The sequence below is a fragment of the Elstera cyanobacteriorum genome (genome assembly GCF_002251735.1).
Taxonomy (GTDB): Bacteria; Pseudomonadota; Alphaproteobacteria; order Elsterales; family Elsteraceae; genus Elstera; species Elstera cyanobacteriorum.
In genome coordinates this window covers 1-111147 of the sequence record NZ_NOXS01000035.1, presented here as the reverse complement: position 1 = coordinate 111147, position 111147 = coordinate 1, and the positions used below count along the sequence as shown (strand labels likewise).

The following is a 111147-nucleotide window of genomic DNA, read 5'->3' as shown; positions in this document are numbered from 1 at the left end:
CCCCGGTTTCGGGGCGAGGGCGGCGAGGGTCAGCGCCCGAACCGCCCGCTTGGAGATCTGCCCATCGTGGGCGAACCAAGCGTCGGGCAGGCCGGGGCTGCGCGGCAGGATGCGGGCGTCGGGGGTTGCAGCAACGTCCAGGGCGATCAGGTTAAGGGCGGCGAAAGCGCGTTCCGGCACCGCATCGGCGCGCGCTTCGGTGATGCGCTCCTCTGGCCCGCCCAGATTTTCCAGCACCCAAAGCCGCGAGGGGCCGAAGCCGCGCGCGGTGAGCAATGCTCCCAGGTTGGCGGGGGTTGTACCGTCCCAGGACAGCACCAGCAGCCGGGCTTTCGGGGTCAGATGCGGGATGATCCGGTGCAGCGGGCGCCCGTGCAGGGAAACGGCGGTAGCCTCCTGCTGCGCCCACCCCAGGCGCGCGGCAGCCAACGCGAGGGAGGAAGGGGCGGGTAGACAGCGATATTCCCCCGGCGCCAACCGCTCGGCAATCACACTGCCGACGCCGAAATAGAAGGGATCGCCGGAGGCCAGCACGCAGACCTTCCGCCCGCGCAAGGTTGGCAGCACTGGATAAAACTCCTCGAACGGGCGGGGCCAGGGGCGTTTCTCCCCTGGCACGTCCGGCAGCATCGCCAGATGCCGGGGTCCGCCGTAAATCACCGCCGCCTCGGTCAGTAATTGGCGGGCGGCGGGCGATAATCCCGCTTCCCCGTCTGCCCCGATCCCGATAAGGGAAAGCCACGCGGCTTCAGTCATGGGAAAGGCCCTTCGCATGCGTATTCTGCTGCTGGGTGGCACGACGGAGGCGATGGCCCTGCTGGTTGCCCTCGCCTCGGTGCCGCACGTGACGCCGATCCTGTCGCTGGCCGGGCGCACCCGCGCGCCCGACCTGCCGCCGACCGCCTATCGCCTGGGCGGCTTCGGCGGGGTCGATGGCTTGCGCGCTTATCTGCGGGCCGAGGCCATCGACCGGGTGATCGACGCCACCCATCCGTTCGCCGAGCAGATGACCCGCAATGCCGTCGCGGCGTGCGAGGGCGCGGGGATACCGCTCGCCCGCTTCACCCGCCCGCCGTGGTCGGCGCAACCGGGGGATATTTGGCAGCGCGTCGCGACCATGCCGGACGCCGCCCGTGCCCTGGGGACGCCGCCCCGCCGGGTGTTTCTGACCATCGGGCGCTTGCAGGTCGCCGCCTTCGAAGCCGCCCCGCAGCACGCCTATCTGCTGCGGATCATCGATCCGCCCGACCCGCTGCCCGCCCTGCCGCATCTGCGGTTGCTGCCCGCGCGCGGCCCTTTCACCGAGGCGGCAGACCGCGACCTGATGCAGCGGGAGCGGATCGAGGTTCTGGTCAGCAAGAATAGCGGCGGGGCCGCGACTTACGGCAAAATCGCCGCCGCACGGTCCTTGGGGCTGACGGTGATCATGGTGGCGGCACCACCCGATCCATCGCTGCGGCAGTTCCACGATCTTGCGGCGGTGCTGGACTGGCTTCATCGTCCGGCCCCATAGGTGCGCGGAGTATAGAGCCAGCCGCCACCCGGCGTTGCGATCCAGCGGGTTTCGCTGGAGCCGATCAGCACCAAGGTTGCCATATCGGCGCGCGCCGCGTCGGCCTCGGCGAGGGTGGTGATGAACAGGCTTTCATCGGCGCGCCCGATGGCCCGGGCGAAGGCAACGGGCGTCTCCCGGGCTTTGAGAGTTCGCAGCCGCGCGAAAGCCTGGTGCAGCCGGTCCGGCCGGGCCTTGGAGGCGGGGTTATAGAGCGCTAGGACAAAATCCCCGGCGGCAACAGCGTCGAGCCGTTTTTCGAGGATGGTCCAGGGTTTGAGGTTGTCGGAGAGCGAGATCACGCAGAAATCATGCCCCAAGGGTGCCCCCAAGCGGGCGGCGGCGGCCTGCATGGCAGATACGCCGGGATGGACGGCGATGTCGATAGCCCGCCACGCCAGAGGCCCGGCCTCCAGCGCTTCGAAAACGGCGGCGGCCATCGCAAAAATCCCCGGATCGCCGCCCGACACCACCGCGACCCGCTGCCCGGCGGCAGCCATCGCCAACGCCAGCCGCGCCCGGTCTATCTCCACCCGATTATCGCTGCCGTGGGCGATTTGACCGAGCCTCAGGCGCAGGCGCGCAAGATAGGGGGCGTAGCCGATCACATCCGTCGCCTCGGCAAGCAAGGCTGTGGTTTCCGGCGTAATCCAGGCGGGATTGCCGGGGCCAAGGCCGAGGATGCGCAGCCAGCCGCTCATGGTCGCCGCCCGTTGCCGGGAACCAGCACTAGTGAGAAATAGGGGGCGGTATCGTCCGTCTTGGCGGTCAGCGGGCACACTTCCTGCCCCGCCATCGTCCCGCGCGCGACATAGACCGCCGCCGCCAACCGCCCGGCGTCGGCCAGTGCCGCCCGGATTTTCGGCAGGTTGCGCCCGACCTTCATGATGACCGCCGCCTCGCTGGTCTGCAATTTTGCCGTGAGATCGCTCTGTGGCTGGGTACCCGCGAGAATGGTCAGCGTATCGTCGCCCCAGGTCATCGGCAGCCCGGCGGCGGCCCAGCAGCCCGCCATGCTGGGGACGCCAGGGATGATCTGCGTCGGAAAACGATCTCTGAGGCGCACGTAGAGGTGCATGAAGGAGCCGTAGAAAAGCGGGTCGCCCTCGGACGCCAGGGCCACATCGCGCCCGGCGCTTAGATGGGCGGCCAGCCGCTCCGCAGCCTCGGCATAGAACCCGCGCAGGGCCTCGGTATAGGCATCCTCTCCGACGGGGATTTCGGTGGTGACGGGATAGTACAGCGGCTCTTCCGTCTGGACCGGCGTCAACCAACCGTCGAGGATCGCCCGTGCATTGCCGCGCCGCCCCGCCTTAGCAAAGAAGCTGACGACCGGCACCGCTTGCAGCACGCGCACGGCTTTGACGGTCAAAAGCTCGGGATCGCCGGGGCCGAGGCCGACGCCATAGAGGGTGCCGCTCATTCCGCCGTACTCGCCAAAGCATTCACGGCCGCCGCCGCCATCGCGCTGCCGCCGCGCCGCCCGCGCACCACAAGGGCGGGCAGACCGCTTGCCAGCAGCGCTTCTTTCGATTCTGCCGCGCCGATAAAGCCGACCGGCATGCCGAGGATGACGGCGGGGCGGGGCGCGCCTGCCGCAATCCGATCCAACAGATGAAACAGCGCGGTCGGCGCATTGCCGATGGCGACCACGGCCCCGTCGAGATGCGGCAGCCACAGATCGACGGCGGCGGCGCTGCGCGTCGTCCCCGCTTGCGCGGCGAGACCGGGCACCTGCGGATCGTCGAGCAAACAGAGCACCTGGTTTTGCGCCGGAAGCCGGGCGCGGGTGACGCCATAGGCGACCATCTTGGCATCGCAGAGGATCGGCTTGCCTGCCGCCAACGCCGCCCGCCCCGCCGCGACCGCACCGGTGGTGAAGGCGAGCGCCTCGGTAATCTCCACCATGCCGCAGGCGTGGATAATGCGCACGGCGACGCCTTCTTCGTCGGCAGAGAAGGCCGAGAGATCGGCTTCGCGGCGGATAGTGGCGAAGGATTGCCGGTAAATCTCGGCGCCATCGCGGATATAGGCGGTCGGGTCAGGCATGGGGGATCGAAAACCGATGGGAGAGGAAGGCGCGGAGGCGCGGTAGATCAAGGCCGGTGGCGGCGGGCGGATCGGCGGCGGTGCCGTTCAACACCACATCATAGGCGCCATCCCGGGCAACGAGTGTAACGGGGGCGCGGCGCGGATGGGCACAGCCTTTGGCGCAGCCGGAAACATGCAGCAGGGTTTCCGCAACGGGATTGGGCGGCAGTAGATCGGCGAGTGCCGTTGCGTCGGCCTGGGTCGGCGTCGTGCCGCTGGCGCAGGCCGGCGCCCCTGGGCAGGCGGCGACGGCATAAAGCGGCGCGTCGGGCGTCAGCAGAAAGCCCGCATCGGCCAGCCGGTCGGCGGCGGTAAGGGCATGGGGCAGTGCTAGGCAGCGCCAGGGGGTGAGGCGAATCTCGGGCGCAAGGTCTGCCAAGAGCCGGGCCTGCGCGCTGGACATCCGCCCGAACGGCACGCCGACGAGCAGGAAGGGTAAGGCCTGCAACGGCCAAGCGCCAAGACGTGGCAGGGACGGGCTGCCAGGTATCGCTGGGGCGATACCATCGGCGGTCACCCCCGCCGCCGCAAGCAGACCGGAGGCGCCGATCCGCGCCACCAGCGCCCGCATCCGTTTCCCCGGAGCGGCATGGCGCAGAAAGGCGGTCGTTAGGGCGGCCAGGGCGGGTAGAAAATCCCTTTGGTCGAGGGTCGTCAGCCAAACCCCGCCCGCAAAAACCGCGATGCGCGTGCCGTCGCGGTGGCGGATCGCCTGCCCGTGCAGGTCGGAGGCGTCGGGGGAAAGGCGCAGCAGCCCGCCCTCGTCTAGCCCGAAGCCGAATTTTCCGGGCAAAGCCGAGAGTTCCGCCGTTTCGGCCAGCCAGAAATCCAGCGCGGCGTGCAGGGCGCGCAGGTCCAATACGGCGGTCGGGTCGAGGCCCGCCAGTGGCGAGAGAAGGATATTGCGCCGCGCTTCCCGCGCTTCGGACGGGTCGAGCAGCCCCAGCGCGCCGAGGGCGGCTTGCAGCGGGGCGAGTGCCGTCGCCGCCACGCCGCGCAGTTGCAGATTGGCGCGACTGGTCAGATCGAGACACCCGCTGCCGTAGCGGTCGGCCAAATCGGCCAAGCAGGCCAGCAGCGCCCCCGGCAGGGCGGGGCCACGCGGGCGCAGGCGCAGAATATAGCCGTCGCCGCTTTGCATCGGGCGCAATGCGCCAGGACACCAGCCGCGCCGCATTACAGGCGGTCCCCCAGAGTGGCGTTGCGGCGCGGGTGCCAGAGGCCGAGCCGCTGGGCGCGGGCGAAGGCGCGGCGCAGGGCTTCGGCGGCGCCTGGGTTTTCGGTTTCTAAGAACCTCGCAAGCTCGGCATCCCCCAGCGTCGCGTCATAGGCGCGGTCGATCTGGTCGCTGCGCACCGCATCGGTCAGCCGGGCGAAGGCGATAAGATTGTCGATGCTTTCCGCGATTTCTGCCGCGCCGCGATGCCCGTGCCGCCGTTGCCCAGCGAGCCAACGGGGATTGGTCAGCCGCCCGCGCAGCACGCGCGCCACCTCCTCCCGCAAGGACCGGGGGACGGGCCGGTCCGGGGTAGTGGTATCGAGGTGATAGAGCACCGCCCGTCCACCGAGGGCGGCATTGGCCGCCGCAAACCCGCCCTCGTGATCGGCAAAAGCGTCCGAGTCGAGCAAATCTTGTCCCGGTAGGTCTTGGGTATGGATATAGGCATCGGCGGCGCGCACCCGGTCGGCGAAAGCCGCGCTTGGGCGCGGTGCTGTGATGCCATAGGCGTGGCTGGTTGCCGCCAGATAGGTTTCCCCCAGCGCGTCGGCTTCCGCATCTTCCGCCTGCCAGTGCCGCAACACGCCGGTGCCGTAAGCCCCAGGGGCGGCGCCGAAGATACGGTCTTGCGGTCCTTCGGCGGCGGCGAGTGGGTTGAGCGCTGGCGCTTCGTCGCGGGCAGCGATTTGCGCCACGAGATCGGCGAAGATGGCGATCTGTTGGGGAAAAACGTCGCGGAACAGGCCGGAGATGCGCAAGGTTACGTCGATGCGCGGGCGGTCCAGCACGGCAGGCGGCAGGATGGTAACGCCGATCAGGCGGCCCGACGCTTCCTCCCACTCCGGTTGGGCGCCGAGCAAGGCGATGGCTTGGGCGAAATCTTCGCCGCCCGTGCGCAGGGTGGCCGATCCCCACAGGTCGAGCAGGATACTTTTCGGCCAATCGCCATGGTCTTGCAAATAGCGGGCGATCAGCGCGTCCGCCGCCCGCTGCCCCAGGGTCCAGGCCGTGCGGGTCGGCACTTGGCGCGGGTCGAGCGCTGTTAGATTGCGCCCGGTCGGGAAGACATCCACCCGCCCGCGCGCCGGGGCGCCTGCGGGGCCGGGCGGGACGAAGCGCCCATCGAGGGCGGCGAGCAGCGCGGCTTTCTCCGCCGCGCCGGAGGCCAGCAGGGCGGGGCGGGCCGCTTCCGGCACCTCCGGCCATAGGGCGGGATCGGGGGCTGCGCCGAAGATATGCAGCCCGTCCGCGATGCGCATCTCTTTGACGTCACAGAGGAAGTTATCGAGCCGGGTTAATGCCTCTTCAGCCGATAGATCGTCCGTCACGCCGCAGTCGGCGGCAAGGCCGGTTGCGCGTGCATCGTCTAGGATCGCTTGAGCGAGCAGGCCCGCCCGCTTGGGATCAAGGCTGACGGCGGCGGCATATTCATCCATTAAGGCTTCGATGCCGCCAGGGCTTCCCGCTGCGACTAAGGGCGGGGTGAGATGACCGAGGGTGACGGCGCTGGTCCGGCGTTTTGCTTGCGCCGCCTCGCCGGGGTTATTGACGATGAAGGGGTAGATCACCGGCACGGCGCCCAGTACGGCGCGCGGCGCGCAGTCCGGCGCCAAGGCCGCCGCTTTGCCCGGTAGCCATTCCAAGGTGCCGTGGGTGCCGAGGTGAACCAGCGCGTCTACCCGTCCGCGCAGCCACAGGTAGAAGGCGATATAGGCATGGCTTGGGGGTTCCGTGCCGTCGTGATAGCACTGCTGCCGCGTTTCGGCGCGACCCCGGTCGGGTTGCAGCGCGATAGTGAGGTGCCCGGCAGTCAGGTGGCGGAAGCGGAAACCGTCTGGCGGCGGCGATCCCCAAGCAGCTTCTACCTGCGCCCGGAACCCGGCGGGCAGGGAAGCGAAGGCGGCGCGATAGGCGGCAGCGGAGAGGTTTTCGTCGGGCGCCGGGGCGGTGAGCGCGGCCATTAGCGCCCCCGGCAACGGGCCGATTGTATAGCTGCTGTCGCCCAACAAACGAACGATCTGGCGCAGGCTTTCCGGCGTATCGAGGCCGACGGCATAGGCTTCCCGCCCCAGTTTGCCGGGATAATCGGACAGGATAATACCGATCCGCCGGTCGGCGCGCGGCGCGCGGGCGAGGCGAACCCAGGCGGCGGCAAGATCGGCGATATGGGCGGTTTGCTCGGGCTCGGCGATCAAGCGCGCCGGGGCGAATTCCAGCCCCGCCACCCGTTCGGTCAGGTTTTTGAACGCGAGGGCGGTGGTGCCGATGCGCCCATCCAGTTCGGGCAGCACGATACTCATGGCAAGATCGGTCGCGCTAACGCCCTGGCCGCCCGCCGCCCAAGCGTCGCGGCTGCCGTTCGCTAGGATGACTTGCAGCACCGGCACCCCTGCCGCATCCAGCGGGCTGCCGTCCGCCCCCTGCCGGGCCGAAAAATTGGTGGCGTTGAGGATGATTGCGGGGGCGCTCTCGGTGAGGTGGTGGCGTAGGGCGGCCGCAGCCTCCGGCGCCTTCAAACTGCTGACGAAAAGGGTTTCGACGCCAAAGCCCCGGTGGGCCAGCGCTGCCGCCAAGGCCAGGATCGGCTGAGTATCGCCCGCCGTCGCGTGCGAGCGGTAGAAGACTAAGGCGGCCCGCGCCGCGCCCGGCGGGGCGGGGTGGCAGGCCGGATCGAAGCGCCCGAAATCGGGCAGGGGGGCGGGCGGTAGCAGGGGCAGGGTTTCGCCCCGGCACCCGGCGTCGATCCAGTCCAGTACCTGTTCCATGTTCACAGGCCCGCCGGTCTGGAAATAGTCCCACAGGCGCGCCGTCACTGTGGGCGGGACGGTCGAGAGCGCGGTCAAGCGCGGGTCGGCGATGGCATCGCCGGGTAGGATCGCCAGTGCAATCCCCTGCCGTCGCGCCATTTGGGCCAGTTCTTCCGCCCCATACCGCCAATAGTCGAGGCCCCCGAGCAGGCGGACGAGGATCACCTTGGCGTGGCGGGCGGTTTTTTCGAGATAGAGATCGACCGAATAGGGATGCCGAAGCTGGGCCAGCGGCGCCAGCCTGCCCGCCACCCGCGCCGGACCGTCCGCATAGGCGGCGGCGAGGGCCGTTAGGTCGCTGTCGGAGAAGGACAGAAACAGCCAATCCGCCGGGGTCTGGTCAAGGTCCACCGCCGCCGATAGATCGTCGAGGCTGCGGGAGACAGTGGCGAGCAGGTGCATGGTTTAGCGCAGGGCGGCTTCGATCGCGGCCCGATCCAGCCCCTTCTGACCGATGACGACAAGCCGGGTGCCGCGCGCCTCCCCGGCTTTCCAGGGCCGGTCGAACCCCTGCTGAAGCCGGGTGCCGACGCCTTGGACCAGCAGGCGCATCGGTTTACCCGTTACCTCGGCAAAGCCCTTGAGGCGGATAATGTCGAACTGGTCCGCCAAGGCCGCGAGTTTGGCGACGAAGGGGCCGGGGGCGTCGATGGCCGGAAGATCAAGGACAAAACTGTCCCAATCGTCGTGATCATGGCCGTCTTCGGCGTCATGGTGCGACGGGCGGGCGGCGAGATCGTCTTCTGCCGCTGCGTGCAGCCCCAGCAGAACCGCCGGATCGATCTTACCGCCACTGGTGAGCAGGATTTTTACGGCACGCGGCACCGTGGCGGCGATGTCGGCGGCAACGGTTTCCTGCGCTGCCGGGTCCATCAGGTCAGTCTTGTTCAGCAGAATCAGATCGGCGCAGAGAAGCTGGTCTTCGTAGACCTCTTCCAGCGGGTTATCGTGATCTAGGGACGGGTCGGCGGCGCGCTGGGCGGCTAGTTTGTCGGGATCGTCGGCAAAGCGCCCCTCCGCCACAGCGGCGCCGTCGATGACCGCGACCACGCCGTCAACGGTCAGGCGGGCACGCAGCTCTGGCCAATCGAAGGCTTTTACCAGCGGTTTCGGCAAAGCGAGGCCGGAGGTTTCGATGACGATATGCTCCGGCGCGTCCGGGCGGGCCAGCAGCGCTTCGATGGCCGGGGCGAAATCATCGGCGACCGTGCAGCATAGGCAGCCGTTGGCAAGTTCGACGATATTGTCCTCGGGGCAGCTTTCAATGCCGCAGCCCTTCAGAATTTCGGCATCGATGCCAAGATCGCCGAACTCGTTGATGATCAGCGCAAGGCGGCGATTGCCCGCGTTCTCCAGCAAGTGCCGGATCAGCGTGGTTTTGCCGGCGCCCAGGAAGCCGGTGACGATGGTAACAGGCGTTTTACGAAGAGAGGTCATAGGATCGGGTCGCAAACCAAAAAGCGGGTGCCCGACAAAACCGCACGCCGGACGATGCCCGGACGCTCCCGGTGGACAGATCCTCCGGGCTTGCCATCGGGACACCCCGCCCGCGGCAAACGGTTGCTTCGACGGCAGGTCTCCTGGCTTGCGGGTCGCTGCGGTGCTTCCGCCTTCCCGGGGGGCGACCCCAGTGGCTGTGTGGAAGACCGCTCGCCGCTTACAGTTGCGGGGGCAGCTCGGGCCTTGGGCCTTTCGGCCCGCACCCGGATTCCCTATTGTGCGGCTCGCGCCGCACCGTCTTGGGCCTAGGAGTGACACCGGCCCCGGAGCTTGTCAAATCTTTGCGGGGGGAGCCTTGCCATGAGCCTCGATACGGCGGACGCCGAGCGTCACACGCTGAAAATGCAAAAGCGCAAAGCGGTGCAAGACGCCGAGGTGGCGTCGAAGACCATCGAAAAGGGCCTTATTATGGTCCATACCGGCGCCGGGAAAGGCAAATCCACGGCGGCGTTCGGGTTGATCCTGCGTGCCCTTGGCCACGGTTGGAAGATCGGCGTCGTTCAGTTCATCAAGGGCGCCTGGGATACGGGCGAACAGCGGGCGCTGGCGGTGGCCTTCCCCGATCACGTGACGTGGCGCGCGATGGGGGAGGGGTTTACTTGGGAAACCCAGGATAAGGCGCGCGATATGGCGGCGGCGGCGGCGGCCTGGGCGGAAGCGCAAGCGCTGATGGCTGATCCCGCCTATCGGTTGATCGTGCTGGACGAAATCAATATCGCCCTGCGCTACGATTACCTTGATCTCGCCGCCGTGCTGGCCGCGCTGGCCGCAAAACGCCCGGACCTCACCGTGGTGCTGACCGGGCGCAATGCCAAACCGGAGTTGATCGACGTGGCTGATCTTGTGACGGAAATGACGCTGGTGAAGCATCCTTTCAAAGCCGGGGTGAAGGCCCAGGCGGGGATTGAGTTTTAGGGAAAAGTCAAGTTTTTTGTTATTTTATATGCAAACTGACATGGCGATAACTCTGAAGGCTGGGCCATCGATGTAAAACTGGCATCCTTTTTCTGCTACTTCTTTCATTTTCGCCATACTTTCACGATATTTTATGCCGCTTGAACTTTCTCCGAGTAATTTTTCCAGTGTAATTTGAATTGTTGATATTATTGTTCTTTGAACTATACTTAATTTATCCCCCTCTGGGATATGTCTGTAGACGCGACCTATTATCTTAAAGTGTCCGTCTGTTAATTTTGCTTTTATAGAGCGTGCATCGGCATCACTTACATCAATATCTACAACGCCTATTTGTCTTCCATCTATAGGGGATACCATTATCATTTCTAAGAGGCCGGACCTTAAGTAATCTTCTTCAATCTCAGATAGTATTTTTAGAATAATTTCTTCGTATTTGGGTAGTTCTTTCATCATATTCGGGTCAAAAAAATTCTTATTCAATTTTGTTCCAAAATTTTTAATTATCTGAGCTATTATTGGTGCGGAAACTTTTGTTATTTCTATTATATTAAAAAAATCTATTGGCTTTAAGATGGCGTCAAGCTGAACAAAATGATCTCTCGGGAAATCACTGCTTAAAACAGTGGATTTGTGTATGTGCTTTTCTTCCTCTAAAGCATCTATTAGTGCCATGTGTAATCCACCGAGTGTATATCGTCTGGCTGTTTTCTCCAGAACAGACTTATTTCGTTCTGCTTCTAATGAAGATGATACTGGGGAAATAAAATCTTGGAGGAATTTAAATCCCAATGAAATGCTTCCCTTTCCTTTTGATGAAGTAGTCTCTTCAGTAGTTTTCTCTAGAGAGACACCCTTAAAGACGTATGCAGCACAGTTTAAAACCATTTTCTCATTAAGATAAACTGGTTCCATGTAAAAACTCATCTTCGCCCCCTCTCTTTAGTGTATGTTTAAGATGTCTACCATTAATTGTGGAGATAATATTCACTAACATCAATTTTTGTGTGTTTCAACTATAAATATTAATCTAATATTTTTGCAATTTAGACGCATCTTCCTTCTTAAGATGTGTCGGATAGATGGCGCCGCATGCAATACGCGTTCTGGCAATGTTATCAACAGGGTAGTAAAAATGTATCCCATGTGCCGCTGGTGTCGAAACCCAGGCGCGGATTGAGTTTTAAGCGCCCACCAACCGCGCCACGAAGCGGTTTACCTGCTGGTGCAGCCCGGCGAAATTTTCTTCAAGACTGCGGATACCGCTATTGAGATTGGTCGCGGCATCGCCGTTGCGCTGGGCCGATTGGGCGACCCCCTGGACATTCTCGCGCAGCCGTTCGGTGCCGCGCGCCGCTTCCTGAACCGCCCGGCTGATGTCGTTGGTGGCGGAGCTTTGCTCTTCGACGGCGGCGGCGATGGAGGTGCTAATCTCGTTGAGGCTTAGAATAGTCTTGGCGATATCGTCGATCTCGGCGGCGGCGGTGCCGGTTGAATTCTGGATCGTGTTGATGAGGGCAGAGATTTCTTCGGTCGCTTTGGCCGTTTGCCCGGCAAGGTTTTTGACCTCGTTGGCGACGACGGCAAAACCGCGCCCGGCTTCCCCGGCGCGCGCGGCTTCAATCGTGGCATTCAGCGCCAATAGATTGGTCTGTCCGGCGATGTTGGAAATCAGGGTCAGCACATCGCCGATGCGCGTTGCGTCCTGCACCAGCTTGGTCATCATCGCCACCGTCTCTTCGATGCGGCGATTGGCGTCGCCCGAAACGCGGTTGGAACTGGCGGCTTGCCCGGCGATCTCGCGGATCGAGGCAGCAAGCTCTTCGACAGCGGCGGCAACGGTCTGCACATTCGCCGTGACCTGATCGGCCGCGCGGGAGGCTTCGTGGCTGATCGTGACATTGTCATTGGCGCTAACGGCGACTGCGCCGACCGATTCGGTCATCACGTCTGCCGTTCCGCTGACGGCGTTCAAGACCTGACCGACGTCGGCATCAAAATCGGCGGCGACCGACTTTAGGGCCGCGAGGCGCAGGCGTTCGGCTTCGTCGCGCAGGTGGACCTGTTCTTGCTCTAGCCGCAGCTTATCGAGGGCGTTTTCCTTGAAGGTTTGAACAGCGGCAGCCATATCGCCGACCTCGTCCTGGCGGTCGCGGGCGGGCACCGAAACCTCTAACTTCCCAGCAGCAAGCTCGCCCATCACCCGCGTCATACGCGTGATCGGCTTGGTGACGCCGCGCACGATCATCCACAATACGGCGGAGACCAGCAGCAGTGTTGCCAGCCCGATCAAGGCGGTGGTCCAGACGGTTTTCTGGGCCTCTGCCTCCATCCGGGCGGTGCTGAGGCGGACTTCGACCTGACCGATGATGCTAGTTTTCTTCCCCTCCGTCCGCGTTACCGGGCTGGACTCAACGACCAGCTTCGGATCGACCGGGCCAAGCGCGCCATGTTCGGCAAAGCGCTTGCCGTTAGCGTCGAAAATCACGCTGCCGACATAATCCGGGTCTTGGGTCAGCGACGCCAGCACCTTACCCGCCGCATCGGCATCGATATTCCACAGCGCTTCCCCGGCGCCGCCGGACAGTACAACGCTGACCATCTGCGCGCGTTCCTGCAAAGCCGACCGCGCCGAGCGCAGGGTGACGAACGATAGGGCGGCGCTGGCCAGAACGGCGATGACGGTCAAGAGCAGCGCAATGGGGGCCAGAACCCGGATCGTCAGGCTGCTGCGGAAAAGGGTCAGCATGGGAAAACCTCCAGGGCGCAGAATCAGACCGAGGGCGATAGCCGCCGCAGCACAAGCAGCGAGGCATCGTCGGGAAGCGGGGTCGGGCCGGTGAAATGGGTTAGGGCGGTGCGGGCCGCTGCGGCCAAAGCCCGGGGGTCACTGGTTTCGGCATCGCTTAGGCAGCGTTTCAGCCGCTGGTCACCAAAGCTCATGCCGCCCGCGTCTTGCGCGTCGGCCACCCCAGCCGAGGTGAGGACCAGCGCGGTGTCGGGCGATAAGACCCCAGGGAAAGCGCTATAGATCGCATCGGCTCGGCGGGCGAGCGGGCGCCCCCGATCGACGGGCAACGGCATCAGACCCCGGTGCAGATCGATCAGCAGCGGATCAAGCCCGCCCGCGCTGGCGAGGGTGAAGGCCCCGGTTTCCGGCGTGAGCGCCAGCAGCGTTAACGCGATGGGGGGGCAGGTCCAGCCATTGGCGGATTGGCTCAACTGGCGGTTTAGCCGCGTCAAGACCGCTTCGGGGGCGGTTTCTTGATCCAGCAGGCTGCGCAAGTGCAGCAGCCCATACGCGGCGGCGAGGGGGGCCGTCGCCCCCGTTGCGGCGACGGAGCCGAGGGCGGCCCATAGCAGGCCCGAGCTTGTGCGCGTGATCAACGAAAGATCGCCGCCGCCCTGGGGGGCTGGCAGCGATAGGCAGGCGCTGTCAACGCCAAGGCGGGCGGGGTCGCCCCCCTCCGGTGCGGCTTGCAGCAGAGTGTGCAGAGCCTTGATCGCCTGCTGGTCCTGCTGGCGCCGGTCGATCTGGGCCAGCGCCTCGCGCTTTAAACGGCGCAGTTCTAGGCAGGCACTAACCCTTTCGTCCAGCAAGCGGACGTTGAAAGGCTTTGGCAGGTAGCCATCGGCCCCAAGGTCGAGGCATTGCACGATTTCGTCCATATTGGTCATGGACGAAATAACGATCACCGGCGTATCGGTCAGCAGCCCGTCGCGCTTTAAGCGCCGCAGCACATCGACCCCGCTGACGCGCGGCAGGTTGAGATCGAGCAGCACGAGATCAAAACGCTCGGTCTTCGCCAGATCGAGCGCGGCGCGCCCATCGTGAGCGGCGGTCAGCTCGCTGAACCCCGCCCGGCGCAGGTAGAGGTCGATCAACTGCTGGCTAAACCCATCGTCCTCGACGATCAGCAACCGTTCCAGCCGGGGAACCGGCGGCGCTTCGGCGACGGGCGCGAGGGGGGAGGCGAGGGCCGACATCATCTTCTTCCTGTCAATCAGGGGCGCTTCTGCCCCTGGGAACAAAGGCGTGCAGTGGCAGGGTGGTCAAAACCGGATCGGTTGACCCGTATCGTCGCGCCCCCTTCTAGCAAGAGAGGGTTTTTAAGACAATTTACAATAATATGACGGCCTAAAGTGCCGAGTTAGAGTCGGAAAACCGTCATTTGTTTGTGATGAAATCGCCAATAGCATCGATAATTGTGGGTTATCCTGATTATTTTTGATTTATACTGATAAATATCTCGTATAAATCTTAACAATTGGAAGGCCTGCCTAATCGAGAGCGCTAACCGTTAAAAGCGTGAGGGGCATTGATGCAGGCGTATGAATTAGAAAAACAAACGCTTCTTTACACTATTCTCAATACGCCGGGCCGCGTTTGGCCGCACCGGCATTCCTATTGTCGCGCCGTCTTTTCTGATCCGTTTTATACACGGTTGCAGGACCATCTACCGCCCGCCGAGGCCTATACCCCGCTGGGGGCGACCGGCAAGGCGTCGGCGGCGGATTACGGCATGCGGTCGGGGTTTCTGCTTGATGCCCCGCACAAGGCGCGTGTCAGCCCTGCGGTCGCGACCTTCTGGCAAGACCTGTTCGATAAGATTTTCGACGCTGATTTTGCGGCGACTTTGGTGCATCACTTCCAGGACCAAATTGCCGCGCGGCTTAAGGCCGAAGGCGCCGCGTGGCCGACCGACATCAAGCGCGACATGATCCTCGTGCGCGATACAAGCTCGGACGGGGTGAAAATCCATACCTCCGACCCGAAAAACCTGATCACCCTCTTGTTCTATCTGCCGCGGGACGAGCGCTATGCCCCTTGCGGGACGACGCTCTATGTACCGAAAGCGCGGGGGTTTCGCTGCTGGGGCGGGCCGCACCATGCGTTCGAGGATTTCGATAAGGTCTGGACGGCGCCGTTTCTGCCCAACAGCCTGTTTCTATTCGTGAAAACCGACGATAGTTTCCACGGGGTCGAACCGATTGAGATCGAGGGCATGCGCCGCGATTTGCTGCTGTTCTACATCCACCGGTAAACACAAAAGGGGCCGGATCATCCCCGGCCCCTTCCGTATCCCGATACTCGGCGGTTTAGCTTTCCAGCGCCGCTTCGGCGGGCGGGGTGATGCCGTGCTTCTTGGCGGCAGCGTCGGAGATGAAGAGCTGCGGCTTCGGTAGCACGACCGGCAGTGTCGCCGGATCAGCCCCATTCAGAACCTTGATCGCCTGTTCGGCGGCGGCCTGACCCATCGCGTCGTTCGACGGCACATAGGCCGCCAGCCAGCCCGCAAGCGTATAGGTTTGGGTGCCGCCATAGAGGCGCACCTTGTCGCCGACTGCGGCCTGAACTTCCTTCGCGACGGAGGCAAGATAGTTATCGGCCCCGGCATAAAGCGAATCGACGGCGATTTTGCCGCTCTTCACCTCTTCCAGAACATCCTTCAGCGACGTTGTATCGGGCGTCACCCGGCGGGAAATCACGTTCACCCCGGCCGCTTGCGCCCACTCGCGCACCTCCCGTTCGATGATATTCGAATTGGGCTCGCGGGAGTTGAACAGCACCAGCAGGTCTTTAATCGGCTTCAGTTTGGTGAAGACATCGAACTGCATCTTGATCGGCACGCCGTTGGTGACGCCGGTAATATTGGCGCCCGGCGCTTCCTTCGAGGCGACCAGATTGGCCCCAACCGGATCGAAGACGATGTTGAAGACGACCGGCGTATTATTCTTTACGGTCGCCTTGGTAACCTGGGTTGATACTGTGCCGTAGCTATAGATCATATCGAATTTCTTGGCAGCAATATCGCCTTCGACCTCGCGAATCGCCGTTGCTAGCTTGGAGCGGTCTTGATCGGCATTCACTTCTGAATAATTGACCTTAACCCCAGCGTCTTTCAATTTCTGGGCGAAGGCCTTGTCGGCAGGCATCCAGCTTTTCCACAGCACCATCAGCACATTTTTTTCTTGGGCCAGGGCCGAAGATGCTGATAGGGCGGCAATAATGCTACCGGAAATCAAGGCGGACTTAACGATTTTTGCGAACATGATTAAGCCTCGTCGCAGTCTTGTGGCAGCGAATGGGGTGTTTCTACTGTGAGGATATAGGGGGGCGGATCGTTAATCACAATTTACAATTTTATGACTATTGATTTTCTCCCTTGCGCGGTGAGGTGGAATCCTTGAAAACCAACATTGATATTGCGGGGCGGTACTGATCGTCCCGACCTTTAAAACACGCGATAAGGTCTAGGTCCGGGATGCCCCCTGGCGCGCTGCGGCTATGGCCGATCTCTCTGGCGTTTCTCGCTCTGGTCGCGGCGGATGCTGTGGGAACCTCTTTCCTACCGGTTCACGCGCGCGGCCTGGCGGTGCTCTGGCCGGGCTTGGGTCCGGCGGCGGCGGCGAGCCTGTCCGTTGCCTGCTTCTGGCTTGCCGTAGCGGCGGCGCAACTGACCGTACCACGCTGGCTGCCGGAGCGGGAGCACGATGGGCTGATGCGCGCGGCGCTGTCGGCGGTTTCCCTCGCCCTAGCCGCGTCGGCGGTTGTCCCTTGGGCGGAGTTGCTGATTGTATGCCGGATGGTGGCCGGGTTCGGCTATGGCGTCGCGATGATCTTGGCGCAAGATACCCTGCTGCGCGCCTATCCGGCCTCCGCCCGGACTCAGGCGTCGGCTTTTTATCTCAGCCTCTTTTTTGGCGGATCGGTGACGGGAACCGTTGCAGGCGGCCTATTGGCCAGCGCGATCGGCGCCGGGCCGACCTTGGCCGTCGGCGCCGGGCTTGCCGCCGTGGCGCTGGTGCCGGTCGCCTGGATGCCGTCATTCCGCGAGGCCCGCCGTCCGCCGGGGAATTTGGCGCCGCTGCTGCGCAATCCCGGGTTCATCGGCTTGGTCGGCTTGGCGGCGATCCCGTCGCGGCTGCTGATTAGCGCCTTCCTCTATTACCTTTTGCCGCTTTATCTCCACGACCAAGGGGTTGGCTCGGGGCAGGCGGGATGGGTGTTGATGGTCTATGGGGTGACCTTGGCGGCCTTGGCGACGCCCCTGGGCCGAATGATCGACCGGCGCGGCCAGCCGTTCACCTTCACGCTGCTCGGGCTGATCGGGTCTGGCGTCGCGCTGGCAGCGCTGCTGCTGGGCGGCGGCGGGATCGGCGCGGCGGTGACTGCCGTGGCGCTGCTCGGGCTGGCCCAAGCGCTGGGCATGGCGCCGCAGGTGACGCTGTTGTTCGCCGCCACCCAACGCGAGATGGCGCAGGCCGGGCGGGCGCGGCTGCTGGGGCTGTTCCGGGTGGGGGAGCGTTTGGGGCTGTTCCTGGGGCCGCTGCTGGCGGGGGGGCTGCTGCCCTGGGCGGGGTATGCCGGAACGCTTCAGGCTTTAACGATTTTCATTCTATTGGCCGCCGGGGGGTTCGCCGCCGTTTACGCGGCCAGCCGCAAGCCCGCAGTCGAGACGGAGGCGTAAGATGGCCCTTGTTGAAACCCCGTTGATCCCTGGCGCCGAAGTTTTCTCCTGGGGCGATGCCATGACCTGGGAAGAATATGAGCTGTTGGTTCGGGGGACGCTGGCCCCCTTCGACGGTCAGTTCGAGCTGCGCAGTTTCGCCTACCGGCATCCCGTGCGTCTGCAAGGCCATTGGCCGGAGCATCAACGCAAGGAAACCCGCATTCAGCTTGCCTATACCCAATGGGGCGACCCAGATGCGCCCCTGGTCATCTGCCTTGGCGGTATCGCCAATACGGCCCGACGCTGGGATTATCTGGCGCTCGATTTAGCCGACCGGTTCAACGTCGTCTGCTTTGATTGGCCGGGGCGCGGAATGAGCGGCTGGTTGGCGAAGGAGGGCGATTATACCCTCGATACCAACGTCGAAACCCTGGTGCAGCTTCTCGATCACCTCGACCGCCCCAGCGCCAGCATCATCGGATCGTCGCTCGGTGGCAGTACGGCGATGGCGTTCGCAGCGCAGCACCCTGGGCGGGTGGAGCGGCTGGTGCTGAACGACATCGGCCCCTACATGCCCGCCGAACGCCGCCGCCGCCGCGCCCAGGCCGTGGCGCATCATTATATCTTCAAGCGCCCGTCCGACCTGTTTCGCCGCTTAGGGGCCTCCGCCAAGAACGAAGGGCCGGTGACGGAAGCCGAACTGCTGCACAATACCTATTTTCAAACCCAATGGTCCGACGAGCACGGTGGCCGCGTCTATCGGCACGACCCGCGCGCCCTTCAGGCCTATGCCGCCAGCGCGACCGACAGTATCGATCAATGGGCCGAGTGGCAGGCGCTCGATATGCCGATCCTCGTCATTCACGGGCTGGTGTCGGACGCGCTCTTGCTCGAAACAGTGCAGGAGATGGTGCAGAAGCCTGGGGTGATCGCCATGCATGTGCCGGAGACCGGCCATACCCCCGCCCTTAGCGATGCCTATCAGATCCACTTTGTGCGCACCTGGTTGTTAGGGGCGGGGGCGTCGGGCAGTTTCACCTGTCTGCTGCCGCCCCCGACCCCCCGGCATCTCTTCACCGCCGCCAAACCGGCAGCCTAGGCGATGCTGGAGGCCGAAATCGCGCCGCCGCTGTCGATCCGCGATCGGCTGCGCCTGTCGCTGGAAGCCTGGGTGCGGACCGAGGACGATCTGGCGCTAACCCTGGGCGATCTGCCGATGCATTCCGCCCGGGTGTCGCGCCGGACGACGGGGCTGGAGGTCAGCCGCTTATTCGCCGAAACGCCGGACCTGCCGGGCGTGATCGTGCATGACGACCGCAAGACCCTGGGCTTGCTCACCCGTCGCCGCTTTCTCGAAAACCTCTCAAAGCCGCTGGGGCGCGATGTCTATCTGAGCCGTGCCATTTTGGTGATGCGGGAGGATATTGATCCGGCGGTGCTGACCCTGGCCGCTGCCGATCCCATCGAGGATGCGGCGCAACGGGCGCTGGAACGCGGGGCGGAGCAAATCTACGATCCGCTTCTGGTGACGCTGCCCGGCGGTGGATCGGCGATCCTCGATACGCCGATCTTGATGATGGCGCTGGCCGAGGTTCACCGGATTGCCAGTCGCCGGAACCGGGAACTGTTGAAAGAATCGCAGGGAAATTCCGACCGGCTGCAAATCACGCTCGAAAGCCTCAGCCGCACTCAGGAACAGCTCGTTACCGATATTCAGGTGCGGCAGGAGACGGAGCGGCAGTTGCGTGACAATCGCGCCCGTATGATGCGCCAGACCACTGCCTTGCAGGAAATTGCTACCCTGCGCGCGGTTCGTCTGGCCGATGCCGACGCGGCGCTGCCCGATATTCTGCGTATCATCGCCCTAACCTTGCAGGTGGATCGGGTCAGCCTTTGGGCGGTGCGGCCCCAGGTCGATGGCGGGGAAAGTCTCGAACAAACGGCGGTGATCATCCCCAATCCGGCGGTTCTGCCGCCGGGCGGACCGGTCGCCGTGCCGCTGGCCGCCTGCCCGATCTACCGGCAGGCGCTGGCGCGCGATTTGGCGCTGATCGTCCCGAATGTCGCCGCCGATATTCGTGTTGCCGAGCTTCAGGCCGCCGATTTGCAGCCCGCTGGGATTGTTGCGCTGATGCATGTGCTGGTGCAAGCCGAGCAACGCGACGTAGGGATTCTGCGCTGCGAACAGGCCGATGCACCGCGCGCCTGGACGGAAGACGAGGTTAACTTCCTCAAAGCCGCCGCCAATTTCATCTCGCTCGTCACCATCGGGCAGGCGCGGCGGCAGGCGGAACAGGCGGCGCGCGAAAGCCAGACCCTGTCCCGTCTTTTGCTGGAAACCAGCCCGGTCAGCGTATGTTTGGTCGATAGCGCCGGGCAGATTCTGTTTACCAATCCCAGTTTTAGCCGCTTGGTTGGTCAAACGGCGGAGGCCTTAGGCCGCGTTCACATTGAAAGCCTCTACGCCGATCCGGGGCGCCATGCGGCGGACCGGGCACTGTTCGCGCGGCGGGGCAGCCTCAGCGGGTCGGAAACCGCAATCCAATCGGCCCACGCCGGGGTGCGCTGGACCTTGGCTTCGTGGGCCGAAGCGCGGTTCGAGGGCCAGGATGTAACGGTTATCTGGCTGTTTGAGATTTCGGACCTTAAGGACGCTCAGGAAAGTCTTCAGTTGGCCAAAGATCAGGCCGAAGCGGCGACCCAGGCGAAATCGGCCTTCCTTGCCACAATGAGCCACGAAATCCGCACGCCGATGAACGGCGTCCTTGGCATGCTCGATATTCTAACCCAGACTCCCCTGTCGGGCGAGCAGGAGCACGCGGTCGGCCTGATCCGCGAAAGCGCCTTTTCGCTGTTGCGGATCATCGACGATATTCTCGATTTTTCGAAGATCGAAGCCGGGCGGCTCGATCTCGAACAGGTGCCCGTATCGTTGGCCGATCTTGCGGAGGGGGTGACGGCGACCCTGCTACCGCTGGCCCAGAAAAAAGGCCTGACCCTAACAACGGCGCTCGACCCAGCATTACCCGCCAATGTGATCGGCGATCCCGTGCGGCTCAGGCAAATTTTGTTCAATCTTCTGGGCAATGCGGTGAAATTTACGGCGAGCGGCAGCGTCACCCTGCGACTGGAGGCGCTAGCGCAGGGGGGCGTGCGGGTGATGGTGACGGATACCGGCATTGGGATTGCGCCGGATCAGGTGGCCCGCTTGTTCGAACCCTTCACCCAGGCCGACCGGTCAACGGCGCGGCGGTTCGGTGGGTCAGGCCTAGGCCTATCGATCTGTCGGCTGCTGGTAACGCTAATGGGCGGGGCAATTGGGGTGGAGAGTACCCCCGGTCACGGTAGCCGGTTTTGGGTGACGTTGCCGCTGCCCCCGGCTGCTGCTGCGGCGACCGGCACGCTCGACATTCCGCGCCCGCCCGTCAGCCTGCCCGATCTCAGCGGGCGCGGCGCGGTGTTGGTTGCCGACGATCACCCGATCAACCGCGAGGTTATTCTGCGCCAGTTGCAGCGGCTCAACTGCATTGCCGAAGCGGTGCAGGATGGGGAGGAAGCTTTTGCCCGCCTGACCCACGGCACTTTCGCCCTGTTGCTGACCGACTGCGATATGCCGCTAATCGACGGCTATCGGCTGACGCGCTTGATCCGAGAGCGGGAAGCCGCCAACCCGGCGCGCCCGCGCCTACCCATCCTCGGCATTACCGCCAATGCCCAGGCCGATGCTGCCGACCTGTGCCGCGAGAGCGGGATGGACGATTGCCTTGTGAAACCGGTCGATACCGCCCGCCTGGGGGCCTGCCTCGCCCAATGGCTACCGCAGTACACGCCGAATGTTGCGCTACCGCCCGCGCCGGTCATCGATACGCGCAGTTTCGAAGCCTTGCTGGACGGTGATCGGGCGGGTATCCGGGGCTTATTAACGCGCTACCGCGATTCCAGCGCGCCGATTTACGCCGATCTGGCGCGGGCGCTGGCCGAGGGCGCGGCGACGGAGACGATCCGCCAGCTTGCCCATAAGCTCAAAGGCGCCTCGGGCATGGTCGGCGCGGGCGCGCTGGCCGATGTCTGTCTCGCCGTCGAACGGGCGGCCCAGGCGGATGAAAGTGCCGAGGCGGCGGCCTACCGACCGGCCTTGGCAGCCGCGTGGGCGGCCGTCGAGACATTCATTGCATCTTACTGAAACGAGGGGCCAATGCTTGATGCCTTCCTGTTCATCCGTCACGGCGAAACCGACTATAACCGCCAAGGCCTACGCTGTGGCGGCGATGTGGATATTCCGCTGACGGCGGTGGGGGAAGCGCAAGCGCGCGCGGCGGGCGACCAGATGCGGGCCGAAGGGCTAATGCCCGACGCGATTTTCGTCAGCCCGCTTCAGCGCACCCGGCAGACAGCGGAAATTTTGGCGGAAACGCTGGGGTTCACCGATCCGCTCATCCCGCACGAGGGGCTGCGCGAGCGGCGACTGGGGGAGTGGAACGGCAAGCCCGTCGCCGAAACGCAGCCGTGGTTTGATGCCAAGCTGACGCCGCCGGGCGGCGAGAGCGAGGCGGCGTTCCGCACCCGGTTGGAACGGGCGTTGGTCGATATTCTCGTGCGCCCGCACCGGCTGCCGCTTCTGGTTGGCAGCAAGGGGGTTGCGCGGATTTTCGTCTCATTGACCGGCGGGGCGCGCACGACCCCGGTGGGGAACGCCGAGGTCGTGCGCTTTCCGCGCGCCGTTCTGCCGATGGCCGAACCGGGGCAGGTCGCCTGACCTGCCCGCCCTACTAAGGGAAACTATCATCGGCAGGCCGACCCCGAGGGGGGAGACGCTGGGGGCCGGCAGCACGCGAACGGGGTTACGCCACCGTTTCGGGGGCCAAATAGACCCATAGCGCCTCTTCAGGATAGCGCAGATGCACCTGTCGGTTGGCGGCGGGTTCATTGTGGCTATAGGCGCGCAGCAGCGTTTCGCCGACGCGGCAGACGATTTCCAACCGTTCGCCGAGGAACAGTGAGTCGACGATCTGCGCCGGAATGCCGCTATCGGCGCTGCCCGGCAGCAGGTCGATAGCTTCCGTGCGCAGAATGCCGACGACGGGCTGACCGATGTTTAACGGTTGTTGCGCCGCGCCGGTAAAGCGTTGCCCCCCGGCTTCGAACGTCACGCGGTTCCCCTCAACTTGGACGACCCGTCCGGCGATCCGGTTGTTCGATCCCATGAATTCTGCCGCGAATAGGCTGGCCGGGCGCTGGTAGATGTCGCGCGGGCTGCCGTCCTGATCGACCTTGCCGCCATTTAGCAGCAGCACGCGGTCGGCCAGTGCCATCGCTTCCGTCTGATCATGGGTAACGCAGATCGCCGACAGGCCGCGTTCGTTGATCAACCGGCGCAGCCAGATGCGCGCTTCTTCGCGCAGTTTGGCGTCGAGGTTGGACAAAGGCTCGTCGAGCAGAATAACCTTCGGCGCATAGACGAGCGCGCGGGCCAGGGCGACGCGCTGTTGCTGTCCGCCGGAAAGTTGATGCGGGTAACGGTCGGCCAGCTTGCCGAGGCCGACCCCGCCCAAGGCGTCGCTAACCCGCTGATCGGCTTCCGCCCGGCCAACGCCGCGCAGTTTCAGCGGATAGCCGACATTTTCTGTGACGGTCTTATGGGGCCAGAGCGCATAGGATTGGAAGACGAGACCAAGGCCGCGCGCTTCCGGCGCGAGGTTGATTCCGGCGGCGGAGTCGTAGAGCACCGAGCCCGAGAGGGCGATTTTGCCCGCCGAGGGGGATTCGAGACCGGCAATCGCCCGCAGCAGGGTGGTCTTGCCAGAGCCGGAGGCCCCGAGCAACGCAATGATATTGCCCGCGTCCGCCGTAAAGGAAACGCCCTTCAGCACTTCCACCATGCCGTAGCGCAGGCGGAGTTGATCGATAATGATGTCAGTCATTGAGTTTGACTCCGAAACGCAGGGCCAGCGCGAGGCCCGCGACGATAATCACGGTATTGACCACGGCCAACGCCGACACGAGGTCGATGGCGCCGGTACCCCAGAGCGAGACCATCAGCGAACCGATGACTTCGGTTCCCGGCCCCAGCAGATACACGCCGGTCGAATATTCACGGGCGAAGATCAGGAAGATCAGCAGCCAAGCGGCGAACAGCCCGTGGCGGGCCAACGGAAGGGTTATGTCGCGGGCAACCCGCCCGGCGGTGGCGCCGACCGTGCGCCCGGCTTCTTCCAATTCCGGCGCCAACTGCATCAGCGTCCCGGAGATAATGCGCAGCCCATAGGCGAACCACACTACGGAATAGGCCAGCCAGACCGACACCAACGTATCGCGCAGCGGGCTGAGCGGCTTCACGAACAGGAAGATCCACAGCATCGCAAGACCGGCGACGATCCCTGGCATAGCGCGCGGGATCATGGCGACGGCATCGACCAGCCGGGCCAGCGGCGACGGCCAGCGGTGCATGGCAATCGCCACCGCCCCATAGGCGGCAACGGCGGCGGCCCCGCCGACGGCAGCCAGCAACAGCGTGTTAATGATAGCGCGGGCGACGTTCGGATGTTCGAAGAGTTCGCGGAAATGATCGAGGGTTAGGACTGTCAGCAGATTGACGCCCTCGCCCCAGCTCGATACCAGCGAGCGCAGCAGGATACCGGCTACCGGCACGACCACCGTGGCGGTGAACCACAGGAGCACGACGCCAAGGGCGGCCCAGCGCCACGGTCCCAGGTTGATCGGCTGATGGCGGCTGGCTTTCCCGCGCACCGAGACATAACGGGCGGCATGGCGTAGCAACCAGCGCTGCAATAGGATCAGCGGAATGGCGATAATGATGATCGCTACGACGACAACGGCCATCAATTGATAGGACGGCACGCCTAGCTTGTTGGTCAGCTTATAAAGATACGTCGCCATAACCAGCACGCCCTGGGGATCACCCAAAACGAGCGGCAGGCCGAACAGCTCGAACCCCAGGAAGAAGATCAGCACGGCGGCATACAGCACGACCGGCATGATCATCGGCAGGCTGACCGACCGGGCGACTTGCCAGGGGCTGGCGCCGGAAATCCGCGCGGCTTCTTCGAGATCGGAGCCAAGGTTACGCAGGGCGGCGGCGGCATAGAGATAGACATGCGGCACATGGGTCAGCCCGGCGACGATACCGATGGCTGGGATCGAATAGATATTCCACGGCACGGTGCCAAAAATCTGCTTGGCGATCACCGACACGAAACCGACCGGCCCCAGCGTCACCACATAGCCAAAGGCCAGCACGACCGAGGACATGAAGATCGGCACCAGCACCAGTGGCTCCAGAAATTTGCGGCCGGGGATATTGGTGCGGGTTAGAAGGAAGGCGAGGATAACGCCGAGCGGCACGGCGATAGCGGCCATCAACCCAGCCAGCAGGGCGGAAACGCGCAGGGCTTCCCAAAAATCCTCGTCATCGAGGATGAATTCATAGGCAGATAAGGTGAAATGGACGCGGGGCGCGAAAAATGGATCGCTGAGAAAGCTTTGGTACAGGATCAGCGCCACCGGGGCGAGAACCACCAAAGCGGTCAGCCCCAGCGTCGACAAGCGAAAGAGACGCATGGCGGGTTCTTTCCGGCGCGGTAGGGGGAGGGCTAAGGCCCAAGGAGGGGGACCGGGGACACGCCCCGGTCCGATAGGCTGAAGGGAAGGGGCTTATTGGCCCTTCATGGCGTTTTGCCACTGCTTCAGGAACTTCAGGCGCTTGGTTTGATCGAGACCATCGAGCAGCGAATCATCGAGCGCGATCGGCTTCACGGTGGCGCCGAACATTTCCTTCACGGTCTGTAGAGTCAGCCCGTCCTTCACATCGTCGCGCACGCCGAACAGTTTGGCGTCGCCTGCAATGATCTTCTGGGCGCGCGCCGACAGCAGATAATCGAGGAAGACCTTACCCGCGTTCGGGTTCTTGGCCTTTTCCGGCACGAAAGCGGCGCGGGTGGTGATCAGCGTATAGTCGCGCGGCATGACGATGCCGAGGTTTTCGTCCTTCGCCTGGGTCGCCAGCGCGTAGGAGCCGAAAATACCATAGGCCATCACATGCTCGCCCGACCGGACCTTTTCCACCATCGCGCCCGCTGAGGTATAGAGCTTCAGCGAGGCCTTGCCGAAGGCGCGGTTGAGATCCCAGGCGCTCTTCCAGTTCAGCTCGTCCTGGTTGAAGAAATAGAAACCGACGCCCGACCGTTCGGGGTCATAGGCGGCGACCTTATCCTTCAGGGCGGCGCCCTTCGTCGTCATCAGCTTCAGCAGGTCTTCGTGCGAGGTCGGCACATCCCCCGGCTCCAGCAGGCGCTTATTGTAAATGATCGTCACCGGCTCGGCCGTGGTGCCATAGACCGTATTCTTATAATTCGCCCAGGTAGGAAGATGCGAGGCTTCCGGCGAGGTATAGGCCATCGCATAGCCGCCCGATGCCAACTTGATTTGCAAATCGGGGGCCGACGACCAAGTTAGATCGGCTGTGCCTTGGCCCGATGCGACTTCGGCGATGAAGCGGTTATAGAGTTCGGTCGAATTAAGATCGCTATAATCGACCTTAATGCCCGGGAATGCCGCTTCAAAGTCTTTTAGAAGCGAAGAAACGATGGCCGAATCGGTGGTCGAATAAATCGAAACTTTACCTTCTTTCACGGCGGCATCGACGATTTTACTATAGTCAGCCGGATAGCCCGCGGGTAGATTGGCAGCCAGAACGGCGCCACTGCTGAGGGTAAGCAGCAGACCAACGGCGGTGGCGGACATCAGCGAACGGCGCGACAGTGAGCGCATGTTTCTCTCCCTAAGGTTGATCGTGGGCATTCTTACGGCCCTCGCGGAACCTTAGTCGGGGAAACTGTCGCCAACCTGTCGCGACCGACAGAAAGCACGAGGGACGGAATGCGGCTGCTGGTGGTGGAGGATACGGAGGATTTGGCCCGCGCCATCCGGCGCTATCTGGCCGACCAGGGGCATGCCGTCGATCTGGCGATGAACGCCGCCGAAGCGCGTGATTATCTGGCCGTCACCGTCTATGACGCCGTGCTTCTCGACCTTGGGTTACCTGACGATAGCGGTAGCCGGGTGCTGGAAGATTTGCGCCGTCATGATCCGGCACCGCCGGTGCTGATCATCAGCGCCCGGTCGGGCCTTGACGATAAGCTGCGCCATTTTGCCTTAGGCGCCGATGATTATCTGACCAAGCCCTTCGACCTTCGCGAGTTGGATGCCCGGCTGCACGCGCTCTTGCGCCGCCACGGCGGGTTGGGCGGTGGGGTGCAGCGGATGGGGAATTTCACCTTCGACGGCACCGCGAAACGGGCGATGGTCAAGGATGTGCCGCTCGACCTCGGGCGGCGGGAGTTTGCGTTGCTGGCCTATTTCGTCGCCAGCCGGAACCGTATCGTCAGCAAGGAACAGATTCTGGAGCAATTGTTCAGCCACGAGGAGGAAGTGGGGCTGAACGCGGTGGAGCTTTACGTCTCTCGCCTGCGCCGCAAGCTGGAGGACAGCGATTTTTCGATCCGCACGATCCGGGGGCTGGGCTATGTGGCCGAAGTGGCGCCGCAGCGTTAAGCCCGGCTCGCTCCGGCGGCGGCTCTATCGCCGGGTCGGCGCGGCCTTTGCCGTGCTGCTGGTGCTGCTCGGCACCCTAGCGCTGCGCTATGCCGATACCGCGAGTGAACGCGCGTTCGATCATCTGCTATCGGCGGCGGCGCTGACCCTAGCGGGCAGCTTGCGGCTGGAGGGGGAGGCGATCCGCGCCGATATTCCCGCAGCGGCCTTCGCGATGTTAGCGCAAGCGCCCGATGACCGGGTGTTCTACCGGCTGATTGGCGACGATGGCCGCACCCTGACCGGCTATCCCGATCTGCCCGTCCCACCCGCTGTGGGGCGCGATCCGGCGGCGGCGCAATTCGCCTCCCTTACCTATAAAGGCTGGCCGGTGCGGCTGGTGGCGATCCGGCGGCTGCTGACGGTCGGCGAAAAGCCGCGCTGGGCGACCGTTCTGGTCGCGCAGACTTTGGAACAGCGCCGGGCTTTTGCCTGGGAGATGGGGAGCTATGCCGTCCTCGGTCTCGTGCTGCTGGCGGGGGTGGCCGCCGGAATTCTGGCGCTGGCTGTGCGTGAGGCGCTGCGCCCGGTGGCGGGCTTGAAGGAGGTTTTGGCCGACCGCGACCCCAGCGATTTCACCCCTTTGCGTCAGCCGGTACCGGAGGAAATCCAACCGCTGCAATGGGCGCTGAACAATCTGCTCGCCCGCTTCGAAGCTTCGCTGACCGATACGCGCAGTTTTTTGGCCGATGCGACCCATCAGGTGCGCACGCCGCTCGCCTCCGTCATTGCCCAGACCGAGATCACCTTGCGCGATGCCAGCGATGCCCAGCGCGAACAATTGCAGCGGATCTTGCGTAATGCCCGGGCGGCGGCGCGCATTGCCAATCAGTTGCTCGCCGATGCGACGATCAGCAACCGGCTGGAACTGGCGCCACGCGGGCCGGTCATTCTGGCGCGCCTCTGCGCCGATGTGTTGAACGACCGGGCGGCGGCGACCGAGGCGACCGCGTTGCGCCTCTATGTCGCCGACGATGCTAGCGCCGACGCCGCGATTATCGGCGATAGCGATGCCTTGGCCGATGCCCTACGCAACCTCATCGATAATGCGCTGAAATACGGCCCGCCGGAGGGGCCGGTGGATATTACGGTGCAAGCGGCAGCCGGGGCGGTTTCCATTACAGTGCGCGACTATGGCCCTGGGTTGGCGCCGGAGGATCGACCGCGCGTGCTGCGGCGGTTCGAACGCGGCTCCCGCCGATTGCCTGCTGACCGGATGGGCGGCAGCGGCCTGGGGCTTGCCATCGTGCAGCGCGTGGTGAAGGCGCATCGCGGGGAAATTTACTTGGCGGACGGGAAGGGCGGCGGGCTGAGCATCACCCTCCGCTTCCCGCAGCGGGAGGGGGCATGAGGCGGTTCGGGTGGGTCTTGACGCTGGCGATCCTGGCGGGCGCCGCGCGGGCGGAGGATCTGAGCATTTTAAGTTCGACCGACCGTGACGCCTTCGCCCCGGTCATCGCCGCCTTTCAGGCGCGGGAACCGGGTATCACCGTCAGCTATACCGAAATGGACACGTTGCCGCTTTACGATGCGATTATCGAGGACCGCCTGTCGGTTCAGCCCGATATCGTGATCAGTTCGGCCGTTGACCGGCAGTTTCGGCTGGCGAATGACGGTTACGCCCTGCCGCACCGGTCCCCCGTCACGGCCAAGCTGCCGGACTGGGCACGGTTTGCCGATGCGGCGTTCGGCTTTACCTACGAGCCGTTGATCTTCGTCGCCAGCCGCCGGGCGTTCGCGGGGCGGCCCCTGCCGAAAAGCCGGGCCGATTTACTGGCACTGATCGCCCGGGATGGCGCTGCGCTGGCGCCGGTCGCGACCTATGATCCCGTCACCAGCGGCGTCGGCAATCTGTTGGGCAAGATCGATTATGCGACGAATAGCCAATGGAGCCCCTTCATCGCCCGCCTGGCCCAGCACGGGCTGAAAACCTATTGCTGTTCGGGTGACATGCTGACGGCGATTGACCGGGGAGAGGTTAGCCTTGCCTTTAACGTCCTCGGTTCCTACGCGGAACTGCGGCGGGCCCAAGGCGCGGATATCGAGATCGTTTATCCCGCCGATTATACCCTGGTGATCAGCCGCGTTGCCCTGGCGCTGAAAACAACGCCCCGCCCGCGCGCGGCGAAAGCGTTTCTGGATTTCCTCTTGTCACCTGAGGCGCAAACCCTGTTGGCGCGGCAGACCCATCTCTCGGCCATTCTGCCGATTGCCGCCCCGGGCCTTAGCCCGGCAACGGTGAAGGATCAGGCGACCGGCCCGCTGCGCCCGATTGCGCTCGATGCCCAGTTGCTCGCCTATTCCGACCGAATGCACGACGAACAGTTTTTGACCTTATGGCGGTCCCTGGTGCCCTCGAAATAGCCATTCTTCAAATATTTCGTTTCGGGCGTTACGAAAGTTCAGAAGCTGCCAGAAAAACTACGTACACGAACGACAGAATCATATTGCGGCGCACTAAGGGCTAGCGTTTGATATTAACCATGCTGAAAGCCGCCCTGCACCATCTCACCCGTTACCGTTACAACCGCCCGATCCGGTTGGGCGCCCAGGTCATCCGCCTGCGCCCGGCCCCGCATAGCCGCACGAAAGTGCCGAACTATGCGCTGAAGATCGAACCATCGGGCCATTTCATCAATTGGCAGCAGGATCCGCACGGCAATTGGCTGGCGCGTATCGTCTTTCCCGATCCGGTCGATCATTTCAGCATCGAGGTGGATTTGCTCGCCGATCTCGCGGTGGTCAATCCCTTCGATTTCTTCGTCGAACCCTATGCCGAAGAACTGCCCTTCACCTACGATCCGGTGATCGCCACCGATCTTGCTGCTTATTGGGATCTCGAGCCGCAAGGCCCGCTGTTCGAAGCGCTGGTGACGGAGTTTGCGGGCAAGAAGACCGGGCGCACGATCGATTTCCTTGTAGCCCTCAATATGGCGATCCAGCAGCGCATCGGCTACGTCATCCGTATGGAACCGGGCGTGCAGGTGCCGGAAGACACGCTGACCCTCGGCACCGGCTCGTGCCGGGACAGCGCTTGGCTGCTGGTGCAGTTGCTGCGCCGCCTGGGGTTCGCGGCGCGCTTCGTCTCGGGCTATCTGATCCAGATGGTTGCCGATGTGGAGCCGGTGGAAGGCCCGAAGGGGCCGGAGGCCGATTTTACCGATCTGCACGCCTGGACCGAAGTCTATCTGCCCGGCGCAGGCTGGGTCGGTCTCGACTCGACCTCCGGCCTGTTTGCAGGCGAGGGGCATATTCCCCTGGCCGCGACGCCGCACTACCGGTCCGCCGCGCCGATCAGCGGCATGGCCGAACCGGCGGAGGTGGATTTCCATTTCGAGATGAGCGTTGCCCGCATTGCCGAGGCGGTACGCATCACGAAACCCTTCACCCCGGCGCGCTGGGCGGCGCTGATGGAATTGGGCCAACAGGTCGATGCCGATCTGACGGCCCAAGACGTGCGCCTGACCTTGGGTGGGGAGCCGACATTCGTCGCCGAAAACGCTGGCGACGCGCCGGAATGGAACGGCGATGCCGTCGGCCCCACCAAGGCGGGCTATGCGGATCGGCTGATCCGCAATCTGCGCGAGGTTTTTGCGCCCGGCGGGTTGCTGCATCACGGCCAAGGTAAATGGTACCCTGGGGAAAGCCTGCCGCGCTGGGGGTATTCGCTGTTTTGGCGCACCGATGGCGTGCCGATTTGGCGCGATGCCCGCCTAATCGCCGGAACGCCGGAGACGAAACCTGCGCGCGTTACCGACGCCGATGCCGGGGCGTTTCTGCGCACGATGGCCAAGGGGCTAGGGGTGTCGGAACATTTCGTCCGCCCCGCCTATGAAGACACGCTGCAATGGTCGATGAAAGAAGCGTCCCTGCCCGAGAACGTCTCGCCGGACGATCCGAAGTTCGACGATCCTGAAGAACGTTCGCGCATGGTCCGCACTTTCGAGCGCGGCCTCAGCAATCCCATTGGTTATGTGCTGCCGATCCAGCGTTGGAACTCGCTGGCCGCGCGCCCGTGGCAAAGCGAATATTGGCGGCTGCGGCGCGGCGCGATTTTCGCGGCGCCGGGCGACTCGGCGCTCGGGTATCGGCTGCCGCTGAGCTCGCTCGCCTATATTGCGCCGTCGGCCTACCCCTATATCATCCCGCAAGACCCGAGCGAGGACCGCGACCCGCTGCCGGATTTCCGTCAGCAGCGCTTGCAGCGCCCAGCGGCGGTGCAAAGCGTGGCACAGCCGTGGGTCGAACAGGTGGCGGCCATCGAAGGTTTCGTCCGCACTGCCCTGACGGTGGAGCCGCGCGGCGATTACCTGTCGATCTTCATCCCGCCGGTTTGGACGCTCGAAGATTACCTTGATCTGATCGCCGAAGCCGAAGCGACGGCGGAAGAATTGGGCCTGCCGGTGCGCATCGAAGGCTATCTGCCGCCGCCCGATCCGCGCCTAAAGGTGCTGAAGGTCACGCCCGATCCGGGGGTGATCGAGGTGAATATCCAGCCCGCCGCCTCTTGGGCGGAATCGGTCCATATCACCGAGGAACTCTATGCCAAGGCGCGCGAATGCCGCCTGACTGCCGATAAATTTATGGTCGATGGCCGGTCGGTCGGCACCGGGGGCGGCAATCATATCGTTCTCGGTGGGCCGTCGCTGAACGATTCGCCTTTCATCCGCCGCCCGGATTTGCTGAAGAGCTTCGTGCTTTATTGGCAGCGGCACCCGTCGCTCAGCTATCTTTTCTCGGGTCTCTTTATCGGGCCGACCAGCCAAGCGCCGCGCATCGATGAAGCGCGGCACGATAGCCTCTATGAGCTTGAAATCGCCCTTGCCCAGGTTCCGGCGCCGCACGAAGGCATGGCGCCGCCCGCTTGGATGGTGGACCGGCTGTTCCGCAACCTGCTGACCGATGTGACCGGCAATACCCATCGCACGGAAATCTGTATCGATAAGCTCTTCTCCCCCGATGGGCCGACCGGGCGCCTGGGGTTGGTGGAGTTCCGGGGCTTCGAAATGCCCCCCGATGCGCAGATGAGCCTGGCCCAGCAACTGCTGTTGCGGGCGATGACGGCGTGGTTCTGGCGCGAACCGCAGCGCGGGCGCCTCGTGCGCTGGGGGACCAGCCTGCACGATAAATTCTTCCTGCCGCATTTTGTTTGGCAGGATTTCCTCGATGTGCTCGGCGATCTGAACCGGGAGGGCTATGCCTTCGATCCGGCGTGGTTCGAAGCGCAGCGCCAGTTCCGCTTCCCGACCCACGGCACGGTCTATGCGGGCGGGGTGGAGCTTGAGATTACCCAGGCGCTCGAACCTTGGAACGTGCTGGGCGAAACCGGCGCCATCGGCGGCACCGTCCGCTATGTCGATAGCTCGACGGAACGCTTGCAGGTCAAGGCTAAGGGCCTTGTGGCAGGCCGTCATGTGATCGCTTGCAATGGCCGCCGGGTTCCGCTCGCCCCGACCGGGATTCCCGGCGAAGCCGTGGGCGGCGTGCGCTATAAGGCTTGGTCGCCGCCGAACTGTTTGCATCCGCGCTTGCCCAGCAATGCGCCGCTGACCTTTGATGTTCTGGACCTGTGGAACCAGCGCTCCCTCGGCGGCTGCGTCTATAACGTCGCCCATCCGGGCGGGCGGGCCTACGATGATACGCCGGTCAATTCCTATGAAGCCGAAGCACGGCGCAAGGCGCGCTTCCAGGACCACGGCCATTCGCCGGGCCGCGTTTTCATTCCGGGCGAAGAACTGCCAGACGAGTTTCCAATGACGCTCGATCTGCGTTTTAACCGGTCCGGGTTGTGACCGGCGTGGCGGAAAAGACCGTGGGACGGCGTATCCAGGCTTTGCTGGACGGTTGGTTGCGGGCCTATGGCAAGGCGGCAGCGCCGGGCGATATGTATGCGAACGCCGCGCCCGGCATGTCCGGCCCGTGGATGGCGATGCTGGAGCGGCTGGCGGAAATCGGCGGCGCCGATTTCGATGGTTTGAGCGATAAGGTCGCCCGGCAGGTCACCGATCTTGGCATGGCCTTCCGCATGGCGGGGGAGCAGGAGGAACGGGCCTGGCCGCTCAGCCCGGTGCCGATGCTGATCGGCGCTCAGGAATGGGCGGGGATCGAGCGCGGTCTGATCCAGCGTGCCGACCTGCTGGAAAAGGTCATCGACGATATTTACGGCAGCCAGTCGCTGATCGCTACCGGCAAGCTGCCCGCGACGGTCGTGACCGGCAGCACGCATTTTTGGCAGAATATGGTCGGGGTCACGCCCCCCGGCGGCCATCATCTGCATTTCTATGCCGCCGACCTGGGGCGCGGGCCGAACGGCGAATGGCGCGTTTTGTCCGACCGGACCCGCACGCCGGTCGGCGTCGGCTATGCGCTGGAAAACCGTCTGGCGCTGTCGCGGGCGACCGGCGATCTTTTAAGCTGGATGAATACCCGCCGTCTGGCGCCTTTCTTCTCCGACCTGCGGCGCGGCCTCGCGTCCCACTGTACCCGGGCGGAACCGCGTATCGGCCTGCTGACGCCCGGTCGCTATAACCAGAGCTATGCCGAACAGGGCCATCTCGCCCGCTACCTCGGCTTTCTGCTGGTGGAAGGGGACGATCTGGTCGTTTCCGACAATCAGCTCTACGTTCGCACCATCGAGGGGCTGAAGCGCATCGATGCGCTGTGGCGCTGGATGGATACGCGCTTTCTCGATCCGCTGGCCTTTGACAGCCGCTCCGGCATCGGCGTTGCCGACCTCTATGAAGCCTGCGCGGCGGGGCAATTGGTCCTCAGCAATTGGCCTGGGGTTGGGGTAATCGAATCGCGGGCGATGGCAGCCTTCCTGCCCGCCCTGGCGCAAAGCGTGCTGGGCGACGATTTGATCCTGCCGAATATCGCGACGTGGTGGTGCGGTCAGCCGTCGGAGCGGCAGATCGTCGAAGAAGCACTGGAGTCGATGGTCATTGCCGCCGCCTTCGACCGCGACGTGCCGGGGCTGCTTGGGGCGCGCTCCACGCCGGGATCGGCGCTTGATGCCGACCAGAAGGTGGCGCTGCTGGCGGCCTTGCGCCTGCGCCCGATGGATTACGTGGGGCAGGAAGTGGTGAAACTCTCCACCACTCCCGCCCTGGCCGATGGCAAGCTGGCGCCACATCCTTTCACCTTGCGCGTTTTCCTGGCCCGCGATGCCGATGGGGCTTGGAAAGTGATGCCCGGCGCTTTTGCTCGGCTGGCCGCCCACGGCGATATCCGCGCCGTCCTGATGGGTGACGGCGATAAATCCGCCGATGTGTGCATTATCGATACAGCCCCGGTCCCGGCGGAAACCCTGCTGGGGTCGGTCAGCAATCCGCCGATCCGCCGTATCGCCGGGATGCTGCCCAGCAAGGCCGCCGATAATCTCTTCTGGCTGGGGCGCTATCTGGAGCGGTCGGAGGCGACCGTCCGCGTCGTCCGCGCGATCCTTGGCAGTTCGATCGAGGTTGATAGCGGCCCGGCCCTGACCTCGCAAACTATGATCCGCCTGATTGACCTGCTGATCGCCTGGGGGGCGATACCCCGGGTTCAGCGCGATTGGCCGCTGGCGGCCCTATGCGCCACCGCGCTGGGTGATCGGGAGCAATTGGGCAGCGCCCGCATGCTGATGGGCAATGTCGGCGGTATCGGCAAAGGTCTGCGCGAACGGTTGGCGGTCGATTTCTGGCGCTTGGTCCGCAAGCCTTTCCCGAAGGTCGAGACGGCGGTGACGGAAAGCCTGCTGGAAGCCTGTTCGGAGCTTCTGGACCGCATCTCCTCCCTCACCGGGCTCGCCTCCGAAAATATGGGGCGCACGGATGGGTGGCGCTTCCACGATCTCGGGCGGCGGTTGGAGCGGGCGATCAACACCTGCCGCACCGCGCGCCAGTTTGCGGACGATGGCGCGTCGGTCGATGATCTGACCATCTTGCTCGAACTCTGCGACTGCCAGATCACCTATCGCACGCGCTATATGGCCGGGCCGTCGCGCCTGCCGGTGCGCGATATGGTGCTACTAGAAACCCAAAATCCGCGCTCGCTGGTTTATCAGGTCGATCTGCTCGCCGACCATTTGCGCCGTCTGCCCACCCTGCGCAGCGATGGTATGCCGGAAGCCCAAGTGATCCAGGCCAATGCGTTGCTGGTGTCGCTGGCACCGCTGACCGGGGAAACTTTGGCGATGGCCGATGTAGGGAAGCTGGAAACCCGGCTGCTCGCGCTATCGGACGCTATTGGCCAGCGCTATTTTCTGCAAAGCCGGAAGGCGGAAAAAGCCGCTGGGGCGGGGCTCTTGGCATGATCTACCACGTTCGCCACACCACGCTGGTGCGCTACGACGCTTTCGTGCGCCTGGCCCGCTTCAACCTGCGCCTGCGTCCGGCGCTGTGGCCGACGCAAACGGTGACGGATTTCAAACTGGAGGTAAAACCCGCCCCGGCGGTGATCCAGGAGCGCAAAAGCGCCTATCCGGTCAATGTCGCCCGCATGGTTATCGAGACGCCCCTAACCGAATTGCAGGTCGAAAGTCGCTTTAAGGTCGATGTGTCGGCGGAGGTTGCCGCGCCGGAGAGGGACGATCCCAGTGTCGCTGACGTGGCGGAGGCTGCCTTGCGCGTCGATGCCATTCACCCGACCGCCCCGTCCAACTATCTCTTCGCCTCGTCCTTCACGCCGATGGACCCGGTGATCGGCGCCTGGGGGGCGGAAACCTTAGGGCAGGGGCGGGGCATCGTCGACGCGGCGCTCGACCTGACCCAGCGGATCAGAGAGGAGTTTACCTATGATCCCGCTGCGACCGACACGGATACCCCGGCGGGCGAGGCCTTTGCCGCCAGGCACGGGGTTTGCCAGGATTTCGCCCATATCATGCTGATTGCCCTGCGCTGCGCCGGGCTGCCCGCGGCCTATGTCTCGGGCTACCTGCGCACCGATCCGCCGCCGGGCAAGCCCCGCTTGATCGGCGCCGATGCGACCCATGCGTGGGTGATGCTGTGGTGCGGGCCAGAGCGCGGCTGGATTGGTTTCGATCCCACCAATGGTATCCCGATGGGATCGGGCCACGTCTTTACGGCAATGGGCCGCGATTACGCCGATGTGGCGCCGATGGATGGCATTTTCGTCGGTCAAGGCGCCCAGAGCGTCGGCGTGCAGGTGGATGTTATCCCCGCCGAGGAACTGGCCCTGCGGGGATAAGCTGTTCGTTCAGACGATCTGCTCAAGCGCTGTCAGCAACTGATCGATCTCCGCCGGGCTGGTGTAATGGACGAAGGAGAGGCGCAGCACGCCGGTCGCGGGATCGAGCTTCAGGGCTTCCAGCAGCCGCACGGCATAGAAATGGCTGGCCCCGGCGATAATCCCACGTTCGGCCAGCTTCGCGGCAATCTCGCGCGGGGTGGCCGCGAGGGTTTCCAGCGCGACGGTGGCCGCCCGCTGGCTGGCCTGATCGGGGCCGACGATCCGCAGACGCGGATGCTCGCGGCAGAAATCCAGCAGTTTTTGCAGGGGGGCGAGTTCCGCCGTTCGTAGCAGGGTTCGCACGTCGGCGGCTTTCGTCGCGGTATCGCCAGCTTGGAAATGGTGGCGGTGCAGCGCGTCGAAATAATCAAAGATGCCATTGGTGGCGGCGACCTGCGCATGGTCCGGCCCTGCCGGGACAAACCATTTGTGCGGAAAAGCCCCGTTAAAGTAATGGCCCTGATTGCCCAGCCATTCCATCACCTTGCGGTCGATGGCGAGGGCGCCCAGGTGCGGGCCGAAGGTTTTATAGAGCGAGAATAGATAGATATCCACCCCCAAGGCCCGCACGTCCGGCAGGCCGTGCCCGGCGTAGGAGACGCCATCGACGACCGCAATCGCCGGAACCCGATGGATTTTCGCACAAATCGCCGCCACCGGGTTGATCTCGCCCAGGATGTTGGAGCAATGGGGGAAGGCGACTACCCGCGTCCGCTCGGTCAGCAGCCCGTCAAGATCGTTAGGGTCGAGCGTGCCGGTCTGCGGGTTGATCCGCCATTCGCGGACCGTAAACCCGTGCTCGGCCAACCGCCGCCAGACGCCACTATTGGCCTCGTGATCCTGATTGGTGACGATAATCTCGTCCCCCGGCTGGAGTTTTTTCGCCACCGCCTGGGCCAGCACATAGGTATTTTGCGAGGTGGAGGGGCCGAGATGAACCTCCTCCGCACTCATGCCGAGATAGTCGGCTAGGCGCGCATGGGCCTGATCCATTTCCTCCCCCGCCCGGCGTGAGGCAGGATGAACGCCATAGGGTTGCAGCTTGGTTTCGCGATAATAGCGCGCCAGCCGCTCGATGACGGGGCCGCAGGCGTAGGAGCCGCCAGCATTCTCAAAATGCGCTTGCCCAGCCAGAGAAGGTTCAGCAAAGGCCGGAAACTGCCGCCGCACGAATTCAATATCGAGACCCGTCACCCTCATCTCCTCTGCTCGACCAAGACAACCAGTCTAACCGATTTTCGCGGCGAGGGCCTATCGTGGGCAGCGAAGCGACATAACGAGGCGCCACAGACAGGTTTTGTCTATGGTGATTCTGACGATTTATCGGATAAAATAGGAAATTGGCGCACCCGACAGAATTCGAATCTGTGACCTCTGCCTTCGGAGGGCAGCGCTCTATCCAGCTGAGCTACGGGTGCATTTCGGTGGAAACCGATCCGTGGGGCGGACCTTAGCGAAGGGGGCGGCTGGGTGCAACCCCCTTCGCGTCAGGGGTGCCGTTAAAAGGCGACGCGCAGGCGGCCAAGCACGCGATTGTCGCGACCATCGCCACCGAAGCTGGTGTCGCCGTCCAGGCTTACGGTGTAGCGGTCGCCGAACCCGGCCGCCACCCCGGCGGAGAGGCGCAGCACGGTGCTATCGGCGTCCTTGGTCTTCACGCTTTGGGTCACGCCCGGCTGGCTAACGATCCGGCTGGTGATAGTGCGGGAGCTATCGTTGAGTTCCTGTTCCACGACAGCGGAGGCGCGCGGCACGATGGTCGCGCCATCGGCGGTCAGCTTATAGCTGGCCTGCACCCCGGCGCGGGCGACGAGCGAGGTGAAGCGCTGCTTATCGATCTGCCGGGCGACCCCAGCGAACCCGCTTTCGGTGTACCCATCAAGGGAAACAACGCTGTAGCGCATCCCAGCCAGCGGACCGACGGCGAAATCACCGAACTTGAATAGATAGCCCGCTTCCAACCCGGCGGTCACGGTACGGCCTTCGGTATCGGCGCTGAGCGACGGGGCGCCGACGAAGCCGGTATTGCGGGTTAGCTTGTTGAAATCATTCATCCCGGCGGTGGCCGCCGCGTCGATGTACCAGGCGCCATCAAACAAGGAGGCGTAAAGGGCGCCGCGGAAGCTGTTGGCTTCCACCTTGCCGAGACCGCCGCTCAGCTTGCCGTCACTCATGCCATACCCAAGGGCGCCGCCGACCAGGAACATGCTGCCCAGGCGGTAATCGGCGCCAACGGTAAAGCTTGTATCCGTATAGTCGAGCCCAGCTTCAGTGGCATTCGCGTCGCGGTCGCCCCAGCCATAGTTGGCGGAGACGAAGACGGCGAAGGGCTTATCCTTGTCGCCGGTCTGGCTGCTGCCCGGCAGGGCCGAGCCGGTGAGGCTAGCGCCACCTGCGCCGCCGCGCCGGGCGTGCTGACGGGCGGAAATATCGGTATCAAAACCGCGCGCGGTCGCCTGCGCCAACCGCCCCGGGGCGGATTGGGTGGCGGGGCCGGTCAGGTTCGCCGCCACATAGGTTGCATAAATCTGATGAACGGCGGCGGTCGGATGCACGCCATCCCAGAAGAGATATTGCGCCTGGGTTGCCGCCGACCCGCCCACGCAGGCCGCCGTTTGGATGCATTGCGCCGTCACATTGCTCAGCCCGTATTTCGACGGGTTGGTCTGCATATCGGTAAACAGGGCCGCCGTGTCGATCACATAGATATTTGCGCCCAGGCCACGACCGACGGTGCCCATCGTTGTCGCGAGGTTGGCGTTATGATTGGTGGTGATCAGATTGGCCGTACCTACCCCCGTGGCGCCGGTGGCGGCAATGCTGGGGGTTGCACCCAAGAAGGGCAGGTTCGGCACAATGATTTCGCGGGCGCCCGCCCGGATCAGCGACTGCACTTCCCCGGCCAGATTGGTGATCGTGCTGGTGATCTGCGTCGATACCGTGCCCTGGGCTTGGGTGGGGGTTTGGGTGGCGATCTTAGTCAGGGTCGCGAAATAATCGTTCGCGCCGCCCCAAACCACCACAAGGTCGCGCGCGCTAAAGCTGCGACCCGACGCGAGGAAGCTATTCACCTGCGACTGCATACCAAGGTTCGGCAGGCCCGCGTTATGGCTGGTATCGGTCAGCGCACCGCCAACCGCGTAATTCGTGCTGGGGGTATAGGTGAACCCCAGCAGGCCCGGTAGCCGTTCGGCATAGGTCGGCCCGTTGGAGAACCGGCCCTGGAAATAGGGCGCGGGCGGCTGCCCGGTCAGCCGGAAAAGATTGCCGTTATCGCTCAGGCTGTCGCCGAACACATAAAGGCCGCTAAACGATTGACCGAACGCGGGCGCCGTGAGTGCCGTCGCCGCGATCAGGCCTGCCCCGATCCAAGTCCGCATTTTGCTTCCTCCGTTGTGCCGTTTTTGTAACGGCCTTCTGTGAAAGCAGAATGACGATGGGGTGACGTTAACGCAAGCTGGTTTTCTTACCCGTCAGGGCGCCCCGGAATGGCCGGGAAGGCGGCGGTCAGTCCGTTCGAAGCCGGAGGGCAGCGGCGCGGTCTGATCGAACACCCAGGCGGCAATATCGGCGGCCACCACCGGGCCTTGCAAATCGCGGGTTAGCAGGTGCCAGCCCTCCGGGTAATAGGCCAAGCGCCAGGGTGCGCCGTGGTGAAAGCGGGCATAGCGCGCGAGCAGCTTCGCAATAGGTGGCTTCGGGATGATCTCATCCTTGGCGCCATACAGAAACAGCGTCGGGATCGCATCGGTCCCGCCGCGCGCCAGGGCCGCGTCCATGAGATCGACGAGGCCATAGATCGTATCGGCGCGGGTGCCTTTTAGCACCAGCGGGTCGCGGCCAAGGGCGGCGAGAACCTCTTCATTATCTGATGGGCGGATGCCAAGACCGTGACCGGAGGGGCTGAAACCGGGAAACAGGGCTGCGGATAGATCGAGGGCGAAACTGGGGAACCACCCCAGCGCCTGCCGTCCCAGCACTGCGGGGGCGGAAAGAATGATACCGCTCACCCCTGGCAGTTGGTCGCGACTGGCGGCGAGCATCGTCACCGCGCCGCCCATGCTTTCCCCCAGCACATACAGCGGCACGCCGGGATAGCGCGCCGCCGCGAGCCGCACGAGGGTCTCGAGATCGGCCACCAGCCCATCTTCGCCCACCCAACGCCCAACAAGCGGCGACTGGCCGAAGCCGCGCTGATCATAGGCTAGGGTTTCGATACCTTGGCGCGCCCAATCCTGGGCGGCATCGGCGATGAAGGTGCCATAATCGTTCATGCCATGCAGGGCGATGATGACGGCTTTGCACGTGCCATGCGCCTTGGTTAGCCGCACGGCCAGCGTGCCGCCATCGGGCATGCGCGCGGCATGGTCCGACAGAACGGGCTCAACGATAGCCGGGCCGAGCTTGATTGGTTCGGGCGGTGTGCAGCCCGGCAGGCTGAGGCTGAGACTACCGAACATTAGAACGGCCCTTAGAAAACCTCGTGACACGGTTCATGCCGCCTGCTCCGCCGCCGAGGTGGCGCGGGTGAGTTGCAGGAAGACATCCTCCAGATCAGCCTCTGCCGTGCGCAGGTCGGCAATGGTTAGCCCGGTTTCGGTTAGGGCGGCCAGGACGCGCGGCACCATCCCATCAAGGCGGCGGTGGCGCAGCAGCAATGTATCGGGCGTGGGGCGCAGCAGCCCAAGGGCGGCCAGCGGCTCTGGCAGCGCTTCCGGGATCGGCGTCGAGAGGGTGATGTGCAGTTCTTTACCGTCAAGGCGTGCGAGTAGCGCTTCCTTCGTCTCGTTTGCGCGCAGTTCGCCATTGGCGATAATGGCGATCCGGTCGCAAAGTTCTTCGGCTTCTTCGAGGTAATGGGTGGTCAGCAGTACCGTCACGCCTTGGCGATTGAGATCGCGGACATTCGCCCAAAGCTGTTGGCGCAACTCGATATCGACCCCGGCGGTCGGCTCGTCCAACACCAGAATAGGCGGGCTGTGAACCATCGCCTTCGCCACCATCAACCGCCGCCGCATACCGCCCGACAGGGTGCGGGCGTAGGCATTGGCCTTATCGGTCAGCCCCATCGCCGCCAGCAAGGCTTCCGTCTGCCGCTTATCCTTGGGCACGCCGAACAGTCCGGCTTGTAGGTCCAGCAGCGCACGCGGGGTGAAGAACGCATCGATATTCAATTCTTGCGGCACGATCCCGATGGAGGCGCGGGCGCGGCGCGGGTCGGCATCGATATCGGTGCCCCAGATGCTCATTTGCCCGGCGCTTTTCAGCACCAGCCCGGCCATGATGTTGATCAGCGTCGATTTCCCGGCTCCGTTCGGGCCAAGCAGCGCGAAGAGCGAGCCTTGCGGAATATCGAGATCGATGCCCTTCAGCGCGTGTTTGGCGGGGCCTTTGCCGCGCTTCTGATAGATTTTTTGAAGTCCGCGAATGGAAATTGCCGCTGCTTGCGCCATGAAAATCGCCCGGTATCGAGTATCGCTTATCGCCGCATGCAGCGGCCTGAAACGCTTTTGCACCAGAGTGAGCTTTCCCGGTCAGCCTTGCAAGGGCTTTGCCGCGCGAAAATATCCCCGCTTCCCACGCGCGGAAAAAATGAATATCAATGCAGCGCTTCAGAAAGAAGAGTGGGTGATGGATTGATATTTCATTTTTGTTACAAGATTTGTGTCGATTAGTTTTGAGGGTTATTGTTTGAGTTATTGGTAATTTTTTCGCTTCTTTTTTAAAATATCATCATCCGTAACCTGATGTTGCGAAGAGTTGGGAGAAGGCTATGCGCGGTTTTTCTGTTGGATCGACCTTGTTGACTGCCGTTCTGCTGGCGGGGACGGCGCTGGCCCAGGCCCCATCGGGTAAGCTGGTGCTCTATACCTCGCAGCCGCAGAAGGACGCGCAGGAAACCATTGCGGCTTTCACCAAGGCGGTTCCGGGCGTGCAGGTGGATTTCGTCCGCGATGGCACGACCCAGTTGATGAGCAAGCTGCGGGCGGAGTTTGCGGCGGGCGCGCCACAGCCCGATCTGCTGTTGATCGCCGATGCGATGACGATGGAGCAGTTGAAGGCCGAAAACCGGTTGGCGGCGTATCAGCAGGCCCCGGTGGTGGGCTTGCCGGAGGGGGCTTTCGATAAGGATTTCACCTACTTCGGCACCAAGTTCATCACCACCGGCATCATTTACAATACCAAGGCCAAGAAGCCGGAAAGCTGGAAAGACCTGCTGGCTGCCGATGCAAAAGGCCAGGTCGTGCTGCCCAGCCCGCTGTATAGCGGCGCAGCGGCAATCCATATGGGCACGCTTGGCGGGTTGAAAGACATCGGTCTTGGGTATTTCGAGAGCCTTGCCCAGAATGGTGCCGTGGCCGTCCAGGGGAATGGTCAGGTCCGCACCCAGGTGGCGGGCGGTCAGAAACTCTATGGGATCATCGTGGATTTCATGGGCCTGAACGCCAAAAAGGACGGCTCGCCCGTCGATTTCGTCTTCCCGAAAGAAGGCGTGACGGTGGTGACGGAGCCTGTCGCCCTGCTGTCCACCGCCAAGAACCCGGCGGCGGCGAAAGCCTTCATCGATTTCATCCTATCTGCCGAGGGGCAAAAGTTTGCGGCCTCGCAGGGCTATCTGCCGATGCGCGCCGACGTACCCGCGCCGGAAGGCTTCCCCGCCCGCGACGCGATTAAGGTCTTGCCGGCCCCGGTGCAAAGCCTGCTAAAGGACGATCAGGCGAATAAGAAGCGTTTCGCCGACGCCTTCGGGGGATAAGGATTGCGCGTTCGCGCCGATACGCTGCTGGGTCTTGCAACCGTCGCCCTCGTGGCGGCGGTCAGCCTGCTGCCGATGGTGCGGCTGCTGGCCGAAGCGCTCGACCCGGCGTTGATGGCGCAATTGACCGCCAGCCCCGCCTTTGGGCGGGCGCTGGGTCGCTCGCTGGTCACCAGCATCGGCGGGGCGGCGGTGGCGCTGCTGCTCGGCACCGGTCTTGCCCTGGCGGTTGGCTTGACCGACTGCGGCGGGCGGCGCTGGGTCACAGCGATGGCTCTGCTGCCGCTGCTGATCCCCTCGCAGATCATCGCGCTGGCGTGGATCGAGCTTCTATCGCCGAATAATCCGCTGTTGATTCTGCTCGGCATTGCGCCCGAAGCCGGGTCGCCCAATCCGCTCTATTCCCCCGGCGGGATCATTCTGCTGCTGGGGGTCGAGCATGTGCCGCTGATCTTCCTGGCCGTCCGCGCGGCCCTGCGCAGCGTACCGGGGGAGTTGATTGAGGCGGCACAGGCGGAAGGGGCGGGGCCAGGGCCGCTGCTGCTGCGCATTCTGCTACCGCTGATCCTGCCCGCCTTGCTGGCGGCGGCGGCTTTGGCCTTCGTCGCCTGCCTCGGGAACTTCGGCATCCCCGCGTTGTTGGGCATTCCCGCGCGTTATCCCACGGTGCCGGTGCTCATCTATCAGCGCCTCGCGGGTTTCGGCCCGTCGATCCTGGCGGAAGCCGGGTTGATGGCCTTGGCCCTGGCGGCGATCTCGGCGGCGGTCGTTCTGGTGGCCCGCACGATGGCCCGCGCGCGCAGCCGGGTGCTGATCGGGGGCGGCGGGCAGCGCCCGGTGGGGCTGGTGCTGCCCCTGCGCCGCTGGCGGCGCCCGGTAACCCTGACGCTCGCCGCGCTCGGGCTGATGATGACGGTGCTGCCGCTGCTCTCGCTACTGGCGACCGCGCTGACCCGCGCCTATGGTCTGCCCTTGACGGCGGAGACGGTGACCCTCGCCCATTTCCTCCGGGTGCTGGCGGCGGCGCAAACGCTGCGCGGGCTGGTCAATTCCCTTTGGATGTCTGGGCTGGCGGCGGGGCTGCTGATCCTGCTGGCGCTACCCTTCGCGGTGATCGAGGCGCGCGCAGCGGCACCCTGGCTGCGGCGCTTGCTGCGGCTCTTCGATCCGATCATCGAAGCGCCCTATGCCCTGCCGGGGGTGGTGCTGGGGATCGCTATGATCCTCCTGTTGATCCGCCCCTTGCCGGTGCTCGACGTCTCGCTCTACGGCACGGCGGCGATCATTTTGCTGGCCTATCTGGCGCGGTTCTTTCCGCTGATCCTGCGCCCGGTGCAGGCGGCGGTGCGGCAGCTCGACCCGGTGTTGGACGAGGCCGCCCAGGCCCAAGGGGCGGGGTTCTGGCTGCGGCTGCGGCGCGTCCATGCGCCCTTGCTCTTGCCGACGGCAGCGGCGGGGGCCTTGCTGGTGTTCCTGACGGCTTTTAGCGAACTCACCGTTTCCGCCCTTCTCTGGGCGCGGGGAACGGAGACCATCGGCATCGTCATTTATTTTCTGGAGGAAGGCGGCGATGCCCCAGGGGCGGCGGCCCTCTCCATACTCTGTTTGCTGATCGTTTTCGGGCTGGCGGGCCTCAGCACCCGTCTACCGCCGCGCCTGCGGCATTTGCTGCCTTGGGGAGATGCATGACCGACTTCCGTGCCCCGCCCGTTTCGGTCACCATCGACCGCCTGACCCGTCGGTTGGGCGGGGTGACCGTGTTGGATAACCTCTCGCTCAGCATCGCACGTGGCGAGTTTATGGTCATTCTCGGCGAATCGGGCTGCGGCAAGACCACGCTCCTGCGCCAGATCGCCGGGTTCGACGCACCAGACAGCGGGACGATCCATTTCGGCGAGCGGCTGATGTCCGGTGCGGGGGCGACGGTGCCGCCGGAAAAGCGCAACCTTGGCATTGTCTTTCAATCCTACGCGCTGTGGCCGCACCTGAGTGTGGCGGAGAATGTGCGCTTCGGGCTGGAACTGGCGGGACTTCCGACGCAGGCGCAGGAGGCCCGTGTGGCGCAGGCGCTGGCGCAGGTTGGCCTATCCGGGCTTGCCGGGCGCAAGCCGTCCGACCTTTCTGGCGGGCAGCGGCAGCGCGTGGCTTTGGCGCGCTGCCTCGCCAAAGCCCCCGGCCTAGTGTTGCTCGACGAGCCGCTCGCGAACCTCGACCCGGCCCTGCGCCAATCGGTGCGGCAGGAGTTTGTGGCGATGCGCCGCGCCCTTGGCTCCACCTTTCTCTACGTCACCCACGATCAAAGCGAAGCCTTGGCCCTGGCCGACCGGATCGCCGTGCTGCATCAAGGGCGGCTCGCGCAATGCGGGGCGCCACAGACGCTCTATCGCACCCCGGCGACCGCCCATGTCGCGCGCTTCGTTGGCGATGGCATGCTGGTGCCCGCCGTGCTGCTGGGCGGCAAGGAAGCGGCGGGGTTTCCGACCGAAATCGGCGGCTTGCGGGTGTTTCTAAGGGCGAAGACCGGGCAGGAACCAGGGGTGGTGACGGTTTGCCTGCGCGCCCATGACCTTGAGATCACGCCGCCTGGAAGCCCCGGAACGCTGGCGGCGGTGGCGGGCGGCGCCATGTATCAGGGCAGCCATTGGCGCGTGTCGGTCAGCGTGCCCAGCCTCGGCGACCGTTGGTTGGAGCTTGAGCACCGGGTACCGCCGCCCGAACCCGGCAGCGCCATCGGTCTTGCCATTCGGGATGGTTGGATTATTCCGGGAGCGGAATAAACTCTGTCTCGCCTGGGATCTTAGGGAAGCTCTGGGCACGCCACTCGTCCTTGGCCTGTTCGATCCGCTCCTTGCGGGAGGAAACGAAGTTCCAGAACATCGTGCGCGGCCCATCCAGCGGCGCGCCACCCAGCAGCATCACACGGCTCGCCTCTTCCGCCAGCAGGCTATAATCGGTGTTGGGGTGCAGCACCGGCATTTGCCCGACGCTAAAGCGCTGGCCGTCGATGTAGACGGTACCATCCACCACATAAATTGCCCGTTCTTCGGCCAGATCGGCACCCAGCGTGTAGCAGGCCCCGGCGTCCAGGCTTAGGTCGGCGTAAAGGGTTTCGGTCTTGGTGGGGACGGGGGAGCGCAGAGCGCCGATGCGCCCGGCCAGCAGGCGCAGGGTTACGCCGTCCTGGCTGACAACCGGCAGATCGGCGGCGGGGTGGTGGTGGAAGGCGGGGTCGCATTCCTCATCGGCCTGGGGCAGGGCGACCCAGGCCTGCACCGCGTGCAACCGCTGACCGGAAGCGCGGACGGCATCGGTCACTCGTTCGGAATGGACGATGCCGCGCCCGGCGGTCATCCAGTTCATCGCCCCCGGCTGGATCGGTTGAACGATACCAAGGCTGTCTCGATGCAATATTTCGCCTTCGAAACAATAGGTGACCGTTTCAAGCCCGATATGCGGATGCGGGCGGACTTCTAGGGCCTCGCCCGGCGCAAAATCCACGGGGCCAATGTGATCATAAAAGACAAACGGGCCGACCGATCGGCGCACTGCTTGCGGCAGGATGCGCCGTACCATCATGCCGCCACCGAGATCGCGGGCTTTGCCGTCGAGAACAAGGGCGAGGTCGGTCATAGCGGTTTCTCCGGCGCAACTTCGGCGAGATAGGCGAGGCCCGGCACCGGTTCGCCCTTATTCAGGCGGGTGGTAACGGGGGTGAGCGCCAGAATCCGGTAAGAGTGCGCGTGCAGCAAGCGTTTTAAGGCGTCGGCCCCGTGGCGATAGCGGAAGCCATCGTGCAGGGAGAAGTTGGCGTCGGAGTCCGGATGGGCTTCGACGCTGGCCAGAATGCGCCCGCCAGGGCCGAGCACCCGCGCGGCGGCGGCGTGGAAGGGGGCGAGATCGCCGAGATAGACCAGCACATCAGCGGCCAGGATCAAATCGGCGCTGGCGGGCGGGCGGGCGGCTAGGGTAGCGACGGCCTCGCCTTCGATCACCTCCCGATAGAGGCCCCGCGCCGCCGCTTGCGCCAACATCGCGGGCGATAGGTCAATCCCAATTATTTCGGAAGCGATATTAGCGAAGGGAATTGCCGATAATCCGGTACCGCAGCCGACATCGAGAAGGCGTAAGCCGGGGCGCGGGGCGTGCTGATCGAGCAGGGCGCGCAACAGGTCCGGCCCGCGATACTGCAATGTCTCCGTCAATTCGGTATCGAAACGAGCTGCATACTCGTCGAAGAGGGCTTTCACATAGGGGGCGGGGAGGGCCGCCGGTCCCGTGTCGCCGAGCAGGGCCAAGGCGGGGCCAGCCCCTAGCCGATCCTCTGCCTCGAGCGCAAGCGTCCGCCGATAGGCGTCGCGCGCAGTGTCGATCTGCCCCGCCGCGCGGGCGGCTTCGCCCAGCAGAAACCAAGTGGCGGCATCGTCCAGTGCGGTGGCGGCCAGGGCCTCCAACATGGTTTGCGCATCGGCTGCCCGCCCGGCCTTGATCAGCGCTTCGGCATAGTCGCGGCTGAGACCTGCGTCCGGCGTTTCGGCCAAGAGGCTGGCGTAGAGCGGCAGCGCCGCCCCGGCCTGCCCAGCGCGGGTAAGGGCGAGGGCGTGGTTTCGCGTCAGCCCGGCATCGTCTGGGTGGCGCGCGCGGGCGGCGGCGAGATCGGCCAAAGCCTCCGCCGTTCGCCCAAGGTCGAGCAGCACGGCGGCGCGATTGGCCCAGGCGCGCGGTTGTTCCGGGTCTAGTTTTATAACAGTATCAAAACTATCCAGTGCTTCCGTAAGTTTCCCTGATTGCCGTTGGAGGATGCCGATCCGCTCCCAGGCAAGGGCATCCTCCGGCCGGGCGGCGGTCAGGTCGCGGAGCAGCGGCAGCGCGTCCGCCCCGCGCCCGCTGCGGAAGTAGAGATCGGACAGTGACCAGAGCGCGGCGGGTAGGCCGGGCACCAGGGTTAGGGCCGTGCGGAAATTTTCCTCCGCCTGGGCCTGGGCGCCGCCCATGGCATAGGCCCGGCCCAGGGCAAGGCGCAGGGCGGGCGAATCCGGCCCGTGCGTCAGCGCAAGGCGTAATGCTTGAACGGCCTTTCCCGCTTCGCCATCGCCCAGGCAGAGCAGGCCGGTTAGATAATGGGCGCCCGCCAGTTTCGGCTGTTTGCGGAGCAGCGTGCGCACGATCTGCCGCGCCGTGGCCGCATCGCCGCGTTCCCAGGCCGCAAACGCATCGGCAAGATTGAGTTGGATCACCACGCCCCGCCGACCTTCGCGAGATAAGGCGCCAGCCGATCGAGCGCGCCGGTTAGGGTGCTATCGTCCTTACAGAAGCAGAAGCGGACATAGGGCGTTTCCAGCCCCCCATCGTAGAAGGCCCCCACCGGAATGGCGGCCACGCCCGCTTCCAGCGTCAGGCGGCGGCAGAAATCAGCGTCTGACCCCGGATACCCCAGCGAGCGGATATCGACGGTTAAGAAATAAGTGCCCGCCGAAGCCTGGACGTCGAACCCCAGGCGGCGTAGCCCATCGCTCAGCAGATCGCGCTTGCGCTGCATCTCTTGGCCGAGCGTTTGGAAGAACCCATCCTCCTGCGCCAGCCCCCAGGCAACGGCGGCCTGAAGATTGGGGGGGGTGGTGAAGGTTAGAAATTGATGCGTTTTCGCAATGACCGGCATTAGCGCGGGGGCGGCGGTGATATAACCGACCTTCCAGCCGGTCAGCGAAAAGGTTTTACCCGCCGATCCAATGCGCACGGCGCGGTCGGCCATGCCCGGTTCCGCCATGATCGAGCGGTGTTTGGTCCCGTCGAAGGCCAGATGCTCATAAACTTCATCGCAGACGGCAATCGCATCATGGGCGCGGCAAAGTTCGGCGATTAGGCTCAGGTCCGCCGCCGAAAAGACCTTACCGGTCGGATTATGCGGCGTGTTGAACAGGATCAGCTTGGTTTTCGGCCCAAAGGCAGCCCGCAACTCGGCTTCCGGCACCGCCCAGGTCGGCGGTGCGAGGCGTACCAGCTTCGGCACACCGCCCGCCAGCCGCACGATGGGCAGGTACGAATCATACATCGGCTCGAACATCACCACCTCGTCGCCCGGCGCGATTAGCCCGAGCAGCGTGGCGGCCAGAGCCTCGGTCGCGCCAGAGGTGACGATCACTTGGCTCTGCCAATCGGCATCGACGCCAAAGAAGCGCGCACCGTGGGCGGCGACCGCTTGGCGCAGTTCGGGCAGGCCCAACATCGGCGGATATTGGTTCGGGCGGTCGGCCAGGGCTTCTTGCGCCTTGGCGACGATGGCCGGGCTGCCGTTCCCATCCGGGAACCCTTGGCCCAGGTTGATGGCCTGATGATCACGCGCGAGGCCGGACATGACCTCGAAAATCGTCGTGCCGAGATTGGCGAAAAGCGGGTTGAGCGGCTTCATTCTGACCCCTCTTGCAACAGGGGGTGCAGCATAGCGGCAACAGCGCCAAGCGCAATTCCCTGTTATTACACGTTTGCAGCTTTACGCCCGGGGGCGAATCGGGCTATTGAGGGATATGGGATTAGGTCCGGTTGTCCGGGGCGGGGTCGTTTGCAGGCTCGTCTCGGGTAACCCACAACAGGTAAAGGTGTTCTGATGCGCGCCATGATGAAGACTGTTGCCGCTGCTGCTTTGCTGGCCTCGGTTGCTTCGGGGGCTTTTGCCCAGTCGGCTGATTTCAACAAGATCCACGAAGGCGCTCAGGTGACCGGCGTGTGCAATGGTGCCCTGTCGCAGGCCCAGGAAAACAAGGTCGGTCTGATCGCGGCCGCTTCGGCCGGTGATCTGCTGGTCGGCGGTATCCTCTCGACGGAAACCAAGACCCGGGGCGATGCCCGTGTCCAGGCCTACTCGCTGGGCTGCAAGGATGCGAAGAACACGGCTGCGATCCAATACTATACCGATAAGGTGAAGTAAGCTTCGACCGTTCGGTTGACGAAAAACCCCCGGCCTAACGGTCGGGGGTTTTTGTTTAGGTTAGGCTTTCACCGAATCAAGCTGCGGCGTGCCCATCTTGAACCACGCGCGGGCGATCTTGCCGTCTTCGATTTCATACATCGCGATGGTTTCGATGGTGCCGGGGCCGTCCGGGAAGGTACGGGTGATGAACTCGTCATCAATCACCAGATTGCCAACGATCAGGCGGTTGCGAACAGTGGCGTGCAGGTTCGGCTCTTCAAACCGGGCGATATAACGGGCGCGAATTTCTGCCGTACCGCGCGCCAGCGGCTGATCGGGAAATAGGAAGCATTGGCAGTCTTTCGCCCACCATTCCATGAACGCGTCGATATCGCGGGCGTTATAGGCTTCAAGCTGCTTTTGCACGGGATATTCAATCGCGGCGCGACCGGTATGCTCGCTGTGGAGGCTCATGCGTTTTCCCCTTGGGTTTGCCCGACGAACCAAAGTTTCGCCGCGCCATAGGCCCGCGCCTCGTACAGCCGGAAGGCGGCGGGCAGGTTAATCGTTTCGCTGGCGGCGCTTTCCAGGATCAGCAATGCCGTCGGGGCCAGCCAGCCGCCCGCGCGTAAGGCGTCGAGCGCCGGGGCCAGCAGGTCGCGGCCATAAGGCGGATCGAGAAACACAAAATCCGCAGGGCGCGGCAAGGGGCAGGCAGGCAGGCGGGCGGCATCGGTTTGCAGCAGCGGCGGTACGGCGCCGAGCGCCGTGGCGTTCGACCGCGCGAAGCTGACGTCCTTATCGATGAACACGCAGGCTTCCGCCCCGCGCGATAACGCCTCTAGCCCAACCGCCCCGGTGCCGCAAAACACATCGACCCATAGCGACCCGCCAAGCGGGGCTTGCCCGAGCGGCGCATGGGCGAGGATGTTGAACAAAGCCTCCCGCGTGCGGTCTGCCGTTGGCCGCACGTCCTTCCCGGTCGGCGCGAGCAACCGCCGCCCGCGCCAGCGCCCGCCGATAATCCGCATCGGTTAGCGTCCCGAGGGACGGCGCGGCCCCGGCTTACCGCCTGCTGGTCGATCCCCCCCGGATCGCCCCGCCGAAGGTTTGCTGCCGCTGGGCTTTGCCCCTGGACGGGTGGCGGCTTTAGCCTTGGCGACCGCGCGCTTTTTGGCTTCCCAACCCATCCCGGGACCGTCTGGCTTTTCCGCAGCCTCGGGCCGCCGCTGCGGGCGCTTGGCGGGCGGCGCGTCGGGGGCTGCCGGGCGGCGGGCGATGGGCGCGCGCGGGGCCTTATCGCCCCGGCCCAATTGATCGCGCAGCACGCGCGGCGGCACTTCCTCGACCGCCCCTTCGTTGAGATACCCTAATTGGAACGGGCCGTAGGCAATGCGGATCAGCCGGGTGACGCGATAGCCAAGATGGGCCATGACGCGGCGGATTTCGCGATTCTTGCCCTCGGTAAGTCCAACGCTAATCCAGGCGTTCGCGGCGCCCTGGCGCTTTTCCAACACGGCATCGATGGGACCATAGCGCACGCCTTCCACCGTCACCCCTTGGGCGAGGGCGGCGAGGGCGGTTTCATCGACTTCGCCGTGCACGCGCACGCGGTAGCGGCGAATCCAGCCGGTGGCGGGCAGTTCCAGCCGCCGGGCAAGCTCGCCATCGTTGGTCAGCAGCAGCAGTCCTTCGGAGGTCAGATCGAGCCGCCCGACCGAAATGACGCGCGGCATATCTTCCGGCAGCTTTTCGAACAGGGTGGGGCGGCCCTGCGGGTCACGGTGCGTCGTCACCAGCCCGGCGGGTTTATAATACCGCCACAGGCGGGTCGGTTCCTTTTCCGGCAGCAGCGTGCCATCGACGCTGATCTTGTCGCCGGGAACAACCAGATGCGCCGGGGTCGTCAACACCTTGCCATTGACTGAGACGCGCCCGTCTTCGATTAATTTTTCGGCATCGCGGCGGGAGCAGATCCCCGCGCGGGCGATGCGTTTGGCGATACGCTCGCCGTCCTTCTCCGTCTCGCTCATGCCGCAGCCGCCGCGATCAGCGCATCGAAGATGGCGCGGTCAGCCGGGGAAATATGATATTCCGGGTGCCATTGCACGCCCAAGCAGAAGCGCCGGGCCGGGTCTTCGATGCCTTCGATCACCCCATCGGGGGCGGAAGCATTGACCGTGATATGCGCCGGAACCGCTTTCACCGCTTGATGATGGGCGCTGTTCACCGGAATGCGGACCTGCCCGACGATGCGGTGCAGCAGCGTATTTTCGCTCACGATCACCTCGTGCCCGGCTTCGGTGCGCGGATTGGGCTGTTCGTGCGGAATATCGGACGGAAGCTCGTCCGGGATGTGTTGGATCAGCGTGCCGCCGAGGGCGACCGCCAGCAGTTGCTGACCACCGCAAATGCCCAGGATCGGCAGGTCTTTCGCCAGCAGCCCCTTCATCAGCGCTAGTTCGAAGGCGGTGCGGCGGTCTTTGGTCGTCACGGTTGCGTGCTTGACGCTGGCCCCGAAGAGGCTGGGATCGACATCGAACGCCCCGCCGGTCACGACCACGCCGTCGATATGGTCTAGATACTGCAAAGCCAAGTCCGGTTCGTGCGGCAGGCAGACCGGCAAACCGCCCGCTGCGGCGATGGCATCGCAGTAATTTTGGCGGATGGCGTACCAGGGCTGCTTAGCCCAGCCGCCAGCGGGTTCGGAATCGAGCGTCAGGCCGATGAGCGGCCGGGAAGGGTTCTTCGTCATGGCGCAAGATTAGGCCGAACGCTATGCTGCGACAACTGCTTGATAGGGGAGTTCATTCAGCATGTTAAAAGGCAAAAATGCGCTTGTAACCGGATCGACCAGCGGCATCGGGCGCGGCATGGCCCTAAAACTGGCGGAAGCCGGGGCAAATATCATGCTGAACGGCTTTGGCGCGGCGGAGGAAATCGCCGATCTGCGCCGTCATATCGAAACCACCTATAAGGTCGGCGTCGACTATCATGGCGCCGATCTGTCGCGCGTTGCCGATATTGAAGATATGATGAAGACCGCCGCCGCCAAATTCGGCCTGGTCGATATTCTGATCAATAACGCCGGCATTCAGCACACGGCACCGACCGAAGCGTTTCCGGTCGATAAGTGGGATGCGGTGATCGCGATCAACCTGTCCAGCGCGTTCCACGCCTCGCGCCTCGCTATTCCGGCGATGAAGGCGGCGGGGTGGGGCCGGATCATCAATACCGCCTCCGTTCACGGGCTGGTCGGCTCCGTCCACAAGGTTGCCTATGTCGCGGCGAAGCACGGCATCGTCGGCATGACCAAGGTGGTTGCCCTCGAACTCGCGGGCAGCGGGGTCACCTGCAATGCCATCGCCCCCGGCTGGGTTGCGACGCCGCTGGTGCAGAAGCAGATCGACGCCCGCGCCGCCGCCGAAGGCATTTCGGTCGATGAAGCCCGCAAGAAACTGCTGGGCGAAAAGCAGCCGTCGATGGCGTTTGCCGAAACCGATCAACTGGGCGCCCTGGCCGTTTTCCTCAGCTCCCCCGCTGCGGATCAGATCACCGGGATCACCTTGCCGATGGATGGCGGCTGGACGGCCCAATAGTCCCGATGCCCGCCTCCCCCTATTGGGACCGTGCCTTTGCCGAGGCTGAGGCGGCGGCGGCGCGCGGCGAGGTGCCGGTGGGTGCCGTCGTCGTCGCGCCGGGCGGGGCGATTATCGCTGCGGCGGGTAATCGGACGGAGGAACTGGCCGATGCCTCCGCCCACGCCGAACTGCTGGCGCTGAGGGCCGCCGCTGCCGCCCTCGGCTCCCCCCGGCTGACCGGTTGCGATCTTTATGTGACGCTAGAGCCTTGCCCGATGTGTGCCGGGGCGATCAGCCATTTCCGCCTGCGCCGCGTTTATTTCGCCGCCTATGATCCGAAGGGCGGGGCGGTGGAGCATGGCGCGCGCCTCTTCGAGCAACCGACCTGCCTGCACCGACCGGAAGCCTACGGCGGCTTTCACGAACAGGCGGCGGCGGCGCAGTTGCGCCGTTTCTTTGCCGTGCGCCGATAGGAAAAGCACTTACGCGCGCGTATACTTGCCCAGGGCTTTGTAAAAGCAGGAGAGGGTGATGGCTCAGTCGGAAACACGGGTGCTAACCGCCGCGATCCCGGCGGCCTTGGCGGATAAGCTGGCGATCATGGCCGCCGAGCGGGACCAGTCGCCGGATGCCATCGTCCGACAGGCGCTCTCGGCCTGGGTTGAGGATGAGGAGGAGCGGTATCGCTTAACCTTGAAGGCTATTGCGCAGATTGATGCGGGGCAATATGTCGAGGATGCTGAGGTTCAGGCATGGCTGGCAAGTCTTGGGACCGATACGCCCCTGCCGCGTCCGAGGCCGAAATGATTGTTATTTGGACCGAGCAGGCTCTTGAGGACATCGAGCGGCTCAATGAATTTTTGAAATGGGATAATCCCGCCGTTGCCCGACGGGTCGTCCAGGCGTTGCGCGAAGCGCCCCAGCGGTTGCGGTCCATGCCGAGGTTGGGACAGAGGGTCGAGACAGTCTTGGCTCTTGAAGTCCGACGTCTTGTAATCGGGGCTTATGAAATCCGGTATGCTTTGCGGCAGGAGACTATCTATATTCTCCAAGTTTGGCACACCCGCGAACAGCGCTAACCCAAAACGATCCGCCGATACAGCACCAGCGGTTCCCCCGGCTTGGGTTCAATGAAAAGGCAAAGGTCCGCCAATAGCGCTGTGGGCGGCAAAAGCGGCGTCAGGGCTGCGCGCAGGCGGGCCAGGACATCCGCCCGGATGGGTTCCGCCAATGGCCCGGTCAGCGTGAGGTGCAAGCGGAAATCGTCGAACACATAGGGATAGCCCCAGCGCCGCAGATGCTCTTGCTGGCGTGGCGAGAGATTGGGGCCGCGTTTGGCGATCTCCGCTTCGGTCAAGGGCGCGCGGAAACGGTCCAGCGCCTCAACACAGCGCCCGGCCAGTGCGGCCAGCGCGTCTGGCGGATCGACGGGGCGTAGGGCCAGGAAAGCCCCCAGCGCCTCCACCGTTAGGGCGAGCGGCAGCGGCGACAGTTGGCGCGCTAAGACTTCTGCCGCGCGTTCGACGGCTTCCAGGCTCGCATTCTCTGCCAACCGAAACGGTGCTTTCAGGGTCGCATGGAACCCATAGCGGCGCGGTGCCTCCGTCATCGCTTCCCAAGCGGCGGGATCGAAGCCAAGGCGCAGCGGCGGCACCCAGCGACCCAAGGTATCGCGCCCTAGCCAGCGCGCGGCGAACTCCGCGAGCGGGCTGGCGTCGGGCGGGGTCCAATAGAGGGCGACGCGGTGGGGCGTCATGCCACCCGCCGCCCAGCGCGCCAGACACCTTGCACGAGGGGGAGGGCCGCCCCATCGCCGGTCCGATGCAGTCTAACGCGCAGCAGATCGGCCCGTTTACCGGGGGTCAGGCTGCCGCGATCATGTAACCCCACGGCCTCGGCGGGCGTGGCGGTCGCGGTGGCGACGGCGGCGGGCAAGTCGGCCTCGGTCGGGGCGAGCAGGAAGACCGCTTGCAGCAGGCTGACCGGCATATAGTCAGAGGACAGAATATCGAGCCATCCGCGCGCCGCAAGGTCCGCCGCCGCGATATTGCCGGAGTGAGAGCCGCCGCGCACGAGGTTCGGCGCGCCCATCAGCAGCTTCATTCCGGCCTTGCGCGACAGGTCGGCGGCCTCCAGCGTCGTCGGGAATTCGGCAATGCGCATTCCCTCCGCCGCCGCTTCGGCCACATGCTCCGGCTTGGCGTCGTCATGGCTGGCGAGCGGGAGACCCAGGCGCTGAGCGGTCGCCACCACGGCGGCGCGCTGCGGGGCGGCGTAGCGGGCCTGCCGTTCCACGGTCGCGGCTTCAAATTCCGCCATCTCAGCATCGCTGAGGCCGAATTTCTTCTTATAGAAACTGCGATAGCTGTCGAGGTTGGTGAACTGCCGTTGCCCCGGCGTATGGTCCATGATCGAGACCAGCTTCACCGCCTCCGGGATCGCCAATTGTTCTACCAATTCCATCAAATCGGGGTAGGAGATTTCGCAGCGCAAATGCAGAAAATGTTCGGCGCGGGTCAGATCGTCGGCGCGGGCGGCCAGGATCGCGTCGGCCATTGTCTTGAGGCTCCGAATTCGGTCCGACCCTTCGCGCACGTCCCCCAACGCCAGGGCATCCAGCACCGTTGTAATGCCGCTGCCCGCCATCTGGGCGTCGTGGCTCATCACAGCGGCCAGGGCGGGCCAGGTAACGCCGGGGCGGGGGGTGAAATGCTTTTCGAGATTATCGGTGTGCAACTCGATCAAGCCCGGCAGCAGGTAATCGCCACCGCAATCTTCCGCTGCCGCAAGCGAACTGCGGCCCGTATCGATGGCGGCGATGCGGCCATCTTCGATTGAAATTGTCCCAGAAACCACATCGGTCGGCAGGCAGAGGCGCAGATTGGTCAGGATCGTCGGACCGGCGATCCTGGATAAGCGTGTCATTTGTCGATAACCTCGGGTAACGGAACCGGCACGGGCCAGATCAATCCGGGGGGAGCGACCAGGGTGCGGCAGGCAGTATGGCAGAAGATCGCGGCAGCCTTGCAAGAGGATATTCGCGACGGCAGGTTTGCCCCCGCTGGACGGCTGCCGACCGAAGCCCAATTGGCAGCGCGGTTTGCCGTTAACCGCCATACGGTCCGTCAGGCCGTGGGGCATCTGGCCGATTTGGGCTTGGTCGTCTCGCACCAGGGCCGGGGTGTCTTTTTGCGCGATACGGGGCTTGAATATCGCGTTGGCCCGCGCACGCGCCTGACCGATAATCTGCGGCGCCAGGGCCATCATCCGCAGCGGGAGGCGATGACGGCCGACCGGGTTGCAGCCCCGCGCGCTGTAGTCAAGGCCTTGCGGTTGACCCAGGCGGCCGAGGTGTGGCGCCTAAACTACCTGACCCGGATTGACGGCAAGCCCGTGACCCTCAACGAACATTTCCTGCCCGCCGACCGCTTTCCCGATCTGGGGCCGGATTTTCTGCGTTTGGGATCGGTGACGCAGGCCCTGCGCGCGGGAGGGCTGGCTGATTATACCCGGGCGGAAACGCGGATCACCGCCCGCCTGACAACGCCGACTGAGGCCAAGGCCCTGGGGCTGCGACGGGGGCGCCCCCTCTTGGTAACCTGGGGGATCGACTGCGACCCGCTGGGCCGCCCGATCAGCGTCAATCATGCCCGGCTGTCGGCGGATACGGTGACCTTGACGGTCGAGCGCGACGAATAACCGCAGGCCTAGCCCGCGCCCCCTGCCGTTGATGCAGGTCAATGCCCCTAAAAAAAACAGGGATATGCTGCCCCCTATCGAGGCGCAGGTACGGGCGGCTCATAGGCTTTTAAAACACCAAAAGGGGTTCATAATGGCGACCAAATCGATTTTCGCCAAAACGGCTGCCGCTGCGCTCGGCGCGCTTCTGCTCGCATCGACTGCCCAGGCGCAGGATGCCCAGCCGGGCACCTTCAAGACGGGTGACTTCCTGGTGCGTGTGCGCGGCCTCGGCGTGCTGCCGGATGTATCGAGCAAGGTCAGCGCCCCCGTTGGCGGTAAGGTCGATATCAGCAATGACTTTATCCCGGAAGTCGATTTCTCTTATTTCTTCACGCCGAACTTTTCGCTGGAACTGATTGCCGGAACGACGCGCCATAGCGTGACCGATAAGAGCTCCATCGTCGGCGATACGCATCTCGGCACCGTGCGTCTGCTGCCGCCGACCCTGACGGCGCAATGGCACTTCCTGCCGACCGAGCGGATCAACCCCTATGTCGGCGCTGGGATCAACTACACGATCTTCTACGATGCCAAGAACGGCTCCCAGCATTCGGGCATCCGCTATGACGATAACTTCGGCTATGCGCTGCAGGCGGGGGTTGATGTCAATGTGGGCGGCAATTGGTACGCCAACCTCGATGTGAAGAAGATCTTCCTGAAGACCACCGCCCATGTCTCTGCCGCCAAGGCGATCCCGACGACCGCGAAGGTCGATATCGACCCGTGGATCGTTGGTATCGGGCTTGGCTATAAGTTCTAAGCGATTGAATACCCAGCCGATCTGATCCCTATCCCTAGGCAGGGTCGCTGCCCGTCCCCGAGACACTCGGGGGCGGGCTTTTTTATGGGGCGGATCATTTCAGTAGGCTTGGCAGGAAAACATATGGTATTAATATTGATATCGTTTGACTGAGGGCGTGGCTCAATGTCCAAAGCAATCCATGCTCTTGTCAGCCAAATGCGTCATACGCCGCAGGCTATTCGGTATGAGGATGTCAAAAAGGTTTGCGAGTATTATTTTGGGGCTCCGCGCCAAAATGGAACAGCCCATTGTGTCTTTAAAATGCCGTGGCAGGGGGATCCGCGCGTGAATATTCAACGGGGAAAAGATGGGAAGGCAAAGGCCTATCAGGTTAAACAGGTTCTTGCGGCACTAGAGCGATTATTGGCCCAGAGTAAGGAGCCGGATCATGGTGGCTGATCCTTATACCTATCGCATCGGTTGGTCGGCAGAAGACGCGGAATTTATCGGGACTTGTGTCGAGTTCCCTAGCCTTTCTTGGCTAGATGAGGATGAGGACGCGGCGTTTCGCGGCATCCGAAAACTGGTGCGGGAGACCGTGGCCGACATGACTGCAGCGGGGGAGGCGGTTCCGCAGCCGATCTCGTTACGGCCTTTTTCCGGCAAGTTCCAGGTTCGGACGACGCCCGAAATTCACCGTCGCCTGACGATTGAAGCGGCGGAAGCCCAGGTTTCCCTGAACCGCTTGGTGAACAGCAAGCTGCTGGGGTAGGGGCGCCCCTTACCCCTTCCACGCCCCGATCACTGCCGCCGTCTCGGTAATCCCAATCGGATTATCCTTCACGCTCATGTTCTCCCACACCCACAGGTGATGCTGACGGAGCGCGGCGGCGGACAGGTGCGGGCGGTTGCGGGTGGTTTGGGCGTCGGCAATGACCTTGACGCGAAACCCGTCGCTGGCGGCGCGGCGGATGCTGGTATCGAGGCAGAATTCGGTCGCATAACCACACACATAAAGATCGGTCACGCCCAGCTTGGCCAGCACGGCGGCAAGCTCGGTATCGCGGAAAGCGTCGCAGCTCTCCTTTGAAATTAGGTGATCGCCGGGTTGCGGGGCGATAGCGGCGGGCCACGCCCAGGTATCGGTGCCGCGTTCCCATTCGCCGCCTGCTTCTTCATGCTGAACCATGACGACCGGCACCCCAGCAGCGCGGGCGGCGGCTTGCAGGCGGGTGAGGTGGCCCAGAATCGCGTCGGCATCCTCAGCCTTCGCGGCGGGCGGTTCGAAAACGGCATTCTGAAAATCGATCAGCAGCAGGGCGGCGCGGGGCATGCAGGTCTCTCCAGCAGGGCGGGAACCCTACCAGAGCGCAAAGGCCGGTCGCGGGCAAGGCCTACCGTCCCGGTAGGGGCGGTGAACAATTGCTGCAAGTCCCTGGTAAATATCCCATCAGGGTTTTCCACAGTGAGGCAAGTTGTCTCCCAGTTCTGCGGATGTCCACAATAGAACTGTGCCTTAATCCTGCCAGAGTCGGGCCAATTTCGGGGTGCCAAGGATATTCCGGTGTCCCGATCATAAGCTTCGAGGATGGGAGAAACCTCAAATGGCTCTTGCAAATGCGCTTCCGGCGCGGAAACCTTTTTATCGTCAGCTTTACATTCAAGTGCTGTTCGCCATCCTGATCGGGGTGTTGGTCGGCATTGCCGCCCCCGATATCGCCCAGAACCCCTGGGTGAAGGCGATGGGCGACGGGTTCGTGAAGCTCATTAAAATGATGATCGCGCCGATCATTTTCTGCACCGTTGTTTCGGGCATTGCCCATGTGCAGGATTCGAGCAAGGTCGGCCGCGTCGGGGTGAAAGCCCTGATTTATTTCGAAATCGTCTCCACCTTCGCCCTCGTGCTCGGGCTGATCGTCGGCAATGTCGTCGCCCCCGGCGTTGGCTTTTCCGGTGGTAAGGCCGATGCGGCGGCGGTGGCGGGTTTTGCCAAGCAGGCCGGCGAAATGAAGACCATCGATTTCGTGATGGGCATTATCCCCGACTCGCTGATCGGCGCCTTCGCCAAGGGCGATGTGCTGCAAGTGCTGCTGGCCGCCATTCTGTTCGGCTTTGCGCTGATGTTCCTGGGCGAGCGCGGCAAGACGATGCGCGGCTTCATCGACGATGCGTCGCAGGCGGTCTTCGGCGTTATCGCCATCATCATGAAAGCCGCCCCCATCGGCGCTTTCGGCGCGATGGCCTTCACCATCGGCAAATACGGCCCGGCGGCGCTGGGTAATCTCTTGGGCTTGATTGCGACCTTCTATGTCACGGCGGCGCTGTTTGTCTTCGTCGTACTGGGGATCATCGCCCGCTTGCTCGGCTTCAGCATTTTCCGCTTCCTTGGCTACATCAAGGACGAGTTGCTGATCGTGCTCGGCACCTCCTCCTCCGAAAGCGCGCTGCCGCAGTTGATGGAAAAGCTGGAACGCCTCGGCTGCTCCAAATCGGTTGTCGGCCTCGTCGTGCCCACGGGTTATTCCTTCAACCTCGACGGCACGAATATCTATATGACGCTGGCGACCCTGTTTGTGGCGCAGGCGATGGGTGTTCACCTTAGCTTCGGCGAACAGCTCACCATTCTGGCGGTGGCGATGCTGACCTCCAAAGGCGCCAGCGGTATTACCGGCGCGGGCTTCATCACCCTGGCGGCAACCCTGGCCGCCGTGCGCCCGGAACTGGTGCCCGGCATGGCCATCGTCTTCGGCATCGATAAATTCATGAGCGAATGCCGCGCTATTACCAATCTCTGCGGCAATGGCATCGCCACGGTCGCCGTTGCCTGGTGGGAAGGCGAGTTGGACCGCGACAAGCTGAACAAAGCCCTGTCCCGGAACATCGACCCGTCGGACATCGAAACGGCCCTGACGACGGGGGCGGAGACCCCAGCGAAGGGCTGAACTTATCGCCACCAATCATCGGAAGGGGCGCCAGATCGGCGCCTCTTTTGTGTTGCTAGCGCAGCAGCCGCTCCGCATGCCACGCCAGATGGTCGGCGATAAAGCTGGCGATGAAGAAATAGGAATGGTCGTAGCCGTCCTGCCGCCGCAGGGTCAGCGGTTGGCCTGCGGTGGCGCAGGCGGCTTCCAGCAGTTCTGGCTTTAACTGTGTCGTTAGGAAACTGTCGGCGCTGCCTTGATCGACCAGAATATCCGGCACCCGCGCGCCATCCTCGATTAAGGCGCAGGCGTCGTAGGCGCGCCAAGCGGTGCGATCCGGGCCGAGGTAGCCGGTCAGGGCTTTCTCCCCCCACGGGCAATTCATCGGCGAGACGATGGGTGCGAAGGCAGAGACGGAACGGAAGCGGGCGGGCGAGCGCAAAGCGATTGTCAGCGCGCCGTGCCCGCCCATCGAATGGCCGGTAATGCCTTGGCGGGTCATATCGGCGGGCAGGGTCGAGCTGATTAAGGCGGGGAGTTCCTGTTCCAGATAGGTGCGCATGCGGTAGTGCTGCGCCCAAGGGGCTTCGGTCGCATCGACGTAGAAACCCGCGCCGAGGCCGAAGTCATAGGCCTTATCGGCATCGTCCGGCACGCCCTCGCCGCGCGGCGAGGTGTCGGGCGCGACCAGCATTACCCCAAGCTCGGCGGCGAGGCGCTGCGCCCCGGCCTTCACGGTAAAATTCTCCTCGGTACAGGTTAGGCCCGACAGAAACCAGAGGACCGGCACCGGGCCGTGCGCGGCTTGCGGCGGGGTGAAGACGGCGAGGCGCATCGCCGTCCCCGTCGCCGTGGAGGCGTGTTGATAGGTGGCCTGGGTGCCGCCGAAGCATTTGGCCTGGGAGACGATTTCTAAGGTCATTAGTAGACCACCACCGAGCGGATCGACTTGCCTTCATGCATCAGGTCGAAGGCGGTGTTGATGTCGTCGAGCGGCATGGTGTGGGTGATCAGACTGTCGATGTCGATCTTCCCGTCCATGTACCAATCGACGATCTTCGGCACATCGGTACGCCCGCGTGCGCCGCCGAAGGCCGAGCCTTTCCAGACGCGGCCCGTGACCAGTTGGAAGGGGCGGGTGGAAATTTCGGTGCCCGACGGGGCGACACCGATGATGATGCTTTCCCCCCAGCCGCGGTGGCAGCATTCCAGCGCTTGCCGCATGGTGTGGACATTGCCGATACATTCGAAGGAGAAATCGGCCCCGCCGCCGGTCAAATCGACGATGGCTTCCACCACCTTATCGCGGCCCACGTCGTCCGGGTTGATGAAATGGGTCATGCCGAACTTCTTGGCCATTTCGACTTTCGCCGGATTGAGATCAACGCCGATGATCTTATCCGCCCCGACCATACGCGCGGCCTGCAAGACGTTGAGGCCGATACCGCCCAAGCCGAAGACCACGACATTCGCCCCGGCCCACACTTTCGCCGTATAGATCACCGCGCCGATGCCGGTGGTGACCCCGCAACCGATGTAGCAAATCTTATCGAAGGGCGCGTCTTCCCGCACTTTCGCCACGGCGATCTCCGGCAGCACGGTGAAGTTGGAGAAGGTGGAACAGCCCATGTAATGGAAAATCTCGCTTTTCTCGCAGGAAAAGCGCGTCGTCCGGTCCGGCATCAGCCCTTGGCCCTGGGTTCCCCGGATCGAGGTACAGAGGTTGGAGCGCTGCGACAGGCAGGTTTTGCACTGGCGGCATTCCGGCGTATAGAGCGGGATGACGTGATCGCCGACTTTCACCGAGGTGACGCCCGCACCGATTTCCCGGACGATGCCCGCGCCCTCGTGCCCCAGGATCGCCGGGAACTTGCCTTCGGAGTCGAGGCCCGACAGGGTGTAAGCATCGGTATGGCAAACGCCGGTCGCCATGATTTCCACCAGCACTTCGCCCGGCTTCGGCCCGCCGATTTCGATGGTTTCGATGGTCAGCGGCTTATTGGCGGCCCAGGCAACGGCGGCACGGGATTTCATTGGCTCATATCCTTTGGCGAAACAAAAAATGCCCCGGCAGGGTAAAGGCGGCGTTTGGCTGCCGCAATGTCCGTTTAGCCGGGCGTCACGTACAGAGCGTTTTTGTCATATAAATCGTCGTGCCGCCCATGAAGGCCTCGCGCCCGGTAATGGCGTAGCCGACCTTTTCGTAGAGGGCGATGTTGGCTTTGAAGACGCCATTGGTCAGCAGGCGGATTTCCTCGCATCCTGCCGCGCCGGCCAAGGTTTCTGCCAGGGTGAGCCGCCGCCGCCCCAGACCGTGCCCCTGCTGGTCTGGGTGGATGGCGATATTTTCGATCCACAGGTGATCATCCCTGATCTCGGTTTCGAGAACCCCGAGGAGGGAGGCACCGTCAACGAGCAGATCGAAGCGATGGGCCTTTAGCGCCTGCGCGTAATCCACCCGCATCGGCATCGGTTCGCGCCCCAGCATCGGCACCCATTGCGCATAGGCGGCGCGCACCAGGGTTTGGATGGCGGCGGCATCGGCCGGTTCAGCGCACCGCAGGGCAGGAGCGATGAGGGACGTCATGATCGTATCTCCGCAGATAAAAAAAAACCCGCCGACCGGGAGGTGGCGGGGATTGATGCTTTGGGATCAGGCGGCTGACCCTTAAGGGGTCTCGCGCTGGGTGACCGTCAAATGCCTTCTATCGCCCCGCAGGTGATCGGAGCGTCGACGTCGTTGCGACGAAAGAAGACGAAGAAAGGTCATGCCGATAGTGCGGCCCAGGATCGCTCGATTGTCAATGGCAATCCCAGCCTGAGAGGTCTTCCGGGGAATAGAAAAAACCGCTTGATTCGGAAATGATCGTTTCCCATTGTGGGGCATGGTGGTTTCAACGCTTACCGCTGCCCCGCGTGGGCGCCCGCGCGAATTCGATATCGAAGCCGCCTTGGATAAGGCCGCGCGGGTTTTTAGTGCGCGGGGCTATCATGCAACCTCGATCACCGACCTTACGCGGGCGATGGGGGTAGCGCAGGGCAGCCTGTATAAAGCCTTCAAGGATAAGAAGGCCGTGTTCATCGCCGTGTTCGACCGCTTCAAGGCGCAGCGCCGCACGGCGTTCGAAGCCTTGGTGGCGGAAGGGGCGACGGGGCGGGAGCAGATGCGCAACGCGCTGCTGTTCTACGCCGAAAGCTCCCACGGGTTCGAAGGGCGGCAAGGTTGCCTGATTATCGGCTGCGCGGTGGAGCTTTCCACCTCCGAAGCCGATGTGGCGGACCGGGTGCGCTTTTCGATGGCGAATGACGAAGCCTTTCTGCGCCTGCTCATCCAGCGCGGGCAGGATGATGGGTCGGTCGCGCCCTCGGTTCCGGTCGAAGGGGTGGCGCGGGCGTTGCTGTGTCTGATGAAGGGAATGCGGATCGTCGGCAAGACCGGGCGAACGCGGGAGGAAATGGTCGCAGCGGTGGATGCCGCCTTGCGGATGTTGGACTGATTTTTTCGCTTAATTTGGAAACGACCGTTTCCTAAATACGGAGCCTGCCATGACCTCGCCTGACGCTGCGGCAACCGCCGATGATCCCCGGACGATTTCCGCCTGGATGACCTTTTTGCTGGCGGCAGCCTGCGGGCTGATCGCCGCCAACCTCTATTACGCTCAACCGCTCGCCGGGCCGATCCGCGCCAGTCTGGGCCTGTCGCCGGAAGCGACGGGGCTGATCGTCACCTTGACGCAGATCGGCTACGGCCTGGGGCTGCTGCTGATCGTGCCTTTGGGCGATCTGCTAGAAAACCGCCGCCTGATCCTAACGATGATCGGCATGGCGGCGCTCGCCCTGATCGCCGCCGGGTTAGCGCCGACGGCCAGCGCTTTTCTGGCAGCCGCGCTGCTGATCGGTTTGGCGTCGGTCGCCGTGCAGATCATCGTGCCCTTTGCCGCCCATATGGCGCCGGAAGCCGCGCGCGGGCAGGTGGTCGGCAATGTCATGAGCGGGCTGATGGCTGGGATCATGCTGGCCCGTCCGGTATCGAGCTTCATTGCCGATATTCTGTCGTGGCGGGCGGTTTTCTTCCTGTCGACCCTGGTGATGGGGCTGCTCGCTCTGGTTCTGGCGAAGGCGCTGCCGCAGCGGCGGCCACAATCGGCCCTGCGCTATGGCGATCTTCTCGCCTCCCTCGGGCATCTCGCGCTGCATACGCCGATCTTGCAGCGGCGGGCGCTGTATCAGGCGGCGCTGTTCGGGGCCTTCAGCCTGTTCTGGACGGTGACGCCGCTGGTGCTGGCCGGGCCTGCCTTCAGTCTATCGCAAAGCGGTATCGCCTTGTTTGCCCTCGCGGGGGCGGCGGGGACGGTGGCGGCACCGATTGCCGGGCGCCTTGCGGATCGGGGCTGGAGCCGCCCGGCGACCGCAGGGGCGATGATCCTCGGTGCTAGCGCGTTCCTCGTGACCCATCTGGTGCCGGAAGGCTCAACCCTTTCGCTCGGCCTATTCGTTGCGGCGGCGATCCTGCTGGATTTCGGGGCAACGGTGAACATCGTGCTGGGGCAGCGGGCGATTTTTGCGCTGGGGGCCGAATCGCGCAGCCGCTTGAACGGCCTTTATATGGCGACCTTCTTTGCGGGCGGCGCCATCGGGTCGGCGGCGGGCGGCTGGGCTTTTGCCCACGGCGGTTGGGCCTGGGCTTCCTGGGCCGGGATGGCTCTGCCGATTGCCGCGCTCCTGTATTGGATGACCGAACGCCGGGGCTAAACCCAAAGCCGATAGGCCCAGAAACTCTCGTCGGCAATAAAGCGGGCAGAAAATTCCCCTGGGGCGAAGCCGGTAATGCGTTTCACGGCGCGCGTCAGATGGGCTTGATCGGAAAAGCCTTCTTCCACCGCAAGGGCCGCCCAATCGGGCGGCTCGCCCCGGTCAAACCGCTCGCGGGCGGAAAAGAAAACGCCTTCTGTCCGCACCAAGCCTTGCCAATCGCGCAACGAGCGACCGCTGAGCGTTTTGATTCGGCGCTCCACTTGCCGGGGGCTGCACTGCCGCCGCCAGTCACGCGCTTGTATTGCTAGGCGGGCGACCCAATGGCGTCCCAACTGGCGCAGGGTTGGCGCGGTGGACGTGCGGCCCTGCACGGCGTGCCAGCGCGGGGCGAGATGGGTTGCCAGTGCCGCCAGAACCGCCGCGTCGTCGGGGGCGTTACGCAGGTCGGTCAGGAAAGGCATCCAATCCGGTCCAAGGACCGCGTCGGCAGGCAGAATGCGGTCCTGAAGGGCGGCACTGTCGATCCCGAACAGCGCCCTGGCGGTATCGGCGGTTAGGCAGGCAAAGCCGCCACGCCCGGTCTTTGGTGCCCAGGTGACTACGGGATGAAAATGGCTTCCGGCCAACAGCAGATCGGACGGAAAGCGGCGCCAGACAGGGCCGCGCTCGACCAGACCGGCATCGATCCCGTGGAACCAGCTTAGGGTAACCAGCGGCGTTGCCGGAAAATGGGTCAGGCGCTGTGCATCGCTCAAGGCCGCCGTCCGCGTATCGCGGCATAGGATCGCGACGATAGCCCCCTGCAAGGCGGGCGGCGTCGGATAGAGCCGCTCGACCACGCCTGTTGTTGCGCGCGGCGCGCGGGCTAGCGGATCGGGGCAGGTCGGCGGCATCACCATAAGCGCGGTATAGGTCAGCGCGCCGGGCCTGTCGATGTCGTTTCCGTTCAAGACAGGGGCCGCAGGATCGAGAAAGCTCCTGGCCATGGATAAGACCTCTCCGGCTGCCTGCCCCCGCCCCTCGGCGCCGAGTGCGCCCCCCGCCACCGGCCCCGTTAACACCGGTTGGCCCCCCGGGCCGCCGAGCGGTTTGACCGGCTGGGGGCTGATGGCGCGCATGGCCCGCGACCTCTTGGGCGCCTTGGCGGGCTGGCAGCAAACCTATGGCGATGTTTATCATCTGCGCCTATGGCCGGAGCATGAGATCGTCGTGACCGACCCCGAGTTGGTCCGCGCGCTATTGGTCACCCACCATGATCGTTTGATCCGCTGGGAGCGGGGAACGCGGGTTTTTGAGCAACTCCACGGCCAGAGCGTTTTCACGTCGGAAGGCGAAGCCTGGAAAGCCAAGCGGCAGGCCTTGCAGCCCAGCTTCTCCCCCCGCGCGGCACAGGATTTTGTTCCGACCATTGCAGCAACGGTTGCGGCGGGGGTGCAGGCTTGGCCGCAGCGGCAAGCGCTGTGGCCGATTGAGCGCGCTGTCACGGCGCTGACGATGGATGTGATCCTGCGCCTGATGTTTTCGAGCCCAGCGGGGGAGGAGACCGCCGCTGCCGCAGAGGCGGTTCACACTGTGTCGGCCGAAGCCAATAAGGAATTCTATTGGCCGGTCAGCCTGCCGGACTGGCTGCCGTGGAAAGCGGCCAAGCGCCGGGCGTTTAACGTGCTAACCGGCTTGATCGACCGTCATGTGCAGTCGCGGCTAACCCAGGCGCCCGACGCTTGGCCGCCCGATCTTCTGTCTCACCTATTGACCCTGCACCGCGACCAGCCGGGGGCTTGGCCGCTTCGGGCCGTGCGCGATGAATGTATGACGGCCTTTGTGGCGGGGCACGAAACGGTTGCCGCGACTCTGACCTGGTGGGCGTGGTGCCTCGCGGCGCATCCTGAGATCCAGGCCACGGCGCGGGCAGAGGTAGGGGCAGCCTTAGGCGATCAACCGCCCACGGCGGCAAAGCTGGCCAATCTACCCTTCTTGACGCAAACCCTGCACGAAACCCTGCGGCTTTATCCGGCGGCCCCTATGTTGTTGGCGCGGCGGGCGCGGGCGCCGATACCCCTCGGCACGTGGGTGTTTCCCGCGCGCACACTCTTTTTGATCCCCGTCCATGCGATGCAGCAGGATGCGCGCTGGTTCCCGGATCCTTTGGCCTTTAAGCCGGACCGCTTCGCCCCCGATGCGCCCGATATTCCGCGCGGCGCCTATCTGCCGTTTGGGGCAGGCCCGCGCGTGTGTTTGGGGCAGCGGCTTGCCGTGACCGAAATGACGGTGATCGCCGCGATGATCCTGCAGCGCTTCGACCTATCGGTCCCGACGGGGATGGCGCCGCCGCGCCCCATCTTTAACGTCTCGCTGCGCCCGCAAACGCCGCTTATGCTGTCGCTGACCCGCCGGGCCTAACCCGCGCGGCGCCGAACCCCAAGCCAGCCGCGCACTCTGTCCTTCAGGGACCGAAGTGTTCCACGGACCGATTGCCACCACGTCTGTCGGTCCAGCCAAGCGTGAACCCGCGCCTTCCAGGCCAGAATAATCCGATGGGCGCGGGCGATCAGGGTGAATTCCAGTAGCCGGTCGCGGCATTCCTGCCAGAGCGTGACGAGAATGACCCCGCCGATCATTTTCAACAGAACCAGAACGGCCAGGCCCAGCAGCAGCTTACCGGTGCCGATGAGGGCGAGGGCAGCGACCTTACTGCCTTCCGCCAGCGCCAGCAGAACCGAAAACAGCCCCAACGCCTGCCAGCGCGACCGCCGCCGCAGCCATGCCCGCAGGGTATCGAAGGGAACAACCGTTTCCACCGCCCGGCGCAGGGCATCGAGCAGCCCCCAGGCCAGTTCTTCCAGCAGAACCAGCACACCGATCAGAACGGCGGCTAGGCGGCGCAACACAGTTTTCATCAGGTACTATCTCATCCCAAGCCACTCGGGATAATAGCCTATTGGCAAGCCTGTGGCCTTACTATGGCATCGCTGATTTTGTATTTTAGGTAAGTGGCGGATGGGGAGGGATTTGAACCCCCGATACCCGTGAAGGTATGCCGCATTTCGAGTGCGGTGCAATCAACCGCTCTGCCACCCATCCGCATGACGCTACATCCCTGGCAGATGGGAAGCGCGTGTTGTGGCGCGGATGATTAGCGGGAACGGCGGGGGCGTGCAAGAGGGTTTTTTCGGGGGCGCGGGAGTGCCATGATTTTGCTGCCCCCGGCCCTTGCAGCGGACCCTTAGGAATAGAGTCGTTTTTTGCTTGACGGGGCGGGGCGCATGGGTAGAGTGCGCGTTCTCCGGCGGGCGCGGTTGCGTCCAGCGTTTCTATTGCGGTTGAGTTAGAGAGCCATGTACGCAGTCATTCAAACCGGCGGTAAGCAATACCGCGTCGCCCAAGACGATGTTATTACGGTCGAAAAGATCGAGGCTGCGGCTGGCGAAACCGTCACGCTCGACAAGGTGCTGCTGGTCGCCAATGGCGATACGCTGGCGCTCGGCGATGCCTTGACCGGCAAGACCGTTACGGCGGAAGTCGTGAAGCAAGCGCGTGGCCCGAAGGTCATCATCTTCAAGAAGCGTCGCCGCCAGAATTCGCGCCGTAAGAACGGCCATCGTCAGGACCTGACGGTTCTGAAGATCACGGCGCTGCCGGCGCTCTAAGCGACAGATCAGGTTAGAGGAGTCATACGAAATGGCCCATAAAAAAGCAGGCGGTAGCTCCCGCAACGGTCGCGATAGCGCCGGTCGTCGTCTGGGCGTGAAGAAGTTCGGGGGCGAAGTCGCCATTCCGGGCAACATCATCGTCCGTCAGCGCGGCACCAAGTACAAGCCGGGCAAGCATATCGGTATCGGTAAGGACCATACCCTGTTCGCGCTGGTCGAAGGCATCGTGCGGTTCCACAAGAACTCGCTCGGCACGACCGTGTACATCGAACAGCCGGAAATCGAAACCGCCCCGGTGGCGGCGTAACGACGCGCGGGTACGGCCTTTCTCTCCCCCGGCCTGCCGCGCGGTGAGAGCAAGCTGATAAAAGGGGGAATGGGTTACCATTCCCCCTTTGCGTTTTGGGGCGATGCAGACTGCTCCTAGGATATTCCGACGATGAAGTTTCTCGATCAGGCCAAGATTTATGTCCGCAGCGGCGACGGCGGGTCCGGGTGCGTCAGCTTCCGGCGCGAGAAGTTCATCGAATATGGTGGGCCGGACGGCGGCAACGGCGGGCGCGGCGGCGATATTTGGGTGGAGGCGGTGGCCAACCTCAATACGCTGATCGACTATCGCTACCAGCAGCATTTCAAGGCGCAAAACGGCATTCCCGGCATGGGGCGCCTCCGCTCCGGCCCCGGCGGCCGGTCGATCACCATGAAAGTGCCCGTAGGTACGCAGATCATGGACGAATTCAACGAAACCGTGCTGCACGATCTGACCGAACCGGGGCAGAAAGTGCTGCTGGCGCGCGGCGGCGACGGCGGTTTCGGCAACGATCATTTCAAATCTTCGACCAACCGCGCGCCGCGCCAATCGACCCCCGGCTGGCCCGGTGTGGAAATGTGGGTTTGGCTGCGGTTGAAGCTGATCGCCGATGCCGGGCTGGTCGGCATGCCGAACGCGGGTAAGAGCACCTTCCTAGCCGCGTCCTCTGCGGCGCGGCCGAAGATCGCCGATTATCCTTTCACCACGCTGAAGCCGCAGCTTGGCGTCGTCGGTGTCGATGAAAAGGAATTTGTGCTGGCCGATCTGCCGGGGCTGATCGAAGGCGCGTCGGAAGGCGTCGGCCTGGGCCATCGCTTCCTCGGGCATGTGGAGCGCACACGGGTTATTCTGCATTTCATCGACGGTACGGCGGAAGACGTGGCGGAAAACTACGCCGTCATCCGTCAGGAACTGGAAGATTATGGCGCGGATCTGACCGACAAGCCCGAAATCATCGTGTTGAATAAGATCGACGCGTTGATGGACGAAGACATCGACGAAAAGCGCGAAGCCTTGGCCGAAGTCAGTGGCCAGGATGCTTCGGAGATTCATCTCCTGTCCGGCGCGACCGGGCAGGGGGTGAAAGACCTCTGCCGCCGCGCCCTGCGGGTCATCGAAGGGGCGCAGGAAGCCGCCGAGGCTGCCGACCCCGCCGCCCCCTACCAGCCCTGAGGCTTTACCATGACCGCCGTCGCCCCCCTGCAAACGCACACTTTGGCCACGGCCCGGCGGCTTGTGGTGAAGATCGGCTCGGCCCTCTTGGTCGATGGTGAAACTGGTGCGCTGCGGCGCGAGTGGCTGAATGCCCTTGCCGACGATGTGGCGGCGCTGCGGGCGCAGGGCATGCAGGTGATTATCGTCACCTCCGGCGCGGTTGCCCTCGGGCGCGGCTCGCTTGGCTTACTCGGGAAGGCGCTGCTGCTCGAAGAAAAGCAAGCGGCGGCTGCGACCGGGCAAATCCGCCTCGCTCACGCCTATCAGGAAGCGCTGGCCCGCCACGGGTTGACCGCCTCGCAAGTGTTGTTGACCCTCGAAGATACCGAGGAACGCCGCCGTCATCTGAATGGCCGCGCCACGCTGAACGCGCTGCTCGCCCTGGGCGCGGTGCCGATCATCAACGAGAACGACACGATCACCACAGCGGAAATTCGCTTCGGCGATAACGACCGCTTGGCGGCGCGCGTGGCGCAGATGGCCAGTGCCGATACGCTTGTGCTGCTGTCGGATATCGACGGCCTTTATACCGCCGACCCGCGCGTAACCCCCGACGCACAGCATCTGCCGGAAGTGCGCACCCTGACGCCGGAAATCCTGGCAATGGCGGGGGAGGCGCTGCCCGGTTTCTCTTCTGGTGGGATGGTGACGAAGCTGCAAGCCGCGCGCGTCGCCCTGTCGGCGGGAGCGCGGATGGCGATTGCCTTGGGCAAGCCGCTGAACCCGCTGACCACCCTTCTGAATGGCGCGCGGTGCACCTGGTTTCTGCCGCAAGCCGAACCGCTAACGGCCCGCAAGCGCTGGATCGCCGCCTCGGTCAAACCCGCCGGAACCGTGACCGTCGATGCCGGGGCGGCCGACGCTCTGCGCGCCGGAAAAAGCCTGCTCCCCGCCGGGGTGCGGCAGATCGCGGGCAGCTTCGAGCGCGGTGATCTCGTGGTGGTGCAAGGCCCGACGGGCCAGACTCTGGCGCGGGGGCTGATTGCCTACGACAGCGCCGATGCCGCCCGCATCTCCGGGCGCCGTAGCGGCGAGATCGAAGCCTTGCTGGGGTATCGTGGGCGTGACGAGATGATCCACCGCGACGATCTGGTGATGGAGCGGGCGGGCGAGGAGTAGTCAGGGGCGCCGCCCCCGACGCCCCGCTCAAGGGACGTGTCCCTTGAGAATCCCATTTTCTGACAAAGAAAACGGGAAGGGACAAAAACTTAAAAGGATTGCCAAGGGGTAAGCCCCTTGGCTGGGTTGTTAGGGCAAAGCCCTAACCTCGCAAGAAGAAGAGGAAACGCGGCATCATGGACCAGCCCGATCTCGCAACCCAGATGGCGGAACTTGGCGCGCGGGCGACAGCGGCGGCGGCGGTTTTGGCTCAGACCAGTGGCGCGCAGCGGGCGGCAGCCGTGTCGGCGATGGCCGCAGCGCTGCGCGCGGCGGCCCCGGCGATCCTGACGGCGAATGACGCGGATATGGCGCGGGCGGCTGATCTATCGTCGGCCCTGCGCGACCGGCTGAAACTGACGCCCGAGCGGCTGGAAGGCGTGGCCAAGGGGCTGGATGAGATTGCGGCGCTGCCCGATCCGCTGGGCACGGTTCTGGAGGAATGGCAGCAGCCCAACGGTTTGCAGTTCCAAAAAGTGCGCGTGCCGCTGGGGGTGATCGGGATCATCTATGAGTCGCGCCCGAATGTGACGGCAGATGCCGGGGCGCTGTGCGTGAAGTCGGGCAATGCCGTCATCCTGCGCGGCGGGTCGGATAGTTTTGCCTCCTCGGGCGCAATTCTGACGGCGCTGCGGGCCGGTTTGAAGCAAGCCGGGCTGCCGGAAGATGCGGTGCAGGCCGTGCCGACGCCGGACCGGGCGGCGGTCGGCGTGCTGCTGACGATGACCGAAACGCTCGATGTCGTCATCCCGCGCGGCGGTAAATCCTTGATCGCGCGGGTGGCGGCGGAATCGCGCGTGCCGGTGCTGAAACATCTCGACGGCAACTGCCATACCTACATCCATGCCGCCGCTGACCTGGAGAAGGCGCGCAAGCTGGTGCTGAACGCCAAGCTGCGCCGCACGGGCGTCTGCGGCGCAACGGAAAGCCTGCTGTTTGATGCCGAAACCGTGCCGACCCTGGCAGCGCCGGTTCTGAAAGACCTGCTGGATGCGGGCTGCGAAGTGCGCGGCGATGCTGCCCTTCAGGCGTTGGATGCGCGCATTCTTCCGGCGACGGAGGAAGATTGGGGAACGGAGTATCTGGAGGCCATCGTCTCCGCGAAGGTCGTTCACGGCGTTGGCGAGGCGGTTGCGCATATCAACCGCTACGGCTCCCACCATACCGAAGCCATCGTTACGGAAGATGCGGCGGCGGCGGAAACCTTCCTGAACGGCATCGACAGCGCCATTGTGCTGCATAACGCCTCGACGCAGTTTGCCGACGGCGGCGAGTTTGGCTTCGGGGCGGAAATCGGTATTTCCACTGGCAAGCTGCACGTGCGCGGCCCCGTGGGGGCACAGCATCTAACGTCCATCAAATATCTCGTGCGTGGGAATGGCACGGTTCGCGCCGGATAAGGCGGCGCTGCGTCCGCTTGGGCGGTTTCGGGGGAGCCGCGGGCAAACGGTCGGTTTGCTCGGCGGGTCCTTCAACCCCGCCCATGCCGGGCATCGGCATATTGCCGAGGAAGCCTTGCGCCGTTTGGGGGTCGATTGGGTCTGGTGGCTGGTATCGCCGCAAAACCCGTTGAAATCGACCGCCGAAATGGCGCCGCTGGCCGCCCGGCTCGCTTCGGCGGCGCGTATGGCGGATCATCCGCGCATGGTGGCGACGGCGGTGGAGAGCGATCTCGGCACCGTCTATAGCGCCGAAACCCTGCGGCAGTTGACCCGGCTTTTTCCGCACCTGCGTTTCGTTTGGCTGATGGGGGCCGATAATCTTGGCCAGATTTCCCGCTGGCGCGCGTGGCAGAGCCTCTATGCCCGAGCCGCTGTTGCGGTTTTCGCCCGTGCGCCCTATTCTGGCGCCGCCTTGACGGGACGGGCCGCGCAGAAATTCCGCGCCGCGCGCCTGCCTGATGCTGCTAGCCGAACTTTGGCGCGGCACCGGCGCCCCGCCTGGGTCTTTCTGCGGATCCGTCTTCACCCGGCCTCGGCCACCGCGATTCGCGCGGCGGCCCAGTCGGGTTTCGTTGCTGATAACGCCTAACCGGAGGATTCTCCCATTACTGCCCCGACGACCCCGAACACGCCTACCCCGACCCCGGAAACCACCAGCACGGCGCTGGTCGAACAGCTCGTCGAAGTGGCGAAAGCCTCGCTTGATGACGGCAAGGCGGAAGGGATCGTCGTGATTCCGCTGATCGGCAAGACCAGCATCGCCGACTATATGATCATCGCCTCGGGCCGGTCGGGCCGTCAGGTGGCGGCGCTCACCCAGAATCTGGCGGAAAAGCTGAAGGAAGCCGGGGCAAAGGGCCTGACGGTCGAAGGCCTGCCGCGCGCCGATTGGGTGCTGGTCGATGCCAAAGACATCATCGTCCATATCTTCCGTCCGGAAGTGCGCAGCTTCTACAATCTCGAAAAGATGTGGGGCGTCGAACTGCCGCCCGATCTGCTGGTCGGGGGCTATTCGGTCGATTCCGAAAGCCTGACCGACGAAGAAGCTGAAGAAGATTGGGATGAAGAGGCGGGCGAAAGCCCCAAATTCTAACCCCATGCGCGTTCACCTGCTGGCGGTCGGACGCTGCAAGGATGCGGCGATCAAATCCTTGGTCGCCGACTATGGCAACCGCCTGCGCCCGGCCCTGACGGTGATCGAGGTGGAGGAGAAGCGGGCACTGCCGTCCGCAGACCTCAAAGCGCGCGAGGGCCAGCTTCTTCTCGCTGCGCTGCCCCAGGGCGCGACGTTGGTGGCGCTCGACGAAAGAGGCAAGAGCCTGACCAGCCAAGCCTTTGCCGAGCAGGTGGGGCGCTGGCGCGATACCGGTACGGCCAATCTGGCGTTTGCGATTGGCGGGGCCGATGGGCATGACCCAGCGCTGCTGGCGCGGGCGGATTACAAGCTCAGCCTCAGCGCGCTTACTTGGCCACATATGTTGGTACGGGTGCTGCTGGCCGAACAAATTTACCGGGCGCATTCGATCCTGGCCGGGCATCCCTATCACCGGGAATGATTAGCTGCGCTGGGTGATCATTCGGGTGATGAAACAATCGGGACGGGACGGGGTTTCGATAGGGCAAGCAACAACCGCGGCGTAAAGTGGGCTTCCCGCACGGGGCGGGTGTCGCCTATGCTCGCCGCCCTAACGATGGATGAGAGCGATCAGCATGAGCGAAGCGCAGCGGTGGGAACAGGAATATCAGGATGGTCGGTGGGATTTTCTGCATAAGCTGCGGGAGGCCCCGCGCTATGGTGCCATCGCCGCCTATCTGATGCAGGCAAAGCGCCCCTACCGCTTGCTCGATGTTGGCTGCGGCGATGGGGTGCTGATGCAGTATCTCCACCCGGATTGGCTGTCGGGTTATGTCGGCGTCGATCTGGCACAGACGGCGCTTGATCGGTTCCAGGGGCTGCCGCCCGGCGGCGTCACGCGCTGCGCCGATCTCGCGACCTATGAGCCCGAAGGCACGTTCGACGCGATCCTGTTCAACGAAGTCCTCTTTTTCACGCCCGATCCCGTGGCGGAAATCAACCGTTATCGGGCGGCGCTGAACCCCGGTGGGGTCATGATCGTCTCGCTTTACGTCAAGGATAGCGGCGGGGCTAAGACTACCTTGGACGCGGTGCATGGTCTATTCACCGGCCCTGAGTGGGACTTGCTCGACCATTGCCGCCTGACGACCTTGGGCAAGGGGACGCGCTGGCAGCTTTATCTGGCGCGCTGAGCTAATCTAAGTAGAGAACCGGTCGGCTGGAGGTTTCACTGGCGTCGAGCAGCCAGCCGATCACCTGATCCTCGGGCCGTTCTTCGGCCAGATGCCGCAGGGCTTCCCGCGCCGCCGGGTCGCCCGACATTAGCGCGGCATAGGCGGCCCGGAAGGCAATGATCCACGGGTCTTGCCCGGCACCGGGCGGCAGAATCTCCCAAAGGTCAACCGGCTCGCTGCGCCCGCGCAGGGCAACGCGCCCAACCGGGCGGCAATCGGTATCCCCCGTGAGGGCGACGATGGCATTGCCCGCCAGGACAAGCGTACCGAAAGCTTTATTGGCGGTTTCAATCCGGGCGGCGGTGTTTACCGCATCGCCCGCCGCGCCATATTTCAGCCGGTCCGCCGCACCGAAATTGCCGACCGTGACCATGCCCGAGTTGAGACCGATGCGGGTATAGCCGAAGGGCAGCCCCTTGGTTTGCACCGCTTCGGCAAAGTTTCGCGTTGCTTGGTCGATCCGGCGGGCGGCGCGCAGGGCGGTCGCGGCATGGTCCGTCATCGGCTGCGGCGCGCCGAACAGGCCGAAGACCGCATCGCCGATGAAATCGACGACGATGCCGCCTTCCTCCGCAATAATTTCGCAGACGATGCCGAGGTATTTGTTCAGCAGCGGCACCACTTTTTCGGGCGGCCAGCTTTCCGATAAGGTGGTGAAGCCGGAAATATCGGTGAAGATGACGCTGACCTCGCGCCGCACCCCGTCGAGGCTCAGGCGGCTTGGGTCATGCAGCAAATCGGCGGCAACATTGGCGGGGACGAAGCGGCCAAAGAGATCGCGGATTTTCTGCCGCTCGCGCAACCCTTCGACCATTTTATTGAACGACCGGGCACCTTCGTCGAACTCCCGCACTGGACTACGGCGCAGCAGGGCAACCGCGTCGAGATCGCCGGTTTCCACGGTTTCGCTGGCCCGGGCGAAATCGCGGATCGGGCGGCGGATCAGCTTTGCCAGCACAAGCGATAGGCCGATCGACCCCAACAGAACGAAAATCCCCGTGCGCGCCAGCATTTCCAGCCCGCCGAAGGCTTCTTCGACAACATCGCCTTTAATGTAGAAGCCTAAAATCCATGGCTTATCGCCGTAGCGACGGATCTCGCGATACAGGAAAATATAGTCTTGGTCGCCCGCTTCGAGGGTCAGCAGGGTCGCTTCCTGGTCAAACTGACGCAGCAGAACTGGGAACCGGCCTTTCGGCATCGTCCCATTGCCCCAGATGGCGGCCAGTACCGGATCGTTCACCTCTTCCAGCCGGGGGAGGGGGCGGGTGTCGGAGCCGGTCATCGTCATGGAAGCGAGGGAGGGGTGGGCCAGCACCCAATCGTGATCGTAAAGGATCACGGCGGTTTCCCCCAGGCTGGAACTTTGGGCGAGACTGCGCGACACTTCGCCGACGCCGACCGCCGCTTCCAGCACGCCCAGAAACTGATCGTTTTCGTCAAAGGCCGGAACGCGCAGCGTGACCACGGTCTGTTGCAGAATGGTGCTCCAGACGGGCGGGAGCCATTCCGGCGCGCGGGCTTTGGCAATTTCCTGCAATTGGCGGCGCAGCCCTTCGCCGCCGGGTAATACGACGCGCTTCAACTCCCGCTCGCCCCGCGTTGCGCGGTAGGCGACACCATTGGCGGTGACATAACCGATCCCAACCATCTGCGGATTGGCCGAAAGGCTGCCGACCAAAAGGCCGGTAATCTGATCGCGGTCGCGCAGGTCGATACGGCCTTCCGCCACGCTTTCGGTCATCAGCGCCATCTGGCGGCGGACGGGATCGAGGATACCATCGACCGACCGCACCACCTGCGCCAGCGCTTGCCCGCCGCGTTCGGCCAGCAATTGCAGCGTAATCCGCTGGGTTTCTTGAATCCCGACGTAAAAGACGATGCCCACCGCGAGGGTGGTCAGGCCGGTAAACCCAACGGCCAGCAGCCAGGTGATCGGCAGCTTGCCGTTTAGGCGCCGCCCGACGACGCGCCCGGCAGCTTTAAGAATACGGATCGGCAGCATCGCGTAACCCGTCGCCTAGGAAATTGAAGGCCAGGACGACGAGGACGACCGGCACAACGGGGAACAGCAGCCAGGGATAGAGCACGACCGCATTGATATTCTGCGCCTCCGCCAACAGCACGCCCCAGGAGGTAATTGGCGCCCGCAACCCCAGCCCGAGGAAGCTGAGCGCGGTTTCGCCCAGGATCATCCCAGGGATCGACAAGGTTGCCGATGCGATGATGTGGCTCAAGAAATTGGGCAAAAGATGGCGGCGAATGACGCGGGAGGGGCTGGCGCCCATTAATTCGGCCGCCGTGCAGAAATCCTCTTCGCGCAAAGCCAGCAGTTTGGAGCGCACGGCGCGGGCGAGCCCGGTCCAATCGAGCAGTCCAAGGATGACGGTAATACCGAAATAGATGACGAGCGGGCTCCAATCCACCGGCAGGGCCGCCGATAGGGTCATCCACAGCGGCAGCTCCGGGAAGCTGCGCAGCATTTCGATGACGCGCTGGATGACCGAATCGACCTTGCCGCCGTAATAGCCCGCGATGCCGCCGAGCAGCAGCCCGAGGAATAGGCTGATCGAAATCCCAATCAGCCCGACCGTTAGCGAAATCCGGGCGCCATAGAGAATGCGGGAGAGAATGTCGCGCCCCAGCCGATCGGTGCCGAGCAAGAAGAGCGTGCCGGTTTCAGACGGGCAGACGAAATGCAGTGATCCCTCGACCATACCCCAAAAGCGATAGGAATCGCCCCGGCAGAAAAACCGCAGCTTTTCGATCCGTTGCGGGTTCGGGGTATAAACGCGGGTTAGGCTTTCCATATCCAGCCGGTAATCGAGCCCATAGGTGAAGGGGCCGATAAATTTGCCGTCATGGAACAGGTGAATGCCCTGGGGCGGCGCCAAAATATGATCGATATTCCGCGTTGTCAGGCCGTAAGGGGCCAGAAACTCCGTGATCAGCGTGGTGGCATAGGCGAACAGCAGGAACGCAAGACTGATCACCGCCAGCTTATGGCGGCGAAAGCGCCAGACCATCAGTTGAAACGGTTTCGCCCGATAGATCCGCTCTTGTTCCGGCGAAATATGGTCGATGGCATAGGGATCGAAGGGATCGGGATTGACGTAATGGCCCATCACGCGCCCCCCGCCCGGCCCAGGCGAATACGCGGATCGAGCGCCGCCAGAGCGATATCGGACACTAGCACACCGATGACGGTCAGCAGCGCCAGGAAGAACAGGAAACTGCCCGCCAAATACATATCCTGGCTTTGCAGGGCGGCCAGCAGCATCGGCCCCGTTGTCGGCAGCGACATTACCACCGAGACGATCGTGGCGCCGGAGACCATTTGCGGCAGCAGATTGCCGATATCGGCGATGAAAGGATTAAGGGCCATGCGCAGCGGATATTTCACCAGAGTCCGCCCTGCCGGTAGTCCTTTGGCGCGGGCCGTCGTTACATAGGGCTTATGAAGCTCGTCCAGCAGATTGGCGCGCAGGCGGCGGATCATCCCTGCCGTTCCCGCGAGCCCGATGACCAGCGTCGGCACGATCAAATGTTGCAGAACCGATACGAATTTCCCCATCGACCAGGGCCGCCCAAGATAATCCGGGTCCATCAGCCCGCCGATGGATATGCCGAACCAGCGGTTGCTGAGGTACAGCAGCACCAGCGCCAGCAAAAAGTTCGGCGTGGCGATCCCCAGGAACCCGATGAACGTCAGAATGTGATCGCCGACGCTATAGCGCCGCACAGCGGAATAAACCCCTATAGGGAAGGCGATGATCCAGGTGAACAGAATGGTGCTGACCGACAGGATCATCGACAGCAGCAGCCGGTCGCCAATCACCTCGCGCACGGGAAGCTGATATTCGAACGACCAGCCGAAATCGCCGTGCAGCAGACCCCATAGCCACACGAGATATTGTTCCCACAGAGGTTTATCGAGACCATATTGGTCGCGCAGAAACTGGATTTTGGCCGGGTCCACTGCCTCGCCCTGGCTTTGCAGCTCGGCAATATAAGTGCTGAGGTAATCGCCCGGCGGCAGTTGGATAAGGATGAAGGTGATCAGGCTGATCACCAGCAGCGTCGGGATCATAACCAGCAGGCGCCGGATGATATAGGTTAGCATCCCAGTCTCACTTCCGGCCCGCGTCGAGCCACATCCGGTCGGGCCGATAGAGGCCCAGGTGCCCGCCCGGTTCCCAATTATAGATCCCCTCGGCGGGGATATTCCGCAGCGCTTTACGCACATAGACCGGCTGCGGTACGTCGGCAATCAGCCCAATGACGAATTGCTGATCGGCGTGATAGTCGAGAATGGCGTGCCAGGCCGCGCGCCGTTCGCCGTCGCTCGGCGCATCGCGCCACACTTGGTAGAGCCGTATCAACTCCAGCCCCTCCGGCATATCCACCGCCTGGCCGGCTTTTCCGGCGGATTCATAGTAATTGCCCCACTGCGACCAAGACCCGTGGGTCTGCTGCGTCGGCACCCATTCCGCCGGGGAATGATCGGCGTGGGCGAGGCCGTTTTCGGCCCCGGACGCGATGCTGATGAGGGTTTCCCCCGCGAACAGGCGATTGCGGAACACATCGGCCTGAAAATTCTTGGTCAGCGTCTTAATCCCCAGCGCCGCCCAGGCATCGCGCACCAATTGCATGGTATCGGCCTGATCGGCGCTTTCGCCGCCCGACTCGACCACCAGGGTCAGCGGGCGCCCGTCGGGCAGCAGCCGTTGACCGTCCGGTCCGCCGCGCTTGAGGCCGATCTCGTCGAGCAGCCGGTTGGCTTGCTGGGGCGCATAGCTCGCCCAGGTGACCCGCGCCGACTCCTGATACAGCGGGCTTGCGCGCTGCATGGCGTTATTGCCTTCGCGGGCAAGACCGAAATAGACGACCTGATTGATCTCCCGCCGGTTGATGCCCAGCGACAGCGCGCGGCGGAAGCGCACATCACGCATCAGCCCGCGCCACACCGGATCGGCGGCGGTCAGATTGGGAAACAGCGCCAGATGGGCACCGCGCCCCGTGCGCCAAAGATGAACGGTCGCGCCTTTCTCTTTCGCCGCGCCGCGTAAAAAGGCGTAGTCGCCGAACCCCAAGTAACGCGCCTGGAGGTCGGCTTCCCCCGCGCCGACCTTCGCCGGGATCAGTTTTGCGTCGGCGATCTGCATCACCACGCGGTCGAGGTAGGGCAGTTGCTGCCCCTTCGGATCGATCCGGTGGTAATAGGGATTGCGGATGAAGATGAACTGTTCGGCAGGCGGCTTGGTCTTCAGCACCCAGGGGTCGAGCGTCGGCAGGTCGGGATTGTCGTTGCGGTACTGATTATCCAGCCGATTGTGCAGGGCCGCCCAGGTCCGCGCTTTGGCCTTGGCAGCGGCGGCTTTCAGGGCTTCCGGGTCGGCATAGCGCGCGTGGAACTGCTTCAGGTAATGGGCCGGGCGGAAGATGAAGAGGGGCGCGGCGCCCGCCAGCTCGTACAGAAACTTCGGATTCGGTGCCGTCCAAGCGTAGCGCACGGTCAGCGCGTCGGGAAAGCTCACCTCCGGCGGGCGACCGTTGACCAGCAGTTCGGCCGGGCAGCCGGTTGGGGTCAATTCCTTGTTATTGACCACATCTTCCCAATAGTAGCGGAAATCTTCCGCCGTGAAGGGGGCGCCATCCGACCAACGATGGCCGGGGCGCAGGCGGAAGGTGAAGATACGATCTTCCTGCACCTCCACGCTTTCCACAATATCCGGCCTTAGGTGGAAATTCTCGTCGTAAGCCACCAGCCGCGCGTCGCCATAAACCACCATTTGCCGCACATCGCGGGCACTGCCGCCAATCCAGCGCCAATCGCCGCCCGGCTGGCCAACCTCGGTGCCTGGCGGGAAGCTGGCGACGCTCGGCACAGACGGCAGGCGGGCTTGAATGGGCGGGAGTTTTCCTGCGGCCACGTCGGCGGCCAGAAACGGGGTTTCCACCGGCTCCAGCGCCACGGCAAACGGTGGCAGCAGGGCGAACAGCAGGGCGGCGGCGGTGCTTTTGATCTTCATCGCGCCGTTCCTTACGCCGCCGCCCGGACCAAATGGCCCGGCGCAATTTCGACCAGCCCGGGGGACCGGCTGCCATCGATGGTAAACGGATCGGGCCAAGCGGCGGGGTTGGAGGCACGGCCTTCCATCAGTTTGCCAAAGTCGAGCGGATGGGCGAGGTCGGGTACCGGTACCGCCGCCAGCAGCGCTTGCGTGTAAGGGTGCTGCGGCGCGGCGAAAAGCTGCGCGCGCTCGGCGAACTCCACAATCCGCCCGGCGCACATCACCGCCACCCGGTCGGCGAGATAATCGACGACGGCAAGATTGTGGCTGATGAACAGATAGGTCAGCCCGAGTTCGTTCTTCAACTCTTTCAGCAGGTTCAAAATCTGCGCCTGGATCGATACGTCCAGCGCCGAAACCGGCTCGTCGCAGATGATGAAATCCGGGTTCAACGCTAGGGCGCGGGCGATGCCGATGCGCTGGCGCTGACCACCGGAAAAACTATGGGGGTAGCGGTTGCGGTGGCTGGGATTAAGCCCAACCTGGGCCAGCAGCTCATCAACCCGCGCCCGCTGTTCGGCAGCGGTGCCGATGCCGTGGATGGCCAGCGGTTCGCCGATTAGATCGGCCACAGTCATGCGGGGGTTCAAGGATCCGAACGGGTCTTGGAAGATGAATTGCGCCTTGCGGCGGAAGATCATCCGATCCTCCGGCGTCAATGCATGCACATCCAGCGGGCGCGCGTGGTCGTGGAATAGGATTTTGCCGGCGTCGGGCTTGATCGCCCCCAAAATCAGGCGCGATAGCGTGGTCTTGCCGCAGCCGCTTTCCCCGACCAGCGCGAGGCACTCGCCGCGCTTTAAGGTGAGCGATACATCATCGACGGCGGTATGCGGGGCGGTTTTCTTAAAGCCGAACAGACCGCCACGCGCCGCGAACCGTTTGCTCACATGCTCGATGGTCAGCAGCGGCGCGCCACTGTCCGCAGGCTTCGGTGTGACGGAGGGGCGCAGCCGGGGATAGTCGCGGATCGGTTGGAGCGGCTGGCTGCGATCATGGCCGGGCTTTGGGGTGGCCGCCAACAGGGCGCGCAAATAGGGGTGGCGTGGGCTCCCAAAAAGCTCCGCCGTTGGGCCGCTTTCCATGATTTTGCCGTGGTACATGACGATGGTATCGCGGGCGGTATTGGCGACCACGCCGAGATCATGGGTGATCATCAGCACCGCCATACCCAGTTCGGCCTGAAGATCGGCAGTAAGTTTCAGAATTTGCGCCTGCAAGGTCACGTCCAGCGCCGTCGTCGGCTCGTCGGCGATCAGCAGGGCGGGGCGGCAGATCAGCGCCATCGCGATCATCGCGCGCTGACGCAACCCGCCCGAGAGTTCGAACGTATAGGCCCCCAGCGCGGCGGCGGGGTCTTTGAAGCCAACGCGACGCAGCATATCCATCACCAGATCGCGCCCGGTCGCGTCATCGACGCGGCGATGCAGGTGCAGCGCCTCCAGAATCTGATTGCCGATGGTGTGCAGCGGCGAGAGCGCCGTCATCGGTTCTTGAAAGACGATGGCGATATCGCGGCCCCGGATGGCGCGAAAGGTTGGGCTTTCAGGATCAAGCCCGGCCAGATTCTGCCGTTGCCCGTCGCGGTTCAGCCAGATTTCGCCGCTCGCGATCCGGGCGCTTTTCGGCAGAATGCCGAGAATGGCCTGGGCCAGCACCGATTTGCCCGACCCGCTTTCGCCGACCAGCGCCACGGTTGCCCCTGGCTGCACATCGAAACTCACGCCCTTCACCGCCTCGACGGGGCCGCCGGGGACGGCAAAGCGCACCGATAGGTCGCGAAGGCTTAGGAGCGGCAGGGCGGCTGGTTCGGCGATCATTCTCAACGTCCGGTAACACGTGGCCGCCAGCTTAGCGCAAGCCCCCGCCCCTGGCGAGAGGGGGAGACAAAGCGGTCTTGCGTCATTTTTTCGGCGATGCGTCGGAGCGGTTGCGCTATAGTGCGACGCGAAAAATGGTCTGCCGCGACGGTATGATGGAAAAAACTCTCTTCCGGTTTATTTGGAAACATAGCTTAAGGCAGCAAATATTTATTGTTGCTTGGACGGTTATCTCTTTCCCATTTCTGTATTATTCTCTCGATCTTCCCAAGATGATCGTCAACGAATCGATCCAGGGCAAACATTGGCCTTTGGAGATTCTTGGATTTCCCTTGGGGCAGATGGAGCATTTGATTGTTCTGTCCGTCAGTTATCTTGGCTTGGTGCTGATCAACGGCGCGTTCAAATATTTCCTGAACGTCTATAAGGGCCGCGTTGGCGAACGCATGAACCGGCGGCTGCGGTTCGCGCTGTACGAGCGTATTCTGCGCTTTCCCAACAGCCATTTCCGCAAAACCCCGCCGGGGCAGTTGGTGCCGATGATCACGGCGGAGGTGGAGCCGCTGGGCGGTTTCATCGGCGATAGTTTTGCGGTGCCCGCGTTTCAGGGCGGCACCCTGCTGGTCATCCTGGTCTTCATGTGTCTGCAAGACCCGATCCTCGGGCTGGCGGCGATTGCGCTCTATCCGTTTCAGATCATCGTCATTCCGCGTTTGCAGCGGAAGGTGAATAACCTCTCGAAGCAGCGCATCCATCTGGTGCGCGAACTGTCGGACGAGATTACCGAAACGGCGCTGTCGTTGCGGGAAATTCAGACCAATGGCACCAATCGGTTCCATCTGGCGCTGTTTTCGAAAATGATGGATATCAACTATTGGATTCGGTTTGATATCTTTAAATGGAAGTTTTTTATTAAGTTTCTGAATAATTTTATCGCGCAGTTAACGCCGTTTTTCTTTTATTCCATCGGCGGTTATCTGGTGATCAAAGGTAGCCTGTCGCTGGGGGCGCTGCTGGCCGTAGTCGCGGCCTATAAGGATTTGAACGCCCCCTGGCGCGAGTTGCTGGACTATTACCAGTCGATGGAAGACGCGCGGATCAAATACGAACAGGTCGTCGATCAGTTCGACCCGATGGGGATGATCCCGCCCGACCGCGCACCGATTGATGCCGACGCCCGCCCCCATGCTGGCACGCCGTCGGAGGTGGCGATGTCCAATGTTAGCATGACCGACGATGGCGGCAACAAACGGCTTGATGCGCTATCGCTGACCGTGCCGCCTGGGCAACGGCTCGCGCTGCTCGGCCCCGATACGGGCGGTAAGCATGATCTGCTGCAACTGCTGGCCGGACAAGCGGCACCGGAAACCGGGCGGGTGCTGCTGGATGGGGTTTCGCCCTTAAGCCTTAGTATTCCCGATCTTGGGCGCCGGATCGGCTATGTCGGCGGCGAAACGGTGATGCGGTCGGGCACGCTCTACGAAAATCTTGTGTATGGGCTGCAATGGGCGCCCGCCGCGCTGCCCGCCGATCCCGAATGGCCCGCCAAACGCAAGGAGGCGGAACGCACGGGCAATTCCACCGATCCGTCCGACGTGCATTGGGTGGATGTCACCCAGTTTGGCCCGGAGGGGCGGGCGGCCTTCAAAGCCTGGCTGCGTCAGGTGCTGGAGATGACCGGCATGCTGTCGGAGGTGCGGGAGTTCGGGTTGCAAGGGCGCGTCGATCCGCTGTCCCGCCCGGAAATCGTTGACCTTGTTCTGCGGTCGCGTCAGGCACTGCGGCCTTTTCTGTCGGCTCCGGCATTGGCGTCTTATATCGAGCCTTTTGCTGCGGATCGGTTTAACAGCCAGTCGACCTTGGCGGAAAACCTGCTGTTCGGCACCCCGGTCGGCCCGACCTTTCACGGCGATGGGCTGGCACGGCATCCGGTAATCCGGGGGGTGCTGCGGGCGGAAGGGATCGAAGACGCCCTGGTCCAGGCAGGGCGGGCGACGGCGCAAACCCTGTCGGAAATCTTCCGTGACCTACCGCCGACCCACGAGTTCTACGCTCGTTTCAGCTTTGTCGATGCCGAAGAGCTGGCCGATCTGGAGCAAGTGGAAGCCCGGGTGCGCCGCGATGGGGTGATGACCCCCGCCGACCGAACGCGCTTCCTAACCCTGATCCTGCGCCTGATCCCGGCCCGCCACCGTCTCGATACGGTCGATGACGCCTTGATGACCGGAATCGTCAAGGCGCGCGCCCGCCTGATGCGCGATCTGCCGGATGATTTGCGCAGCGCGGTGGATTTCTTCGATGAAAACCGTTTCAGCCCGATCAATTCGCTGCTGGATAATGTGCTGTTCGGGCGGCTGGCCCCGGGGCAGAACGCGGTAAACAGCCGCATGCGCCAATTGGTGCGGACCGAGCTTGAGCGCCTTGACTTGCTGCGACCGTTAGGGGAAGCCGCACTGATCGTCGGTCTTGAAACCCCGGTTGGGGTCGGCGGGTCGCGCCTGAGCCCGGCGATGCGGCAACGGGTCGCAATCGCCCGGGCGCTGATCAAACGGCCGCCGCTGCTGCTGTTCGATGATCCGGCGGCGCTGATGGACCAAGGTTTGCAGCAGACCATGATCGACGCGATTTTGGCCGAGCCCCATTGGACGGTCATTTGGGCCTTGCAGCGCCCCTTGTTGGCGAAGACTTTCGACCGGGTGGTGGTGCTGGACGACGGGCAGATCGCGGCGGATGGCCCCGCCGCCGAGATCGTCGCCGCCAAAGAAGCCCCCGGGCGCCGGGCGCAGGCGGAATAGGTAAGATTGCGGCGTTAAGTTTATAGCTCTTGTCCGGCGCGCATGCCCGGAGTTAGCTTACCGCTATGGTTTGGCCTTTAGGGGACGAGTGGGATGGGCTTGCAGCAGGAAGTGCAGACCTTGCGCATGGTCCCGATGTTTTCACAGCTTGATCCGGCACGCCTAAAGCTGATCAGCTTTGCGTCGGAACGGGTGCAGATTATGCCCGGCGAAGAGTTTATCCGCGAGGGCGAGGAGGGGGAGGATGCGTTCGTCCTTCTCTCTGGCCGGGCGGAAGTGACGCTGGAGGGCGGTGAAACCCATGTCAAACTGGGCGAGGTGGCGGAAAACCAGATCGTCGGCATGATCGCGCTGCTGTCCCACGGGCGCCGCACCGCAACCGTGCGGGCGCTGGAGCCGCTGGAGTGTTTGCGCCTGCCCAAGGATGTTTTTCATCAGATGGTTCGGGATCTGCCTGATTTTGCCCTTGCAGTCATGCGCGATTTGTCCGATGCCCTGGAACGGCAGACCGCCCATTTCCGCGAGGTGCTGGACGATCACGCGGATCGGGATGCCAAACATTAAACGATCTGCGGCCAATGCCGTCGCAGACTGAAGGGATCGAGGTGCCAGGAGCCACTATGACCAAGGGTCGCCGCTACATCGGGCGCACTATCGCCCCCCACGCTTGGCGGCCCTCCCCGGTATGGGTGACGGAGTAACGCATGGCCCCTGATACTCGCGCGCTGGATGTGGGCGCCCTTGGAACTGGACCGCGCCCGCGCCCCCCGCTGGGCGCGCTGCGTCCGCGCGGCGTCACACGGCTTCTGATCTATAGTCACGATTCCTTCGGGTTGGGGCATCTCCGACGCTGCCGGTCGATTGCGCAAAATTTGGTGCAGACCTATCCCGATCTCGAGGTGCTGATCCTCTCGGGCCTGCCGATCATCGCGTCGTATGCTTTTGACGAGCGGGTGCGCTACCGGCTGGTGCCGGGGATCATCAAACTGTCGAACGGCGACTATAAGGCACTGGACGCGGCGGATATCCGCGAGGCGATTGACGCGCGCTCCCGCCTTATCCTCGAAACCGCGCAGGAATTTCAGCCCGATCTGTTTCTGATCGACAAGGAACCTTTGGGCATTCGCGGCGAGGTGACCGATACGCTGGTCTATCTTAAGGAACGCGGTGTGCCGGTTGTGCTGGGTGTGCGCGACGTGATGGACGATCCGGTGGCCTTTGCAGCAGAATGGGAACGCAAGCTGGCGGTTCCCGCCCTCGAAGACTATTTCAGCGAAATTTGGGTCTATGGGATGGAGCGGATTTACCGCCCGCTCGAAGGTTTGCCGCTGCCCGCCGCCGTCGAGCAGAAGATCGTTTATACGAGCTATCTGTGGCGGGAGGAAAACCGCGCGCCCTCCGCTGAACCGCTGCCCGTCGATCCGCCGTTCCTGCTGGTCACGCCCGGTGGCGGTGGCGATGGCGAAGGACTGGTCGATTGGGTGCTGTCCGCCTATGAACGCGCGACCGACCTGCTGCGCGCCCTGATCGTCTGCGGCCCCTTCATGCACGCCGAATCGCGGCGGCGGATCGAAGCACGCGCCGCCCGCTTGCGCCATGTGGAGGTTCTGACCTTCGCGCCAGACATGGAACGGCTGATGACGGCGGCAACCGCCGTGGTCGCCATGGGCGGTTATAATACGTTCTGCGAGATTCTTTCTTTCGATAAACCCAGCCTGATCGTGCCGCGTACCCGGCCCCGTCTCGAACAATTCATTCGGGCGCGGGAGGCCGAACGCCAGGGGCTGCTGCGCATGCTGCCGCATGACGAGGATAATCCCGACCCGCAGCAGATGATCGATGCGCTGAAGGCGCTGCCGAGCCAGCCGCGCCCGTCGTCGGTGGTGATCCCGGGGTTGCTCGACGGTCATAGCGCCATCGCCCATCGTTTCGCCGCGCTGACCGGCCTTGCTGCCGACGCGCCGATCCGTGCCGCCAGCGCCTGAGCCCCCTGTGTCATCGTCTATTCTGACGGTTGTGCTGAAAGGCTATCCGCGCCTGTCGGAAACCTTCATCGCGCAAGAACTTTTGGGGCTAGAGCAGCGGGGCTTTCGGCTGCATCTCGTCTCCCTGCGCCGCCCGACCGATAAAAAGCGCCATCCGATCCACGATCAAATCGCGGCGCCCGTTACCTATCTGCCGGAATATCTGTACCAGGAACCCGGGCGGGTGCTGCGGGCTTGGTGGAAGGTTCGGCGGCTGCCGGGCTATCGCCGCGCCTTCTGGCAATGGCTTAAGGATTGGCGGCGCGACCCAACGCCCAATCGCGGGCGGCGCTGGGGACAGGCGCTGGTGCTGGCGGCTGAACTGCCCCCTGATCGGGCGCTGATCTATTCGCATTTTATGCACACCCCCGGGTCGGTGGCGCGTTATGCGGCGCTGATGCGCGGTATTCCCTTCGCCCTATCGGCCCATGCCAAGGATATTTGGACGATCCCAGCCTGGGAAAAGCGCGAAAAACTCGCCGACGCCGCCTGGGCTGTGACCTGCACGGGGGCGAATGCCGATCATCTGCGCGGGCTGGCCGCCGATCCGGGGCGGGTCGATCTCGTGTACCACGGTCTCGACCTCAGCCGCTTTCCGCCGCCGCCCGCGCGCAAGGCTGGTCACGACGGCCGCGACGCCGCGCAGCCGGTGCGCCTTCTGTCGGTTGGGCGGCTGGTGGCAAAAAAGGGCTATGACGACCTGCTGCACGCGCTCGCCGGGCTGCCGGAGGGGCTGCACTGGCGGCTGATCCATATCGGCGGCGGCGATAAGACGGACCTGCTGCGCCTCGCGGCAGACCTGGGAATTGCCGATAAGATCGATTGGCGCGGCGCCCAAGCCCAGACGGAGGTTCTGGCCGCCTATCGCGAGGCCGATCTGTTCGTGCTGGCGTCCCGCATCGCCGCCGACGGCGACCGCGACGGGCTGCCGAACGTGCTGATGGAAGCGCAAAGCCAGGGCCTCGCCTGTGCCGCCACGGCAGTTTCGGCCATTCCCGAACTGATCCGCGACGGCGAAACCGGGCTGCTCGTGCCGCCGGAAGACCCGCCCGCGCTGGCGGCGGCCCTCGCCCGGCTGATCGCCGATCCGGGTTTGCGCACGCGCCTCGGTGGGGCCGGGCAGGCGCGGGTGCGGGCGGATTTCGGGACAGCGCCGGGGCTGGATCAGTTGGTGCGGCGCCTTGCGCCCTTCTGCCCGCCGTCCCCGTGAAACCCTGCCGGATCGCCTTCTATGCGCCGATGAAGGCGCCGGACCATCCGGTGCCCTCCGGCGACCGGCGTATTGGGCGCTTGCTGATCGAGGCGCTGGCGGCGCTGCCCGGCGTGACCGTCGATCTTGCCTGCCATCTGCGCAGCCGCGATCCCAGCGGGGATAAAGCGGCCCGGTTCGCTGCCTTGGGGGCGCGGGCAGCGGACCTGCTGGTGCGCCGCTATGAACGCGACCCGGCGCGGCGCCCCGATCTGTGGTTTACCTATCATCTCTATTACAAAGCGCCGGACTGGATCGGCCCGCAGGTGGCCGCCGCGCTCGGCATTCCCTATGTGGTTGCCGAAGCCTCCCTGTCGCCGAAACGGACGGAGGGGGCTTTTGCCGCGAACCATGCTGCCGTGGTGGCGGCCCTAAGGCAGGCGGCGGTTAGCCTCAACCTGAACCCACGCGATGGGGGCGTCCTGCGGCGTGTGCTGCCGGGGTTATGCCAAGTACCGCTAGCGCCTTTTGTGGATCTAACCCCCTATCGCCGGGCCGCCGACGCCCGGAAGGCTCATCGCCATCACCTCGCCGAAACGCTGGCGCTGCCGATGGATCGGCCGTGGTTGCTCGCCGTTGGCATGATGCGGGCGGGGGATAAGGAAGCCTCCTTCCGGTTGCTGGCCGAGGCGCTAGCCCCTCTTGCCGACCGGCCTTGGCGCCTGCTGATTGTCGGCGACGGTCCGGCGCGCCCGGCAGTTAACGCAGCCTTCGCCCCGCTGGCCGACCGGGTGCATTGGCTCGGGGCTTGGGATGAAACTGCCCTGCCGCCACTCTACGCCGCCTGCGATTGGCTGGTCTGGCCCGCAATCAACGAGGCCATCGGAATGGCGCTCCTGGAAGCACAGGCCGCCGGTCTTCCCGTTGTCGCTGGCGATGCCGGGGCGATTCCCGCCATCATCCGCGCCAGGGAAACCGGGCTGCTGGCGCCGGTCGGCGATGTCGTCGCGTTTCGGGCGGCGGTGGCCGAAGCGCTCGACCGGCCCGGTGCCCCGTTGCGGGTGGCGGCGCTGGCGGCAACGGCGGCCCATCATGGGCTGCCTGCTGCCTCGGCGCGGCTTGCAACTGTGCTGCGCGATTTGGGGGTGCGATGATCCCATTGGTTCTGATCCGCCACGGCCCGACCGATTGGACCGCTGTCGGGCGCCTGCAAGGGCGGGTCGATCAACCTTTGTCCGAGTTGGGGCGGGAGCGGCTACGCACCCTGACCCTGCCCGATGATCTGCGCACTTGGGAGTGGATCGCCTCCCCCCTGGCGCGCGCCATCGAAACCGCAATTATCCTGCGCGGGTTTGTCGAACGGTTGGAGCCAGCCTTGATCGAGCGCGATGCCGGCGCCTTCGAGGGGCTGACGCGCGACGAGTTGGACGCCGAAGTCCGCCGCCTGTCGCTACGCGATGGGCTGGACTGGTGCCCGCCAGGGGGGGAAAGTCCACGGGCGGTAATGGCGCGGCTGAAAGCCTTTCTGCCGACCCTGATCAAGCCCACGGTCGCCGTCACCCATCGCGGCGTTATCGAAGCGGCGCTGGCACTCAGCACCGGCTGGGACTATACCGGGCCGCCGCCCGTGCGCCTGAAGCCGGGGGTGGCTCTGCGCTTTGCCGTGACGGGGGCCAATTTGGTATACGAAGGGCCGGTGGGATGAGGCTTCTGTTCCATGTTCAGCATTTCCTCGGCGTCGGCCATCACCGACGGGCGGAGGCGCTAACCCGTGCCCTGGTCGCGGCGGGGCACACGGTGACCGTCGCGTCGGGCGGGGCGCCGGTTCCGGGTGAGGATTGGGGCGGGGCGCGCGTCGTTCATCTACCGCCTGCCCGCGTCGAAGCAGCAGATTTCCGCACCCTTCGCCATCTAGACGGCACACCGGTCGATGACACGTGGCGCGAAGACCGTAAGCAAAAGCTGTTGGCGTTGTTCGGCGACGTTGCACCGGATATTCTGTTGCTGGAAGGCTTTCCCTTCGCCCGGCGGCAATTACAGTTCGAGCTGTTGCCGCTGCTGGAGGCAGCCAAAGCGCAGCCGCGCCCGCCGCTGGTCGCAACCTCCCTACGCGATATCATCGTTTTCAACAAGCCGCCGAAGCGGCACGAGGAAGTGCTCGACCTCGTAAACCGCTTCATCGATCTCGTGCTGATCCACGGCGACCCGGCGTTGGTGCCGTTGGAGCGTAGTTTTGCGACGGCGGACCGTATTCCGGCAGCGAAGAAAGCCTATACCGGCTTCGTCGCGCCGGTTCCCCCCAGCACGCCCAATCGGATTGCCTCGGTCGTCGTGTCCGTTGGCGGCGGTGCGGTGGGGAAGGCGCTGCTGTGGACGGCGCTGCATTCCCGGCCTTTCACCCGTTTTGCCGATCAACCGTGGCTGTTGGTGGGCGGCGCGATGATGTCCGAAGCTGCGATAGCCGCTCTGCGTGATGCTGCACCGGAAGGCATGAGCGTCGAACGCTTCCGCCCGGATTTCCGCGCGGTGCTGGCGGGGGCAGACCTGTCGATCTCGATGGCGGGCTATAATACCGCGCTCGACATTCTGCAAACGGGGGTGCGGTCGGTGCTGATCCCCTTTGCCGAGGGCGGGGAGACGGAACAGGCCCTGCGCGCGCAGTTGTTCGCCGAAGCCGGGCGGGCGGTGACGGTGGATCAGGCCGGGTTGACGCCGGACCTCCTGGGGGCCTCAGTGAATAGGGCTGCGGACCTGCCCCCGGTTACGCTCGACCTAGCCCTCGACGGGGCGCGGCGGACGGTAGAAATTCTGACCGCGCGGGAGGCCGCCCGATGACCCCGTGGCAGGCATTGACCGACGAACTCGACCGCTGGGGCGATCTCGGGCGCCCGGCGACCTTTTGGTGGCGCGACGATGATGCGGCAGAACCTACCCCGGCGCTGGAAACCCTGCTCGGTTTGGCCGCCGAGGGGCCTAAGCTGGCGCTGGCGATGGTTCCGGCGCGGCTCGACCCTGCCGTCATTCCCCTCGTCGCGCGGGCGCATTGCACGGTGGTGCAGCACGGGTTGACCCATCTCAATCACGCCCCGGAGGGCGATAAGGCCAGCGAGTTTCCCGCCGCCCGGCTGCTGACCGACCGGCTATTCGACCTTGGCGAGGGGCAAGGCGTGTTGGCCAAAGCCTTCGGCGACCAATTCCTGCCCGCCTTCGTGCCGCCGTGGAACCGCATCGGCGACGATCTAATCGCGCTGCTGCCAGGCCAGGGCTATTGCGGTCTCTCGACCTTCAACCCAACGCCGGAGAAGACGCGGCGGCCTGCCATTGCCGGGCTGCGCTGGGTCAACTGCCACTGCGACCCGATCCATTGGAAGCAGGGGCGGGTGTTCCGGGGGGAAGCGTTTGCGCTCGAGGAGATCACCCGCCACCTTGCCGCCCGCCGGTTGGGGACCGTGACGGAAGAACCCACCGGCCTTCTAACGCATCATTTGGTGCATGATGACGCGATGACGGCCTTTCTGGCTGCGCTTTTTGCGGTTACCCTCACGCATCCCGCCGCCCGCTGGTTGACGCCGGAAGAAGCCTTCGCATGATCCTGTTTCGCCCTGCCTATTTCCTCCTCACCGCCCTGGGATTGGCGGGGTTCATGCTTTACGGCTCGCTAGCCCCCGAATTGGCCCCGCCGGGCGAGTATGGGTTTGATAAGCTGCTGCACGCGGGTGCCTATGGCACGCTCGCAGGCCTGGGCCTGCTCGGCACCCGAACCCGGGGGGCGGCCATTGCCGTTGTGCTACTGGTCATTGCCTATGGCGGCAGTATCGAAATTTTGCAGAGCTTTATTCCAGAGCGCAGCGGGTCGTGGGGCGATTTCACCGCGAATAGCCTGGGTGCCATCGCGGCGGGAATGGTGGTGCTGACATGGCGGCGGCGGTGGGCATGAAAGCTATTCCACTCTCGGGGATGTTAAGAAATTCTCCGATTATACCAGCGTTATTATTTTTTATTTTTATAGTATATATTTTAATGATGCCAAAATATTTTTGGTACAATTTTGAGATCGATTTTAGAAAATTAGATTTTTTATTGTTGATTATTTTAGTGATTGGAATTGTGTCTGCTCTGGGTGATTTTCTTTGTAAAATAAAAAATAAATCAACTTATGTCCCTCGGGTGACATGGCGCGAATTTAGAGCGAACAGGTCTATTTGGATTTTATTAGGGATCTATGCTCATCGATTGTCGATGTCCATGCTCATTATGTTGATTTCTATTTTATTTGTGAGTGTATTTCGAAAACCGGCGATTGAGATTTTTATCCAAATTGGAATTCCAGCTCTCCTGGGTATTCTCTTTCCGTTTGGCGATCGGGTTTCAGGAGCAAAAGAACCGCAGGCGGTTAATCCTGCTCTTAAGGATATTTGGGATGGAATCAGTCCTGTAAAATCATCGGATTTGTTAGGGTTGGCTTCGAGCTTTCCTATGCCAATTTATCGCCCGATTATGGATAATGATGGGCTGCTAGGGGTATTGCCAGATAGGATAATATTACATCAGTTTTCAGAGGGTGCTTGGTCATATGAGAATTTTTATTTTGATAGGATATCTGCGATAAAATTTAAAACGATAAATGGCAGTTTTTATTTTAATATATCAGGCCTTGAGTTGAGTTTGTATTTTTTTGGTAAAGGCACTCTGACGCTGAGCTTGTTTAAACAAGCTGGTTTCTATCATCCACTATTTGACGTTATCGCGTCACGTATTGATGTCACTGTTCAAGCGACGGAGGATACTGAAAACACGAAGGAATGCCCTGACGCCATATGGACGTTCACGGCACCCTACCGCCAGTTTTGATACTTCGTAAACAGGGGATTTGATACTTCGTAAACAGGGGAACAGTATGGGCCGTAGTGGGCGCAGTGCGCGGAGCAGGCCTAAACCCGCTCCCCCCGCACCAGCTTCGGCTGATGGCCCAGTACACCCATCGCGTGGCGAATAAGCACCCGTTTCAGTGGCTCCACCCGATTGACGGCGGCGAGGCCGAGGTCGCGGGCGAGGCGGACCGGCGGGAAGTCGGTGGCGAACAGGCGGTTCAGCACATCGGTTGCGGCCAGCATGCCGACGCAGTCGGGGCGGCGCCAAGCGTCATAGCGCTTTAGCAGGGCGGGGGAGCCGAGGTCGGTGCCGGTGCGGGCGGCTTCGATCAAGAGTTCCGCCAAGGCCGCAACATCGCGCCAACCGAGGTTGACGCCCTGGCCCGCGATCGGGTGGACGCCGTGGGCGGAATCGCCGGCCAGGACAATGCGGTCGCCATAGAAGCGGTTCGCCATCAGCGCGGTCAGCGGGTAGTTCCAACGCGGCCCGACCATCGATAGCTTGCCGAGCCAGGGGCCGAAGCGCCGTTCGATCTCGAACGCGAAGTCTTCGTCGGACAGCGCCAGAAAATCCGCTACTTTCGCCGGGTCTTCGGTCCAGACGACCGAGGAGCGGTTGGGATGTTCCAGCGGCAGCAGGGCGAGCGGGCCGATGGGCAGGAAACGCTCGTGGGCAATGCCGTTATGGGGTTTTTCGTGCTCCACAGCGCAGACGATGCCTGTCTGGCGGTAATCGATCCGGCGAACGGTGATGCCTGCCCAATCGCGCACTTGGCTCTTGCGGCCTTCGGCGCCGACCAGCAGCGGCGCGGTCAGGCGGCGGCCGTCGGTCAAAGTCAAACCGACCCAGCCGGGGCCGCGCTCGAACCCAGCCGCCGCCGCCGGGGCCAGCCAGTCGACGTTCGGCGTCTGCGCGACGATCTTATGCAGCGCCCGGCGCAGGAAGCGGTTTTCGATAATCCAGCCCATCGGCTCATCGCCAACAGTGCGGTGATCGTAATGGAGGAATAGGCGCGACGGCCCGTCCGACACGCGGATATCGAGGATCGGGCCTTTTTCCTCGATGGCATCCCAGATGCCGAGACCCGCCAGCACGCGCTTGGAGGCGAGGGAGACGGCGGAGCCGCGCCCGTCGAAAGCATCCTGGCGCTGGTCGGCGGGGGTATCGCGGTCGATCAAGGCGCAGCGCAGCCCGGCATGACCGAGGGCGATGGCGAGCGACGCGCCGACAAGGCCGCCGCCCAAAATGATCACATCGTGCCGGTCTGCGGCCCCGGCGGGCGCTTGGGTCTGGGTCATGGCTGCGACAATGGTCTGCTGCCCCCGGCTTGTCCAGGGGCAGGCTGTCGCGGGTCAGGCCTGTTGCTTGTCGTCTTGTGCGGCGGTCGGCGTCGGTTGCACGCTGGTAGCTTGGCCGAGGCTGGTCACCTTCTTTTCGGCAGAAAGCTGAGCGCGGGCGCCGTCGACACTGACCGAGAAATTGGGGCCAGCATTGGCGGCGGCGGTGACTTGCTTATGCATCTGGGCCAGCACGGCCTTGGCGGTCGCCAGCTCGTCCAGCGCTTCGGCAACCCCAGGGGTGCTGTTGAGGATGGTTTCGAGCTTGGCCGACTGCTTATAGTCCGACACGACGATACGGCCGCGCTCGGTCACATTCAGCTTCGGCACGCTATCGGTATCAAGCCCATTGTCGGACATAAGCTGCTTCAGGTCTTTGTCGAAGGCGGTCTGCCGCTTATCGACTTCCGACTGCGCGAGGGCTACATCCTGCGACCGGGTCGCCAGAATCTGTGCCGCTAGGGCCGAGCCATAGGATTCGGTCAGGGCGATATCGCCCAGGCGCTGGCTACCGCTCTGTTCCGTCGTCGATTTCACGTAATCGCGAAAACTTTTACCGCTGGCGGTCGCGGTGGTATCGGTCGCCGTGGTGTTGGTCGATTTCGGCAGGCCGCTGCTGGCCGAGGCGCTGGCATCGGTCTTTGCGGAAAACAGGCCGGTCACCTGATCCGTCAGTTTACGAAGGTTCATCGTCTCAAGCTCCTAAAGCCAAACACCCGGGCGGGCGGCAATCCTACCGTGGAAGCAAAGGAGATGCCAGTTAAGCTTCGTCGAATAAGGCGTTGAAAAGCGCGGCGGCTTCCGGTCCATCCCAGGGCGCATCCCCTTCAAAACGTCCGATTTCCCGGCCTTTGCGGTCGATCAGAATACTGGTCGGCAAGCCGCGAAGGGCGAAGGCCCGGCCCGCCGCGCCGCCTTTGTCGTTGCGCAGGGGGAGGGGAGCCAGCCCGTGCTGGGCATAAAATTCCTGCACCTTGGCAAGTCCTGCCCGGTCGAGGCTGATCGGCAGCACCAGGGCGGGGGCTTTTTCCGCCTGCCAACGCTGCTGAAGCCGCAGCAGGGCGGGCATTTCCTTAACGCAGGGAATGCACCAGGTAGCCCAGAAGTTGAGAAGGACGATCTGGCCCAGGTGGTCCGACAGGCGTCGCTCCTTACCGGTTTCATCCAGCGCGGTCACATCTGGCACGGCGCTACGGCTGGCCGCATCGGGGGCGGAGGGTTTGAATTTCGCCATCGCCCCTTGAAGCGGTAAGGGGGTTGCGGCCTGCGCTGTTGCAAGTGGGGCGCACATGGTCAAAATGGCGGACCCAACCGCCCCCCCCAGCACGCCCCGCCGCGTGAGGATGGGACGCGCTTCGTTATCAGGACTGGATGGACCCTTAGGCATGGCCGACTCTTCCTCTACTGCACCCGCATCTGCCGCCAACAAGCTGTGGGGCGGCCGTTTCGACCGTGGCCCCGCCGCTATCATGGAGCGTATCAACGCCTCCATCGGCTTCGACAAGACCCTATATCGGCAAGATATCGCCGGTTCCAAGGCCCATTGCCGCATGTTGGTGAAACAGGGGATTATTCCGGCGGCGGATGGCGACGCGATTTTAGAGGGGCTGGACCGGGTTCTCGCCGAAATCGAAGCCGGGAAGTTTGAGTTTCGGGTGGACCGCGAGGATATTCACATGAATGTCGAAGCGCGGCTGGCGGAGCTTATCGGCCCCTCCGCCGGGCGGCTGCATACCGCCCGCTCGCGCAACGATCAGGTGGCGACCGACTTCCGCCTGTGGCTGCGCGATGCGGTGGATCAGATCGACGGCGACATTAAGGCCCTGCAAGCGGCGCTGATCGCGCGGGCCGAAGAACATTCGGCGACGATCCTGCCCGGCATGACCCATCTGCAAGCCGCCCAGCCGGTAACGCTGGGCCATCATCTGCTGGCCTATGTGGAAATGCTGGGCCGCGACCGGGGCCGCTTTGCCGATGGTCGCAAGCGCCTGAATGAAAATCCGCTCGGCTCGGCCGCGCTGGCAGGGACGCCGTACCCGATTGACCGGGAGTATACGAGCCAGCTTTTGGGCTTCGACCGGCCCACGGCCAATTCGCTCGACGCCGTGTCTGACCGCGATTTCGCGCTGGAATTCCTGGCGTCCGCCTCCATCCTCGGCATGCATTTGTCGCGGCTGGCGGAAGAAATCGTGCTCTGGTGTTCCGACCGCTTCCGCTTCGTGCGCCTGTCGGATGCGTTCTCCACTGGCTCCTCCATCATGCCGCAGAAGCGTAATCCCGATGCGGCGGAACTGGTGCGCGCCAAGGTGGGCCGTACCTTGGGCAATTTCACCGCGCTGATGATGGTGATGAAGGGGCTGCCGCTGGCCTATTCGAAAGACATGCAGGACGATAAGGAGCCGGTGTTCGAGGCGGTGGAAACTCTCTCCCTCTCGCTGGCCGCGATGACCGGCATGATCGGCGATATGCAGGTGCAGCCGCAGGCGATGCAGGCGGCGACGCTGGGCGGCTTCCTGACTGCGACCGATCTGGCCGATTATCTGGTGATGCAGTTGGGCGTGCCATTCCGCGAGGCGCATCACATCACCGGGCGCGCGGTGGCCTTGGCCGAAGCGCGTGGCGTGCGGCTCGATGAACTCGCGCTCAGCGATTTCCAGACGCTGCACGAGGGCATTCGCCAGGATGTTCATAGCGTGCTGACCGTAGAAGGGTCGGCAGGTGCCCGCCAGAGCTTCGGCGGCACGGCGCCCGACCGGGTGGCGCAAGCGGTGGCGGCGGCAAAGGCGCGCTTCCTATGAAACGCGCGCTAACCCTGGCCGTGCTTGCCGCAACCTTGGCGCTTGGTGCCTGTGGCAAGAAGGCCGACCCGTTGCCCCCCTCGGGCCAAGACAGTCAATATCCCAGAAAGTACCCGACCCAATGAGCGGTTTTACCTATCAGTCCGGCGTGCTGCACGCCGATGCCGTGCCCTTGACCGCGATTGCCGATGCGGTGGGCACGCCGACCTATGTTTATTCCGGCGGCTTGATCCGCGAGACCTATCGCGGGTTTGCCAATGCGTTCGCGGGCCGCGATGCGCTGGTCTGCTATGCCGTGAAAGCCAATTCTAACCTTGCTGTGCTGGGGCTTTTAGGCCGCGAGGGGGCGGGGGCCGACTGCGTTTCCATCGGCGAAGTGAAGCGGGCTGTCGCCGCCGGGATTGCGCCGAACAAGATCGTGTTCGCCGGGGTCGCCAAAAGCGCCACAGAAATTGCGGCGGCGCTGGAGATTGGCATTCTTCAGTTCAACGTCGAAAGCGTGCCAGAGCTGGAGCGCATTTCCGCCATCGCGGCGGCGCGCGGCCAATTGGCGGAAATCGCCATCCGAGTGAACCCGGATGTCGATGCCGGCACCCACGCCAAAATCACCACGGGCAAGAAGGGCAATAAGTTCGGCATCGATCTCGATCAGGCCGCCGGGGTTTATGCCCATGCCGCGACGCTGCCCGGCATCCGCGCGGCGGCGGTGGCCATGCATATCGGCAGCCAGATTACGACGGTCGAACCGTTCGAAGCGGCGCTGACCCGGCTGGTTGCCCTGGCGCAAGAGTTGATCGCCGCCGGGCATCCCGTTAGCCGCATCGATTGCGGCGGCGGCGTCGGCATTCCCTACCGGGGTGAAGCGCCGATCGATCTGCCCGCCTATGCGGCGATGGTGAAGCGGGTAACGGCGGGTTTCGCGGGAACGCTGATGTTCGAGCCCGGGCGCTATCTGGTCGGCAATGCTGGGGCCTTGGTCAGTCGCGTTGAATATGTGAAGCAAGGGTCGGATCGGCGGTTCTATATTCTGGATGCCGGGATGAATGATTTGATCCGTCCGGCGATGTATGAGGCGTGGCACGATATTATTCCGGTACGCCAAACGGCGGACGCCCCGGCGCCGGTCGATGTTGTTGGGCCGATTTGCGAAAGTTCCTGCATTTTCGCCAAAGATCGCCCAATGCCCCCCTTGGTGGACGGCGATTTGATCGCTATCTTATCTGCGGGGGCTTATAGCGCCGCGATGGCCTCCAGCTATAATACGCGGGCCTTGCCTGCGGAAGTTCTGGTGGAAGGGGACCGTTACGCCGTGATTAAAGCGCGCCGTTCCTTGGAAGATCTCTTCGCCGACGAAAGCCCGACCCCGGCTTTCGCGCCCCTTGGATCGTAATCATGTCGTCGCCCGCTTCCTTGCGTTGGGCACGGGGGCGGGCGGCGCTTGTGCTGGCGTGGGAAAGCCTGTGGACGGCGGCACTGCCGCTCGTTGGGCTGATTTCTCTCTTTCTCGCCTTTGCCTGGGCGGGTGTTTTCTTTGCGCTGCCCGGCTGGCTGCATTTGGGGCTGCTCGGTTTGTTCGGCCTTGGGGCCGCTGCCGCGCTTGTTGTCGCGATTCGGCGCTTTAATTGGCCCGCTGCCCGCGCCATCGACCGGCGGATCGAAACCGCCTCCGGTCTGCATCATCGCCCGCTTTCCACCGTGCAAGACGAACCGGCGGGCGGCGATGCGGTGGCCTTTTCGCTCTGGCAGATCCATAAGGCGCGTGTTCTCGCCGGTTTGACCAACCTACGGACAGGGTTTCCCGGGCGCGGGGCGCTGGAAGCCGATCCCTATGGTCTGCGCGCGCTTGTGGTCTGTGGGCTGATTGTCGGTAGCGTCGCGGCGGGACCGGATCGACTAGACCGCTTGCGGGCGTCCTTCCTGCCCGCCCTGTCGGGCGGTCCCACGCAACCGCCGTCCTTGGATGTTTGGGCGACTCCGCCCGCCTATACCCATCTGCCCCCCGTTGCGCTGACCCGCTTACCGGACGGGGGCGGGATGGATTTGCCCGGCGGCACCCAGATCAGTGTGCAACTCTCCGGCTATCCCGCCCGCCAAGCCCCGAGCTTAACCGCGCCGGGCGGCGTTAGTCTTGCGCTGACCAAGCAGGCCGAAGGGCAGTGGCAGGGCGAAACCAGCCTGCCGGTTCCCGATGCCGTGCAGACCGGCGATCTTACCGTGGCGGGCCGCCGCTGGCCGGTGCGCCTGCTGCCCGATACGCCGCCGAAAGCCGCTTTCCGCGAGCGCCCCGGTGCCTCGCCGCGCCAAGCCCTGCGTCTGCCCTGGGCGGCGGAAGATGATTATGGCCTCGACAGCGTTCGCGCCGAAATTCGGTTGGCGGAGCGCAAATCCGACCCGGTCGCGCTTACCCTTGCCGCCCCCGGTCGCAAGACGGCGGGCGGCGTCGCGGCGAATGATCTAACCGATCATCCTTGGGCGGGGCTACCGGTGATCATAACCCTGATCGCCCGCGATGGGCGGGGGCAGGAAGGCCGGTCGGAAGACGAGCATCTGATCCTGCCCGCGCGCACCTTCACCCATCCGGTCGCCAAGGATATTATCGAGTTGCGCCGCGCCTTGGCGGACGAGCCGGACAGCGCGCCGGAGATCGCGCGCGCGCTTGGCAAGCTCGCCTCCCGCCCGCAGGCCTTCAGTCACGATACCCTGGTGTTCCTGGGGCTGATGGCAACGCGGGCCCGGCTGATCTTGGATGAAAAGCAAGAAGAGCTGCCCCAGGTTCTGCGCACCCTCTGGGATTTGGCCCTGCGGCTCGAAGAGGGTGACCTTGGCGTGCTGGAGCGCGACCTGCGCGAGGCCGAACAGGCGGTGCGCGATGGGCTGGAGCAGGATCTGACCGATCCTGAAATGCAGCAGCGACTCGACGCTATGCAGCAGGCGCTCGACCGCTATATGCAGGCGCTCACCCGTCGCGCGATTGAAAACGCCCAGCGTAACGACCGCCCGCGCCGCCCGGTCGATCCCAACGCGCGGATGGTGTCCAGCCGCGATATTCAGCAGATGATGGATAAGGCGCGCGAACTCGCCCGCCAAGGCCAGCGCGAGCAGGCGCAGGCGCTGCTCGATCAACTGCGCGACCTGATGGAACAACTCGCAAACGCCGAGCCGCAGTTGGCGGAGGGCGACGAGAATGGCGATCCGTCCGACATGGATGGCGACCCGATGAGCCAGGCCATGCAGAACCTGCAAGATCTGGCGCGCCAACAGCGCAGCCTGATGGATCGGGGCTTGCAGCAGAACCGTCAACGCGGCCAGCAGGGGCAGCCGGGGCAGCAAGGCGAGCAGCCGGGTGATCTGGCGGGGGAGCAGGAAGCACTGCGCCGCCGCTTGGGCGAGATCATGCGCCAGTTGGGCGAGGCGATGGACGGCATGCCGCAGGGCCTCGGGAAAGCCGAGCAGGCGATGCGCGACGCGCAATCCCGGCTTCAGCAGGGCCAGCCCGGCGGGGCGGCGGGGCCGCAGCAACAGGCGCTCGATCAACTGCGGGATGCCTTGCGCGGGCTTGCCGATCAGCAGCGTCAGCAGATGGGGCAGGGCGAGGGACAGGGCCAAGGGCGCGGGCAGCCGCGCGGCGGTCAGCGTCCGGGCCAGCAGACCACCACCGGTCAACGCGATCCCCTGGGCCGCGACCGGGGCGATCAGCCGCAGGGTAACGGCCTTGGCGCCGATGACCGGGTGCGCGTGCCGGAAGATAGCGCGGTGGAGCGGGCGCGCACCATCTTCGACGACCTGCGCCGCCGCGCCGCCGACCCGACCCGCCCGACGCTGGAGCGCGAGTATCTCGACCGACTGCTGCGAGGCTTTTAGCCTGAATGGGAATATTCCCAGGCCCTTGGCTACAGAGATTCCACTTTATCTCTAATTCTTCGCACCGAGCAGGCCTGTTTCCTGAGAATTTGCCTGTTTAGCGGGCTGTATGGTTCTATTGTGCTCAAATTGATTAGATTTTCGTCAAATATACAGTGTGTATAAGAGGTAACCGCTGTTTCGGCGCTGGTACGGGCTTTGCTATGCCTGCGGGATTACTGCAGATGTCCCATTCCACCAGCGCAGGGCTTCCCCGTGACACAGCCTGAACGGATCATCTCTCTATCCCGCAAAGTTGGCTCTATCGCCGATCATAAGATCACGCAGATCAAGCAGATCACGCGGGAGACGCGGATTTTGGCTCTGAACGCCATCATCGAATCCGCCCGCGCGGGGGACGCGGGGAAAGGGTTCGGCGTTGTCGCGGGCGAGGTCAAGGCGATTTCCGACCGGATCACCGATATTGCCGAAGATTTAACCGTCGAACTGGCGGGCGCCATCGACGAACTCTCTATCTTGGGGGAAAAGCTGGTGCGGCAGGTGCGCGGCCAGCGCCTCGCCGATCTGGCCGCCAATGTCATCGAACTGATCGACCGTAATCTCTACGAACGCTCTTGCGATGTGCGCTGGTGGGCGACCGATCAAGCCGTGCTGGACGCGCTGACGCACCGCGACTTGCCCGATGCGGCGGCGATGGCGACAACGGCCTGCGAGCGGCTGGCGGTTATCCTGGGCAGCTATACGGTTTATCTCGATCTTTGGGTGGTCGGGCTGGACGGTAAGGTGATCGCCACCGGGCGCAGCAACCGCTTTTCGCACGTTGTTGGCGCCAGCGTTGCCAAGGCCGATTGGTTCAAACGCGCCCTCGGCACCCGCAGCGGCGAGGAGTATATCGCCTGCGATATCGAGGTCGAACCGCTGCTCGGCAATCAGCAGGTTTCCACCTTCGCGACGGCGGTGCGCGCCGGGGGCAAAGCCTATGGCGAGCCGATTGGCGTGCTGGGCATCTTTTTCGATTGGCAGCCCCAGGCGGCGGCGGTCGTGAAAGGCATTCGCATTGCCGAGGAGGATTGGCAGATGACGCGCTGTCTGCTGGTGGATGAAAATCACCGCGTCATCGCCGCTTCCGATGGTCGCGGCGTTTTGCAGGAACAGGTGCATCTGCCGACCGATAAGCAGGTGGGTTACTATCAAACCGATCAAACCGTCACCGGCTATGCCCTAACCCCGGGCTATGAGACCTACCCGGGCCAAGGCTGGTATGGCGTGGTCGTGCAAAGCCTGCGCGCGGTGGATTAGGGCAGATTGCGGGCCGGGTTAATCAGGAATGCAAATATTTTGTTTCTGAAATCACCGGGTGTTTTGAAGTTTTATTAGTGTTTTCCCCGCCACACTGATCGTAGAACGCGCATAATAAAAGTTGTGTTGATCGTGTTAAGGGAGAATGACGATGCGTATTGCCATGTCCGCCGTGCTGGCCGCCGGGATGCTTGTTGCCGCGACCGTTGCCGCCCGGGCCGAAACCGTGTTTGTGCCTAATAATGCCCCCTGGGCCTTTCAGCAGGGCGATAAAACGGTTGGCATCCTCGTGACGGTCACCCAGGAACTTGGCAAGCGCGCGGGCCTTGACCTTGCGGCGCGCGACGTGCCGGTCGCCCGCATGATCGACAGCATCAACACCAAGCAGGGCGATTTCGCCATGATCGGCGCGCTGACCAAGATCGACGCCGACCAAGTGGGCGAGGTTTTTTCGATCCCCATCGTCGCCCTGGCGCGCAAGGGCGTACCGCTGAAGAGCTACGACGATCTGAAGCCACTCAATACCGCCTTCGTCAAAGGCACTAACTTCGGCAGCGACTACGATAAGGACGCGAGCCTGAAGAAATCCGAAGAGCCGAACTTCGAACAGCTTCTCAAGAAAATGCAGGCGGGCCGCATCGACGTTGGCGTTGGCAGCGCGCCGGGCCTGCGTTTCTCCGCCAAGGTTTTCGACGTGTCGGACACGCTGGGCGATAGCCTGAAGCTCACCGACACGCCGCTTGCCCTCTTCGTCGCCCGCGATAAACTTCCTGCGGAAACCGTGACCAAGGTTAAAACCGCCCTGGCCGCAATGCGCAGCGACGGCACGATTGACGGGATTATTGGGCAGTATGTAACGAAGGATTGGGCGCCGAAGTAAGTCCCTCCCGCACAGCGGGCAGGACAAAGGTTAATGCGCGTGTTAGTCTGTCGGTTGTTAACAGATTAGCGACCGACGGATGCGCGAGCCTAAGAAACAAACGACGAAAGACCGGGCCGCCTTGTTCATCAAGGCCGCCTTGGAAGCCCTCCACGCCGCCGGGGGAGCTATGATTAAGGCCTCCCAAGATGACACAATCCAGTAAAGATGTCACTTAGAGCTACCAGAAATTGCTGAGGCAGCTGAACTACGTTATTGCTTTCTTGGCATCTTATTTCTTTTTAAAGTTGCAGAGAATCCAGAAATGTCTTATTTCTTACTGGGAGTAGTATAAAATTTGGGGATTTGTGATGGATAGTAATTCTATTGTGGAAAATATTAATTATTACATTGAAGAGGCTCCTTCTCTAGGTTTGTCATTCGTTATTGACGGACCATGGGGAAGTGGAAAGACCCATTTTATTAAAAATGTACTGAAGGGTAAGAAATATATATATTTAAGTTTATTTGGTTGCGCATCGATTTCTCAAGTCCGTAGGGAAATGTTTTATTCCCTTAGCCCTATTTTGAGGAATAGAATTTTTAGGGATTTTTTGGGCGCCACAAAATCAGCAATTAAGGCAAAAACAGGTTTTGACATGAATTCTGATTCTAGAGAAGATATTTCTCTTTCACTAGACGTAGGAGCGTTAAATTTTTGGGACTATTTTGGTTCTGAAAGAAAGATAATAGTTCTTGATGATTTAGAAAGGTATTCTGGTGATTTTGCGGGATTGTTTGGTTTTGTAAATAAGCTTTCAGGTGAGGCTGGGTGTAAAGTTGTAATTGTCTCAAATGGAAGTAAGTTTGATGATGAAGGGAAAAGTGTGTTTAATGAATATTTTGATAAAATAGTATGGATGCAAGTTCTATTTGAAGCGCCAATTCGAGATTTTTTACAAAGCATCAGAAGTAACAGTGCTTTCTCTGGGGTGGATATTGATTTTTGGTCAATAGTATTTGAGGGAATTGACCGTGTAATTGATTTTGATTTTAATTCAATAAGCAATTTCAGAATTATAAATTCACTTCTAATGATAATCAATAAATATAAAGATATAATTAGAAGTAAACTTATTGAAGGCGACAGAATCAGGGGTTTTGTGACGTTATTTTCTTTTCTTTTTATTTATATAAAGCACGAAAAGATAAATTTTTCTGAATTAGAGGCGTATAGAAGATCAAAAATTTCCGGTGAGAATATGAATCATCAAAATGAATCTAATTTTATTAATTTTCTGGAGCTAAATAAAGAAAATGAGGTTTTGTTTTTAAAATTAATTGAGAAAAATTATTTTTCTAAAGAAATAATAGAAAGAGAAGTTATTGAAAATATACTTGATTATCAGAACGAAATACGGGGGAAAACGATTTCAAATTACGATTCATTGCAATTATCTATAATTAGTAGGGATGATGAATTGCTTTCTGATAGTTTTAACGGAGTCATGCGTGAATTGAGTGCTGGTAAAGATTTTTCAATATNCCCTGCTCAAAGGGGCCGCGTCAATGTGCTAGGAAATGAGCGCTTACGATCTTTGGCAGTATCTCCAGGTTTGCATCGCCTGCGGCAAGAACCCCGACCACACCACGAGCGCGTAGGGCCTGCCGACCATGTTCGAGCACCCCGCTCCCGCCGCGGCCAGCAAAGACCGAACGCGCCGCTAGACCCGCCAGCCGGTCGGCATGGTGGACCGGGATCTGCCCCTCGCCGTCGCCGTAAGCGAGCTTGTCCCATTCTCGAACTGTATAGGCGGGCATCAGGCGGCGAAATCCGAGAAGTCGAAACTGGCCTTAACACTCCAGCGCCACTTGTCCCCGCCCAGTTCCTCGTCGACGAAGCCGGCCGGTGCCTTTAGCCTTTTTGCTTCGAGGAAATGGGCACCGTTGGCACCGTTGGTACTATCGTTATCGCCGAGTACAGCAGCGACTTTCGACCAATCCTCATAGAAATACTCCGCCAGAAGCGGGATTATCTTGTGGCGCATTACGTCCTCAACATCAGCCCGGTTGCGGCAGCCGGTGAAAAAAGCGTGGCCGATCTGGTGTTCACGATCGAACAGAAATTCGATCCGCTCGTTGAGCGTGTGCAGCAGCTTGCACAGATTGATCCCCTCGAGATTTTCGGCGTCAAGCTGCCTTGCGGCTAGCGCCCGGCGCAGTTTCTCCACGTCCGGCATCAGCTCGCAGAAAGTGAAGCGGCGGCGCAAGGCGGTATCGAGCAGCGCAATCGAGCGATCCGCCGTATTCATTGTGCCGATAATGTGCAGATTGGCCGGCACACCGAAGCTGGTACCGGAATAGGGCAGCCGAACCCTAACCTCGTTTTCGCAGCCGAGCCGCTTGTCGACTTCGAGCAACGTGATCAGCTCGCCGAAGACCTTGGATATATTGGCTCTGTTGATCTCGTCGATGATCAGGACATGCGGTCGCGCTCCCGCTACTGGGCGCTCGGCATTGGGGTCGATTACCACGGCTTCAAGCGCATCCCAGTCGATCCGGTCTGGATCGAGCCTATAGGCCGCCTGGCGGCGAAAATTCCGTGCGTAGAAAGGCGCGCGCTCGGCACCATTGTCATCGCGCCATATCCATTCGACTCGACGCCGATGCGGGTGGACCGCTGCATCAGCATCGAAATAATACTCGCCGCTCACACGGCCAAGTGCGCGATAGCTGTCGCGGCCATCAGGGATGACAACATAGTCACCTACCTGTAGGCCGGACCGGAAAGCGTAAAGCATCTCGATGTTGGGGTCCTTGCCGGATGCGTCGGGATCCTTCTGGTCGTTCCACACCTTCCGAATTTCCTCGAAATCGTCGAAGCGCTCGTCGGACCAGTCAATGTCACCCCCCCAACCTAGATGGATCAGCCCGCCATCGAGGCCTTCGCGGATCCGATCTTCCTGACTACCGCGCTTGCCGAGAGCGATCTTATAAATTGCGCGCGAGCGGTCGAGCCGCTTCGCCGGCGCATCGCCGGTATCGAGACGCGCTCTCTCGCTGACGACCTTGAACACGCCCGCGTGCGGCTTGAGACTGAAGCCACCCGAAGTGCTGGCGACCTCGTCATCACCTTCCTGTTCCAAACTGGTCGTTGGCCGCAGCCCCTCGACGAAATCCTCGTAAGAAAAGGACTGATGGAAGGTAACGAACTCGATCCGGCCTTCGCTGGCGAGACGGCGATATTCCCTCATCAGGGCATCGCGGTTTTCGCGAAGTAGATCAGCCACCTCATCGCCCAAACAGAGCCGCACTGCTTCCCACGTCGTGGCATAGGTCTTGCCAGTCCCCGGCGGCCCGTAAAGGATGAGATTGGTGGCGGCGGGCATAGCTGTGGCGGGTACAATCGTGTTGGTCGGGTGCCCTTTTGCCGAAGCGAGCTGATACGTGAAAACAGTGGAACTACTGTTATTGGGCGAGGTGTTAGTCGGCGGTGGGACTTGAGCGAGTTGCTGGAATTCCTCGCTCCCGAGCGCGTCACAGATGGCTCTATCCTGTCCGGACAGCCCCATGTCGCGGCCGAGATCCTCGGCGCGGATCACAACCTCGCTGGCGCCCTTCTCACGGGCGGGTTCGACATAATAGTTGCGTGCGCATAGCCGGATGCGGTCAGCGTCGCCGATCAGGTGCGGGTACTGCTCTTCCGGCGGGGTCGGCCCATCATTGCTATCGACGATGATATAGCCGGCATTGTGGAGTTGGGCTGCAGCACTGGTCCTACTACCCCACCCCCCATTAAGCGTTCTCTTTTTGCGCAGGAACCCAACAATCGGCTTGGACGGGTAAACCCGGTTGAGCCGGTCACGTGTCGAACGGACCCAGAAGTGAAGCGGCTCGCCAAATGCATGGAAAATGGAGTCCGGCTGGCGGGGCTTGTCGTATTCATCCATCGCAGCCTCGACTTCTTCGCGCGAAAACGGAACCATCCCCTAGTCCTTATAGCTTTAGGCGGTTCAAAGTGAACCTTGCACATCTATTATATCACGGGTAATACCCCGTTTTAATGGGGGAATTACCCCGCCTGCCCTTATAGATAATCACGCCCTGCCCTGCTTTGCGCTCTCCGATGGGCGGGTCACCGTCCCGGGGCATCAGGCGCCGCTGCTGGGCGATTGCGCTGACCGGGGATCTGCGCCTCGCTTTGCGGGCTGTGGGTCGAGACGCAGGCCTGCCCGAGTTGCAACACGTCTGCTCCCTATCCCACCGGCGGTGTTTGGCTGGAAGCGGCCCGCTTCAACCGGCGGCATCTGTGGAGCGTGTCGCCGATCGAACCGACGGCCTTGGACCCGAACAGCATCGACGAACTCACCCGGGCGATAAAGCCCCTCCCCTGCCCGGCTCACGTGACCCGCGATCATCTGGGCATTGGTGCGCATTTCCCGGCCTGTGGCTGCGTGCTGCCCCGGAATCAACAGGACTAGCGCTTCGCCAGCGGCTATCTCCTGCCCCTCACCGTCAGTGAGCCGACGAAACCGCGCGGCTGGTGGACATAGCAGGGTTGGCCGCAGGCCGTAACCGATCAGTTTGATCCGGCTACGGCGGAGCTTATGTGGAACTACCTATAGGCCAATGGTAGAGAAGACCGATTGGGACCGCGCGAGGGAGGCTAGGCCGATGTGTTCGCTGTATAAACTCTCGGCGAACCTGCGCCACCTGCTGCCCGAAGCTGTTGGGCCGATTGTGGGCTGGCACGGACCGGACACTGTCGACCTTCCGAAAATCCGGCCGACCAATATCGCGCCGATCGTTGTTGCCCGGGATGATGGGCTGCATGTCTTTCAGGGCCGCTGGGGCTTCCCGCCCCTGCCCTCGTCCGGCAGCAAGACGCCGATCATCAACGCTCGCAATCTCGACAGCCGGTTCTGGCGGCCGCATCTCGGGCAGCGGGCGCTGATACCGACGACCGGGTTCTGCGAATGGGACGCCGCGAAACAACCCTGGTGGTTTGAGAAGGAAGACGGAGGGGTATTTGCGTTCGCTGGGCTCTATACCCACCTCCCGGATGAGCCCCTCCCCCGCTTCGTTATCGTCACCACGGCGGCTGAGCCGCCGGTGGTTGATGAGCATCCCAAGGCTATGCCCCGCGTGTTGCCCTTCAATGAAGGGGGATTGAAATGGTGCAAGGTAGGCACCGGTCCCACTGAAGCCATCTATTTACATAAAAAGAGCGCTGACGGCATTCTTACTCAGCACTCTTTGTTTTAAAATGCCTACGCTTGGCAGTGGCTATTTCATTGAGCGTTTGAATATTTCCCACGCTTCTTCGATGATTACACCTTGCTGAACTCCACGAGCAAGGGCCATTTCCGCGATTTCCTTGGCAACATTGGGGAGAACTTTAGCATGAATTTGACCGGTTCTCGGGCTAGGACGCCGCCCGCCTCGAGACGGTTCTCGAGAACCAAAACCAAGTTCATCTGCCAGTCTATCTATCTTTTCGTTCGGTTCAGCAGATGCGCCTTGAGGCTCCGTAACCGTCTTGCGGCCCAACTTTGAAATGTCGACAGAGAATCGCTCGGTGCTCATGTTTTTACTCCGCTATGAGACGCTTATAAACTTCGTGTGCAAAATCAGAAGCATTCGCGCGGGCTGCTTCCATGTTTCCCTGAGGCGGGAGTGATGTAAGATCGCCTCCAAACTCAAATAGAGCCGAATATGCGGATCGCTCCATTAGGTCTGGTTTTATAATATCCACCCCCTGTTCGCGAAGAGAATTTTCAATCCCACGATGTTGCAATGACTTAACATGCTTAGTAGCCGTGAAGACAACAGCGTGACGAATCTTTCTTGCCAAGGCCTCTTCTTCTTCAGCTATTAGCTGAATTGCGCGCGCGCCGATTGTGGCGTCTAAGATCGTAGCGCGCATGGGCGTGATCACGAGATCTGCCTGGGAGATCGCTCGCGATACTAGGCGGGATGCAACACCCTCCAGATCTACGATAACGACGTGCCCATCCTGGTCTAAGGTTTTGATAGTTCGAACCACACTGCTTTCGGTGACGTCGGTTATTAGCGCAACACGCTCTGGTAATTTCTGCTTTGATGCCCAAAGACTTAGCGACCCGTTCGGATCGCAATCTAGCATTTGGACGGTTGCACCAGCTAACGCTAACTCAGTACCCAATATGACTGAGGTTGTCGATTTTCCCGCGCCTCCTTTCGGTGAGGCGACAACTACGACAGGCATTTTTCACTCCTAAAAAAGTCAGTCGCGATAACAAGAGTATTACCATGAAACCGGTTATAAGAACAACCGGATTACCGGAGGAACCGGATTACCGGAGGAACCGGATTACCG

The 111147-nt window shown here is 63.1% G+C and carries 101 protein-coding genes, 2 tRNA genes and 1 riboswitch (1 of these 104 only partly in view); of the genes, 57 read left to right on the top strand and 46 right to left on the bottom strand.

Annotated features, from left to right (window positions below):
• Positions 1 to 756: the 5' portion of a precorrin-6y C5,15-methyltransferase (decarboxylating) subunit CbiE gene (cbiE, locus tag CHR90_RS16980; protein WP_094410319.1), read on the bottom strand. The gene continues 444 nt to the left of window position 1, outside the view; the window shows 756 of its 1200 coding nt (coding positions 1–756); it begins with the start codon at positions 754 to 756; its stop codon lies beyond the left edge, outside the window.
• Positions 757 to 772: 16 nt separating this feature from the next.
• Here cbiE and CHR90_RS16975 point away from each other — a divergent pair, with 16 nt between their 5' ends.
• Complete coding sequence (locus CHR90_RS16975) at positions 773 to 1513, top strand: cobalt-precorrin-6A reductase (RefSeq protein ID WP_094410690.1); 741 nt, start codon at positions 773 to 775, stop codon at positions 1511 to 1513.
• On the opposite strand, the gene cobJ is transcribed toward CHR90_RS16975, so the two are convergent.
• From cobJ to cobW, 6 genes are read right to left on the bottom strand one after another with little or no spacing between them, the layout of a single operon-like run.
• On the bottom strand, positions 1495 to 2253 hold the full coding sequence (cobJ, locus tag CHR90_RS16970; RefSeq protein WP_094410318.1) for a precorrin-3B C(17)-methyltransferase: 759 nt from the start codon (positions 2251 to 2253) through the stop codon (positions 1495 to 1497). The genes CHR90_RS16975 and cobJ overlap by 19 nt on opposite strands.
• Complete coding sequence (locus tag CHR90_RS16965; RefSeq protein ID WP_094410317.1) at positions 2250 to 2975, bottom strand: precorrin-2 C(20)-methyltransferase; 726 nt, start codon at positions 2973 to 2975, stop codon at positions 2250 to 2252. The genes cobJ and CHR90_RS16965 overlap by 4 nt, the downstream gene beginning before the upstream one ends.
• Positions 2972 to 3601 carry a precorrin-8X methylmutase gene (locus CHR90_RS16960; RefSeq protein WP_094410316.1) on the bottom strand — a complete coding sequence of 210 codons (630 nt, stop codon included), beginning with the start codon at positions 3599 to 3601 and terminating at the stop codon, positions 2972 to 2974. Before CHR90_RS16960 ends, CHR90_RS16965 begins: the two co-directional genes overlap by 4 nt.
• A complete protein-coding gene (gene cobG, locus CHR90_RS16955; protein ID WP_094410315.1) occupies positions 3594 to 4820 on the bottom strand; it encodes a precorrin-3B synthase in 1227 nt (408 codons plus the stop codon). The genes CHR90_RS16960 and cobG overlap by 8 nt, the downstream gene beginning before the upstream one ends.
• A complete protein-coding gene (gene cobN / locus CHR90_RS16950; protein ID WP_094410314.1) occupies positions 4820 to 8071 on the bottom strand; it encodes a cobaltochelatase subunit CobN in 3252 nt (1083 codons plus the stop codon). The genes cobG and cobN overlap by 1 nt, the downstream gene beginning before the upstream one ends.
• Before the next feature lie 3 nt (positions 8072 to 8074).
• Positions 8075 to 9106 (bottom strand): cobalamin biosynthesis protein CobW, encoded by a 1032-nt coding sequence (gene cobW, locus CHR90_RS16945; protein ID WP_094410313.1) that lies wholly within the window; start codon positions 9104 to 9106, stop codon positions 8075 to 8077.
• A gap of 116 nt (positions 9107 to 9222) precedes the next feature.
• Positions 9223 to 9423: riboswitch (cobalamin riboswitch) on the bottom strand.
• 46 nt (positions 9424 to 9469) lie between these two features.
• On the opposite strand from cobW, the gene cobO reads away from it, so the two are divergent.
• Positions 9470 to 10084 (top strand): cob(I)yrinic acid a,c-diamide adenosyltransferase, encoded by a 615-nt coding sequence (gene cobO / locus CHR90_RS16940; protein WP_094410312.1) that lies wholly within the window; start codon positions 9470 to 9472, stop codon positions 10082 to 10084.
• A gap of 24 nt (positions 10085 to 10108) precedes the next feature.
• Here cobO and CHR90_RS19305 read toward each other — a convergent pair whose 3' ends face one another.
• The 3 genes from CHR90_RS19305 to CHR90_RS16930 all read right to left on the bottom strand — a co-directional run bounded on the left by CHR90_RS19305 (position 10109) and on the right by CHR90_RS16930 (position 14074).
• Positions 10109 to 11011 (bottom strand): DUF6414 family protein, encoded by a 903-nt coding sequence (locus tag CHR90_RS19305; RefSeq protein ID WP_141210979.1) that lies wholly within the window; start codon positions 11009 to 11011, stop codon positions 10109 to 10111.
• A gap of 256 nt (positions 11012 to 11267) precedes the next feature.
• Positions 11268 to 12833 (bottom strand): methyl-accepting chemotaxis protein, encoded by a 1566-nt coding sequence (locus CHR90_RS16935; RefSeq protein WP_094410311.1) that lies wholly within the window; start codon positions 12831 to 12833, stop codon positions 11268 to 11270.
• Between the two features lie 23 nt (positions 12834 to 12856).
• Positions 12857 to 14074 carry a response regulator gene (locus CHR90_RS16930; protein WP_094410310.1) on the bottom strand — a complete coding sequence of 406 codons (1218 nt, stop codon included), beginning with the start codon at positions 14072 to 14074 and terminating at the stop codon, positions 12857 to 12859.
• A 332-nt stretch (positions 14075 to 14406) separates the two neighbouring features.
• On the opposite strand from CHR90_RS16930, the gene CHR90_RS16925 reads away from it, so the two are divergent.
• A complete protein-coding gene (locus CHR90_RS16925) occupies positions 14407 to 15129 on the top strand; it encodes a hypothetical protein (RefSeq protein WP_094410309.1) in 723 nt (240 codons plus the stop codon).
• A gap of 55 nt (positions 15130 to 15184) precedes the next feature.
• Here CHR90_RS16925 and CHR90_RS16920 read toward each other — a convergent pair whose 3' ends face one another.
• Positions 15185 to 16138, bottom strand: coding sequence for an ABC transporter substrate-binding protein (locus CHR90_RS16920; protein ID WP_094410308.1), 954 nt, complete (start codon positions 16136 to 16138; stop codon positions 15185 to 15187).
• 212 nt (positions 16139 to 16350) lie between these two features.
• On the opposite strand from CHR90_RS16920, the gene CHR90_RS16915 reads away from it, so the two are divergent.
• From CHR90_RS16915 to CHR90_RS16900, 4 genes are read left to right on the top strand one after another with little or no spacing between them, the layout of a single operon-like run.
• Positions 16351 to 17556, top strand: a complete 1206-nt coding sequence (locus CHR90_RS16915; RefSeq protein WP_094410307.1) for an MFS transporter — start codon at positions 16351 to 16353, stop codon at positions 17554 to 17556.
• Between the two features lies 1 nt (position 17557).
• Positions 17558 to 18637 (top strand): alpha/beta fold hydrolase, encoded by a 1080-nt coding sequence (locus CHR90_RS16910; RefSeq protein ID WP_094410306.1) that lies wholly within the window; start codon positions 17558 to 17560, stop codon positions 18635 to 18637.
• 3 nt (positions 18638 to 18640) lie between these two features.
• Complete coding sequence (locus CHR90_RS16905) at positions 18641 to 21721, top strand: ATP-binding protein (protein ID WP_094410305.1); 3081 nt, start codon at positions 18641 to 18643, stop codon at positions 21719 to 21721.
• Positions 21722 to 21733: 12 nt separating this feature from the next.
• Entirely contained in the window at positions 21734 to 22294 is a 561-nt protein-coding gene (locus CHR90_RS16900) for a histidine phosphatase family protein (RefSeq protein WP_094410304.1), read from the top strand.
• 85 nt (positions 22295 to 22379) lie between these two features.
• On the opposite strand, the gene CHR90_RS16895 is transcribed toward CHR90_RS16900, so the two are convergent.
• The 3 genes from CHR90_RS16895 to CHR90_RS16885 all read right to left on the bottom strand — a co-directional run bounded on the left by CHR90_RS16895 (position 22380) and on the right by CHR90_RS16885 (position 26325).
• Entirely contained in the window at positions 22380 to 23459 is a 1080-nt protein-coding gene (locus CHR90_RS16895; RefSeq protein WP_094410303.1) for an ABC transporter ATP-binding protein, read from the bottom strand.
• Positions 23452 to 25116, bottom strand: a complete 1665-nt coding sequence (locus CHR90_RS16890) for an ABC transporter permease (RefSeq protein WP_094410302.1) — start codon at positions 25114 to 25116, stop codon at positions 23452 to 23454. The genes CHR90_RS16895 and CHR90_RS16890 overlap by 8 nt, the downstream gene beginning before the upstream one ends.
• 93 nt (positions 25117 to 25209) lie before the next feature.
• Positions 25210 to 26325 carry an ABC transporter substrate-binding protein gene (locus tag CHR90_RS16885; RefSeq protein ID WP_094410301.1) on the bottom strand — a complete coding sequence of 372 codons (1116 nt, stop codon included), beginning with the start codon at positions 26323 to 26325 and terminating at the stop codon, positions 25210 to 25212.
• Positions 26326 to 26433: 108 nt separating this feature from the next.
• Between CHR90_RS16885 and CHR90_RS16880 the strand changes: the two genes are divergently transcribed.
• The 6 genes from CHR90_RS16880 (at position 26434) to CHR90_RS16855 (ending at position 36333) form a co-directional block, all read left to right on the top strand.
• On the top strand, positions 26434 to 27108 hold the full coding sequence (locus CHR90_RS16880) for a response regulator transcription factor (RefSeq protein WP_094410300.1): 675 nt from the start codon (positions 26434 to 26436) through the stop codon (positions 27106 to 27108).
• Positions 27080 to 28498 (top strand): sensor histidine kinase, encoded by a 1419-nt coding sequence (locus CHR90_RS16875; RefSeq protein ID WP_094410299.1) that lies wholly within the window; start codon positions 27080 to 27082, stop codon positions 28496 to 28498. Before CHR90_RS16880 ends, CHR90_RS16875 begins: the two co-directional genes overlap by 29 nt.
• The gene (locus CHR90_RS16870) at positions 28495 to 29511 is read left to right on the top strand and encodes an ABC transporter substrate-binding protein (RefSeq protein ID WP_094410298.1); all 1017 of its coding nucleotides are present in this window, start codon (positions 28495 to 28497) and stop codon (positions 29509 to 29511) included. The genes CHR90_RS16875 and CHR90_RS16870 overlap by 4 nt, the downstream gene beginning before the upstream one ends.
• A 119-nt stretch (positions 29512 to 29630) precedes the next feature.
• On the top strand, positions 29631 to 32939 hold the full coding sequence (locus CHR90_RS16865) for a transglutaminase family protein (protein ID WP_094410297.1): 3309 nt from the start codon (positions 29631 to 29633) through the stop codon (positions 32937 to 32939).
• A 20-nt stretch (positions 32940 to 32959) separates the two neighbouring features.
• A complete protein-coding gene (locus CHR90_RS16860) occupies positions 32960 to 35440 on the top strand; it encodes a circularly permuted type 2 ATP-grasp protein (RefSeq protein WP_212668719.1) in 2481 nt (826 codons plus the stop codon).
• The gene (locus CHR90_RS16855; protein ID WP_094410296.1) at positions 35437 to 36333 is read left to right on the top strand and encodes a transglutaminase family protein; all 897 of its coding nucleotides are present in this window, start codon (positions 35437 to 35439) and stop codon (positions 36331 to 36333) included. The genes CHR90_RS16860 and CHR90_RS16855 overlap by 4 nt, the downstream gene beginning before the upstream one ends.
• A gap of 9 nt (positions 36334 to 36342) precedes the next feature.
• Here CHR90_RS16855 and CHR90_RS16850 read toward each other — a convergent pair whose 3' ends face one another.
• The 5 genes from CHR90_RS16850 to CHR90_RS16830 form a co-directional block, all read right to left on the bottom strand.
• Positions 36343 to 37569, bottom strand: coding sequence for an aminotransferase class V-fold PLP-dependent enzyme (locus CHR90_RS16850; RefSeq protein ID WP_212668718.1), 1227 nt, complete (start codon positions 37567 to 37569; stop codon positions 36343 to 36345).
• Between the two features lie 147 nt (positions 37570 to 37716).
• Positions 37717 to 37793: transfer RNA gene (locus tag CHR90_RS16845), tRNA-Arg, on the bottom strand.
• An 81-nt stretch (positions 37794 to 37874) separates the two neighbouring features.
• Positions 37875 to 39755, bottom strand: a complete 1881-nt coding sequence (locus CHR90_RS16840) for an autotransporter domain-containing protein (RefSeq protein ID WP_094410294.1) — start codon at positions 39753 to 39755, stop codon at positions 37875 to 37877.
• Positions 39756 to 39848: 93 nt separating this feature from the next.
• Positions 39849 to 40835, bottom strand: a complete 987-nt coding sequence (locus CHR90_RS16835; protein WP_094410293.1) for an alpha/beta hydrolase — start codon at positions 40833 to 40835, stop codon at positions 39849 to 39851.
• A 33-nt stretch (positions 40836 to 40868) separates the two neighbouring features.
• On the bottom strand, positions 40869 to 41828 hold the full coding sequence (locus CHR90_RS16830; RefSeq protein ID WP_094410292.1) for an ABC transporter ATP-binding protein: 960 nt from the start codon (positions 41826 to 41828) through the stop codon (positions 40869 to 40871).
• Here CHR90_RS16830 and CHR90_RS19300 point away from each other — a divergent pair.
• From CHR90_RS19300 to CHR90_RS16815, 4 genes are all read left to right on the top strand, one after another.
• Positions 41803 to 42015 (top strand): hypothetical protein, encoded by a 213-nt coding sequence (locus tag CHR90_RS19300; protein ID WP_141210978.1) that lies wholly within the window; start codon positions 41803 to 41805, stop codon positions 42013 to 42015. The two genes, CHR90_RS16830 and CHR90_RS19300, sit on opposite strands and share 26 nt — an antisense overlap.
• A gap of 133 nt (positions 42016 to 42148) precedes the next feature.
• On the top strand, positions 42149 to 43132 hold the full coding sequence (locus tag CHR90_RS16825; RefSeq protein ID WP_094410291.1) for an ABC transporter substrate-binding protein: 984 nt from the start codon (positions 42149 to 42151) through the stop codon (positions 43130 to 43132).
• A 3-nt stretch (positions 43133 to 43135) separates the two neighbouring features.
• Complete coding sequence (locus tag CHR90_RS16820) at positions 43136 to 44821, top strand: ABC transporter permease (protein ID WP_094410290.1); 1686 nt, start codon at positions 43136 to 43138, stop codon at positions 44819 to 44821.
• On the top strand, positions 44818 to 45909 hold the full coding sequence (locus CHR90_RS16815; RefSeq protein ID WP_094410289.1) for an ABC transporter ATP-binding protein: 1092 nt from the start codon (positions 44818 to 44820) through the stop codon (positions 45907 to 45909). Before CHR90_RS16820 ends, CHR90_RS16815 begins: the two co-directional genes overlap by 4 nt.
• On the opposite strand, the gene CHR90_RS16810 is transcribed toward CHR90_RS16815, so the two are convergent.
• The 3 genes from CHR90_RS16810 to CHR90_RS16800 are packed head-to-tail and all read right to left on the bottom strand — an operon-like array spanning position 45890 to position 49538.
• The gene (locus CHR90_RS16810) at positions 45890 to 46762 is read right to left on the bottom strand and encodes a pirin family protein (protein WP_094410288.1); all 873 of its coding nucleotides are present in this window, start codon (positions 46760 to 46762) and stop codon (positions 45890 to 45892) included. The two genes, CHR90_RS16815 and CHR90_RS16810, sit on opposite strands and share 20 nt — an antisense overlap.
• Positions 46759 to 48366, bottom strand: coding sequence for a tetratricopeptide repeat protein (locus tag CHR90_RS16805; RefSeq protein ID WP_170941451.1), 1608 nt, complete (start codon positions 48364 to 48366; stop codon positions 46759 to 46761). Before CHR90_RS16805 ends, CHR90_RS16810 begins: the two co-directional genes overlap by 4 nt.
• The gene (locus CHR90_RS16800) at positions 48363 to 49538 is read right to left on the bottom strand and encodes an aminotransferase (RefSeq protein WP_094410286.1); all 1176 of its coding nucleotides are present in this window, start codon (positions 49536 to 49538) and stop codon (positions 48363 to 48365) included. The genes CHR90_RS16805 and CHR90_RS16800 overlap by 4 nt, the downstream gene beginning before the upstream one ends.
• A gap of 195 nt (positions 49539 to 49733) precedes the next feature.
• Here CHR90_RS16800 and CHR90_RS16795 point away from each other — a divergent pair, with 195 nt between their 5' ends.
• Positions 49734 to 50054 carry a hypothetical protein gene (locus tag CHR90_RS16795; protein ID WP_094410285.1) on the top strand — a complete coding sequence of 107 codons (321 nt, stop codon included), beginning with the start codon at positions 49734 to 49736 and terminating at the stop codon, positions 50052 to 50054.
• Positions 50055 to 50114: 60 nt separating this feature from the next.
• On the opposite strand, the gene CHR90_RS16790 is transcribed toward CHR90_RS16795, so the two are convergent.
• Genes CHR90_RS16790 through CHR90_RS16775 form a run of 4 tightly spaced genes read right to left on the bottom strand, consistent with a single transcriptional unit; the run spans position 50115 to position 52791 of the window.
• Positions 50115 to 50510: a nuclear transport factor 2 family protein gene (locus tag CHR90_RS16790; protein WP_094410284.1), complete on the bottom strand. Its 396-nt coding sequence runs from the start codon at positions 50508 to 50510 to the stop codon at positions 50115 to 50117.
• Entirely contained in the window at positions 50507 to 51067 is a 561-nt protein-coding gene (rsmD, locus tag CHR90_RS16785) for a 16S rRNA (guanine(966)-N(2))-methyltransferase RsmD (RefSeq protein ID WP_094410283.1), read from the bottom strand. The genes CHR90_RS16790 and rsmD overlap by 4 nt, the downstream gene beginning before the upstream one ends.
• Before the next feature lie 3 nt (positions 51068 to 51070).
• On the bottom strand, positions 51071 to 52069 hold the full coding sequence (locus CHR90_RS16780) for a pseudouridine synthase (protein ID WP_094410282.1): 999 nt from the start codon (positions 52067 to 52069) through the stop codon (positions 51071 to 51073).
• On the bottom strand, positions 52066 to 52791 hold the full coding sequence (locus CHR90_RS16775; RefSeq protein ID WP_094410281.1) for a gamma-glutamyl-gamma-aminobutyrate hydrolase family protein: 726 nt from the start codon (positions 52789 to 52791) through the stop codon (positions 52066 to 52068). The genes CHR90_RS16780 and CHR90_RS16775 overlap by 4 nt, the downstream gene beginning before the upstream one ends.
• Before the next feature lie 61 nt (positions 52792 to 52852).
• Between CHR90_RS16775 and CHR90_RS16770 the strand changes: the two genes are divergently transcribed.
• The 4 genes from CHR90_RS16770 to CHR90_RS16755 are packed head-to-tail and all read left to right on the top strand — an operon-like array spanning position 52853 to position 54696.
• Complete coding sequence (locus tag CHR90_RS16770) at positions 52853 to 53635, top strand: 3-hydroxybutyrate dehydrogenase (RefSeq protein WP_094410280.1); 783 nt, start codon at positions 52853 to 52855, stop codon at positions 53633 to 53635.
• Positions 53636 to 53640: 5 nt separating this feature from the next.
• A complete protein-coding gene (locus tag CHR90_RS16765; RefSeq protein ID WP_094410279.1) occupies positions 53641 to 54090 on the top strand; it encodes a nucleoside deaminase in 450 nt (149 codons plus the stop codon).
• Between the two features lie 58 nt (positions 54091 to 54148).
• The gene (locus tag CHR90_RS16760) at positions 54149 to 54424 is read left to right on the top strand and encodes a CopG family ribbon-helix-helix protein (protein ID WP_094410278.1); all 276 of its coding nucleotides are present in this window, start codon (positions 54149 to 54151) and stop codon (positions 54422 to 54424) included.
• Positions 54421 to 54696 (top strand): type II toxin-antitoxin system RelE/ParE family toxin, encoded by a 276-nt coding sequence (locus tag CHR90_RS16755; protein WP_094410277.1) that lies wholly within the window; start codon positions 54421 to 54423, stop codon positions 54694 to 54696. Before CHR90_RS16760 ends, CHR90_RS16755 begins: the two co-directional genes overlap by 4 nt.
• Here the strand turns inward: CHR90_RS16755 and CHR90_RS16750 are convergent.
• A complete protein-coding gene (locus CHR90_RS16750) occupies positions 54693 to 55373 on the bottom strand; it encodes a DUF1045 domain-containing protein (protein WP_094410276.1) in 681 nt (226 codons plus the stop codon). The two genes, CHR90_RS16755 and CHR90_RS16750, sit on opposite strands and share 4 nt — an antisense overlap.
• Positions 55370 to 56542 (bottom strand): alpha-D-ribose 1-methylphosphonate 5-triphosphate diphosphatase, encoded by a 1173-nt coding sequence (locus CHR90_RS16745; protein ID WP_094410275.1) that lies wholly within the window; start codon positions 56540 to 56542, stop codon positions 55370 to 55372. The genes CHR90_RS16750 and CHR90_RS16745 overlap by 4 nt, the downstream gene beginning before the upstream one ends.
• A 63-nt stretch (positions 56543 to 56605) precedes the next feature.
• Between CHR90_RS16745 and phnF the strand changes: the two genes are divergently transcribed.
• The 4 genes from phnF (at position 56606) to CHR90_RS16725 (ending at position 58872) form a co-directional block, all read left to right on the top strand.
• Positions 56606 to 57316, top strand: a complete 711-nt coding sequence (phnF, locus tag CHR90_RS16740; protein ID WP_170941450.1) for a phosphonate metabolism transcriptional regulator PhnF — start codon at positions 56606 to 56608, stop codon at positions 57314 to 57316.
• Positions 57317 to 57449: 133 nt separating this feature from the next.
• The gene (locus tag CHR90_RS16735) at positions 57450 to 58118 is read left to right on the top strand and encodes an OmpW/AlkL family protein (RefSeq protein WP_094410273.1); all 669 of its coding nucleotides are present in this window, start codon (positions 57450 to 57452) and stop codon (positions 58116 to 58118) included.
• A 165-nt stretch (positions 58119 to 58283) separates the two neighbouring features.
• Positions 58284 to 58559, top strand: a complete 276-nt coding sequence (locus CHR90_RS16730; RefSeq protein ID WP_094410272.1) for a toxin HicA — start codon at positions 58284 to 58286, stop codon at positions 58557 to 58559.
• Entirely contained in the window at positions 58549 to 58872 is a 324-nt protein-coding gene (locus CHR90_RS16725) for a type II toxin-antitoxin system HicB family antitoxin (protein WP_170941449.1), read from the top strand. Before CHR90_RS16730 ends, CHR90_RS16725 begins: the two co-directional genes overlap by 11 nt.
• Positions 58873 to 58881: 9 nt before the next feature.
• Here CHR90_RS16725 and CHR90_RS16720 read toward each other — a convergent pair whose 3' ends face one another.
• Positions 58882 to 59433 carry an isochorismatase family protein gene (locus CHR90_RS16720; RefSeq protein WP_094410270.1) on the bottom strand — a complete coding sequence of 184 codons (552 nt, stop codon included), beginning with the start codon at positions 59431 to 59433 and terminating at the stop codon, positions 58882 to 58884.
• 271 nt (positions 59434 to 59704) lie between these two features.
• Between CHR90_RS16720 and CHR90_RS16715 the strand changes: the two genes are divergently transcribed.
• A complete protein-coding gene (locus tag CHR90_RS16715) occupies positions 59705 to 61042 on the top strand; it encodes a dicarboxylate/amino acid:cation symporter (protein WP_094410269.1) in 1338 nt (445 codons plus the stop codon).
• 55 nt (positions 61043 to 61097) lie between these two features.
• On the opposite strand, the gene fghA is transcribed toward CHR90_RS16715, so the two are convergent.
• The 3 genes from fghA to CHR90_RS16700 all read right to left on the bottom strand — a co-directional run bounded on the left by fghA (position 61098) and on the right by CHR90_RS16700 (position 63608).
• Entirely contained in the window at positions 61098 to 61943 is an 846-nt protein-coding gene (gene fghA / locus CHR90_RS16710; protein ID WP_094410268.1) for an S-formylglutathione hydrolase, read from the bottom strand.
• On the bottom strand, positions 61943 to 63055 hold the full coding sequence (locus tag CHR90_RS16705; protein ID WP_094410267.1) for an S-(hydroxymethyl)glutathione dehydrogenase/class III alcohol dehydrogenase: 1113 nt from the start codon (positions 63053 to 63055) through the stop codon (positions 61943 to 61945). The genes fghA and CHR90_RS16705 overlap by 1 nt, the downstream gene beginning before the upstream one ends.
• An 85-nt stretch (positions 63056 to 63140) precedes the next feature.
• Complete coding sequence (locus CHR90_RS16700; RefSeq protein WP_094410266.1) at positions 63141 to 63608, bottom strand: GNAT family N-acetyltransferase; 468 nt, start codon at positions 63606 to 63608, stop codon at positions 63141 to 63143.
• 298 nt (positions 63609 to 63906) lie between these two features.
• Here CHR90_RS16700 and CHR90_RS16695 point away from each other — a divergent pair, with 298 nt between their 5' ends.
• Both CHR90_RS16695 and CHR90_RS16690 read left to right on the top strand, forming a co-directional pair.
• Positions 63907 to 64518, top strand: a complete 612-nt coding sequence (locus tag CHR90_RS16695) for a TetR/AcrR family transcriptional regulator (RefSeq protein ID WP_094410265.1) — start codon at positions 63907 to 63909, stop codon at positions 64516 to 64518.
• Positions 64519 to 64567: 49 nt separating this feature from the next.
• A complete protein-coding gene (locus tag CHR90_RS16690) occupies positions 64568 to 65773 on the top strand; it encodes an MFS transporter (RefSeq protein ID WP_094410264.1) in 1206 nt (401 codons plus the stop codon).
• Here the strand turns inward: CHR90_RS16690 and CHR90_RS16685 are convergent.
• The gene (locus CHR90_RS16685; RefSeq protein WP_212668717.1) at positions 65770 to 66762 is read right to left on the bottom strand and encodes a helix-turn-helix domain-containing protein; all 993 of its coding nucleotides are present in this window, start codon (positions 66760 to 66762) and stop codon (positions 65770 to 65772) included. The genes CHR90_RS16690 and CHR90_RS16685 overlap by 4 nt on opposite strands.
• Here CHR90_RS16685 and CHR90_RS16680 point away from each other — a divergent pair.
• Positions 66761 to 68176 (top strand): cytochrome P450, encoded by a 1416-nt coding sequence (locus CHR90_RS16680; protein ID WP_094410263.1) that lies wholly within the window; start codon positions 66761 to 66763, stop codon positions 68174 to 68176. The two genes, CHR90_RS16685 and CHR90_RS16680, sit on opposite strands and share 2 nt — an antisense overlap.
• Here the strand turns inward: CHR90_RS16680 and CHR90_RS16675 are convergent.
• Together CHR90_RS16675 and CHR90_RS16670 are read right to left on the bottom strand one after the other, a co-directional pair.
• Positions 68173 to 68673 (bottom strand): hypothetical protein, encoded by a 501-nt coding sequence (locus CHR90_RS16675; protein WP_094410262.1) that lies wholly within the window; start codon positions 68671 to 68673, stop codon positions 68173 to 68175. The genes CHR90_RS16680 and CHR90_RS16675 overlap by 4 nt on opposite strands.
• Before the next feature lie 94 nt (positions 68674 to 68767).
• Positions 68768 to 68857 (bottom strand) — tRNA-Ser (locus CHR90_RS16670).
• A 254-nt stretch (positions 68858 to 69111) separates the two neighbouring features.
• Here CHR90_RS16670 and rplU point away from each other — a divergent pair.
• From rplU to CHR90_RS16625, 9 genes are all read left to right on the top strand, one after another.
• Positions 69112 to 69423, top strand: coding sequence for a 50S ribosomal protein L21 (gene rplU / locus CHR90_RS16665; RefSeq protein WP_094410261.1), 312 nt, complete (start codon positions 69112 to 69114; stop codon positions 69421 to 69423).
• A 31-nt stretch (positions 69424 to 69454) separates the two neighbouring features.
• Positions 69455 to 69733 carry a 50S ribosomal protein L27 gene (gene rpmA, locus CHR90_RS16660; RefSeq protein ID WP_094410260.1) on the top strand — a complete coding sequence of 93 codons (279 nt, stop codon included), beginning with the start codon at positions 69455 to 69457 and terminating at the stop codon, positions 69731 to 69733.
• 132 nt (positions 69734 to 69865) lie between these two features.
• A complete protein-coding gene (obgE, locus tag CHR90_RS16655; RefSeq protein ID WP_094410259.1) occupies positions 69866 to 70909 on the top strand; it encodes a GTPase ObgE in 1044 nt (347 codons plus the stop codon).
• Between the two features lie 9 nt (positions 70910 to 70918).
• Positions 70919 to 72070: a glutamate 5-kinase gene (proB, locus tag CHR90_RS16650; RefSeq protein WP_094410258.1), complete on the top strand. Its 1152-nt coding sequence runs from the start codon at positions 70919 to 70921 to the stop codon at positions 72068 to 72070.
• A 176-nt stretch (positions 72071 to 72246) separates the two neighbouring features.
• Positions 72247 to 73509, top strand: a complete 1263-nt coding sequence (locus CHR90_RS16645; RefSeq protein WP_094410257.1) for a glutamate-5-semialdehyde dehydrogenase — start codon at positions 72247 to 72249, stop codon at positions 73507 to 73509.
• Entirely contained in the window at positions 73487 to 74140 is a 654-nt protein-coding gene (locus CHR90_RS16640) for a nicotinate-nucleotide adenylyltransferase (protein ID WP_094410256.1), read from the top strand. The genes CHR90_RS16645 and CHR90_RS16640 overlap by 23 nt, the downstream gene beginning before the upstream one ends.
• Before the next feature lie 96 nt (positions 74141 to 74236).
• Complete coding sequence (gene rsfS, locus CHR90_RS16635; RefSeq protein ID WP_229671513.1) at positions 74237 to 74644, top strand: ribosome silencing factor; 408 nt, start codon at positions 74237 to 74239, stop codon at positions 74642 to 74644.
• A gap of 4 nt (positions 74645 to 74648) precedes the next feature.
• Positions 74649 to 75107 (top strand): 23S rRNA (pseudouridine(1915)-N(3))-methyltransferase RlmH, encoded by a 459-nt coding sequence (gene rlmH, locus CHR90_RS16630; protein ID WP_094410254.1) that lies wholly within the window; start codon positions 74649 to 74651, stop codon positions 75105 to 75107.
• Between the two features lie 154 nt (positions 75108 to 75261).
• On the top strand, positions 75262 to 75819 hold the full coding sequence (locus tag CHR90_RS16625) for a class I SAM-dependent methyltransferase (RefSeq protein ID WP_170941448.1): 558 nt from the start codon (positions 75262 to 75264) through the stop codon (positions 75817 to 75819).
• Position 75820: 1 nt separating this feature from the next.
• Here CHR90_RS16625 and CHR90_RS16620 read toward each other — a convergent pair whose 3' ends face one another.
• The 5 genes from CHR90_RS16620 to CHR90_RS16600 are packed head-to-tail and all read right to left on the bottom strand — an operon-like array spanning position 75821 to position 83755.
• Complete coding sequence (locus CHR90_RS16620) at positions 75821 to 77866, bottom strand: adenylate/guanylate cyclase domain-containing protein (RefSeq protein WP_094410252.1); 2046 nt, start codon at positions 77864 to 77866, stop codon at positions 75821 to 75823.
• A complete protein-coding gene (locus CHR90_RS16615; RefSeq protein WP_094410251.1) occupies positions 77844 to 78986 on the bottom strand; it encodes an ABC transporter permease in 1143 nt (380 codons plus the stop codon). Before CHR90_RS16615 ends, CHR90_RS16620 begins: the two co-directional genes overlap by 23 nt.
• Positions 78986 to 79984 carry an ABC transporter permease gene (locus CHR90_RS16610; protein WP_094410250.1) on the bottom strand — a complete coding sequence of 333 codons (999 nt, stop codon included), beginning with the start codon at positions 79982 to 79984 and terminating at the stop codon, positions 78986 to 78988. Before CHR90_RS16610 ends, CHR90_RS16615 begins: the two co-directional genes overlap by 1 nt.
• Positions 79985 to 79991: 7 nt before the next feature.
• The gene (locus tag CHR90_RS16605; protein ID WP_094410249.1) at positions 79992 to 81893 is read right to left on the bottom strand and encodes an ABC transporter substrate-binding protein; all 1902 of its coding nucleotides are present in this window, start codon (positions 81891 to 81893) and stop codon (positions 79992 to 79994) included.
• Between the two features lie 11 nt (positions 81894 to 81904).
• Positions 81905 to 83755, bottom strand: coding sequence for an ABC transporter ATP-binding protein (locus CHR90_RS16600; RefSeq protein WP_094410248.1), 1851 nt, complete (start codon positions 83753 to 83755; stop codon positions 81905 to 81907).
• A 272-nt stretch (positions 83756 to 84027) separates the two neighbouring features.
• On the opposite strand from CHR90_RS16600, the gene CHR90_RS16595 reads away from it, so the two are divergent.
• From CHR90_RS16595 to CHR90_RS16550, 10 genes are all read left to right on the top strand, one after another.
• The gene (locus CHR90_RS16595; RefSeq protein WP_170941447.1) at positions 84028 to 86550 is read left to right on the top strand and encodes an ABC transporter transmembrane domain-containing protein; all 2523 of its coding nucleotides are present in this window, start codon (positions 84028 to 84030) and stop codon (positions 86548 to 86550) included.
• 93 nt (positions 86551 to 86643) lie between these two features.
• Entirely contained in the window at positions 86644 to 87114 is a 471-nt protein-coding gene (locus tag CHR90_RS16590; protein ID WP_094410246.1) for a cyclic nucleotide-binding domain-containing protein, read from the top strand.
• A 140-nt stretch (positions 87115 to 87254) separates the two neighbouring features.
• Positions 87255 to 88535, top strand: coding sequence for a glycosyltransferase family protein (locus tag CHR90_RS16585; protein WP_094410245.1), 1281 nt, complete (start codon positions 87255 to 87257; stop codon positions 88533 to 88535).
• Between the two features lie 7 nt (positions 88536 to 88542).
• Positions 88543 to 89784 carry a glycosyltransferase family 4 protein gene (locus tag CHR90_RS16580; protein ID WP_094410687.1) on the top strand — a complete coding sequence of 414 codons (1242 nt, stop codon included), beginning with the start codon at positions 88543 to 88545 and terminating at the stop codon, positions 89782 to 89784.
• Positions 89781 to 90917, top strand: coding sequence for a glycosyltransferase family 4 protein (locus CHR90_RS16575; RefSeq protein WP_229671512.1), 1137 nt, complete (start codon positions 89781 to 89783; stop codon positions 90915 to 90917). The genes CHR90_RS16580 and CHR90_RS16575 overlap by 4 nt, the downstream gene beginning before the upstream one ends.
• Positions 90914 to 91468, top strand: a complete 555-nt coding sequence (locus CHR90_RS16570) for a histidine phosphatase family protein (protein ID WP_094410244.1) — start codon at positions 90914 to 90916, stop codon at positions 91466 to 91468. Before CHR90_RS16575 ends, CHR90_RS16570 begins: the two co-directional genes overlap by 4 nt.
• Positions 91465 to 92598, top strand: a complete 1134-nt coding sequence (locus CHR90_RS16565; RefSeq protein ID WP_094410243.1) for a glycosyltransferase family protein — start codon at positions 91465 to 91467, stop codon at positions 92596 to 92598. Before CHR90_RS16570 ends, CHR90_RS16565 begins: the two co-directional genes overlap by 4 nt.
• The gene (locus tag CHR90_RS16560; protein ID WP_094410242.1) at positions 92595 to 93353 is read left to right on the top strand and encodes a polysaccharide deacetylase family protein; all 759 of its coding nucleotides are present in this window, start codon (positions 92595 to 92597) and stop codon (positions 93351 to 93353) included. The genes CHR90_RS16565 and CHR90_RS16560 overlap by 4 nt, the downstream gene beginning before the upstream one ends.
• Positions 93350 to 93700 (top strand): VanZ family protein, encoded by a 351-nt coding sequence (locus CHR90_RS16555; RefSeq protein WP_094410241.1) that lies wholly within the window; start codon positions 93350 to 93352, stop codon positions 93698 to 93700. Before CHR90_RS16560 ends, CHR90_RS16555 begins: the two co-directional genes overlap by 4 nt.
• Positions 93679 to 94614: a hypothetical protein gene (locus tag CHR90_RS16550; protein ID WP_141210976.1), complete on the top strand. Its 936-nt coding sequence runs from the start codon at positions 93679 to 93681 to the stop codon at positions 94612 to 94614. Before CHR90_RS16555 ends, CHR90_RS16550 begins: the two co-directional genes overlap by 22 nt.
• 80 nt (positions 94615 to 94694) lie before the next feature.
• On the opposite strand, the gene CHR90_RS16545 is transcribed toward CHR90_RS16550, so the two are convergent.
• The 3 genes from CHR90_RS16545 to CHR90_RS16535 all read right to left on the bottom strand — a co-directional run bounded on the left by CHR90_RS16545 (position 94695) and on the right by CHR90_RS16535 (position 97359).
• Entirely contained in the window at positions 94695 to 95933 is a 1239-nt protein-coding gene (locus tag CHR90_RS16545; RefSeq protein ID WP_094410239.1) for a UbiH/UbiF/VisC/COQ6 family ubiquinone biosynthesis hydroxylase, read from the bottom strand.
• Between the two features lie 54 nt (positions 95934 to 95987).
• The gene (locus tag CHR90_RS16540) at positions 95988 to 96662 is read right to left on the bottom strand and encodes a hypothetical protein (protein WP_094410238.1); all 675 of its coding nucleotides are present in this window, start codon (positions 96660 to 96662) and stop codon (positions 95988 to 95990) included.
• Positions 96663 to 96732: 70 nt separating this feature from the next.
• Positions 96733 to 97359 (bottom strand): redoxin domain-containing protein, encoded by a 627-nt coding sequence (locus CHR90_RS16535; protein WP_094410237.1) that lies wholly within the window; start codon positions 97357 to 97359, stop codon positions 96733 to 96735.
• Between CHR90_RS16535 and argH the strand changes: the two genes are divergently transcribed.
• The 7 genes from argH (at position 97358) to CHR90_RS19295 (ending at position 106708) form a co-directional block, all read left to right on the top strand.
• Positions 97358 to 98770: an argininosuccinate lyase gene (argH, locus tag CHR90_RS16530; RefSeq protein ID WP_094410236.1), complete on the top strand. Its 1413-nt coding sequence runs from the start codon at positions 97358 to 97360 to the stop codon at positions 98768 to 98770. The genes CHR90_RS16535 and argH overlap by 2 nt on opposite strands.
• Positions 98767 to 98895, top strand: a complete 129-nt coding sequence (locus CHR90_RS19800; RefSeq protein WP_267890196.1) for a hypothetical protein — start codon at positions 98767 to 98769, stop codon at positions 98893 to 98895. Before argH ends, CHR90_RS19800 begins: the two co-directional genes overlap by 4 nt.
• The gene (lysA, locus tag CHR90_RS16525; protein ID WP_094410235.1) at positions 98892 to 100160 is read left to right on the top strand and encodes a diaminopimelate decarboxylase; all 1269 of its coding nucleotides are present in this window, start codon (positions 98892 to 98894) and stop codon (positions 100158 to 100160) included. Before CHR90_RS19800 ends, lysA begins: the two co-directional genes overlap by 4 nt.
• Before the next feature lie 2 nt (positions 100161 to 100162).
• Positions 100163 to 102631 (top strand): TIGR02302 family protein, encoded by a 2469-nt coding sequence (locus CHR90_RS16520; protein WP_094410234.1) that lies wholly within the window; start codon positions 100163 to 100165, stop codon positions 102629 to 102631.
• 255 nt (positions 102632 to 102886) lie between these two features.
• Complete coding sequence (locus CHR90_RS16515) at positions 102887 to 103930, top strand: HAMP domain-containing protein (protein ID WP_094410233.1); 1044 nt, start codon at positions 102887 to 102889, stop codon at positions 103928 to 103930.
• 145 nt (positions 103931 to 104075) lie between these two features.
• The gene (locus CHR90_RS16510) at positions 104076 to 104810 is read left to right on the top strand and encodes a substrate-binding periplasmic protein (protein ID WP_094410232.1); all 735 of its coding nucleotides are present in this window, start codon (positions 104076 to 104078) and stop codon (positions 104808 to 104810) included.
• A gap of 350 nt (positions 104811 to 105160) precedes the next feature.
• Positions 105161 to 106708: a P-loop NTPase fold protein gene (locus CHR90_RS19295; protein WP_141210975.1), complete on the top strand. Its 1548-nt coding sequence runs from the start codon at positions 105161 to 105163 to the stop codon at positions 106706 to 106708.
• Here CHR90_RS19295 and CHR90_RS16500 read toward each other — a convergent pair.
• A complete protein-coding gene (locus CHR90_RS16500) occupies positions 106610 to 108775 on the bottom strand; it encodes an AAA family ATPase (protein WP_094410231.1) in 2166 nt (721 codons plus the stop codon). The genes CHR90_RS19295 and CHR90_RS16500 overlap by 99 nt on opposite strands.
• A gap of 688 nt (positions 108776 to 109463) precedes the next feature.
• Here CHR90_RS16500 and CHR90_RS16495 point away from each other — a divergent pair.
• Positions 109464 to 110054: an SOS response-associated peptidase family protein gene (locus tag CHR90_RS16495; protein ID WP_170941446.1), complete on the top strand. Its 591-nt coding sequence runs from the start codon at positions 109464 to 109466 to the stop codon at positions 110052 to 110054.
• Between the two features lie 21 nt (positions 110055 to 110075).
• On the opposite strand, the gene CHR90_RS16490 is transcribed toward CHR90_RS16495, so the two are convergent.
• Together CHR90_RS16490 and CHR90_RS16485 are read right to left on the bottom strand one after the other, a co-directional pair.
• Complete coding sequence (locus CHR90_RS16490) at positions 110076 to 110375, bottom strand: hypothetical protein (protein WP_094410229.1); 300 nt, start codon at positions 110373 to 110375, stop codon at positions 110076 to 110078.
• A gap of 4 nt (positions 110376 to 110379) precedes the next feature.
• Complete coding sequence (locus tag CHR90_RS16485; protein WP_094410228.1) at positions 110380 to 111036, bottom strand: ParA family protein; 657 nt, start codon at positions 111034 to 111036, stop codon at positions 110380 to 110382.
• Positions 111037 to 111147: the final 111 nt, after the last annotated feature.

What these genes read in the sequence shown, in the direction of transcription:
- CHR90_RS16975 (WP_094410690.1), top strand. Translation starts at nt 773, where the DNA reads ATGCGTATTCTGCTGCTGGGTGGCACGACGGAGGCGATGGCCCTGCTG.
- cobJ (WP_094410318.1), bottom strand. Translation starts at nt 2,253, where the DNA reads ATGAGCGGCTGGCTGCGCATCCTCGGCCTTGGCCCCGGCAATCCCGCC.
- CHR90_RS16965 (WP_094410317.1), bottom strand. Translation starts at nt 2,975, where the DNA reads ATGAGCGGCACCCTCTATGGCGTCGGCCTCGGCCCCGGCGATCCCGAG.
- CHR90_RS16960 (WP_094410316.1), bottom strand. Translation starts at nt 3,601, where the DNA reads ATGCCTGACCCGACCGCCTATATCCGCGATGGCGCCGAGATTTACCGG.
- cobG (WP_094410315.1), bottom strand. Translation starts at nt 4,820, where the DNA reads ATGCGGCGCGGCTGGTGTCCTGGCGCATTGCGCCCGATGCAAAGCGGC.
- cobN (WP_094410314.1), bottom strand. Translation starts at nt 8,071, where the DNA reads ATGCACCTGCTCGCCACTGTCTCCCGCAGCCTCGACGATCTATCGGCG.
- cobW (WP_094410313.1), bottom strand. Translation starts at nt 9,106, where the DNA reads ATGACCTCTCTTCGTAAAACGCCTGTTACCATCGTCACCGGCTTCCTG.
- cobO (WP_094410312.1), top strand. Translation starts at nt 9,470, where the DNA reads ATGAGCCTCGATACGGCGGACGCCGAGCGTCACACGCTGAAAATGCAA.
- CHR90_RS19305 (WP_141210979.1), bottom strand. Translation starts at nt 11,011, where the DNA reads ATGAGTTTTTACATGGAACCAGTTTATCTTAATGAGAAAATGGTTTTA.
- CHR90_RS16935 (WP_094410311.1), bottom strand. Translation starts at nt 12,833, where the DNA reads ATGCTGACCCTTTTCCGCAGCAGCCTGACGATCCGGGTTCTGGCCCCC.
- CHR90_RS16930 (WP_094410310.1), bottom strand. Translation starts at nt 14,074, where the DNA reads ATGATGTCGGCCCTCGCCTCCCCCCTCGCGCCCGTCGCCGAAGCGCCG.
- CHR90_RS16925 (WP_094410309.1), top strand. Translation starts at nt 14,407, where the DNA reads ATGCAGGCGTATGAATTAGAAAAACAAACGCTTCTTTACACTATTCTC.
- CHR90_RS16920 (WP_094410308.1), bottom strand. Translation starts at nt 16,138, where the DNA reads ATGTTCGCAAAAATCGTTAAGTCCGCCTTGATTTCCGGTAGCATTATT.
- CHR90_RS16915 (WP_094410307.1), top strand. Translation starts at nt 16,351, where the DNA reads ATGCCCCCTGGCGCGCTGCGGCTATGGCCGATCTCTCTGGCGTTTCTC.
- CHR90_RS16910 (WP_094410306.1), top strand. Translation starts at nt 17,558, where the DNA reads ATGGCCCTTGTTGAAACCCCGTTGATCCCTGGCGCCGAAGTTTTCTCC.
- CHR90_RS16905 (WP_094410305.1), top strand. Translation starts at nt 18,641, where the DNA reads ATGCTGGAGGCCGAAATCGCGCCGCCGCTGTCGATCCGCGATCGGCTG.
- CHR90_RS16900 (WP_094410304.1), top strand. Translation starts at nt 21,734, where the DNA reads ATGCTTGATGCCTTCCTGTTCATCCGTCACGGCGAAACCGACTATAAC.
- CHR90_RS16895 (WP_094410303.1), bottom strand. Translation starts at nt 23,459, where the DNA reads ATGACTGACATCATTATCGATCAACTCCGCCTGCGCTACGGCATGGTG.
- CHR90_RS16890 (WP_094410302.1), bottom strand. Translation starts at nt 25,116, where the DNA reads ATGCGTCTCTTTCGCTTGTCGACGCTGGGGCTGACCGCTTTGGTGGTT.
- CHR90_RS16885 (WP_094410301.1), bottom strand. Translation starts at nt 26,325, where the DNA reads ATGCGCTCACTGTCGCGCCGTTCGCTGATGTCCGCCACCGCCGTTGGT.
- CHR90_RS16880 (WP_094410300.1), top strand. Translation starts at nt 26,434, where the DNA reads ATGCGGCTGCTGGTGGTGGAGGATACGGAGGATTTGGCCCGCGCCATC.
- CHR90_RS16875 (WP_094410299.1), top strand. Translation starts at nt 27,080, where the DNA reads ATGTGGCCGAAGTGGCGCCGCAGCGTTAAGCCCGGCTCGCTCCGGCGG.
- CHR90_RS16870 (WP_094410298.1), top strand. Translation starts at nt 28,495, where the DNA reads ATGAGGCGGTTCGGGTGGGTCTTGACGCTGGCGATCCTGGCGGGCGCC.
- CHR90_RS16865 (WP_094410297.1), top strand. Translation starts at nt 29,631, where the DNA reads ATGCTGAAAGCCGCCCTGCACCATCTCACCCGTTACCGTTACAACCGC.
- CHR90_RS16855 (WP_094410296.1), top strand. Translation starts at nt 35,437, where the DNA reads ATGATCTACCACGTTCGCCACACCACGCTGGTGCGCTACGACGCTTTC.
- CHR90_RS16840 (WP_094410294.1), bottom strand. Translation starts at nt 39,755, where the DNA reads ATGCGGACTTGGATCGGGGCAGGCCTGATCGCGGCGACGGCACTCACG.
- CHR90_RS16835 (WP_094410293.1), bottom strand. Translation starts at nt 40,835, where the DNA reads ATGTTCGGTAGTCTCAGCCTCAGCCTGCCGGGCTGCACACCGCCCGAA.
- CHR90_RS19300 (WP_141210978.1), top strand. Translation starts at nt 41,803, where the DNA reads ATGGAAATTGCCGCTGCTTGCGCCATGAAAATCGCCCGGTATCGAGTA.
- CHR90_RS16830 (WP_094410292.1), bottom strand. Translation starts at nt 41,828, where the DNA reads ATGGCGCAAGCAGCGGCAATTTCCATTCGCGGACTTCAAAAAATCTAT.
- CHR90_RS16825 (WP_094410291.1), top strand. Translation starts at nt 42,149, where the DNA reads ATGCGCGGTTTTTCTGTTGGATCGACCTTGTTGACTGCCGTTCTGCTG.
- CHR90_RS16815 (WP_094410289.1), top strand. Translation starts at nt 44,818, where the DNA reads ATGACCGACTTCCGTGCCCCGCCCGTTTCGGTCACCATCGACCGCCTG.
- CHR90_RS16810 (WP_094410288.1), bottom strand. Translation starts at nt 46,762, where the DNA reads ATGACCGACCTCGCCCTTGTTCTCGACGGCAAAGCCCGCGATCTCGGT.
- CHR90_RS16800 (WP_094410286.1), bottom strand. Translation starts at nt 49,538, where the DNA reads ATGAAGCCGCTCAACCCGCTTTTCGCCAATCTCGGCACGACGATTTTC.
- CHR90_RS16795 (WP_094410285.1), top strand. Translation starts at nt 49,734, where the DNA reads ATGCGCGCCATGATGAAGACTGTTGCCGCTGCTGCTTTGCTGGCCTCG.
- CHR90_RS16790 (WP_094410284.1), bottom strand. Translation starts at nt 50,510, where the DNA reads ATGAGCCTCCACAGCGAGCATACCGGTCGCGCCGCGATTGAATATCCC.
- rsmD (WP_094410283.1), bottom strand. Translation starts at nt 51,067, where the DNA reads ATGCGGATTATCGGCGGGCGCTGGCGCGGGCGGCGGTTGCTCGCGCCG.
- CHR90_RS16780 (WP_094410282.1), bottom strand. Translation starts at nt 52,069, where the DNA reads ATGAGCGAGACGGAGAAGGACGGCGAGCGTATCGCCAAACGCATCGCC.
- CHR90_RS16775 (WP_094410281.1), bottom strand. Translation starts at nt 52,791, where the DNA reads ATGACGAAGAACCCTTCCCGGCCGCTCATCGGCCTGACGCTCGATTCC.
- CHR90_RS16770 (WP_094410280.1), top strand. Translation starts at nt 52,853, where the DNA reads ATGTTAAAAGGCAAAAATGCGCTTGTAACCGGATCGACCAGCGGCATC.
- CHR90_RS16765 (WP_094410279.1), top strand. Translation starts at nt 53,641, where the DNA reads ATGCCCGCCTCCCCCTATTGGGACCGTGCCTTTGCCGAGGCTGAGGCG.
- CHR90_RS16760 (WP_094410278.1), top strand. Translation starts at nt 54,149, where the DNA reads ATGGCTCAGTCGGAAACACGGGTGCTAACCGCCGCGATCCCGGCGGCC.
- CHR90_RS16755 (WP_094410277.1), top strand. Translation starts at nt 54,421, where the DNA reads ATGATTGTTATTTGGACCGAGCAGGCTCTTGAGGACATCGAGCGGCTC.
- CHR90_RS16750 (WP_094410276.1), bottom strand. Translation starts at nt 55,373, where the DNA reads ATGACGCCCCACCGCGTCGCCCTCTATTGGACCCCGCCCGACGCCAGC.
- CHR90_RS16745 (WP_094410275.1), bottom strand. Translation starts at nt 56,542, where the DNA reads ATGACACGCTTATCCAGGATCGCCGGTCCGACGATCCTGACCAATCTG.
- CHR90_RS16735 (WP_094410273.1), top strand. Translation starts at nt 57,450, where the DNA reads ATGGCGACCAAATCGATTTTCGCCAAAACGGCTGCCGCTGCGCTCGGC.
- CHR90_RS16730 (WP_094410272.1), top strand. Translation starts at nt 58,284, where the DNA reads ATGTCCAAAGCAATCCATGCTCTTGTCAGCCAAATGCGTCATACGCCG.
- CHR90_RS16725 (WP_170941449.1), top strand. Translation starts at nt 58,549, where the DNA reads ATGGTGGCTGATCCTTATACCTATCGCATCGGTTGGTCGGCAGAAGAC.
- CHR90_RS16720 (WP_094410270.1), bottom strand. Translation starts at nt 59,433, where the DNA reads ATGCCCCGCGCCGCCCTGCTGCTGATCGATTTTCAGAATGCCGTTTTC.
- CHR90_RS16715 (WP_094410269.1), top strand. Translation starts at nt 59,705, where the DNA reads ATGGCTCTTGCAAATGCGCTTCCGGCGCGGAAACCTTTTTATCGTCAG.
- fghA (WP_094410268.1), bottom strand. Translation starts at nt 61,943, where the DNA reads ATGACCTTAGAAATCGTCTCCCAGGCCAAATGCTTCGGCGGCACCCAG.
- CHR90_RS16705 (WP_094410267.1), bottom strand. Translation starts at nt 63,055, where the DNA reads ATGAAATCCCGTGCCGCCGTTGCCTGGGCCGCCAATAAGCCGCTGACC.
- CHR90_RS16700 (WP_094410266.1), bottom strand. Translation starts at nt 63,608, where the DNA reads ATGACGTCCCTCATCGCTCCTGCCCTGCGGTGCGCTGAACCGGCCGAT.
- CHR90_RS16695 (WP_094410265.1), top strand. Translation starts at nt 63,907, where the DNA reads ATGGTGGTTTCAACGCTTACCGCTGCCCCGCGTGGGCGCCCGCGCGAA.
- CHR90_RS16690 (WP_094410264.1), top strand. Translation starts at nt 64,568, where the DNA reads ATGACCTCGCCTGACGCTGCGGCAACCGCCGATGATCCCCGGACGATT.
- CHR90_RS16680 (WP_094410263.1), top strand. Translation starts at nt 66,761, where the DNA reads ATGGATAAGACCTCTCCGGCTGCCTGCCCCCGCCCCTCGGCGCCGAGT.
- CHR90_RS16685 (WP_212668717.1), bottom strand. Translation starts at nt 66,762, where the DNA reads ATGGCCAGGAGCTTTCTCGATCCTGCGGCCCCTGTCTTGAACGGAAAC.
- CHR90_RS16675 (WP_094410262.1), bottom strand. Translation starts at nt 68,673, where the DNA reads ATGAAAACTGTGTTGCGCCGCCTAGCCGCCGTTCTGATCGGTGTGCTG.
- rplU (WP_094410261.1), top strand. Translation starts at nt 69,112, where the DNA reads ATGTACGCAGTCATTCAAACCGGCGGTAAGCAATACCGCGTCGCCCAA.
- rpmA (WP_094410260.1), top strand. Translation starts at nt 69,455, where the DNA reads ATGGCCCATAAAAAAGCAGGCGGTAGCTCCCGCAACGGTCGCGATAGC.
- obgE (WP_094410259.1), top strand. Translation starts at nt 69,866, where the DNA reads ATGAAGTTTCTCGATCAGGCCAAGATTTATGTCCGCAGCGGCGACGGC.
- proB (WP_094410258.1), top strand. Translation starts at nt 70,919, where the DNA reads ATGACCGCCGTCGCCCCCCTGCAAACGCACACTTTGGCCACGGCCCGG.
- CHR90_RS16645 (WP_094410257.1), top strand. Translation starts at nt 72,247, where the DNA reads ATGGACCAGCCCGATCTCGCAACCCAGATGGCGGAACTTGGCGCGCGG.
- CHR90_RS16640 (WP_094410256.1), top strand. Translation starts at nt 73,487, where the DNA reads ATGGCACGGTTCGCGCCGGATAAGGCGGCGCTGCGTCCGCTTGGGCGG.
- rlmH (WP_094410254.1), top strand. Translation starts at nt 74,649, where the DNA reads ATGCGCGTTCACCTGCTGGCGGTCGGACGCTGCAAGGATGCGGCGATC.
- CHR90_RS16625 (WP_170941448.1), top strand. Translation starts at nt 75,262, where the DNA reads ATGAGCGAAGCGCAGCGGTGGGAACAGGAATATCAGGATGGTCGGTGG.
- CHR90_RS16620 (WP_094410252.1), bottom strand. Translation starts at nt 77,866, where the DNA reads ATGCTGCCGATCCGTATTCTTAAAGCTGCCGGGCGCGTCGTCGGGCGG.
- CHR90_RS16615 (WP_094410251.1), bottom strand. Translation starts at nt 78,986, where the DNA reads ATGGGCCATTACGTCAATCCCGATCCCTTCGATCCCTATGCCATCGAC.
- CHR90_RS16610 (WP_094410250.1), bottom strand. Translation starts at nt 79,984, where the DNA reads ATGCTAACCTATATCATCCGGCGCCTGCTGGTTATGATCCCGACGCTG.
- CHR90_RS16605 (WP_094410249.1), bottom strand. Translation starts at nt 81,893, where the DNA reads ATGAAGATCAAAAGCACCGCCGCCGCCCTGCTGTTCGCCCTGCTGCCA.
- CHR90_RS16600 (WP_094410248.1), bottom strand. Translation starts at nt 83,755, where the DNA reads ATGATCGCCGAACCAGCCGCCCTGCCGCTCCTAAGCCTTCGCGACCTA.
- CHR90_RS16595 (WP_170941447.1), top strand. Translation starts at nt 84,028, where the DNA reads ATGATCGTCAACGAATCGATCCAGGGCAAACATTGGCCTTTGGAGATT.
- CHR90_RS16590 (WP_094410246.1), top strand. Translation starts at nt 86,644, where the DNA reads ATGGGCTTGCAGCAGGAAGTGCAGACCTTGCGCATGGTCCCGATGTTT.
- CHR90_RS16585 (WP_094410245.1), top strand. Translation starts at nt 87,255, where the DNA reads ATGGCCCCTGATACTCGCGCGCTGGATGTGGGCGCCCTTGGAACTGGA.
- CHR90_RS16570 (WP_094410244.1), top strand. Translation starts at nt 90,914, where the DNA reads ATGATCCCATTGGTTCTGATCCGCCACGGCCCGACCGATTGGACCGCT.
- CHR90_RS16565 (WP_094410243.1), top strand. Translation starts at nt 91,465, where the DNA reads ATGAGGCTTCTGTTCCATGTTCAGCATTTCCTCGGCGTCGGCCATCAC.
- CHR90_RS16560 (WP_094410242.1), top strand. Translation starts at nt 92,595, where the DNA reads ATGACCCCGTGGCAGGCATTGACCGACGAACTCGACCGCTGGGGCGAT.
- CHR90_RS16555 (WP_094410241.1), top strand. Translation starts at nt 93,350, where the DNA reads ATGATCCTGTTTCGCCCTGCCTATTTCCTCCTCACCGCCCTGGGATTG.
- CHR90_RS16550 (WP_141210976.1), top strand. Translation starts at nt 93,679, where the DNA reads ATGGCGGCGGCGGTGGGCATGAAAGCTATTCCACTCTCGGGGATGTTA.
- CHR90_RS16545 (WP_094410239.1), bottom strand. Translation starts at nt 95,933, where the DNA reads ATGACCCAGACCCAAGCGCCCGCCGGGGCCGCAGACCGGCACGATGTG.
- CHR90_RS16540 (WP_094410238.1), bottom strand. Translation starts at nt 96,662, where the DNA reads ATGAACCTTCGTAAACTGACGGATCAGGTGACCGGCCTGTTTTCCGCA.
- argH (WP_094410236.1), top strand. Translation starts at nt 97,358, where the DNA reads ATGGCCGACTCTTCCTCTACTGCACCCGCATCTGCCGCCAACAAGCTG.
- CHR90_RS16535 (WP_094410237.1), bottom strand. Translation starts at nt 97,359, where the DNA reads ATGCCTAAGGGTCCATCCAGTCCTGATAACGAAGCGCGTCCCATCCTC.
- CHR90_RS19800 (WP_267890196.1), top strand. Translation starts at nt 98,767, where the DNA reads ATGAAACGCGCGCTAACCCTGGCCGTGCTTGCCGCAACCTTGGCGCTT.
- lysA (WP_094410235.1), top strand. Translation starts at nt 98,892, where the DNA reads ATGAGCGGTTTTACCTATCAGTCCGGCGTGCTGCACGCCGATGCCGTG.
- CHR90_RS16520 (WP_094410234.1), top strand. Translation starts at nt 100,163, where the DNA reads ATGTCGTCGCCCGCTTCCTTGCGTTGGGCACGGGGGCGGGCGGCGCTT.
- CHR90_RS16510 (WP_094410232.1), top strand. Translation starts at nt 104,076, where the DNA reads ATGACGATGCGTATTGCCATGTCCGCCGTGCTGGCCGCCGGGATGCTT.
- CHR90_RS16500 (WP_094410231.1), bottom strand. Translation starts at nt 108,775, where the DNA reads ATGGTTCCGTTTTCGCGCGAAGAAGTCGAGGCTGCGATGGATGAATAC.
- CHR90_RS16495 (WP_170941446.1), top strand. Translation starts at nt 109,464, where the DNA reads ATGTGTTCGCTGTATAAACTCTCGGCGAACCTGCGCCACCTGCTGCCC.
- CHR90_RS16490 (WP_094410229.1), bottom strand. Translation starts at nt 110,375, where the DNA reads ATGAGCACCGAGCGATTCTCTGTCGACATTTCAAAGTTGGGCCGCAAG.
- CHR90_RS16485 (WP_094410228.1), bottom strand. Translation starts at nt 111,036, where the DNA reads ATGCCTGTCGTAGTTGTCGCCTCACCGAAAGGAGGCGCGGGAAAATCG.